We start from the raw sequence: 115,343 nt of genomic DNA, 5'->3' as shown, positions 1-115,343 counted from the left end.
TCCCGCGAGTCGATGATCCCCTCGCCGATCATGACGGCGATGGAGCGCGGCGTGATCGGCCGCTTCGAGGAGCTGACCCGCTCCACCAGCGACGTGCAGGACGCGCTCATCTCGATCCTGTCGGAGAAGTACGTCTCCATCCCCGAGCTCGACGACGACAACATCGTCTTCGCCCAGCCCGGCTTCTCCATCATCGCCACCGCCAACAGCCGCGACCGGGGCGTCAACGACCTGTCCTCGGCCCTCAAGCGGCGCTTCAACTTCGTCCGCATCCCGGTCGTGACGAACAAGAAGAGCGAGGCGGAGATCGTCCGCTTCCGTACCGAGGAGCTGCTGCGCAGGCACCAGATCGAGCTGGACCTGCCGCCCACGCTGCTCGACATCCTGCTGCAGAGCTTCGCCGACCTGCGCTCGGCGGCGGCCTCGGCCACCAGCGACGACGAGAAGCTGGAGTCGGCGCTGTCCACGGCCGAGCAGATCGGCGTGCTGGAGGACGCCATCCTGCACAGCCACTTCTTCGGCGATCGCGTGCTGCGCGCCCAGACGCTGGCCTCCTCGCTGGTCGGCTCGCTGGCCCGGCGCAGCCCCGAGGACCTGGCCATTCTCAACAAGTACTGGCACGGCGTCGTCGAGCCCCGCAGCAAGAAGGCCGGCGGGGAGTGGCCGGAGTTCCTCGAGGGCGGCCGCGAGGCCATCTCGACCCTGTCATGAACGGTCCCTTCAGCGCGCTGCGCGAGCAGCTTCTCGACGCCGCCGAGCAGTTCGCCGGCAGTCCCGTCGCCGTGTCCGGCATCCTGTCGGGCCTGGTGGACGACGTGGACCGGGCGCTGCGCGAGGAGCTGGAGATCTTCCCGGTCTGCCACCACTCGCCGGCCTCCGGGCTGGCGATGGTGCGCAGGCTGCGCGAGAAGCAGCCGAAGGTCATCTACCTGGAGCTGTGCGAGGACCTCCAGCCGCTGCTGACCGAGCTGCGCAACTGCCGCCTGCCGGTGGCGCTGCAGGCGTTCGCGACCGACCTCGACGGCTTCCCCAAGGACTCGGCGCCGCTCAGCGTGGTGGCGCCGATCACCGAGGCGTCGGCCGAGTACCAGGCCATCTCGTACGCGCTGGAGACCCCCGGCGTCGAGCTGGTGCTGGTGGACCGCTCGACCGACCACGTCTTCCAGTGGGAGCCCAAGGCGGAGCCGGCCGCCGCGCCGGCCGCGAAGGAGGAGGGAGCGGGGCTGCACGGCGACGCGGTCGGCGTCGAGATCGGCGACCTGCGCCCCCGCTTCGCCGAGCTGGAGGAGCACCTGCTGCACCACGGCAAGGTGCGCCACTGGTCGGAGTGGTGGGACCAGTACGTCGAGCAGCCCCTGTCCGGCGCGGACTACGACACCTACCGCCAGGTCATGGTGCTGATCGGCAGCCTGTTCCGCCGCCTGCGCCCCGACGACGACGCCCGGGTGGCCGTGGACGAGGACCGCGAGCGCTACATGTGGACCAGGATGCGCGAGCACCTGGCCACGTCCGGCGCCGACCCCGCCGACTGCCTGTACGTGTGCGGCGCCTTCCACGCCGCCAGCCGCGTCGAGCAGTTCGGCCTGAAGTCCGCGGCGCCGTTCGAGATCACCCCGCGTACGGGCACGAAATGGCTGTACGGCCTCATCCCGTCCAGCCACTCGGCCATCGAGGCGCAGTTCGGGCTGGCCTCGGGCTCGGTGTCGATCGCGGCGGCGACCTGGGCCAAGGCGCTCACGCGGAACAAGCTGACCCCGTTCCAGCTCGAAGGGCAGAAGGGCGCGCGCAAGCGGGCGGCCAAGCTGCCCGCGCCCGTGCCCCGGGCGGACGTGGCCGACAAGCTGACGGGGTTCCTGTCCAGGCCGCCCGCGCTCGACCCGCTCGACGACGCCGAGCTGGTCGGCTGGTCGGTGGACATCGTCCGGCTGGCCCGCCGGAACGGCTACCTGGCCAGCACGGCCGACGCGATCGCGGTCTACGAGACCTCGATCCTGCTGGCCGGCCTGCGCAACCGCGCCAGGCCCACGCCGTACGACTTCCAGGACGCCGCCGTCACGTGCATCGAGAAGGACGCCGTGCCGGGCCGGCGCGACATCCGGCGGCTGTGCGAGATCCTGCTCGGCGGCGACCGCGTCGGCGAGGTCGGCTACGACGCGCTGCCGCCGCTGGCCAGGAACGTCTACGACCGGCTCGCGCCGCTCGGCCTGGACCTGGAGAAGCGGACGATCCAGCGGGCGCTGCTCGACCTGAACGCCGAGCCGGACCTGGTGCCCTGCTCCGACCTGCTGTGGATGTTGCGGTACCTGCTGCCGTCCGACGCGGTTCGGCCCATCATGGGCGAGCGCAGGCTGGGCGAGCGCTCCATCCAGGAGAGCTGGGACCTGGCGTTCGGCAAGTACCAGCGCTCGATCATCGAGCTCGGCTACGAGGGCGTCACCATCGAGCAGGTGCTGGAGCAGCGGCTGCGGCGTTCGGTGCACGATCCCAAGGCCACGGCGGCGGTGGCGCTGGCGGCGGTCGAGGACTCGATCCTGTTCCTCGGCAGCCGGCGCTTCGCCGACGAGCTGGGGGCGCGGGCGGTGGAGCTGCTCGCCGCCGAGCGCACCGTGGACGACGCGCCGGAGGTGCTGCGCCGCATCCGGCGGCTGCTCGCCTACTACCGGGCGAACGAGCCCGAGCTGCCCGCCTGGTGCGAGTCGTTCGTGACGGCCGGGTACGCGCACTACTGCACGCTGCTGCCGACGGCCTTCGTGGACGAGGAGACGGGCGTGCGGCAGGTGGCGGCCATGCTGGGCTTCCTGTTCACGATGGAGAGCCTGGCATTGGCGCTCGGCTGTGACAGGGCCCAGCTGGAGCTGGCGGTGCAGCAGTCGCATCCGGAGGCGCCCGGCAAGGTGGCGCTGCTGTGGGCGGCCCACCACCAGCTCGGGCTGCTGCCGATCGCCGACCTGCGGGCCCGCTGCGACGAGCTGCTGGCCAACCCGCTGGTCGTGCCGTCGTTCCCGCTCTACATCATGGGGTTCGTGCAGGCCATGGAGCCCGCTCCGGGGCTGTCGGGGTTCGTGGTGGAGGTGATCTCGAAGGCGTTCGGCCGGCTGCCCGACAACGTGCTGCTGCCGTGGCTGCCCAAGCTGATCACCACGCTGCGGGACGGGGCGGCGGAGCTGATGCCGGTGCTGATCCGGGAGGCGGGGCGCACGTTCCCCGGCTCGCTGACGGCCGTGGACTCGTGGGTGCCGCCGTGGACCGCCCGCCCCAAGCCCGCCGCCGCCTCGGCGCCGGTGGCCTCCGGGCCGGTGGCGTCGCTGCTCGCCGCCCATCCGGACGCGTGCGACGCGGTGGCGGGGGTGCTCGGGTGCGAGGGCGAGTGGCGCGTGGCCGGTGCCGCGGGGGACGAGCATCGGGAGGTGAGCGCGCTGCTGGCCGAGCACCCCGAGCCGGTGCTGGCGGTGGCGGGCCTGCTGCTCTGACGGATCCGCCCTGGCGGGTCTGCGCTGACGGGCCCGCCCTGGCGGGTCTGCGCTGGCGGATCACCGTCGGGTCACGTGCCTCGTGTCACGTGGCCCGGCCGGGGCTCAGGAGGTCGTCGCGGGGCGGCAGGTGGTGCCGGGGGCGGGCAGGCGCAGGTCCGTCAGGTACGCGTTGGCGTGCCCGATCGTGCAGGCGTCGCCCGTCAGGTAGAGCCCGTGGCCGTGGCCGTCGAACGCGACCATCGCGGAACCCGGCACCCGCCGTACGAGGTCGGCCGTGTCGGCGTGGTCGGTCCACGTGCCCGCGCCGAGGAACGGCGGCAGGCCGGAGGGCAGCGGGCGGGGCGGGTTCGTGACCGGGGTGGGCCAGCCGGAGCAGCCGAGCCGGTGCCACAGGCCCATGCCGTGGAGGTTGGGCGAGATCCGTTCGCCGAGCGCCCGCACGGCCCGGTAGTCGCGGTAGTCGCGGTAGCGCAGGCCGTCGGCGCACTGGGTGGCGTTCATGCCGATGAACGACGGGGGCTTCGGCGTGCCGATGCCCGCCTGCACGTACTTGGCGAAGCCGGTCGCGTCCCCGGCCTCGGCCTGCTTGACGGCCTGGGCGAGCTCCTTCCAGCGCGCGTTCCCCGGCCCGGGCGAGACGAGGTGCGGCATCGCGGCCACCTGGAGGTCGAACCCGCTGTACGTGGCCGGGTCGCCCTTGATGGGCAGGGGCTCGCGGTCGGCGGCGGCGATCAGCTTGCGCCAGCGGGCGCCCAGGCCGTTCCCGCACACGTCGCCGGTCGAGTCGCACCATTTCAGGAAGCGGGCGAACTGCGCCTCGTACGTCCGGTACCGCGTCCTGGCCTCCGCCGTGGCGTCGCGCAGCTGGTTGACTGCGCCGTCCAGGTACATGGCGCGGACGCGGTCCGGGAACAGGCGGGCGTAGGCGACGCCGGGGACGCCGCCGTAGGAGGTGGCGATGAAGCTCAGCCGTTCCTCCCCGAGCGCGGTCCTGATCGCCTCGATGTCGCGGGCCACGGACGCCGAGTCGAGGTGGTCGAAGAACTCGGGGTCCAGCGTCCTGCACTCCTGCACGGCCCGGCGGATCGCGGCGCCCTGCTCGGCGTACTCGCCGCGCGTGTCGGGGCGGGTGAGCAGGGGGCCGGTGGCGAAGCACTTCTGGGGCAGGCGGCCGTACGTGGTGGCGTTGCGCGGTTCGAGGGTGACCACGTCGAAGTGCTCGCGGAGCTCGGTGAAGCTGCCGCGGTAGTACGTGAGGTCGTCGATGCCCGAGCCGCCCGGGCCGCCGGGGATGCTGAACACCGTGCCCTTGCGCCGGTCCCCGGTGGCGGGCAGCCTGGCCATCTTGATCGTGATCTTGCGGCCGTCCGGATCCGCCCAGTTCACGGGCACCTCGACGGACGAGCACTCCAGGTCCCCGGGCCGGTCGTCGCCCTGGCACGCGCCCCAGGTGGGAGCGTTCGAGGAGGGTACGGCCAGGGCGCCGAGCAGGGCGCCGATCGCGATGAGTTTCATGCCTCCTACGCTCGCCGTCCCGCGCCCGGATCTCGATCGTGGCACGTCCCGTCTTCGCGGTAGTGCCAGGGCTAGTACGGCGCGGGAAATGAAGCCGCGGGAAATGCAGAATGACTTCTCGGTGACTATTTTCCGGAAATTCTGCCGTGCCGGTCTTTATCGCCTTTTCGGGTAATCCGGTGGGGTGCCCGGAATCGTAGTATCCGTGCTGAGGCTGCTGCTGACGGGTGGAGAGGTGGACATTGTCACGTCCGCGATCGGGAGAAGACCTCGGGCAGATCGCCGGATACCGGCTCGCCGGGTTCCTCGGGGAGGGCGGGCAGGGGGCGGTCTACCTGGGGCTGAGCCCGTCCGGCGACGAGGTCGCGATCAAGGTGCTGCACGCCAGGATGGCGGACGCCCCCGAGGCTCGCCGCAGGTTCCTGCGTGAGGTGGAGCTGGCGCGCCGCGTCGCGCCCTTCTGCACGGCTCGGGTGCTCGACATGGGGATGTACGACGATCGGCCGTACATCGTGAGCGAGTACGTACGCGGTGATTCGCTGGAACGCGTCGTCCGCCGGGACGGGCCCCGTACCGGCGGCGGCCTGGAACGGCTCGCGGTGGCGACCGCGACTGCCTTGGCCGCGATCCACCGGGCCGGGGTCGTGCACCGCGACCTCAAGCCCGGCAACGTCATCCTGGGGCCCGAGGGGCCGGTCGTGATCGACTTCGGCATCTCGCGCGCCCTCGACCACGCCGCCACCCAGACCGGGGCCGTCGGCACGCCCGGGTACATGGCGCCGGAACAGGTCAGCATGGAGCCGGTCGGGCCGGCGGCGGACGTGTTCAGCTGGGCCGCCACCATGGTGTTCGCGGCCACGGGGCGGCGGGCGTTCGCGGGGGACTCGGTGGCGGCGGTGCTGCGGGCGCTGCTGTACGAGGAGCCGGACGTGGCGGGGGTGCCGGAGTCGCTGCGGGCGCTGGTGGTGACGTGCCTGGACAAGGACCCGTCCCGCCGCCTCACGGCCGAGGCCCTGGTCCGGGTGCTGACCGGCGGGGCCGACCCGATGGCCACCTGGGACGCGACCGGCGGGACGATGGACGCTCTGACGCCACCCAGACCGTCGCCGTCCACGCCGTCGCCGTCCACGCCGTCACCGCTCACGCCCTCGCGGCCGGTGCAGGCAGCGCCCACGTCGCCGCCGACCACGCGAGCGTTGCCCGCATCCCCACCGCCGCCCGCCCGCAGGGTGCCGCGCCGGGCGCTGGTGGCGGGTGGGGTGGCGGTCGGGGTCGTGGCCGCCGTGCTGGGGGTGGCGCTGTGGCCGAAGCCGCCCGGTACGGGCACGATCAGCCCTCTGGCCGCGACCGTCGGCACCACGGCACCGAGCGGAGGGGAGGCTCCGGATGGGCGACCGGCACGTCGCCGTCACCGCCTCCGCCGACGGCACCGCCCGCGTGTGGGACCTGCGTACGGGCGAGCAGTCCGGCAGGCCGCTCACCGGTCACGACGGCGCGGTGTGGGGCGTGGCGGCGGGGCAGGCCGGGGGCAGGGCCATCGCGGTCACCACCGGCGACGACGGGACCGTGCGCGTGTGGGACCTGGCCTCGGGCAGGCAGCTCGGCGCGCCGATGACCGGGCACACCGGCTGGGTGCGGTCGGTGGCTCTCGGCACCCTGGACGGCGTGCCGGTGGCTATTACAGGCGGCGAGGACACGACGGCCAGGGTCTGGGACCTGACCACCAGGAAACCCGTCGGCGCGCCCCTCACGGGGCACACGGGTCCGGTCTGGTCGGTGGCGATCGGCACCCTGGGCCGGGTTCCGGTGGCGGTGACCGGCGGCGAGGACAGGACGGCCCGCGTCTGGGACCTGAACTCGGGACAGGAGCTCGGCACGCCGCTCACCGGGCACGACGACGCGGTCTGGTCGGTGGCGATCGGCCTCCTCGACGGCAAACCGATCGCCGTCACCGCCAGCCGCGACCAGACCGCCCGCATCTGGCCGCTCAACCGCTGACACGGAACACCGGGCGGAGCAGACCGGCCAAGCCGCCATGCCAGCGAGCGGCCGGGCCCAACGAGAGCGGCCAGAGCGGCCGGAGCGGCCGGAGCGGTGCGGGCGGCGGGGCGGGCGGGCCGGTCAGCCGAACACGCGGGCCAGCCGGGGAATCCGCCGCACCACGAGCCGGTCCACCAGCAGCACCGCCACCATGCTCACCCCCGCCAGCGGGAACAGCACCCCCAGCACCGCCATGACGGCGATCACCCCGTACGTGGTGCGCCGGTCCGTGGTGCGGGCCGGGGCGCTGGCGCGGCCTCGGGGCCGGCGCTTCCACCACATCCAGGCACCGGTGACCACCAGCGTGATGACGGTCAGGCAGGCCCCCAGCATCACGATCAGGTTCGCGGTGCCGTATCGGCGGCCTTCGTGCAGGGCGACGCCCTGTTCGACGGCCTTGGCGAGCACGCCGTACTCGGCCCAGCCGTAGGAGACCAGCACCCGGCCGCTGTACTGGTCGACGTGGAGGGTCTGCGCGGCCGACGGGTCGCGGCGCGGGTCGGTCACGATCGTGTAGACGCCATGGGGGCCGTCCGGCAGCAGGACCTTGAGGTCGCATTCGGCCGGCGGGCACGAGCGGATCGCGGGCCTGGCGGCGGCCAGGGCGTTCTCGACGGGCAGGGCGCCGGGCTGGAGGACGCCGTGCGCGGTGCCGTGTCCCGCGTGCCCGTCCTGGGAGGGCGGGACGGGGAGGCGTTCGGCGGCCCAGGGGACCTTGGCGTCCGGGTTGGTGGACAGGTCGCCGGACAGGGGCGGGGTGGAGGTGTGCGGGTAGTCGCCGGCGCTGGGGTAGGTCGAGCCCGTACCGGCCTGGACGCGCTGCAGGCCGTCACCCCACACGCCCGACCACGGCAGGCCGGAGAGCACGAGGAAGACGACGACCGAGCCGCCGCCGAGCCCGGTCAGGATGTGCAGCCGCCGCAGCCGCCCGCGTCCCGGCCTGGTCGGCTTCCTGCGGGTACGCCGGCCGCGCCACCACAGGTACGTGCCGGTGGCGATGAGGATCAGGGCCCAGCAGGCGGCGGTCTCCACGACCCGGTCGCCGACCGTGCCGGACATGAGCTCGCCGTGGATCGTACGGACCACGCGCATGAACGTGGCCCCGTCGTCGATCTGCCCGACCACCGTGGCCGTCCCGGGATCCACGTACACGGAGACGCCCTGCGCGAAGGGCCCCGTGTCGGTGCCCTGGAGGATGACGCGGGTGGTGCGGTCGGCGGACGCGGGCGGGATGACGGACATGACCGGAGCGCCCGGCCGCGCCTGCTGGGCGGCGGCGATCTGCTCCGACAGGGGGCGGGCCGTGGCGGCGGGCTCGGCGAGCGTCCGGACGTCCTGGTAGCGCCACTCCTCGAAGGGCTCCTTGAACAGGTAGACGGCGCCGGTGACGGCCAGCACGAGCAGGATCGGGGCGACGAAGAGGCCGGCGTAGAAGTGCCAGCGCCACACGGCACGGTAGCGCTGGGACGAGGAGGGGGACGGGGTTCTCGCGGGCGCAGGAAGGGTGGTTTCCTGGCGCGTTTCGACCGAGGTCATGGGGGGCTCCGTTCCGGAGGTGCGCGCCCGCGCGAGGACACGGGGTGTCCCGTGCGGGGCGGGGAAAGCCGGGCGTGACCGGGGCGCACGCGGGTGCGGCGCCGTGCCGGTCACCGTGCTCGCGGCTGCGAACCGCGAGCGTCCGAGAGGTCGATTTCCCTGGCACCTAGCGGGGCGGCCCCCGCCGGCACAGAGCCCAGGCCAGCACCTGGGCGGTGAGGACGCCGCCGGCTGCCGCGCGCGCCGGCGCGGACAGCCGGAAGGGGAGCGCGGGGAGCGGTGTGTCGCGGGAGGTCAGCAGGGCCCACAGGTCGTGGAGCGAGCAGGCGAGCAACCGCAGCAGCGTGGCCAGCGCCGTCTCGCCGCGATCGAGCCACCACGCGGAGACGGCGGCGACCAGGACGTGCGCCAGCAACATTCCCGTCCCGCCGTAGAGGCCGCCGCCATGGTGGCCGGCCGCGTCCAGGAGGGAGTGGTGATGGGGGCCGGCGGTGGCCGTGCTGAGAGGGACGCCGATCGTGGTGAGGAGGCCGGCGATGGAGCCGGTGCCGGCGGTGAAGAGCTGGTGCATGCCGTACTGGGCGGCGAACGAGGCGGCGAGCAGCGTCCACGGGGACCGCCGCCGCCGGGCCAGCACGAACGCGCCCGCACCCGTCGCGGCCGTGGCCGCGACCACCGTGCCCAGACCGGCGATCGGCCCCCCGGCCAGCACGTGCATCGCGAGGGCCGCGAGCACGCACACGACCGCGAACACCGCCGCCCGCAGCCCGCGCAGGCCGGGCCGCCCGGCCTGCGCGGTGTCCCTGCTGCCGGTGCCGCAACCTTTCTGGTCGGGGTTCATGCGCGATCACCGCTCACATGGACGGATACGCCTGCCCGGCGAGCGGGGTTCAACGGACGCGAGAGAAGTTCGCGGAACCGCTAGCCCCGGCTGTAGACCACCCGAGGCGGCTTGCCCCCGAAGAGCTGGCTGACGGTGACGAACCGGTAGCCGCGCTTGGACAGGCTCTTCAGCACCTTGGGGATGGCCCGCACGGTCGAGGGGTGGATGTCGTGGAACAGGATGACGCTGCCCGGGCGTACCGACCTGATCGCCTTCCTGGCTACCTTGGCGCTGTCGCGGTAGCGCCAGTCCAGGGTGTCCACGCTCCACATGATTACGGGCCGCCGGGCCTGCAGCCGCACGGTCGCGTTGAACGCCCCGTACGGCGGCCGGACGAGCTTCGGCCTGATCCCGATGGCCGCCTTGATCGCCCGATCGGTACGGGCGAACTGCGCGCGCACCGACGCGGCCGGCATCTTCGTCAGGTCCGGGTGCGACCAGGTGTGGCTGCCGATCTCGTGCCCCGCCGCGTGCGTCCTGCGCACGATCCCCGGGTACGCGGCCACGTTCTGCCCGACGACGAAGAACGTGGCCCGCGCCCGGTAGGCCGCCAGGCTCCGCAGCAGCGCGTCCGTGTACCTGCCAGGCCCGTCGTCGAAGGTGAGCGCCACGCACTTGACGCGGCGGCAGTTCACGCCGGTCTCGGACGGGGTGCTCACGGATAAGGCGGTGCCCACGGATAAGGACGCGGTGCCCACGGATAAGACCGTCTCCCCGGTGGTGGCGGCCTGCGCCGGTTCCGTGGTGGTGACGAGCGTGCCCGCGCCCGCCAGCCCTGCCGTCAGTACGACCGCGGCGATCGCCCTCGCGGTCCCCCGTCTCGCGCCGGCCTGCCCAGGCCCGCGCGACATCGCGCCGATGTCCATGAATCCCCCTGTACGAGCACCGCCCCCGGTGCGTGTCCCCCTGAAGCACGACCCCGGCGAGGCCCGGATCGTTCCAAAGGGTTGGACTCGCGTCCTTCGCTCCTGGTTCGCACAGGAATGCGAACCGGATGACGGGGACTCAGGCGTGCCCGACCGAGCGCAGCCCGGCCAGCGCGGCCTCGGCGAACGCGCCGATGACCTCGCCGCCCTGCACGGGCGGCCACACGGCGGAGGTGGACCAGGTCAGCCGGGGTTCGTCGATCGGCCGCCACACCAGCCCGGCCGGCAAGTCGTCGTACGGGGCCTCGTTGAGGTGCGCCCCCAGCCCCGACATGACCAGGCCGTGCACGAAGTGCGGGTTGCGGGCGTGCCGGATCGCGCTGGGCAGGAAGCCGTTGTCGCGGCACGCCTCCAGCATGTGGTCGTAGAGCTGCGGTGCCATCTCCCTGGGGAAGATCACCAGGGCCGAGCCGTCGAGCGTGCGCAGGCGTACCACGTCCTGGCCGGCCGCGCGGTGGTCTGCGGGCAGCACCACGCCCAGCCGCCGGTGCACGACCTCGCTGGACTCCAGCCCCACCGTGTCGCAGGGGTGCCGTACCAGGCCCGCGTCCAGCTCTTCTGCGCGCAGCTTGGCGAGCTGGCTGGCCGTGGTGAGCTCGTGCAGCTCCAGCAGCACGTCGGGGACGTGCTCGGTGAAGCGGGCCACGAGCGTCCGCAGCGCCATCGGGGTCGTGTCCGGCGGCACGCCGGCGCGCAGCACCCCCGACGCGCCAGGCCGGATGCGGCGCATGGCCTCGCGGGCGGCGTCGGCACGGTCGAGCACGCCGCGGGCATGCTCCAGGAGCAGCGCCCCCGCCTCGGTCAGCGAGACGCGGTGCGGGTTGCGGTCGAACAGCCGCACGCCCAGCTCCCGCTCCAGATCGCGGATGCGCTGGGACAGCGGCGGCTGGGCCATGTGCAGCCGCTCCGCCGCCCGGCCGAAGTGCAGCTCCTCGGCCACCGCGACGAAGTACCGCAGGTGACGCAGCTCCATCCGCCTCACCATATCGCTCTGATATCGCCAAGGGACTCCATTGATGTTGGCCACGGCCCCGTCACACCTGGTTGTATCCCGGCAAGCCCGTTGACCTGGGAAGGGACGCTTGTGACTGTGCTGCTGGACCGTGACGGACCCGTCGCGGTGATCACCTTGAACCGTCCGGAGAAGCTGAACGCGTGGACCGCCGAGATGCGCGAGCGGCTGATCGGGCTGCTGCGCGAGGCGGGCGCCGACCCCCAGGTGGGCGCGGTTGTCCTCACGGGCGCGGGGCGGGCCTTCTGCGCTGGGCAGGACCTGGGCGAGACGGCCACGATCGACCCCGCCGACCACGCCGCCTCCGACGCCTGGATCGACGGCTTCGACCGCCTCTACCGGGCGGTGCTCGACCTGGACAAGCCGGTCATCGCGGCGGTGAACGGCGTGGCCGCCGGCTCGGGCTTCCAGTACGCGCTGCTGGCCGACCTGCGCATCGGCCACGCCGGCGTGCGGATGGGGCAGCCCGAGGTGCTGTCCGGCATCCCGAGCATCACCGGCATCTGGGCCATGTGGAACATCCTCGGCCGTGCCAGGACCACCGAGTTCGCGCTGACCGGGCGGCTGGTGTACGGGGCCGAGGCGGAGCGGCTGGGCCTGCTGACCAGGCTCGTCGGCGACGGCGAGGTGCTGGCGGAGGCCGTCAGGCAGGCCAAGGAGCTGTCCGCGCTGCCGCCCGGCGCCGTGGCCCTGACCAAGGGGCGGCTGCGGGAGCTGGAGAGCCAGGCGCTGGCCGAGGCCGTGGACGCCGCCAAGAAGGTGCATGCCGCCGCGTACGCCTCCGGCGAGCCGCAGCGGGAGATGAACCGTTTCCTCCAGAGGAGCGCCAGATGACCGTATGGAGCGTTCCCGAGCGCTACAACATGGCCGTGGACGTGGCCGACCGCCACCCCCGCGAGAACCTGGCCCTGATCTTCGAGGACCACACCGGCGCCCACGAGGAGATCCGCTGGGGCGAGATCCAGGACCGCTCCCGCCGGATCGCCGCCTGCCTGAAGGGCGCCGGGGTGCGCCCCGGCGACCGCGTCGCCGTCATGCTGCCGCAGCGCACCGACACGCCCGCCACCTACCTCGGCGTGCTGCGCACCGGAGCCGTGCTGGTGACCATGTCGCTGCTGTGGGCCGACGACCAGATCGCCTACCGGCTGGCGGACTCGGGCGCGTCCGTGCTGGTCACCGAGGCCGGCGCGGTCCGCAGGGCGGGCGGCTACCAGGACATCGTGGTGGACGTGGACGACCCGGTGATCGGGCGGTTCGAGCCGGAGTTCGAGGACGCCGACACGGCCGCCGACGACCCGGCGCTGATCTTCTACACCTCCGGCACGACCGGCCCCGCCAAGGGCATCGTGCACGCCCACCGCACGCTGCTCGGCCACAACGAGTTCGAGGTCTGCCACGACCTGCGCCCCGGCGACGTCTTCTACGGCGCGGGGGAGTGGGCCTGGTCGATGGCCAAGCTCATGGGGCCGCTGCGGGCCGGCGCGGTGCACTACGTGTACCGGCCGGCCGCCGGGTTCGACCCGGAGGGCCTGCTGGCGGGCATGGCGCGCAACGGGGTCACGACCGGGCTGGTCAACCCCACGTTCCTGCGGAAGATGCGCGAGCAGGTGCCGGACGCGGGCCTGCGCCACCCGCAGCGGCTGCGTACGGTCTGCTGCGCCAACGAGCCGCTCACCGCCGACCTGATCCGGTGGTTCCGCGACCAGTTCGGCGTCACGCTGCTCGACTACTACGGCTCGACCGAGTCGTACCCGCTGATCGGGAACTTCCCCGGCACGCCGGTCAAGGAGGGCTCGATGGGCCGCCCGCTGCCCGGCTGGGACGTGGCGCTGCTCGACGAGCACGAGCGGCCGGTGCCGCCCGGCGAGGTGGGCGAGATCTGCCTGCGGGCGCGGAGCAACCCGCAGTTCCCGCTCGGCTACTGGAACCGCCCCGAGGCCTCCGAGGAGACCTTCGGCGGCGAGTGGTTCCACACCAAGGACCACGCGCGCGTGGACGAGGACGGCTACTACTGGTTCCTCGGCCGCGTCGACGACGTGATCAAGACCTCCGGCTACCGCGTCGGCCCCGACGAGATCGAGGAGGCGCTGCGCGCCCACCCCGCCGTCGCCGACGTGGGCGTGGCCGGGGTGCCGGACCCCGTGCGCGGCCAGGCCGTCAAGGCGTGGGTCCTGCTCACTCCCGGCTACCGGCCGGGCGAGGAACTGGCACGCGAGATCCGCGAGTTCGCGAAGACCACGCATTCGCGTTTCGCCTACCCGCGGGAGATCGAGTTCGTCACCGAGCTGCCCCGCTCGGCGACGGGCAAGATCCAGCGCGCCCGGCTCCGCAGCAGGCACACCGAGTAAGGAGCACCATGACCCCCCAGGATTCCGCCGTGCGGCGCAAGGTCTCGCTGGCCTCCGCGATCGGCAACTTCGTCGAGTGGTTCGACTCCGCGGCGTACGCCGTGATGTCCGCGACCATCGCCGCGCTGTTCTTCCCCGACTACGACAAGACGGCCGCGCTGCTCGCCACCTGGGCGATCTTCGCCGGCGGGTTCGTCGCCAGGCCGCTCGGCGCGGCCTTCTTCGGCCGGTACGGCGACCGCCTCGGCCGCAACCGGATGCTGGCCCTGACCGTGCTCACCATGAGCGGCGCCACGTTCCTCATCGGGATCCTGCCGACCTACGCCTCCTGGGGCATGGCCGCGCCGATCCTGCTGTTCCTGCTGCGCTGCGCCCAGGGCTTCTCCACCGGGGGCGAGTACACGGGCGCGTCGGCGTTCATCGTCGAGTACGCGCCCGACGGCCGCAGGGCCCGCTTCGCCGCCGCCGTGCCCGTGACCGTTGGCCTGGCCAGCGTGGCGGGCTCCGGCGTCGGCTTCCTGATCACCTCGACGCTGACGGCCGAGGCGCTGCAGAGCTGGGGCTGGCGGGTGCCGTTCCTGCTGGCGGCGCCGCTCGGCGTCATCGGGCTCTACCTGCGCTCCAAGGTCGAGGACACGCCCGTGTTCCGGTCGCTGGAGCAGCAGGACGAGGTGGAGCCGGCGCCGCTGCGCGAGGCCGTACGGCGCTGCGGGCGGCAGATCGCCACCCTGTTCGGCTACAGCATCACCAACGCCGTTGGGTACTACCTGATGAGCAGCTACATGATCGCGTACATGTCGGAGGAGCTGGGCTACACCAAGAGCGAGTCGCAGCTCACGAACGTCGTGTCGATGCTCGCGTACAGCGTGGCCTGCGTCTTCGCCGCCATGGCCAGCGACCGGTTCGGGCGGCGGCCCATGCTGATCGCGGCGTGCGCCGGGTTCGTGCTGCTGCCGCTGCCCGCGTTCTGGCTGATGGGGTCGGGGCTGGCGGGGGCCATGCTGGGCACGTCGCTGCTGGCCATGCTGGTGTCGGTGATCGGCACCTCGAACGTGCCCGCGCTGGTCGAGATGTTCCCGGCCAAGGTGCGGGCCAGCGGCTCGGCCATCGGCTACACCGCCGCGTACGTGCTGTTCGGCGGGACCGCGCCGTTCGTCGCGACCGGGCTGGTGTCGGCGTCGGGCAGCGCCATCGCGCCCGCCTTCTACATGGTCGCGATCGCGGCGGTGTCGCTGGTCGTGGTGCTGACCTCGTTCAAGGAGACGCGGGGCCTGCGCCTGGACCGCGGCGTGGACGCGGCGGTCCCCGCCACGCGGGGCTGACAGCCGCGCCCGGCACCGTCCCGGCGGTCGCGCCTGGCACCCGTCCCGGCGGTGCGGTCGCCGGACCGCCGGGACGGGGATCGTGATCCCGGTCACCCGTGCCAGGTGCGCTCCAGCGCGTCCCGCACCCGGCGCCCGGCCGGGGGCGGCACGTCGCCGTAGTCCGACGGCGGCAGCTCGCGCCGCGCCGGAGGCACCAGCACCGCCGTCTCCTCCTCGTCGGCCGGCCGCTCCACCTCGGTGTAACCACCCTCGGCCCCGCGCACGATCACCCCGGTCTCCACGCCGTGGTCCACCGTGTGCCGGTCGCGGGCCAGCAGCCCCAGGCAGATCCGCCGCGTGACGACGAACGCCAGCACCGGCCCGGCCAGCACCAGGACCCGGAAGATCCACGTCGTCGCGTACAGCGAGATGTGGAACGTGGTGGCGATCACGTCGTTGCCCCCGGCCGCCCACAGCAGGCCGTAGTACACGACCCCGGCCACCCCGAGCCCCGCCCGCACCGGCACGTCGCGCGGCCGGTCCAGCAGGTGGTGCACGGCGTGGTCCCGGGTCACCCACCGCTCCGCGAACGGGTACACGGCCAGCGCGGTGAACAGCAGCCCCGGCGCCACCAGCGCGGGGATCACCACGCTCATCGTCACCGTCTGGCCGAACATCGTGAACTCCCACGGCGGCATGATCCGCAGCGCGCCCTCCAGGAACCCCATGTACCAGTCCGGCTGGGAGCCCGCGCTGATGTGACCCGGCATGTACGGCCCGTACAGCCAGATCGGGTTGATCTGGAACAGGGTCGCCAGCAGCGCGACCACCCCGGTCACCCACAGGAAGAACACCGTCGTCTTGGCCAGGAACGTCGGGAAGAACGGCGCCCCGCGCACCACCCGGTCGTTCAGCCCCCTGGCCCGGAACTGCGTGTGCGTCTGCCGCCAGGTCAGGATCACCGCGTGCAGCGGGATGAGCAGCAGCAGGATCCCCGGGATCAGCAGCACGTGGATGCTGTAGAGCCGGGCGATGATGTCCTCGCCGGGGAACTCCCCGCCGAACAGGAACGTCGCCAGGTACGTGCCCACCAGCGGGATCGAGATGGTCACGCCGTGCAGGATGCGCAGCCCCGCCCCGGACAGCAGGTCGTCCGGCAGCGAGTAGCCGAACAGCCCGTTGAACATCACCAGCACGAACAGCAGCACGCCGATCAGCCAGTTCAGGTCGCGCGGCTTGCGGAAGGCGCCGGTGAAGAAGTTGCGCAGGGCGTGCACCACGATGGCGGCCAGGAAGATCAGCGTCGCCCAGTGGTGCATCTGCCGCATCAGCAGGCCGCCGCGCACCTCGAAGCTGATCTCCAGCGACGAGGCGTACGCCTCGCTCATCATGACGCCGCGCAGCGGCACGTACGCCCCGTCGTAGACGACCTCCCGCATGCTCGGCTTGAAGAAGAGCGTGAGGAAGACGCCTGTCAGAAGGATCACCACGAAGGCGTACAGGGCGATCTCCCCGAGCAGGAACGTCCAGTGGTCGGGAAAGATCTTCCGCATCGCCTTCTTCAGGAAGCCGGCACCGCCGATCCGGTCGTCCAGCGCTCTGGCCAGTGAGCTGCCCTGCATAGCCACCCCGCATACGGCTCGGTTTTCTCGTCAGAACCAAGACGTCGCAGGGTGGAGGTTTGTGACATTCACCTGGTGACGGGTTTCGGCGCGGGGTCGGCGAGCACCGCCCGCTCCTCCTCGGTCAGCGGCCGCTCGACCTCGGTGTACTCGCCGCCCGGCCCCCGGACGATCAGGCCGGTCTCCACGCCGTGCTCGATCAGGCGCCGGTCGCGTTCCTGCAGCGCCAGGCAGAGCCGCCGGGTGATCTCGAACGCCACCACCGGCCCCAGCAGCAGCGCGATCCGGAAGATCCACGTCGTCGCGTACAACGAGATGTGGAAGTTGGCGGCGATCACGTCGTTGCCGCCGGCCGTCCAGAGCACCCCGTAGTAGACGATGCCCGCGACCCCGATCCCCGTCCGCCTCGGCACGTCGCGCGGCCGGTCGAGCAGGTTGTGCACGGCGCGGTCGCGGGTGAGCCGCCGTTCCACGAACGGGTACAGCGCCAGCCCGGTGAACAGCAGGCCGGGCGCCACCAGCGCGGGGATGAGCACGCTCATCGTCACGGTGTAGCCGAACGCGGTGAACTCCCACGGCGGCATGAGCCGCAGCGCGCCCTCCAGGAACCCCATGTACCAGTCGGGCTGCGAGCCCGCGCTGACCGTGCTGGGCACGTACGGCCCGTACAGCCAGATCGGGTTGACCTGGAACACGGTGGCCAGCAGCGCGACCACCCCCGCCACCCACAGCAGGTAGGCCGCCGTCTTCGCGATGAACGCCGGGAAGAACGGCGCGCCGCTCACCTGGTGGTTGCGCACCCCCTTCTCCCTGAACTGCGTGTGCGTCTGCCGCCAGGTCAGCACCACCGCGTGCAGCGGGATGAGCACGAGCAGCAGGCCGGGGATGAGCAGCACGTGCAGGCTGTAGAGCCGGGGGATGATGTCCTGGCCGGGGAACTCCCCGCCGAACAGGAACATCGCCAGGTACGTGCCCACCAGCGGCACCGAGACCAGCACCCCGTGCAGGATCCGCAGCCCGGCCCCCGACAGCAGGTCGTCCGGCAGCGAGTAGCCGAACAGCCCGTTCAGCATGACCAGGCCGAACAGGGCCACGCCGATCAGCCAGTTCAGCTCGCGCGGCTTGCGGAAGGAACCGGTGAAGAAGTTGCGCAACAGGTGCACGACGATCCCGCCGAGGAAGATCAGCGTGGACCAGTGGTGCATCTGCCGCATCAGCAGGCCGCCGCGCACGTCGAAGCTGATCTCCAGGGAGGAGGCGTACGCCTCGCTCATCATGACGCCGCGCAGCGGCACGTACGCGCCGTCGTAGACGACCTCCTTCATGCCCGGCTTGAAGAAGAACGTCAGGAAGACGCCGGTGACCAGAACGACCACGAACGCGTACAGGGCGATCTCGCCCAGCAGGAACGACCAGTGGTTGTTGAAGGCCTTGCGCATCGCCCGGTCCAGGAACCGGGCGCCGCCGACCCGCTCGTCCAGCGCCCTGATCAGTGAGCTCGCCTTCATCGTCACCCCGCACCTGGCTCGGTTGCCTCGTCGTAGGAGGGACCGGGCAGGGGTGGCGAGTCGTGACACTCACCGGCCGGGTGACGTCAGGCGAAGCGCTCCACGGTGACCGGGATGGGGCCCTGCTCGCGTACGGCCTGCCGGTGGTGGTGCAGCAGCGCGCCGAGCGCCGTGATGGGGCCGGAGCCCAGGCGCGCGGTCACGTCCACGCACCAGGCGATGCCCGCGCCGATCCGGCGCAGCTCCCAGGTGAAGCCGTGGCCGCCGGCGTTGGCGGAGGCCGTGCCGACCACGCGCGAGTCGCCGGTGGGCTCCAGGCGCAGGGCCGTGCTCGCGTTCGCCAGCCCCGTCTCGCCCAGCTCCCCGGCGAACAGGATGCGGTAGCGGCGCGCCTTGGCGGAGCCGTTGCCGAGGTTGAGCGGGGCCGTGGTGGGCAGCGGGCGGCGCTCCTGGAAGAGCGTGCGCAGCCCGGCCTCCTCCGGCAGCCCGCCGCCGCCGAGCAGCTTGAAGGCCCGTACGGCCTCCTGCCTGCTCACCGGCATGACCCGGGAGCGCAGTGCGGTGTCGGCGCGGATGGCCCTGCTCAGCTCGGCCGAGGCGGACCAGGCCCCGATCTCCGCCACCCACTCGGCGCCGTCGATGCCGGCCGCCGTGTAGTCGTCGCACAGGACGAACTCCTCCACCAGGAGCCCTGCGGGCGATCGATCGCCCGCCGTCGCGGAGATCAGGTAGTAGTCCACCGGCCCATGATTGTGGTCGGCGGAACGCCAGATCAAGATCATCGCAACGCGCCGCGCCGCCGTGTTCGCATGGGTTCGGTCAATACGGGAAGGAGTCCGCCGGATCCCCGATAACCGGACTACTGTGAATGATTGCCTATATGTCAGGCGCGGGAGGCATCAGTGATGCGGAACGGCCGGACCAACAAGACACTCCTCACCATCTGCGCGGCGGCGCTGGCCGTGACCGCCGGATGCACCTCCTCGGGTGGCGGCGGCGCGGCGCCGGGTGAGCCGTCGCAGACGCAGGGCCCCGTGGCCAAGCTGTCGATCACGCCCGCCGACGGCACGAAGAAGGTCGCCCCCGACACCGGCATCACCGTCCAGGTCACCGACGGTCAGATCACGAAGGTGGCCGTCGCCGACGCCAGGGGCCGCGCCGTGAAGGTGGCCGTGGGCGCCGACGGGCAGTGGCGGCCCCGGTGGCCGTTGCGGCCCTCGACCGCGTACACGGTCAGCGCCGAGGCCAAGGGCACGGACGGCAAGCAGGTGACCGGCACCGCCACGTTCACCACGCTCAAGCCGAAACGGGTGCTGGAGAGCGGCATGTCGCCCCTGGACGGCGAGAAGGTCGGCGTCGGCATGCCCGTCCAGCTCCTGCTCTCCCAGCCGATCACCTCCCGGCAGGCCAGGGCCGCGATCGAGCGGTCGCTGGTGGTGCGCATGTCGCAGCCGGTCGAGGGCGCGTGGAGCTGGGTGAGCGACCGCGAGGTCCAGTTCAGGCCGCGCGAGTACTGGCCGGTGGGGCAGCGGGTCACCGTCGTGGCACATCTGGCGGGGCTGCGCGCGGGATCGGGGCTGTGGGGCACCAAGGACCGCAGCCTGTCCTTCACCGTCGGCCCCGAGCACATCACCAAGGTCAGCGCCGAGACCCACAAGGCGGTCGTCCGCGAGAACGGCGAGGTCGTCAGGACCATCCCGGTCAGCCTGGGCAAGCCCGGCGACGACAGCTACTCGGGCATCATGATCGCCCAGGAGAAGGCCCCCGACATCGTCATGGACTCCGCCACGATCGGCGAGCCCGGCGAGTACCGCATCCGCACCAAGTGGAACGTGCGCATGACCTACAGCGGCACCTTCTTCCACGCCGCCCCCTGGTCGACCGGCGCGCAGGGCAGCTCCAACGTCAGCCACGGCTGCGTGAACGCCAGCCCGGAGAACGCGAAGTGGTTCTACGAGTTCACCCAGCGCGGGGACATCATCGAGGTCACGGGGACGTCGAGGAAGCTCCAGTTCGGCAACGGGCCGACGCCGTGGGCCAAGTCGTGGGAGGACTGGTTGGCCGGGAGCGCGCTCGGCAAGCCCGTGAACGGATGACGCTGCCCGCGCGGCGCCGCGACTTACCATGGGGGAAACAGGAGCACCGCCGCGTTCGATGAGCAGAAGGTGACGTGATGACGGGTGCCTGCTGAAGGAACCTGGCGGGGGCGGCACCGGCTCCCGGCCATCGCCCTGTGGCTGCTGGTGTGGGTGCTGAACGCCTACGAGTTCCTGCTGGCCATCTAGAGGCCGGTGCCGGGCACCACGAGGCCGGACTCGTACGCGAAGACCACGAGCTGGGCTCGGTCGCGCACGCCCAGCTTGGTCATCGACCTGCTCACGTGGGTCTTGGCCGTCGCGGGGCTGATCACCAGGTGCTCGGCGATCTCGTCGTTCGACAGGCCCCTGGCGACCAGGGTGACGATCTCGCACTCGCGGCCCGTCAGCCGGTCCAGCCCGGGGACTGCGGCCGGGCGGGGCGGGGTGCTGACGTACTCCTCGATCAGGCGGCGCGTCACCGAGGGCGACAGCAGCGCGTCGCCGCGCGCCGCCACCCTGACCGACTGCAGCAGGTCGCCCGGCTCGATGTCCTTGAGCAGGAAGCCGCTGGCGCCGGCCCTGAGCGCGGCGAAGACGTACTCGTCGAGGGCGTAGTTGGTGAGGATGACCACGCGCACGCCGTTCAGCTCGGGGGTGGCGCCGATCCGGCGGGTGGCCTGGATGCCGTCGAGCAGCGGCATGCGCACGTCGAGCAGCGCCACGTCCGGCAGCAGCCGCCCGGCCAGCTCCACGGCCTGCGCGCCGTCGCCGGCCTCGCCCACCACGGTGATGTCGTCGGTGAGCTCCAGCAGCGCCTTGAACCCGGCGCGGATCAGCGGCTGGTCGTCGGCCAGCAGCACCCTGACGGGCTGCCGTGGCGTCATGCCGCCGCTCCGGCAGGCAGCTCGGCGCGCACGGCGAAGCCGCCGTGCTCGCCGGGACCCGCCGTGAGGGAGCCGCCGACGGCGACCGCGCGCTCGCGCATCCCGATCAACCCCATCCCCGGCCCGGGCGTGCCCGGCTCGCCGTCGTTCTCCACCCGCAGCACGACCTTCGAGCGATCGTATTCGACGGCCACCGTGACCGCCGCCGTGCCCGCGTGCCGCAGCACGTTGGTGAGCGCCTCCTGGGCGATCCGGTACGCGGCCCTGTCCACGTCCGGCGGCAGCGCGTACGGGTCGCCCGAGACGGTGTGCGCCACCCGCAGCCCCGCCCCCTCCGCCCTCGACACCAGGCGCGGCAGCCCGGACAGCCCCGCCTCGGCCCCCTCGGGCTCGCCCTGCCGCAGCACGCCCAGCGTGGCGCGCAGCTCGTTCATCGCCTCGTGCCCCGACTCCTTGATCGCGGCCAGCGCCTCCCTGACCCGCTCGGGCTTCCTGTCCAGCAGCTCCATGGCCAGCGCCGCCTGCACGTTGACCACGGAGATGCTGTGGGTGAGCGAGTCGTGCAGCTCCTGGGCGATCCACAGCCGCTCCTCGCCGGCCCGCCGCAGCGCGGCCTCCTCCCGGGTGCGCTCGGCCTCCCGGGCCCGCTGCTCCACCGCCTGCACGTACGCGCGCCGGCTCCTGGTCACCTCGCCGACCACCACCATGGCCACCAGCCAGCCGCTCAGCAGCATCATCCAGTTGCCCGCCGCCGGGTCGTCGGACGACAGCGCCATCAGCCCGTACACCGGCACGGCCAGCCCGATCGCCAGCCAGATCGCGTCCGCGCGCCGGCCCAGCACGGCCAGGGTGTAGATCGCGGCCAGCGCCGGCGCGGCGGCGAACACGCCCGGGTAGTGGGCGGCGTAGTACACGACGGCGCAGGCCGCCGCGGCGATCCCGGCGGCCAGCGGGGCGGTGCGCCGGAAGGCCAGCGACAGGGCCGCGATCGTGATCAGGGTCAGCCCGGCGGGGTCGAGCGGCCGCTCGTAGGGGCCCGTCCACGACAGGTTCGCGTACGTGGCCGGCACGATCGCCACCAGGCTGCCCAGCGCGACGAGCGCGTCCGTTCTGCGGCTGTTCATGGCCATAAGTTAGCGATCGTCCTTCGGGAGGGCGTCATCCCCGGGGCGTACGTTTCCGGCTGCGAGCGGGCCGCGTACGACCCCGGGAGTACGGCGGGGTGCCGTCCGGCGCGGGATGTGGCCGGGTGGCCCGCGGAAGCAGCATGTCCGGCATGACCTCCTCGAACTCCACACCGGTGCCGCGCGGCTGGATCGTCTGGTCGTTGCGCGTGACGGCGACGGCGCACCTGGCGGGCGTGCTCGCGCAGGCCGCCCTGGCCGGGCTGTTCGTCACCGGCGACGTCGACCTGCTGACCTGGCACCGCAACAACGGCGGCGTCACCCACAGCGTGCTCTACCTGCAGCTCCTGGCGGCCGTCCTGCTGTGGCGGCCCGGCAGGGGAGCGTCGTGGCCCGCGCTGGCCAGCCTGGGGCTGGTGGCGCTGGAGACGGTGCAGGTGGTGCTGGGGCAGTACCGGGCCATCGCGGGGCACTTCCCGCTCGGGATGGCGATCTTCGGCCTGTCGGCCGTCTTCACGGCCTGGACGTGGCTGGCCTTCCGCCGCGAGGGGGCGGCATGAGCGCGAGGGTTTCCAGGCGGGCGTTCCTCGGGCTGCTGGGCGGCGCCGGGCTGGCCGTGGCCGGGTGCGGTGGCGGGCTCGAGAGCGCGGGCGAGTCGCTGGCGAGCGGGGCGCGGCTGCCCGAGCCGTTCACCGTGCCGCTGCCGATCCCCGAGGTGGCCCGGCCCGTGAGTCCAGGCCGGTACGAGGTGACGCAGCGGGTGGCGGCCGTCGAGATCCTGCCCGGGCTGCGTACCGAGGTGTGGGGGTACGGCGGCACCTTTCCCGGGCCCACGTTCGAGCTGCGGCGCGGCACCCCCGCCGTGATCCGCGTGCGCAACGAGCTGCCCGTGCCCACCTCCACCCACCTGCACGGCGGCGTCACCCCGCCCGAGTCGGACGGCTACCCGACCGACCTCGTCGTGCCCGCCGGCCACTCCTCCGCGCACGCCCATCCGGGCGAGGTGCGCCACCAGGTCGTCAAGGACTACCGGTACCCGGTGGAGCAGCGGGCCGCGACGCTCTGGTACCACGACCACCGGATGGACTTCACCGCGCCGCAGGTGTGGCGCGGGCTCGCCGGGATGGTGCTGGTCAGGGACGAGGAGGAGGACGCGCTGCCGCTGCCCAGGGGCGAGCGGGAGCTGCCGCTGATGATCTGCGACCGCGCGTTCGAGGAGGACGGCTCCTTCCGTTACCCGCACACCGCCCACCACGCGGGCGGGCACGGCGGTGGGCACGGCGGGGGGCACGGCGGGGGGCACGGTGGCGGGCACAGCGACGGCTCGTACGGGCTGGCCGACGGCACGCACCGGCTCGACGCCGACTTCATGGAGGGCGTCGAGGGTGACGTGATCCTGGTCAACGGCGCGCCCTGGCCGGTGGCCGAGGTGACGGCCACGCGGCACCGGCTGCGCCTGGTGAACGCCTCCAACGCCCGCAGGTACCGGCTCCGGCTCTCCCCGGGCGGCCGGTTCACGCAGATCGGCAGCGACTCGGGCCTGCTGGCCGCGCCCGTCACGCACGACACGATCACGATGGCCCCCGGCGAACGGTACGACGTCGTCGTGGACTTCTCCGCCTACCCGCCCGGCACCGAGATCACCCTGCTCAACACCCTGGCCGCCGGCCCGGCGGGGAACGTCATGCGCTTCGTCGTCACCCGCAGGGCGCCCGACGACACCGCCGTGCCCGCCACGCTGTCCCGCCCGCCCCGGCGGCCCCGCGCCGTCACCACCCGCACGTTCGACTTCCGCAGGACGGACGACTCCTGGACCATCAACGGCCACCGCTACCGGCCCGGCGAGCCGCTGGCCCGCCCGCGGCTCGGCACCGCCGAGATCTGGCGGCTGACCAGCGACTTCCACCACCCCGTGCACGTGCACCTGGCCCACTTCCAGGTGCTGGCCAGGAACGGCAGGCAACCGGCCGCCACGGACACCGGCTGGAAGGACACCGTGGACGTGCGCCCGTACGAGGTCGTGGACGTGCTGGCCCGCTTCGACGGCTACCGGGGCCGCTACATGCTCCACTGCCACAACCTCGAACACGAGGACATGGCGATGATGGCCGATTTCGAGGTCGTCTGAGGTCTTCCGGCCATCCGAGGTGGAATCATCCGGCAAGATGATCAACCGATAGTCCCCCGGACGGCGGGAGACGGTGGCGAAGGGCTCGGCGGAATGCGCAAGTCGATGACGATCCTCCTGGGAACGGCACTGTCGATCGGAGGGGTCATGGCGAATCCCGCGTACGCGGCCGCCTCCGCCGCCGCCGTCACCCCGGAGCGGGTGTGCGGTTCGGGCTTCGCCCGGGTCGCCAACAGCAAGCAGGCCGTGAGGACCCCCTCGAAACGTACCCTCGGCCACGTCTACCTCCTGTACAACCGCAAGACCGGCTACAACTGCGTCGTCACGATCAAGACCACGAACATCGGCACCCCCACCTTCACCATGGCCACGATCACGACGCAGACGCACGGGACCAACCCCCGCACGGGCGGCGAGAACGAGGGCCGGAGCGTCAAGCACTACCTGGGACCGGTGAAGACCTACGGCAAGGGCCGGTGCGTCAGCTACATGGGGAGAATCAAGGACGCCGGCCGCAACGCCGCCGAAGGCAAGTCGCGCTGGAAGGACTGGGGCAACTGCCGCTGAGCCGGCCGGCTCGATCGGCCGGAGCCGGAGCGAACACCATGACACCTCTCCCCTCCCGCTCGCCGCGGCGAACTACTAAGTTGATCCCATAAGGGGACATTCATCGGATGACCCGTGCCCCCTCGTCTGATGGAGCTAGGAGCAGGAATGCAGATCGTACGGTTCACCAGCCCTCTGACCGGCACCGACGCGGTCGGGGTCGACGACGGTGAGCAGGTGGTGGAGCTGGCCGGGATCACCAGCGTCGGCGAGCTGCTCCGCCTGTCCTCCGATGAGCTGCGGGAGCGCTGCACGTCCGCGGACGGGACGCGGCACCCGTCGGGCTCCGTGCCGCTGCTGCCCCCGGTGGACGGGCGCATGGAGGTGTGGGCGGCCGGCGTGACGTACCGGCGCTCGCGGGAGGCGCGCGTGCTGGAGAGCGAGCGGGCCGCCGACGTGTACGAGCTGGTGTACGAGGCCGAGCGGCCCGAGCTGTTCTTCAAGTCGGTGGCGTGGAAGGTCGCCGGGCACGGCGGGCGCATCGCCGTACGCACGGACTCCGAGATCGACGTGCCCGAGCCGGAGCTCGGCCTGGTGCTGAACGCGTCCGGCGAGATCGTCGGCTACACGGTCGTGGACGACGTCAGCTCGCGCACCATCGAGGGCGTCAACCCGCTCTACCTGCCGCAGGCCAAGATCTACCTGGGCGGTTGCGCGGTCGGGCCGGCGATCAGGCCCGCGTGGGAGGTCGCCGACCCGTACGCGCTGGACATCTCGCTCAGCATCGCCAGGGCGGGCGAGACGGTGTGGGACGGCAAGGCCAGCACCTCCCAGCTCAACCGGCGGCTGGACGACCTGGCCGGCTACCTCTACCGCGCCGACGTCTTCCCCGACGGGGCCGTGCTGGCCACCGGCACGTGCCTGGTGCCGGACCTGCCGTTCACGCTGCACGACGGCGACACGGTCACGATCGGCATCGGCGAGATCGGCACGTTGTCGACCACGGTGGTCAGGGGCGTGCCGGACCTCGGCTGACCGGCGCCCCGATGCCCGCCCCGATGCCCCGCCCCGCTCGGCTGACCGGCGCTCCGATGCCCCCGCCCCGCTCGACGCGGGGCGGGGCGGCGCGGGTCACCAGGGGGAGGGGGCCGGGGGCGGGACGACAGGCGGGCGGTCGTCGCAGGTGATGGTGTTGGGCAGGAGCCAGGGGGCCAGCCAGCCGCCGTCGTTGCCGCCGCGATCCGCGAGCGAGAACTCGGAGCCGGTGGCGGGGAAGCCGAACGACCCGCAGTTGTTGACGCCGACCGCGCCCACGTTGCGGGCGTCGACGTTCTCGAAGGTGGCCGAGCCCTTCACCCGGGCGCTGACCACCGAGGCGCCGGTGCCGTCCACCCGGATGTCCTTGAAGTGCACCCCGTCGATCGCGTACAGGTCCTTCACCGACCACTCGCTGACCAGCATGATCGCGTTGTAGGTGTTGTCGAGGAAGTCGTTGCCCGTCACCCGGATGTCGGCGGAGATGTCCCGCTCCAGCGCGTAGAACCAGAGGGCGCCCAGCCCGATGTTCCAGTTCAGCTCGTACGTGCCGGACCGTACGGTGGTGTTGCCGGTGATGTCCAGCCGCCCCGCGAAGGGTTCTGCGCCGAAGCGGGAGCCGACCTGGAGCGCGCTGCCCTCCCTGATCGGGTCGGCGACGAGGTTGCCGGAGATCGTGTTGTCGGTGCCGCCGTAGACGGCGATGCCGTTGGCCAGTACGGGCGTCTGCACGGTGTTGTGGTCGATCGTGTTGCCCGTGTTGGCGCTCTTCTCCGACCACATGGCCAGGGCGTCGTCACCGGTGTTGCGGATGAAGTTGTTCGACACGCGCGAGCCGGAGACGCCGGTGTGGAAGTTGATGGCGTCGGCGATCTGGTCGACGATGATGTTGTTCGTGATCCGCAGGTTCGCCATCGGGCCGTCGAACCACATGCCGACCTTGGTGTGCCGGATGTGCAGGCCGTCGATGGTGGAGTCGCTCATCGCGCCGCCGATGCCGTTGACCTGGTCGGTGTCGATGCGCTCGCGTACGTCGCCCTCGATCGCGAAGTCCGACAGGTGCACGTCGCGGCTGCCTCCCTCCGAGGCGGGCCGGCCGTAGAAGCCGACGCCCGTGTGCACGGAGCCGTCCGGCGCCGGGGCCGGCAGGGCGACCTCGCGGCCCTTGACGATCGTGTACCAGTTGCCCGCGCCGGTGATCGTCACGTCGTCCACGATGATGTGCCGGTTCACCTGGTACGTCCCCGGCGGGAGGTACACCTTCAGCCCTTTGCGCTTGGCGTACGCGATGGCCTGGTCGATCGCCCGCGCCGAGTCGCGCCGCCCGGTCGGGTCCGCGCCGAACGCCAGCACGTTGGCCGCCCGCGGCTCGATCTTGGGCGGGCCGACGAGCTCGGAGTCGAGCAGGTCGATGACCGTCCACTCCGCCTTGCTGCCCGCCGGGACGGTCAGCCGCACCCGGTCGCCCGCCCGGTACGTGCGGCCGAGGAGCAGGCGCTGCTCGTCGTAGAAGTGGTTCGGGCGGAACGGCTTGGCGATCACCGGCGGGGGCGTGGTCGCGCTGGGCACGCACGCGCACTCGGTGATCCACCAGTCGGGGTGCAGCAGGCCGGCGCCGGGGTCGTTGGAGAACGGGTACTGGTTGTACAGCCAGGCGTACTGCGACGTCAGCGTCATCGTGGTGCGGCGCCCGCCGTTGACGGTGACGTCGAGCGGCGCGGTGATGCCGCCCCCGCCGGGCGCGTCCGGGATGCTGTAGCGCACGGTGATCGCGTTCGCCCTGGCCGGCAGCGTGAACTCGACGTGCTGCCCCGGCGCCAGCCGCACCGCCTTGCGTCCCGACGCTTCGGCGGGCAGCGTGTACGCGGTGCGGTCGGGGCCGATGACCGTGCCGGAGGTGACGGCGTTCTCCGCCTCCTGCTCGGCGAACGCCACGGTGGCGCCCCGGCCCGCGACCAGCGCCGGATCCAGGGCCGCCCGGGTCACCACGGGCGCGGCGGACCCGGCCGATGTCGCGGAGGCCGGCGGGGCCAGGAGGCCGCAGGCCACGGCGGCGGCGAGGAGCGCCGCGGTGAGGGTGGAGCGGGGCATGCGTGCTCGATTCTCTCGGGGGGTGAGGTGAATTTAGGCCGCCCGCACACCGCTCCACAAGGCCCTGTGAACTACTTTCAGTGCTGCCTCAAATTCTTGCGTGGAACACGCAAGTCGCTTGCGGCGTTTGCGGCGACGAGCGACAGCGGCAGCCCGTCGCACGGGTGCACGTCGAAGCCCGCCTCGCCGCGGAACGCCGACCCGCCGATCCACTTCGCGGTGTTCGACGCCACGATCCGCCCCGCCTCGCTGATCACGAACGCGGGCACCGGCACCTCGCGCAGCACCGGCACGACCGCCTCTTCGAACCGCCGCACGAACACGTCGGCCGCCGCCACCCCGACGAACGCGCCCCCGGCCGTCACCGGCACCGACAGCGTGAGGCTGTACTCGTCGGTGCACAGGTAGTCCACGTACGGGCCGCAGATCGTCCGCGTGGCCCCCGCGCTCGGCCCCGCGTACCACTCCCAGTGCGTGTAGTCGTAGAACGCGCTGCTGGCCGGGTCGAGGTTGCGCAGGAGCTGCACCGGCCGGCCCGAGGAGTCGTCCTGCCACCACTCCAGGTACCACGGCGCGTCCGCCAGCAGCCCCGGCGCGGCGATGAACCCGATGCCCGCGACGAGCCCGCCGAGGTGGCGGAAGAGCGCCGGCCGCAGCGCCGCCAGGTCACCCTTGGCCAGGGGGTGCCGCGTCCTGGCGAGCTCGGCCGTGCGGTCGCGGACCTCGTCCAGGGCGGTGAACACGCCCTGCGCCGTCTCGCCGACGCGGGAGACGGCCCGCTCGACGCGGGCGGCCGTGGTGGTGGGGGTCGAGGGCTGGGGCATCGCGCGCTACCTCCGTGCCTGTGGTCGCGCCCGCCACGGCCGCCGCGCCTGCCGGGCCGTGGCGCGGTCAGGCGTCCGCCAGCCGCAACCGCAGCTCGATCAGCCGTTCGATCGCGTCGAGCACATGCTGTTCGGCCAGGTCGCGGGCCTGGCCGGGGTCTCCGCGGCGGATGGCCTCGGCGATGGCGCGATGCTGGGCCGTGGCCTCATCGTGCCCGCCGGGCTCGTCGTACGGAAGCCAGAGCAACGGCCCGATGTCGGCCTGTAACCGGATCTCCTCCTGAGTGAGTCGTGCCGACTGCGACGCCGCCGCGCTCATCGTGGCCTCCGTGGTGCCGATCTACCTCGCCCAGCGGCTGTCGTCCGACGTCGGCGCGCACTGACCCCTCTCAGGCGGGGCCGGCGACCTGCGCGGCCTGCTCGCGCAGCCGCCTGGCGCGGCGGCGCAGGCTCTCGGCGGTGGCCAGGCAGTCGTCCTCCAGGTCGTCCAGCTCCCTGCGCAGCCTGAGTACCTGGGTGATGAACCGCTGCGCGGCCGGGCCCCGCCAGAAGGGCTCGTAGTCGCCCGGGCGGGACGGGAGGTCCTCCAGCGCCTCCGGCAGCGCCCTGGCGTAGCGCAGGAACGTGACGGCGAGCGCCTCCTTGTCGGCGGCCTCGCGGAGCAGCTGGTCCTTGGTCGGCATCGTCAGCCGCCGCCGAGGCTCCGGACGTTCGCCCACGCCCGCTCCCGCAGCCCGTCGGCGCCGGCACCCGGCTTGAGCGCCTCGTCCAGCGCGGCCGGCAGGGCGGGGTCGCCGGTGGCCAGCAGCGTTCCGGTCTCGCGCGGGTGCTCGGCCAGGAACTGCTGGAACGCCAGCGGGTTGGCGGCGTAGGCGGTGATGAGGCCGTGCAGTTCCGTGCCGGGCTCGGGGCGGTCGAGCAGGGCGAGCGCGACCCGGTGGAGTACGGCGCCGGACTGCCCGGCGAGCGACACCAGCGCGCTGAGTGCCTGCGGTGAAGCGCTCTCCGCCACCGCCTGCCACTCGTCCCCGAGCCGCCCCGTCCGCTCCGCACTGGCAAAGGCCCTCGCCAGCAACGCGGCGCCTGGGCTTTGCGTCGCCTCGGGGGTGGCGCTGTGCGTGTCGGCGGCGCCTTGTGGCGTGCCGGTGGGTGCTTCGCTCGCGTCCTGGGGCGTGTCCGGCGGAAGGGTGGGGTGGTCGTTCGTGGTGGTCAGGGCGTGCAGGGCGTGGACGAAGGCGTCCGGTCCGAGCGCCGCCAGCAGGGCCGCCGCGTACGCGGGGTCGCCGGCCTTGCCGGCCGTGGCGGCGACGGCCTGAGCCACCTGGGTGGCGGCCGGGCCGGACGAGGAAGGGGCGTCGAGGGCCCCACGGATGGCGGCGGCCGCCTGCTCGGCCTCGTGCCGGGCCTCGGACTCGGCGGAGAACGGGAAGGTGGCCGTGAGCAGGCCGCGCTCGCGCACCGGCACGAGCTGTTCCACGGTGTCGATGCGCCACTTGAGGTCATGCTGGGCCTCGTGGAGGAACGCCCACGCGCGATGCAGGGCCGTGCTGCCCTGGCGGCCGGCCCAGTCCTGGCCCGCTTCGGCGATCGCCGCGTCGAGCCCGGGCCGCGTCCTGCCCAGGAACGCCTTCACCGCCTCCATCCGGCGGATCAGGTCATGCGCACCGCGGGGGTCGATCCCCACCAACTCCCCCATGAACCCTCCCAGAGGTCGCCAGGCGGGAGTCAAGCACACTCGGCGTACCGGAGGGGACACGTTTCGCAGAACGGGAATCGCCCCCGATGGCGGAGAAGCCACCGGGGGCGTGCATCAGTCGCGATAAGTCCGTACGTAGTCGAACTCGGCGACCGTCCCCGTCCGGTTCATCGAGACGAGGCCGATCTTGAGCTTGTTCTTCGCGGGCAGCGTCCAGACCCCGTTGTGCACCCAGCGCTCACCGTCCCGGCTGGTCGCCGCGCGCACCTCGTTCTCGTGGTTGGCCGCGTCGTAGTGGTACGACAGCCGCAACCACATCGTCTCCGCCGCGGGCCCGCCGAACATCGGCCCGTTGGCCACCGCGATCGGCGGCTTGGTCGTCGGCCGCTCGCCCTCCTTGCCGAACTCGCTCATCTGCAGCACGGCCCCGTTGCCCCGCTGCAGCGGCAGCGCGGAGTGGGCCATCTTGAAGTAGCGGTCGTCGTTCTCGTACAGCAGCAGCCCGGCCTGCTGGGCGGCGACCGCCGGCGCGAACCTGAGCTTCGTCTCGACCGTGTAGTCGCCCTCGGGCGCCTCCCGCCACAGCACCGACGCCGTGTTGTTGGCCAGGTGCAGCTCGGCGTTCTGGGTCGGCCACGACAGCTTCCCGCCCGAGACGGCCGCCCCGGCGGCGGGGCCGCGCACCCACTGCCACGCCGGGCCCACGGCCGTGCCGTCGAACTCGTCGCTGAACTCCGGCAGCAGCTCGCCCGGCCGCGGCTCGGGGACCCGCTGGGTGACCGGCGTGTGGAGCTCGGCGGCGCCCGCGTTGTCGGCGTCCGCCCGCCCCCGCGCCACGACCCCGGCGGAACCGGGCCTGGCGGCGGCGCGCGGCAGCGTGAGGCGCTGCTCCGCCACGGGGTCGCCGAGCTTGTCGGCGGAGACCTGTACGCTCAGCGCGGTGCCGCGCAGCTCGGCCACCACGGTGTGCCAGGTGCCGAAGTCGAACCCGGCGGGCAGCGGGGTCACCGACCCGCCGCGGCTCCTGCCGCCGATCACCACGTCGGTGACCAGCGCTCCGCGGTCCTTGTCCAGCCAGGCGGCCACGTGGTTGTTGCGGTTGACGTAGGCGAGCGTGAGCCCCGCCGCGCCGGCCGCGACCCGCAGGTCGGCCTGGGCCCGCACGCTCGCCGTGGCGGTCTTGCCGGCCGTGACGAGGTGGCCGTCGCCCGACGCGTAGCCGTGGGCGTCCGGCTCCGTCCTCGCCGCCCAGGAGCCGCTCGTGACGCGCCAGCCGGCCAGGGAGCCCTCGCCGAACGTGCCGCCCACCTCGTACGACGTCACCGGCGCCGGCTGCTCGCCCTCGGACGGCCCGGCCCCGGCGCGGACCACCGGCCAGCCGTCGATCCAGTCCAGCCGGTCGATCAGCATCGGCCGCTTGCTCAGCGCCGTCAGCCGCCCGCCGCCCACCGGCGGGAAGTCCGGGTCGGCGGTCGAGATCGCGTGGTAGACGAGCCAGTCCTGGCCCGCCAGGTCGGTCTGGAAGCCGCTGTGGCCGGGCCCGGCCCACGTGTTGCCGTTGGAACCGGCGACGATGGCGCCCTTGCTGGTCAGCGCCATCAGGTCCACGCCCTCGTCGTCCGTGAACGGGCCGAGCGGGCTGGTGGAGCGGCCGGCCTTGACCTGGTAGCCGCTGAAGGCGCCGTCGCAGCAGCCGGCGTCGGAGTAGAACAGGTAGTAGTGGCCGTCGCGGCGGACGACGTAGCCGCCCTCCATCCGGCGGCCCCTGGCGATCTGGGTGGCGGTGCCCTCGACGAGCGTGGCGTCGGCGTTCATCCGGGCCACGCAGATGACGTCGTAGCTGCCCCAGTACATGTAGTGGGTGCCGTCGACGTCGGTGAACTGCGCCTGGTCGATGTGCCCGGTCGGGCAGCTCGCCTGGGTGGCGGCCGGCAGCACGTCACCGCGGTCGGTCCACGGGCCCGTCGGCGTCGGGGCGGTGGCCAGGCCGAGGTCGCCGCTGGCCAGCGAGTAGTACAGGTAGTAACGGCCGCCGATGTACCTGATGTCCGGAGCCCACAGGCGGGAGTCCCTGTGCCAGGCGGGCTTGGTCTCCGGGGTGAACACCTCGCCGGCGTACTCCCAGGTCACCATGTCCGCCGAGCGCATGATCGGCAGGATGCGCTCGCCGTCCTCGCCCTTGCTGTTGAAGACGGGGTTCTGGGTGCCGTAGGCGTACCAGAGGCCGTCCTTGGCGTGGATCATCGTCGGGTCGGGGAAGGTGTCGACGACCCCGGCCGAGACGGGGTTGGAGTAGGTGGGGGCCGCCTGCGCGGCGGCGGGAAGGGGGGTGATCAGCCCCGCCGCCAGAGCGGCGAGGCCGAGGAGTTTGCGCATCAACCAGTGGTCTCTTTCTCGAAAGAGCTCAGGGTGGGGTCGTAGTCGAGGGCGCCGATGTCGTACATCGGGGTCATCCAGTGGTAGAAGTTGTCGCCGCGATCGCGCAGCAGGTCGTACAGCCTGCGCATCAGGCGGCGGCGGACGGGCGCCAGCTCCGGATGGGTGTACCGGTTGCTCAGCTCATGCGGGTCGGCGTGCAGGTCGTACAGCTCGTTGACCGACTCCGGGTTGACGACCAGCTTGTAGCGGTCGTCGCGGATCATGCGCTGCGGGTAGGGGAAGTGGTGGCCGTGGAACTCCGCGAGCAGCTCGCCCGGCCATTCGGGGTGCTCGCCGCGCACCAGCGGCACCAGGCTGCGGCTGTCCACCGCCGGCTTCGGGTCGCAGCCCGCCAGCTCCAGGATCGTCGCCGTGCAGTCGGTGAGCGTCACGAACTCGTTCCTGACCTGCGGCGGCGCGCCGGGGATCCGGACGAGCCCGCAGATGCGGTAGATGTCCTCGTACATCGCCGGGCCCTTGTCGTGCAGCCGGTGGGCGCCGGTGAACTCGCCGTGGTCGGAGGTGAAGAACACCGACGTCCGGTCCGACAGGCCCAGCTCGTCCATGCGGTCGAGGATGCGGCCGATCTGCTGGTCGATCAGCGTGACGTAACCCCAGTAGACCGCGATCAGCTTGCGCGTGACCTCGATCGGGATCGTGTCGAACGTCCAGTGCTCGCTGTAGTTGCGCTGCACCGGCGGCTTGCCCTCGAACGTCTCGGCGATCGACGGCGGCAGCTCGACCAGGCTCGGGTCGTACATGTCGAAGTACTCGTCAGGCAGCAGGTACGGCAGGTGCGGCCCGAAGAAGTGCGTCGCCAGGAAGAACGGCTTCCCCTCGGCGGCGTACCGCTCCAGGTGCTCGATCGCCCTGGTCGCCAGGTAGTGCTCGAACGTGGCCTCCACCGGCTGGTGCAGCCGCGCCGCGAGCAGGTTGCCCTGGTTGCCGTTCGGCGTGGTGCCCCTGATCAGATCGGAGATCTGGTACGGCGGCAGCCCCCGCTCCTCCAGGTACGCCAGGTAGTCCGGGTGGTCCACCGGGTTGTGCCAGCCGGGCAGGTCGGGCCCGTCGAAGCCGTACGAGGCGGCGTTGCGGCTGGTCCCGCCGTGCCACTTGCCGATCAGCCCGAGGTTGTAGCCGCGCTCCTTCAGCGCCTCGGGGAAGGTGAACGCGTCCTCTCGCAGGTCCTCCAGGTAGCCGACGTTGCGCTCGTAGTTCGCCAGCAGCCGGTGCCTGAACGGGGCCTGCCCGGTGAGCAGACTGGCCCGCGCGGGCGTGCAGATGGCCGTAGGCGTGTAGAACCGGTCGAACCGCGTGCCGGTGGCTGCCAGCCTGTCCAGGTTGGGCGTGGCCACGTGCGGGTTGCCGTAGCAGCCCAGGGTGTCGACGCGGTGCTGGTCGGTCATCAGGAACAGCAGGTTCACTTGGTGAAGGCCTTCGTGTAGAGGTCGCCGGTGTAGTACGTGGCCGGGTCGGTCTTGGACTTGAGCTGGCCCGTGCCGACGAAGAAGTCGCCCAGGCTGTTCAGCCACTTGGCCACGGTGCCGTCCTTGGTCTTGTTGACCAGGTCCTCGGTGGTCATCACCTTGACGTTGGCCGCGTCTGCCTTGACCTTGGCCGCATCCAGCTTGAGCAGCGCCGCCGCCTCCGTGATCGACTCCTCGTAGTGCGCGGCCCGCCAGTCGTTGGCCTCCTGCAGCACCTTGATCACCTTGTTGGTGAGCTCCTCGTTCACCTGCGTGCCGCCCACGAAGGCGGTCGGGAACGAGCTGTCCGGCCACTCCTTGGTGCTGGCCAGCTCGACCAGGTCCGGCACCTTCTGCTTGATGTTGTCGATCAGCGGGTACCAGATGCCGGCCCCGTCGATCTGGCCGGAGACGAAGGCCGAGACGACCGTGGCCGGGTCCATGGGCACCTTCTGGATGTCCTTGACCGTCATGCCGGCCTTCTGCAGGGCCAGGTTGAGCACCATGTCGCCGGAGGTGCCCTCGGGCACGCCGACCTTCTTGCCCTTGAGGTCCGCGATCGACCTCACGCCCGGCCGTCCGATGACGCGGTCGGCGTACGCGAGCGTGTTGATCGCGACGACCTTGGCCTTGCCGGTGGCGGGCAGCCACATGGCGCCGGGGCCGATGTAGCCGAAGTCGAGGTCGCCGGCGCCGAGCGCCTGGATCTGGAGCGGGCCGTTGGTGAAGACCTTGATCTCGGGGGTGAGACCCTGCTTCTCCCACAGGCCCTGCTTCTCGGCGATGGCGAGCAGGCTCGCGCCGTTGTAGTCGCTGATGTAGCCGAACCGGACCGTGGAGCCGTCGTCGGAGCAGGCGGTCACGGAGAGTGCGAGCAGGCTCACCGCCGTGGCGGCCGTCAGGGCGCGGCGAAGAGAACGCATGGCGGATCAGTCCTTTCCGGGGGGTTGGTTGCTAGGCCGCGGGTACGGCCGGAGCCTGGTGGTAGACGGCGTGCCAGACCTCGTTGCGGATGCGCCCGAACTCGGGCGACAGCCGCATCTCCTCGGTCCTCGGGTACGGCAGGTCCACGTCGATGATCTTGTGGAGGCGGCCGGGCCTGGCGGCCATCACGATCACGCGCCTGGCGAGGTAGACGGCCTCGTCCACGTCGTGCGTGATGAACATGACCGTGCGCTGGTCCTTGCTCCACGTGTCGAGGAGCTGGTCCTGGAGCTGGACCCGGGTCAGCGCGTCGAGCGCGCCGAACGGCTCGTCCATGAGCAGGACCTGCGGGTCGACCGCGTACGCGCGGGCGATGGCGCAGCGCTGCTTCATGCCGCCGGAGAGCATCTTGGGCAGCGCGTCGGCGAAGTCGGACAGGCCGACCAGCTCGATCGCCCGCTGGGCCCGCTGCCTGCGCTCCTCGGCGGGCAGCTCCATGAGCTTGAGCCCGAACTCGACGTTCTTGCGCACGGTCAGCCAGGGGAACAGCGCGTACTGCTGGAAGATCACGCCGCGGTCGGGGCCGGGGCCGCTGACCGGCGCGCCGTCCACCAGGACCTCGCCCGAGGTGGGCTCGACCAGGCCGGCGGCCATGCTCATCAGCGTGCTCTTGCCGCAGCCCGAGGGGCCCACGACGGTGACGAACTCGCGGTCGGCGATGTCCAGCGACACGTGGTCCAGGGCGGTGAAGGTGTCGTCCTTCATCGGGTAGGTCTTGACGATGTCCCTGAACGAGATCTTGGCGTTCATCGGCGCTCCTGCCAGTTGGTGAGGCGGCGCTCGGCGAGCAGCAGCAGGCGGTCCATCAGCAGGCCGAGCACGCCGATGGCGATCAGGCCCACGAAGATCGTGGACAGGTCGTAGTAGAGCTGGGCCTGCTGCATCCGGAAGCCCAGGCCCTCCTGGGCGGCGATCAGCTCGGCGGCGACCAGCGTGCCCCAGGCCGAGCCGAGCCCGACCCGCATGCCGACCAGGATGAACGGCGTCGAGGCCGGCACGACGACCTTGAGGAAGATGGTGCCGTCGGACGCGCCGAGCACGCGGGCGGCGTTGATCAGGGTCTTGTCCACGTCCACGACGCCCTGGAACGTCGAGACGACGCTGGACAGGAACGCCGCCAGGAAGATCACGAAGACCTTCGGCACCTCACCGATGCCCATGAGCACGATGGCCAGCGGGATGATGGCCAGCGGCGGGATCGTGCGGAAGAACTGCACGTACGGCTCCAGCAGGCCGCGCGCGGTGGCGTACCAGCCCATCAGGAAGCCGACCGGGATGGCCAGCAGCGTGCCGAGCAGGAAGCCGAGGAGCACCCTGCGCAGGCTGGCCAGCGCGTCGGTGAACAGGGTGCCGTCGGCGATCAGCTCGCCCGCCTTGGCGGCCACCTCGAGCGGGCCCGGCAGGCCCTGCACGCCGAGGGTGGCCAGCAACGTCCACACGACCAGGCCGATGACGACGGCGACCAGGTTGAGAGCGATGGCGCGCTGCGAGCGCCTGGGGGCGCGCCGGGCGGGCTGCGCCGCCGGCGACTTGCCCAGCGCGGTGAGCTCGGTCATCGAGACTCCTTGTCGGGGATCGGGTCCTCCGCGAGATCCGGGCCGCCCGGATAGCGGGAAAGCAGGGGGGATTCGTGCAGCACCAGGGCGATGCCGCCGAGGGCGCCCGCGACCTCGCCGAGCGTGGCGCGGCGCAGGCTCACCCGGTGCCGGGAGACCGGCATGACGTGGTCGTGCAGGGCCCGCTCGACCGGCTCGACCAGCGCGGCGCCGGTCTCGGCCAGCTCGCCGCCGATCACGATCACGCTCGGGCCGATGGCGTTGCACAGGGCCGCCAGCACCTCGCCGATCCTGGCGCCGACGCCGCTCAGCAGGGTGAGCGCGGCCTGGTCGCCCGCCCGGACGGCCTTGACCAGCTCCGGTACGTCCGCGGCCCGGCCGCCCGCGGCGCGGAAGGCGTCCAGCACGGCTCTTATCGAGGCGACGGTCTCCAGGCAGCCGGTGCCGCCGCAGTCGCAGGGGGCGCCGCCCGGCTCGACCGTGATGTGGCCGAACTCGCCGGACAGCCCGTACGCGCCGCGGTGCAGCGACCCGCCGACCACCAGCCCGCCGCCGACACCGTGGGACAGGCGCAGGTACAGCACGTCCTGCCCGCCGGCGGCGGCGCCCCAGATGGCCTCGCCCAGCGCGGCCAGGCGGGTGTTGTTGTCCAGCAGCACGGGGACGCCGAACCGCTCGCGCAGCAGCACCTGCGCGGGGTGCGGCACGGTCGGGTCCTCCTCCGCCGCCTGCGACCCCACGACACCGACCACGCCGACGCCGATCGCGTCGAGGGCGCCCAGCCGCAGCGCGCCGGCGCCGCTGCCGGTGAGCGAGCCGACGAGCCGCGCGGCCAGCTCGACCCGCTCCTCCCACGGCAGGTCGGCGTCGTGCGGCTCGCTGGCCGAGCCGACGACCTCGTGCGCCAGGTTGACGGCCGCGACGTGCAGCGCGCGGCGGGCGAAGTCGATGCCGATGGCCTGGCCGGCGTCGGGGTTGAGGGTCAGCGTCTCGGCCGGCCTGCCGCGGCCGCGCGGCGCCTCCTGGGAGGTGGCGGTGACCACGGCGCCGGAGGCGACGAGCTCGGCGAGGATGTCGTAGAGGGTCGTACGGGACAACCCGCAACGCTTGCCCAGCTCGCCCCGGCTGAGCGGGCCGTGCTTGCGCAGCAGGCCCAGCACGAGCTCTTCGTGCCCGCGCCGGAGTTGTGACAGGGGGCCACGGGGTTGTGACATGACGCAGAGTCTGCCGACGCCCGGTGTTTTTCGTCAATAACCCGGAAAAAAACGTACCCGTCCCGATATCAGCTCTGTGAGCTGCGAGAATAGGCGCTCGCGGGGATTCGTGCCACTCGTAACGTTCGCGTAACGGGGTGCTGGTAGTAGGCTGCGGTGACCGGCGCCGTCCCGCGCCCGACCTCCTGACCGCACACCCACGCCGTGCGGCGACGCGGAGGCAGAGGGGATCGATGTCCTCGGGGCGGCGAGTCGATCGTGCCGGTTCTTCCTCATGCGGCGAGCCGTGCGTGCGGGAGCGTGGGTCCGGCGCGCGAGGCCGCCTCAGGGAGCACCGCCATGACCGATCACAAGCACCTCAAGCGCCGCGTGCGCGAGCGCATGGCCAGGACCGGCGAGTCCTACACGACCGCGCTGCGCCACGTCGCGGGCCGCGCCCGCCGCCACCACGAGTCGGCGCTGCTGCGCGACGTGCTGGGCGGCGGACTGTCCGAGGCCATGCTGCTCGGGCTGGGTGGCGGCATCGGGTTCATGTACTTCGTCTTCGAGTACGCGGGCCACCCGCCCATGCTGACCATCGTCGCCCAGGCGCATCCCGAGCCGATGATCCCGCTCGCGCTCGCCCGGGCCGGCGTCCCGCACGAGATCCGGCGGACGGGCTCGCCCAGGGTCGCCGAGCGCAACCTGCGGGCCGCGCTCGACGCGGGGCGCACCCCGATCTGCAGGGTCGGCCGCCACTTGCTGCCCTGGCGGGAGGCGCTGCCGTTCCCCGACCCCGTGGACGTGGCCGTGACGGGCCTGTCCGGCGATACCGTACGCGTGCGCGACGACGGCCCCGGCGAGCTGCCGCTGGCCGGCTTCATGGCTGCCTGGTCGGCCATCCCCAAGGCCAGGCACCTGCTCATCGAGGTCACCGGCCCCGCCGGCGGCGAGCCCGACGTGCGCGGGGCGATCAAGGACACCGCCGCCAAGCTGACCGGGCCGGTGCTGGGCAACAACTTCGACGTCAACTTCGGGCTGTCGGGCATGCGCAAGCTGGCCGCCCAGCTCGCCGACACCACCGGCAAGCAGGGCTGGACCCGCAGGTTCGCCGACCTCGGGCCGGCGCTCGACCGGCTGGCCGAGTGCCTGGAGGTCGACTACACCGCGCCCGGCGCCACCAGGCCGCTCTACGCCGACTTCCTGGCCGAGGCCGGGCACGCCGAGGTGGCGGCGCTCTACCGCGAGTGCGGCCGGCAGTGGTCGCGGGTGGCCGTCGCGGCGTCCGCGCGGGAGCCGCTGGCGGAGGTGGCCGGGCTCGCCGGGGAGGCCGTACGGCTGGAGGAACGGGCGGCCGGGGCACTCGCCGGGATTGATTGACTTTTGTTTGGATGGTCGCCAAATTAAGGAGGCGCGTGCCGTTCCGAGCCCACCCCCTGGAAGGCGACCATGAGGCGCTTGCTCTCGGTGCTCCTGGCCCTGCTCCTGACCTGCGCGACCCTCACCGCGCCCGCGCGGGCGGGCACCGCGCGCGAGGTCACCTACGACCAGTACTCGCTGATGGTGGACGGGCGCCGGATCGTGCTCCAGTCGGCCGAGTTCCACTACTTCCGGCTGCCCAGCCAGGAGTTGTGGCGGGACGTGCTGGAGAAGTTCAGGGCGGCCGGGTTCAACGCCGTCTCGCTCTACTTCTCCTGGGCCTACCACTCGCCGGCGCCCGGCGTGTACGACTTCGGCGGCGTGCGCGACGTGGACCGGTTGCTGCGCACCGCCCGCGAGGCCGGCCTGTACGTGATCGCGCGGCCGGGGCCGTACATCAACGCCGAGAGCACCGGCGGCGGCTTCCCGGCCTGGCTGAAGACGGTGCCGGGCCGGGGCCGCAGCTTCGAGCCCGGCTACCGGGAGGCCTACCGCGAGTGGCTGCACCGGATCAACCCGATCATCGCCCGCCACCAGGTCACGAACGGCGGCCCGGTGATCCTCTACAACGCCGAGAACGAGTACCAGGTCAACACCGACGCCGCCTACATGCAGGACATCCAGGACCAGGCCAGGGCCGACGGCATCACCGTGCCGATCACCACCAACGACTGCTGTGACGCCGGGAGCTGGAGCTCGACCTGGGCGACCGGGCCCGGCGCCGTGCAGATCCCCGGCGTGGACGACTACCCGCAGTCCTTCGAGTGCGCCAACCCGGAGCTGTGGGGGCCCTGGGGCGAGGGCCTGACCGAGAAGCTGCGCGACGACATCCCCGTCTTCGCCGCCGAGTACCAGGCCGGGGCCATCGACGTGGGCAACGCCGGGTACGACCGGTGCCGCCAGCTCACCGGGCCGGCCTTCATGAAGTTCTTCTACAAGAACAACCTCATCCAGACCGGCGCCACGATGTTCTCGTACTACATGGGCTACGGCGGCACGAACTGGGGCTGGCTGGCCCAGCCCAACGACGTCTACACCTCCTACGACTACGGCGCCGCGATCACCGAGGCCCGGCGGCTGACGCCCAAGTACGACGAGTTCAAGCGCCAGGGGTACTTCCTGGAGGCGGTCACCCCGCTCGCCAAGACCGACGCCGTCACCTCGCCGGCCACCTCGGGCAACGCCGCCCTCACCACCGTCGCCCGCGCGAATCCCGACACCGGCACCCAGTTCGTCCTGGTCCGGCACGCCGACAGGGCCGCCACCGGCACCGACTCCGCCACCCTCGACTGGGCCGCCCCCGACGGGCGGTACCAGGTGCCGGTCCAGGTCAAGGGGCGGGACGCGCACGTGCTGGTCGCCGGGTACGACCTGGGCGGGCAGCGGCTGGCCGTCTCCACCTCCGAGATCATGACCCACGCCGCCATCGGCGGGCGCGACGTGGCGGTTCTCTACGGCACCGCCGGCTCGCCCGGGGCCACGGTGCTGCGGTACTCCTCGCAGCCGTCGGTCAAGGTGCTCGAAGGGGCGGTGCGGGCCGCGTACGGCGGGGGTGAGCTGCGGCTCGACTACGCGCACGACGGGCTGGCGCGGGTGCTGGTCACGGGCGGCGGGCGGCGGCCGATGCTGCTGCTGATCGGCACGGACGAGGAGGCGGCGCGCTTCTGGCGGGCCTCCACGGCGGCGGGCCCGGTGCTGGTACGCGGCACGGAGCTGGTCCGCTCGGCCACGCTGCGGGGCGACGTGGTCCGGCTGGCGGCGGACACGGTGGCGGGAGAGGTGGAGGTCTTCGCCCCACCGCCGGCCAGGCGTGTTGAGGTCGGCCCGCGCGCCGAGATAGGCCGAGGCGGCGCGGCGGCGAGCCAGGGCGCGGCTCACGACGAGGTGCGGGTCACCCGCACGGCGAGTGGTTCCCTTCTCGGCGTCACCCGGGCCCCGGCCGCCGCGAAGCTGCCCGAGCTGACCGGCTGGCGCGCCCGCGCCGAGGCCCCCGAGGCCGCGCCAGGCTTCGACGACTCCCGCTGGACGGCCGCCGACCACACCACCACGACCAGCCCCCACCCGCCCAGGACCCTGCCCGTCCTGTACGCCGACGACTACGGCTTCCACTACGGCAACGTCTGGTACCGCGGCCACTTCACGGCCACTGGCACCGAGACCAGGATCGACCTGAACGCGATCACCGGCCTGCGCGGCAACTACCTCGTCTGGCTGAACGGCCGCTACCTCGGCTCGGCGGCCGGCGGCGTGCAGGCGGACTCGGGCGACCAGTCGACCCCGCCGAACCCCGACCCGGGCCCCGGCCACTTCGACATCCCCACCGGCCTGCTCAAGCCGGGCGCGGACAACGTGCTCGCCGTCCTCGTCGCCAACATGGGCCACAACGACGACTGGATCGCCGACGACCTGCGCTTCAAGCAGCCACGCGGCCTGGTCGCCGCGTCCGTCGGCGGCACCCCGATCGCCTGGAGGATTCAGGGCGCCGCCGGGGTGGACCGGGTACGCGGCCCGCTCAGCACCGGCGGCCTGTACGGCGAGCGCACCGGCTGGCATCTACCGAGATATCAGGACAGATCGTGGAAGGAGACCGCCCCTGCCACCCCGCTGACGCCGGGCGTCACCTGGTACCGCACCTCGTTCGAGCTGGACCTGCCCAAGGGCCAGGACGTCCCGGTCGGCCTGCGCTTCGGCGGCGACCCGTCGCCCGAGTACCGGGTGCTGATCTTCCTGAACGGCTGGAACGTCGGCCAGTACGGCGCCGACATCGGCCCCCAGCGCGAGTTCTCGCTCCCGGCCGGCCTGCTGGACGAGCACGGGAACAACACCCTGGCCCTGGCCGTGACCGCCGAGCGGCCGGTGGCCGGGCCGGGCCCGCTCAGCCTGTTCGCCTACGGCAACGTGCGCGGCGGGCCCTGAGCCTGGCGGGTCAGCCCTTCGGCACGGCCATCTCGCCCAGCTCGGACCAGTCGTCCTGGTCGATGGTCGTGTTGACGATGCGGGGCGTCTCGGCGAGGTGGGGCGGCAGCTCCTGCTGGGCCTGCTTGAAGTGGGCCGACTGCACGTGGGCCGCGCCCGCCTCGCCGTCCCTGAACGCCTCGACCAGGACGTACTCGTTCGGGTCGTCGAGGCTGCGCGACCAGTCGAACCAGAGGCAGCCCGGCTCGGCGCGGGTGGCGGCGGTGAAGGCGGCGGTGATCTCCGGGAAGCGGTCGGCGTGCTCGGGCAGGACCCGGAACTTCGCGGTGATGAAGATCATCTGAAACGCTCCTTGGCTGGTCGGCGGCACTACGAGACGAGACTATCGGCCAATTCTCTAGTAATCATGTAGGAAATGTTGACTTTGAGTGGGGAGGGCTCGTACCTTCGTACGCATGAGCCAGGGCCCGCATCTCAGCATCAGGAACGTGAGCAAGACGTTCCACGGCGACGAGCCGTTCACCGCGCTGTCCGGCCTGGACCTCGACGTGCGCGCGGGCGAGCTGCTCGCGCTCGTCGGCCCCAGCGGCTGCGGCAAGTCCACGCTGTTCGCCCTCATCGCCGGCCTCACCGTGCCGACCGGCGGTGAGATCCGCATCGGCGGCGCCCCTGCCAGCGCTCCGGCGCGGGGCGTGGCCGTCCAGCAGTACACCCTGTTCCCGTGGCGCACCGCGCTCGGCAACGTGGAGTTCGGGCTGGAGGGCGGGCCGGGGGACAGGCGGGAGCGGGCGCGTGAGCTGCTGTCCATCGTGGGGATGTCGGGGTACGAGGAGTGTTACCCGCACGAGCTGTCCGGCGGCAGGCGGGAGCTCGTCGCGCTGGCCCGCAGCCTCGCCTTCGAGCCCGGGGTGCTGCTGCTGGACGAGCCGTTCGCGGGGCTCGGCCGGGGGACGCGCGAATGGGTGGGGGATGAGCTCGTACGAGTCTGGGAACGCACCGGCAAGACCGTCCTCCTCGTCACGCACGACGTCGAGGAGGCCGTCCGGGTGGGGCGGCGGGTTGCCGTGATGACCTCGGGGCCGGGGCGGATCAGGGAAGTCGTGGACGCGGGCTCTCCCGCGGGGAGTGCACGCAGGCACGTGGGACGGCTGCTGCGCGAGGAGATCGCGGTGGCGAGGGGACGGAAGGTGGCGGCCTGAGATGGCTGGGCTGCGCGAGTACGAAGGTGACATCCACTGGTACGACCTGCCCGATGACGAGGCGGAGGAGGACTGGGTGCCGGACGAGCGGACACGGGAGCGCTGGATGCGCGGCGAGCTGGGAATGGCCCGATGAGCGTCGTCGCGCTGGTGGGCAACCCGCGCGAGGGCTCCAGAACGCTGACCGTGGCCGTCGAGGCGGCACGCGCGATCGGGCGGCGGCTGGACGGGGGAGAGCCGTACGAGGTGGTGGATCTGGCGGCGCTCGGCCCGCACCTGCTCGCGCCCGGCGCGTCCGCCGGTGTGGAGGTGGCGCTGGAGCTGGTCGCGGAGGCGAGCGTGCTGGTGGTGGCCAGCCCCACCTGCAGCTGAGGGAGAACTTCACCCGGATGTAGTGGTGCGCCGCCCCTCGGAGGTGCCATGATCCGGCCCAGGTCCCATCCGAGGGGAGACGCGATGTTCTTCCGCTTTGCCGTGGCCGCCGTGGTGGCGGCGGCGATCCTCACCCCGCTGCCGGCCGGCGCCACGAGCCGGGTCAGGTTCGCCACCTTCAACGCCTCGCTCAACCGGGCCGCCGAGGGGCAGCTGGTGAGCGACCTGTCCACCCCGGGCAACACCCAGGCCAGGGTCATCGCCGAGATCGTCCAGCGCAACCGCCCGGACGTGCTGCTCATCAACGAGTTCGACTACGACGCCGAGGGCCGGGCCGCCCGCCTCTTCCAGGACAACTACCTGTCGGTCGGCCAGGGCGGCGCGCGGCCGATCGGCTACCGGTACCGCTACACCGCCCCCAGCAACACCGGCCTCCCCTCGGGCTTCGACCTCAACAACGACGGCGCCGTGGTGAGCACGCCCGGCGCGGCCGGCTACGGGGACGACGCGCTCGGGTTCGGCGCCTTCCCCGGCCAGTACGGCATGGTCGTCTACTCGAAGTACCCGATCGACCTGCGCGGGGTGCGCACGTTCCAGAACTTCCTGTGGAAGGACATGCCGGGGAACGCGATGCCCGGCGGCTGGTACTCGGCCGAGGAGCAGCGGGTGCTGCGCCTGTCCTCCAAGAGCCACTGGGACCTGCCCGTACGGGTCGGGCACCGTACCGTGCACTTCCTGGTCAGCCACCCGACGCCGCCCACGTTCGACGGCGCGGAGGACCGCAACGGCCGCCGCAACCACGACGAGATCAGGCTGTGGGCCGACTACACCCGGCCGGGCGGGGGCGGCTACCTCTACGACGACCGGGGCAGGCGCGGCGGGCTCGACCCCGGGGCCGCGTTCGTGATCGCCGGTGACCAGAACGCCGACCCAGAGGACGGCGACAGCTACCAGGACGCCATCCACCAGCTCCTCGACCACCCGAGGATCGACGGCGGGAGCGCCCCGTCGAGCGCGGGCGCGGCCGAGGCAGCGGCGCTGCAAGGTGGCGTGAACACCACGCACACCGGCGACCCCAAGTACGACACGGCCGACTTCGCCGACACCGCACCCGGCAACCTGCGCGCCGACTACGTGCTGCCGGCCAGGCGGCTCCGGACCGTGGGGGGCGGCGTGTTCTGGCCTCCGGCGGCCGACCCGCTGTCGCGGCTGACCGGCGTCTTCCCGTTCCCGAGCTCCGACCACCGCCTGGTCTGGCTGGACGTCAAGACGCCCTGACCAACGATCGCACAGGCCGGGGATCCGGCGGGCGCTTCACGCCTCACCGCAGGCCGGGGATGCGGCGGGCGCTCCACACCGCGACCCCGGCCAGCGCGAGCAGGCCGCCCGCCGCCCACAGGTCGCCCCGGAGCGTGACGGCGTTCACGATCACGCCCCCGACCAGCGAGCCGAGCCCGATCGCGAGGTTGAACACCGCCACCCACAACGCGGAGGCCGCCTCCACCGCCCGCGGCGCCGCCTTGATCATCCAGGTCTGCAGGCTCACCGAGACCCCGCCGAACGCCAGCCCCCACACGGCCAGCAGCACGATCCCCCCGACGGGCCCGTTGCCCGCCAGCGGGTAGAGCAGCACGGTCAGCGCCAGGGCGGTGACGATGACGAGCACCGTCCGATGCGGCCGGCGCGCCACCGCGGCGCCGGCCACGAAGTTGCCCGCGATCCCCGCCAGCCCGAAGCCGAACAGCAGCGGGCCGACGAGCTGCGCGCCGATGCCCGACAGGTCCTGCAGCACCGGGCTAACGTAGGTGTAGGCGGCGAAGTGGCCGAGCACGACGAGGAACGTCGCCACCACCCCGGCCCGCACCCCAGGATTGCGCAGCTGCTCGGCGAGGTGCCGCAGCCCGACCGGCTGCGCGGCCGTCAGGGGAGGCAGGACCGCGAGCAGGGCGAGGAGCGCGACGAGCCCCAGCCCGCCGAGCGCGCCGAACGCCACCCGCCAGCCCGCGAGCTCGCCGATCACGGCGCCGATCGGGACGCCGAACACGTTCGCGGCCCCGACGCCGCCGAAGATGACCGCCGTGGCCCGCGCCACGTGCGCCGGCGGGACCAGCCGGACGGCCAGCCCGCCGGCGACGGCCCAGAACCCGCCGATCGCCACGCCGACCACCGCGCGGGCGGCGAGCAGCAGCGGGTACGTCGGCGCCAGCGCGGAGGCCAGCCCAGCGAGCGCGGTCAGCGCGACCAGCCCGATCAGCAGCAGCCGGCGGTCCAGCCGCCCGGCCAGCACGGGCACCACCGGCGCCGCGACCGCCGCGACCAGGCTGGGCAGCGTCACCATCAGCCCGGCGGTGCCCTCCGACACCGACAGCGCGGAGCCGACGGACGTCAGCAGCCCGATCGGCAGTTGCTCGGCCGTCACCACCAGGAACGTCGCCACGGTCACCGTGGCCACCGCCGCCCAGTGGCTCCTCGCGGGCGCGTCCGGCTCCGCCGCGGAAGTCGTCGTCACGAGATCTCCTCAGGATCCATAATTGTGGAGCGATCGCTCCCGTATGGCGGCTCACCCTAGTATGGGAGCGGTCGCTCCACAACTGGGGTAGGCTGCCGGCATGGCACGACCGAGAGAGTTCGACGAGCAGGACGTGGTGGCGAGGGCGACCGAGCTGTTCTGGCGGCGCGGCTACACCGCGACCGGCGTCCGCGAGCTGGGTGCCGAGCTGGAGCTCAAGCAGAGCAGCCTCTACCGTGCCTTCCACGACAAGCGCGGGCTGTTCCTGCGGGCTCTCGACCACTACCGGGCCACCGAGTCGTCCCAGGCGGAGGAGCTGCTGGAGCGGCCAGGTCCGGTTCGCGAGGTGCTGCGCGACTGGCTGACCTGCATGGTCGGCGAGGAGACCGGCCGCGGCTGCCTGGTGGTCAACACCGCCACCGAGCTCGGCGCCGCCGACCCGGACGTGCGGCGGCGGACCGAGGCGGCGTTCGAGGTCACCAGGAAGGCCCTCGAATCGTTGCTGCGCCGCGGCTGCCGCACCGGCGAGCTGCCGGCCGGCCTCGACCTCGACGCCGCCGTGGACCTGCTCTTCACCACCGTGCTCGGCCTGCGCGTACGCGAACGCGCCGGTCACCACCCGGAACGCCTGGCCGCCACCATCGACTACGCCATTCGGATGCTCGCCGCCCCGTGAAATGCATTTGACAGGAGAAAGGGAAATGCGCCGAGCCGGTAATCCGGCGAAAAATCGGTGTCATTTCCGCGGGGTCATTCCTAAACTCGAATTTCGTGGACACCCCAACTCTTCTCACGCATTTCCGGACTCATGACGTCCCGCTGGAGCTCTCCAGGGGCGGCGAGCCGGTCTGGGACGACGCGGAGCTCCACCGGAACGCCCGGCTGAGCGACCCCGAGGGATACGCGCTGCTCGCGCTGGTGCCCGGTGCGCTCCCGTGGCAGCGCGCCCGGGTGCTCCTGGAGACGCTCGCCGCCTCCCGGGACGGGCTCGGCGAGGCCACCCGGGCCCCCCTGACCAAGGTGACCAGGGCGCTCATGTTCGGCCTGCCGCCCGCGTACGCCATCACGGCGCTGCTCGCGCTGCGCCGGCTGCGCGCCAACCACAAGCACACGACCAGGGCGATCGTCACCTTCGTGCTGGAGCACCCGGACGCCGACGCGCTCATCGAGGCCCGTCGCCCGGCCCTGATCGACTGCTTCGAGCACGCGCTCGGCAAGGCGACCGCGCGCGCCTGCGCCCGGCTGGTCACCGAGGAAGGCGGGGGCGACCCAGCCCGGCCGGTCGCAGGGGGCGACGGTGACCGGCAGGCAGGGAGAGACGCCGGCTCGGCGTACCTGCGCAGGAGCCTGCTGCGGTTCACCGCGGACCCGGCGGCGGCGATCGTGCGGCTGCGGGCGCTCTACGGCCCCGGCACGTACGGCGCGCCCGCCCCGCAGGAGCCGCCGGCGCCGCTCGACCCGGTCACCGAGCAGCCGCCGATCGTCACCTCCACCAACCGGGGCGACATCGCCGCGACGCTGGTGCACCTGTACCGGGGCGGACCGGCCGCCGAGCTGCGTCCCGCCCTGGCGGGGTACGTGGCGCAGGCGACGCGCGGGCTGCCGCGCCTGGCCGCGAACGTGGCACTGGTGCTGGACACCTCCGGCTCCATGCGCGGGTACGGCGACCGCGAGTGGGCGGTCATGTCGCAGGCCATGGCGCTGCGGCTGGTGCTGTCCGAGGTCTGCGAGCGGCTCACGGTCGTCGAGACCGGCGGCACGGCGCAGGCCCCCGCGGGCTCGGCCGACCTGGCGGGCGCCCTGCTCGACGCGCTCGGCACGGGCCCCGAGCTGGTGGTGATCGTCACCGACGGCTACGAGAACCACCTGCCGGGCGACCTGGCGAGGGTGGCGGCCACGCTGCCGCGCGCCGGGGTCACGACGCCGGTGGTGCTGTGCCAGGCGGCCTTCACCCGGGGCGACGACCTGACCCTGCGCGACCCGGCGCCGGAGCTGCCGCGCCGGCCGTTCTGGCACCAGGACGACTTCGCCGCGCTGCTGCCGTGGGTGTTCGCCCACGTCGGAGAGGGTGCCGAGTGGATCCGTACGACGATGCTGACCAGGCTGGAAGGAGGACGGTGATGAACAGCCTGACCACGATCCTGCCCGCGCCGCTCGACCTGGGCGGCTACCGGGCGGGCACCCCGCAGCGCGCGGGAGCGCTGACCATGGTGCCCGTCCACGGCCCCGTCCGCCCCGGCATCGTGCCGCCCCGCTCCGGGCTGAAGCTCAAGCGGGTCGTCGGCTACGGGCAGGTGGAGCTGGCCAACGGCGCCCGCGAGGGCGTGGCCATCGTGCCGCTGCACCTCGGCTACATCCAGGACGCCGCCCAGAACCACGCCCTGTGCTCCTCGGCGCTGCTGGGCGCCGGGCAGACCAGGCGCTTCGACGACGCCTGCTGCGTGCAGGCGGGCCAGGGCGGCTACCTGGAGGGGCGCGACCAGTGGTTCTTCGTGCTGCCGCTGGAGCTGCGGGCCAGGGCCATGCGGCTGCGCGGCCGCCACGACTACGCCAAGCTCTGGCCGGACATCAGCGAGCTCAACCGCGCGTACGGGCTGCCGTCCCGGGGGCACCTGGAGCAGATCCTGTCGCGCAAGCGGGCGGTGCTGACGCAGTTCCAGAGCCGGCTGGAGCTGATGCCGGGGCAGCTCGGGGCGCTGTTCTTCGTCGGTGAGCGGTTCGCGGGGCTGGAGCTGGCGCCCGACCCGGCGTACTTCGCCGAGATGTGGATGGCGCTGGTCTGCTTCGCGTACGGCGTGGCCGCCTGGCAGGCCGAGCCGGAGCGGGCGGTGGCGGAGCCGTACGAGGCGGGGAGCCTGGAGGAGCTGCGTGCCGAGCTGGCGCGCGACCGGGCGGCACGGCTGGCCGAGGTGGCCTCCTGGCTGCCCGCGCCAGGCGGCGAGGTGCGGCTGGTCGAGGAGGAGCGCTACCTCGACCTGCGGCTGTCCACGCTCACCGGCGACGGGCTGGCGGGGCAGGTGGTCACCGAGCACGGGCGGCCCGTCTACGCCTCCGTCTTCGCCGACCGATAAAAGCCGTTGCGGCCCGGCCGGGGCGGCGGTTGAATGATCAGTGCGGGAACTGCGCCGGGCGCGGCGGACGACACCCTCATTCCAGATAAGGGATGGTCGCTGATGACGACTCTTCTGGTTCGTCGAGGCGCCGGCCACCTGTCCCGCACTTATCAACCGCTTATACGCTGATATTTCCGCTTTTACAAGATCTTGTCAGCTCCAGAAAGCGGTGTTACCTCTTGCGAGATGCGCGAAACCTGCGCATCCCTGGCACGCAGGAGGGAAAACGTGTCGACCAAGTCCTGGTTACGCAGCACACTCATTGTCACGGCGCTCACCGCGTCCATCCTCCCCCTCGCCGGGGCAGCCCGGGGCGAACCCGGCGGGCAGGCCCCGGAGATCCACGACTTCCAGGCGGAGAACTCCGGCAAACCGGATGTGGACAACCGCCAGGGCCGGGTGCAGCCCCCGGCCAACCTGCGCCTCGCCGCCCCGGCCGGCAAGATCCGCTGGAACGCTCTCGGCACCCCGGCCGCCATCGTCAGCGCCGAGCCGCTGGCCGAGGGCCTCGGCAGCGACCCGGTCCAGGCCGCCCGCGCCTACCTCAAGGCCAACGAGGCCGTCTTCGGGCTGACGGCGGAGGCCGTGGACGCGCTGGAGACGGTCGCGGTCAACCCGATCGGCGCGGGCGCCGCCGTGCTGCTGCGACAGCGCTTCGGCGACCTGCCGTCCGGCGTGGACGGCCTCGTCGCGATCGGCGTGTCCGGCGGGCAGGTCAGGCACGTCACCTCCTCCCTGTCGCGCCGCACCGAGGCGCCGCCGGCCGCGCGGATCAGCGCTCAGCAGGCCATGGAGATCGCGGCCAGGGACGGCGGCATCGACCTGGCCGCGGCGGTCACCAAGCAGGCCACGCCGGTGGCGGTGCCGGCGCCCGACGGGGTGCTGAGCGCGTACCAGGTGGTCCTGATCGGCGGGGCTCAGGGCGCCGAGGCGGGGTACACCACGCACGTGGACGCGGTCAGCGGCGCGATCATCACCCGCGAGAACCTCGTCGACCACCACGAGGACCCGGACAACCCGCGCTGGGAGGCCTTCCCGGCGAACCCGCCCGGCGACTACTCCTCCAAGGACACCCGCGAGACGTGGTGCCACGCGCCGGGCCCCGGCTGCGACGAGGCGACCGGCGGCGACCCGGCGACCGGCAAGGCCTGGGACGTCGACCACGCGACGAACGAGCCCACGTTCACCAGCCTCGGCAACGCGGCCAGGACCTTCGAGAACCGCGCCAGCGGCGACCCGTTCACGGTCGGCACCCGGCCCAACGTGCTCACCCCGAGCAGGAACTACGCCTTCCCCTGGAAGAACACCTGGTACGAGAGCAAGTGCGACCCGGCCGTGTTCGACCAGCCGGGCGAGGGCGACCTCGAAGCCGCCATCGCCAACCTGAACGCCATGCACAACCGCATGCACGACTGGTCCTACCGGCTCGGCTTCACCGAGACCGCCTGGAACATGCAGGCCGACAACGGCGGGCGCGGCGGCCTCGGCAACGACCCCGAGCAGGGCAACGCCCAGGCGGGGGCGCGGGTGCTGTCCGTACGTGACAACGCCAACCAGATCACCGGCCCCGACGGGACCGCGCCGATCACCAACATGTACCTGTGGCAGCCGATCGCCGGGTCGTTCTACTCGCCCTGCGTGGACGGCGACTACGACATGTCGGTCATCGGCCACGAGTACACGCACGCCATCTCCGGCCGCATGATCGGCGGGCCCAACGCCGGCTGGAGCGGCGCCCAGGCCGGCGCCATGAACGAGAGCACGTCCGACCTGTTCTCCATGGAGCAACTCTTCGAGTACGGCCACCGCCCCGCGGGCGACACCCCGTACGTCACGGGTGGCTACGTCACCGGCGACAAGTCGCGCGGCATCAGGAACTACGACATGTCGAGGTCGCCGCTGAACTACAGCAACCTCGGCTACGACATCGTCGGCACGCAGGTGCACGCGGACGGCGAGATCTGGTCGGCCACGCAGTTCGACGTCCGGGCGGGCTTCGTCAAGCGGTACGGCCAGGGCTCGGCCAGGCTGCAGCGCTCGTGCGCGGAGGGCAGGACCCCCGTGGACAAGTGCCCGGGCAACCGGCGCTGGGCGCAGCTCTCGTTCGACGCCCTGCTGCTGATGGCCTCGGGCGCGGTCGACTACGTCGATCACCGTGACGCGCTGCTGGCGGCCGACGCGATCCGCTTCGGCGGGGCGAACCAGGACATCATGTGGCGCGCCTTCGCCGAGCACGGCCTGGGCGCGAACGCGGCCAGCAACGGCCCGAACGACGCCGACGCGACGCCCAGCTTCGTCAACCCGGCGGGCAGGAACGGCTCCCTGCAGCTCAAGCCGCTGGGCGAGGCGAAGGGCGCGGCGCTGCGGCTGTACGTGGGCGACTACGAGGGCCGCGTCGTCCCCGTCGCCGACACCGACCCGGCGACCGAGCTCGGCGACACGGTCGAGATGACGCCCGGCCTGTACGACTTCGTCGTCGCGGGCGCGGGCTTCGGGCACAGGCGGCTCAAGTACGCGGTCCTGCCCGGCGTCACCCTGCCGCTCCCGCTGGCCCTGTCCCGCAACCACGCCTCGGCGGCGAGCGGGGCGAGCGCGACGGGCGACGGCGTCAACCAGGCCATGCTGATCGACGAGACCGAGGCCACGAACTGGGCCTCCCGCACCGGCGCCCCCGCCGGCAAGTCGGTCGTCGTGGACCTGGCGGGCGACGAGCCGGTCAGGATCGGCAGGGTGCAGGTCAGCGCCATGCTGCGGCCCGGCACCGACCCGGCGGACCCGGGCACGCAGAACCGCTTCTCCAGCCTGCGCTCCTTCGAGGTGCTGGCCTGCAGCGCCAACTGCGCCGACCCGGCGAGCTTCAAGAAGATCTACACCAGCAAGGCGAACGCGTTCCACACCACGCTGCCCCGGCCGCGTGGTGCGGACATGGTCATCAAGTCGTTCGACGTGCGCAGCACGAGCGCCACGCACCTGATGTTGCGGGTGCTCACCACGCAGTGCACCGGCAACCCGCGGTACGCGGGCGAGCAGGACAACGATCCGAACTCGGCGACGGACTGCGCCACGGCCAGCCCGGCCAGGGAACACGTCAGGGCGGCGGAGTTCCAGGCGTTCTCCCGCTGACGCGCTGACGCGCTGACGTCCCGCTGAGGGCCGCCGTCCCCGCGACGGCGGCCCTCTTCTTGCGCGTCTGATAGTTAGATGTCGTACTATTCGGGATGGAATCAAGTGATCGGCGAGGAGAACCATGCGTACCCTGATCAGGAACGTCCGCGTCTTCGACGGCGAGCGGACCGTGCCCTGCACCGACGTGCTGATCGACGGCGACCGCATCGCGGAGCCGGGCGAGCGCGCGGCGGACCTCGAGGTGGACGGCACCGGCAGGACCCTGCTGCCCGGCCTCATCGACGCCCACACGCACGCCTACGACGGCGACCTGGCCGAGGCGCTGAGGTTCGGCGTCACCACCGAGCTGGAGATGAACAACCTGCCGCCCATCCTGGCCGCCCAGCGCAGGCTGGCCGCCGGGCGCGACGACGTGGCCGACCTCCGCAGCTCCAGCATGATCGCCACCGCGCCGGGCGGGCACCCGAGCCAGCTCATGACCCCGGACCTGCTGCGGGCACTCGGCGGCGACTCCGGCGCGGGGCTCGACCCGGTCGGCGACGTCGGCCAGGCCAAGGCGTTCGTGGAGGCCAGGCTGGCGGAGGGCGTGGACTACCTGAAGATCGCCGTCGACGACGGGGCCGTGTCCGGCATGAACCTCCCCGTCCTGACCCCCGAGCTGGCCGCCGCCCTGGTGGAGGCCGGGCACGCCGCCGGGCTCAAGGTCATCGCCCACGCGGTGACCGCCAGGGAGGCACTGATCGCGCTGGACGCCGGCGTGGACGGGCTGGCCCACCTCTACTCGGACGTGCCCGAGGAGGAGGCCGAGGCGACGGCGGCCAGGATCGCCTCGTACGACGCGTTCGTGATCAGCACGATCGTCTACATCGAGGCGGTCACCGGCGGCACCGGCGGCGTCGAGCTGCTGCGCGACCCGCGGACGGCCGCGCGGATGTCGGAGCGGTCGAAGGCCACGTTCCAGCGGGAGATCACCGGCGTCCCCATGCACTCGGCCGGTGTGGTCAACGCCTCCCGCTCGGCGGTGGCGCTGCTGCGGGCGGGCGTCCCGGTGCTGGCGGGCACGGACGCGACGCCGTTCGGGCCGGTGCACGGGTCGGGCTTCCACCGCGAGCTGCTGCTCCTGACGGAGGCGGGCCTCACGGCCGAGCAGGCGCTGGCCGCCGCGACCGGCGTCACCGCACGCTGCTTCGGCCTCGCCGACCGGGGCCGGATCGCCCCCGGCCTGCGGGCCGACCTGCTCCTCGTGGACGGGGACCCGACCACCGACATCACCGCCACCCGCGCCATCGCCGGCGTGTGGCGGCGCGGCGTGCGCCAGGGCGAGCACTGACCCTCGATCTCCCCTTCCCGCGGCGCCGCCGCCGGGGGACGCTGGGTGCGTGATGGTGGACGAGCTGGTGGCGTACGCCCGGGAGGCGTTCGGGTGGGGTGACGGCGTCGCGGTGGGCGAGCCGCGCCGGGGCGCGCTCGGGCAGATCCGGCGGGTGGAGACCGGGGGAGCCGTGTACGCGCTGAAGGAGATCTTCGGCGAGCCCCCGCCGGAGGACCTGGTCGCGGCGGAGCTCGCGTTCGCGCGCCGGGCGGCCGGGGCGGGAGTGCGCTCGCCCGCCGGCCACCCCGGCCTGAACGGCCGCTACCTGGTGCGGACGCCGGCAGGAACGTGGCTGCGCCTGTACGACTGGCTCGACCTGACCCCGGTGGACCTGACGGCGCCCGCCACCCCGGACCGGCTCGGCACGCTCCTCGCCCGCCTGCACCGCTGCGCGCCACCGGCAACGGCGGAGCCCGGCGGGAGGCCGCCCGCCCCCTGGTACCACCGCCCTCCCGCCCCCCACGAGTGGGAGCCGGCGCTGGCGTCAGGGACTGCCTGGGCGGGCCCGCTGCGCGAACGGCTGGCCGCGATGCCCGAGCTGTGCGCGGCGACCACCCCACCGGACCCCGGCGAGCTGATCGTCTGCCACCGCGACCTCCACCCGGGCAACGTCCTGGCGGACCGGGACGGCACGCTGGTGGTCGTCGACTGGGACGGGCTCGGCCCCGCCACCCCGGGGCGGGAGCTGGCCAGGGCCCTGTTCGACTGGTTCAGCGACCCGGCACCCGACCTGGCCGCCATGCGCCGCATGTACGGGGCCTACCGCCGCGAGGGCGGGCCGGGCCGCGTCGGCGCGGCGGCCGACTTCTCGATGCTCGTCGCGTCCCGCCTGAACTTCCTGCTGCTCCAGACCCGGATCGCGACCGACCCCGGAGCCGAGCCCCGGCACCGCGCGTGGGCGGAGCTGGAGATCGACGAGGCGCTGCGCATCATGCCGGCGCCCCGGCAGCTCGCCGGGGCGCTGGACGCGCTGAACGGGGCTGAGACCCCCACCGCCTCAGCCCCGCGGGACGACTAGTAGATGCGGTACTTCTTGCCGCAGTTGTCGAACTTGCCGGCCCAGCAGGTGAACGTGTAGACCTTCTTGATCCCCTTGCCGCTCCAGGCGCCGACGACCTTGCCGTCCCAGGACTTGTTGAACTTGTGCCAGGAGCCGTTCTGGTAGTACTCGAACCACACCCAGCCCTTCTTGCCGCCGGGACGGTCCACGCCGTACCACTTCGTGAACACCTTGCCGCCCGCGTTCCAGGTCTTGCCGTAGGTGTAGGCCTTGCGGTCGCCGGAGAAGAACTTGCCCCACTTGACGAGCGTGACGGTGCTCGCACCGGCGGTGGTGGCGGCCGGCGTGGCCGCCTGCGCGGCGGCCGGGCTCAGGGCCAGGCCGGTGACGGCCATCGAACCGGCCAGAGCGGCGATCGTGAGGGTCTTACGCATGATCGGGTTTCCTCCCCCTTGTCGGTGCTGCCGGGGTTTGTTCCGGCAGCAGGGACATTACGGAGCGCGCAAGCGATCCACTGTGGAGGAATCCACACACCGGCAGTGATCAGGGACACACCTCAGCGCTTGACCGACACCCGGTCCACCGCGAACGGCACGTACGACGGCCGCGCCGCCCTGGCCTGGGCTCCGGTGCTCTGGCCGCACGCCGCCAGCAGGAAGTACTCGGCGCTGGCGTAGTCGATCGGGTGGAGGACGACGTTGCCGTTCTCGTCCAGGCTCTGGTACTTCGTGCGGTTGACCCCGAGGGAGAGCTGTCGGGCGCCGTCCTCGCTGGTCATCGACTCCGTGGCCATGCCGAAGACGCCGCCGCTGTGCCCCCAGAACCGGCCGCAGGGCAGGTCGAAGTAGTAGAGGCCGAGGCCGTAGTTCAGCACGCCGCCCGCCAGCACGGGCACCGTCCTCTTCATCTCGGCCAGCTCGGCCGCGCCGATCAGCTCGCCGCGCAGCAGCGCCCGGTAGAACCGGTTGAGGTCGTCCATCGTGGAGACCATCGAGCCCGCCGTGGTGATCCAGGTCGGGCTGTAGACGCTGTAGTCGCGGGGCGGGTCGACCCAGCCGTACAACGACTCGTACGCCTTGGAGTGCGGGCCGGGGATGTGCGGCGTGCGCGGGAACGACGTGTGCCGCAGGCCGGCCTTGCGGATGACGTTGCGGGTGATGTACTCCTCGGCGCCCTGGCCCGTCACCTTCTCCAGGAGCAGGCCGGCGATCAGGTAGTTGGTGTTGGAGTAGCTGCCGGGCGTGGCGCCGGGCTCGCCGGTCGGGGCGGCGTCGAGGCCGAGCCGTACCAGCTCCTCGCGGGTGAAGACGCGGAACCGGTTGTCGTCCAGGCTCTGCGCCGAGCCCTGCAGCAGCGAGGGGAACGCCGGGCCGACGTGGTCGGCGATGTGGCTCGTGTGGTTCAGCAACATCCGTACGGTGATCCGCTCGCCGCGTTCGCCGGGCACCACGTCCGGCAGGTAGCGGGAGATCGGCGCGTCCAGCTCGACGGTGCCGCGGGCGACCTGCTGGAGCACGGCCACCGCGGTGAACGTCTTGGTGATGCTGCCGATCCGGTGCACCATGCCGGCTTTCACGGGGCGGTTCGAGGCCACGTCGGCCACGCCGGAGGCGCCCTGCCAGGTCTGCGAGCCGTCGCGTACCTGGGAGTAGATGCCGTACATGCCGGCCTCGTGCACGGCGGACAGCGCCTGCCGCAGGGCCTGCCGGTCGAGCCCGGTGTCGGCGGCGGCGGGTGCGGGGGCCGCGGCGATCAGCACGCCGAGCGTCGTCGCGGCGACCGCGAGGCGGCGGGAGGTGCTCTTTCCAGACACTCGCATCTTCATGCCGCAAGCTTCCTGGAAACGGGGCGCTCCGGGTCAGTCGTGCCTGTCATGGACTGCGTGTGACAGGTGTCATCCGCTCCTGGTTGACAGCGGGGCGGCCCGGGACCGGGAATGACAGTACGCTTCATTGCCGGTCCCATCGGCGGCCGGCTCACTCTCGGGAAGGACACTGCGGATGCCCCACGCGGCGAGGCCCACGGTCACGCTGCACGACGTGGCCGCGGCGGCCGGCGTCTCGGTCGCCACCGCCTCCCGGGTGCTGGGCGGCAGCAGCAGGAAGGTGGCGCCCGAGTACGAGGCCCGCGTGCTGGCCGCGGCGGCGGCGCTGCGGTACACCGTGGACGCCTCGGCCAGGGCGATGCGCCGGGCCAGCGACTCGATCGCGCTCGTGGCCGACGACCTCACCACGCCGTCGATGGGCATGGTGGTGGCCGCGATGGAGCACGAGGCCCGCGACGCGGGGGCGTTCGTCACGGTGTCGTCCACCATGGCGGCCTCCGAGCGGCAGGCGGAGACCGTCCGCGTGCTGCGGTCGCTGCGCCCGCGCGCGCTCGTGCTCACGTCGAGCCGCTACCTCGGCGACGAGCGGCTGGCGAAGGAGCTGGCCGCGTACGAGCGGGAGGGCGGGCGGATCGTGATCGTCGGTCATACGGACCTGACCTACGATTCGATCAATCTCGACAATCACGGCGCCGGGCGGTCGATCGGCGCTTTCGTCGCGGAAACCGGGCACCGCCGGGCGGTGATATTGACGGGCGGCCCGGAAATGCGCAACATGGCCGAGCGCACGGCCGGATTCGCCGAAGGACTGCGGGCCGGGGGCGTCGCCGAGCGCGATATCCGGATTATTCGCTGCCCGGTCGACCGGCAGGGGGGATTCGAGGCGGCGCGGCGGCTGGCCGCCGAGGGAACGGCCGGTGGGCAGGCGGTTCTGGCGGCCAACGACATGCTCGCGATCGGCGCGTTGTCGGGTTTCCGGGAAGCCGGACTCAGCGTTCCCGGCGACGTTTCCGTGACGGGGGTCGATGACATTCCGCTCGCCTCTGATGTGACGCCGCGACTGACGACCGTGGCGCTTCCTCTCGCGCAGTGCGGAGCAGAGGCGATTCGCTTCGCGATGGAAAAGTCGGACGTTCCTCGCCGCCTGATTCTGGAAGGCCGGTTGACCGTCCGCGACAGCACCCGCCGGCGGGCGTGACCGCCCCTACGCCCGCTACGGAGCGTGATAGCCGCCCTGGGCGGGCCGGTGGGGCGGGAAACCTCACACTCCGGGTGATCCCCGGGCAACACTCTTGACGCTCGCGTAACGGGCATGCAAACTGCGGAATACGTTTTCCCGCCAGGCGGCCCACCCCCCGCCTCTTGGTAACAGGAGGTCACCAATGATCCCGTCGAGGAGACCCGCGTGAGCGCGCTCGGCGAGTTGCAACGCATGCGCCGGGGCAGCGGCGGCACCCTCGGCGGCAAGAAGGACAACAAGGCCGCCTTCGCGTTCCTGGCCCCCTGGTTCGCGGGGCTGCTGCTCATCACCGCGGGCCCGATCGTGGCCTCGTTCTTCCTCGGCTTCACCGACTACAACCTGATCCAGCCCCCGGTCTTCAACGGCCTGGACAACTGGACCCGCATGCTGAGCGACACCCGCCTGCACCACGCGCTCGGCGTGACCCTGGTGTACGTGGCCGTCTCCGTGCCGCTGCAGCTCGCCCTGGCCCTGGCGCTCGCCCTGCTGCTCGACCGCGGGCTGCGCGGCCTGGCGTTCTACCGGTCGGCGTTCTACCTGCCGTCGCTGCTCGGCTCCAGCGTGGCCATCGCGGTGTTGTGGAAGCAGATCTTCGGCGCCGACGGCCTGGTCAACCAGGTGCTCGGCATCGAGGGACAGGGCTGGATCTCCGACCCCGACACCGCGCTGGGCACCCTGATCGTGCTCAACGTGTGGACGTTCGGCGCGCCAATGGTGATCTTCCTGGCGGGCCTGCGCCAGATCCCCCGCATGTACTACGAGGCCGCCTCCACCGACGGGGCCGGCAAGTGGACGCAGTTCCGGAGGATCACGATCCCGCTGCTGTCACCGATAGTCTTCTTCAACCTGGTCCTTCAGGTCATCCACGCCTTCCAGTCGTTCACCCAGGCGTTCGTGGTCTCGGGAGGCAGCGGCGGGCCGTCGGACTCGACCCTGTTCTACACGCTGTACCTGTACCAGCGCGGCTTCGGCAACTTCGACATGGGCTACGCCTCCGCCCTCGCCTGGCTCCTCCTCGTGATCATCGCCGGTTTCACGGCCGTCAACTTCTGGGCCGCCAAGTTCTGGGTCAACTACGATGACTAGTCTCCTGCGCAAGGCGATCAAGCACGCCGCCCTCGTCGCGCTCGCGCTGATCATGCTCTATCCGGTGCTCTGGATGGTGGTCAGCTCCCTGCGCCCCAACAACGAGATCTTCCGCCGCCCCGGCCTGATCCTCGACAGCCTCCAGACCCAGAACTACGGCGACGGCTGGAACGCGCTGGCCTCCCCGTTCGGCCACTACCTGGCCAACTCCGCGATCCTGGTGCTGGCCTGCATCATCGGCAACCTGGTGTCCTGCTCGATGGCGGCCTACGCGTTCGCCAGGCTGGAGTTCACCGGCAAGAAGCTCTGGTTCGCCATCATGCTCGGCACGATCATGCTGCCGATCCACGTGATCATCGTGCCGCAGTACATCCTGTTCTCCCAGCTCGACTGGATCAACACGTTCCTGCCGCTGGTGGTGCCGAAGTTCCTGGCCACGGACGCGTTCTTCGTCTTCCTCATGGTGCAGTTCATCCGCGGGCTGCCGCGCGAGCTGGACGAGGCCGCCAGGATCGACGGCTGCGGCCACGCCCGCATCTTCGTCCGGATCATCCTGCCGCTGATGCTGCCCGCCCTGGCCACGACGGTGATCTTCACCTTCATCTGGACCTGGAACGACTTCTTCGGCCAGCTCATCTACCTGACCGACCCGGAGATGTACACGGTGCCGGTGGCGCTGCGCTCGTTCGTGGACGCCACGGTGTCCACCTCGTGGGGATCCATGTTCGCGATGAGCGTGGTCTCCCTGCTCCCCGTATTCCTCGCCTTCCTCGTCGGCCAGCGCTACCTCATCCGGGGCATCGCCACGACCGGCGGCAAATGACCCCCAGGGAAGTCATCATGAGAAAGATCGCACTCGCCGTCGCGGCGGCACTCGCGCTCAGCGCCTGCGGCACCGGTGGCGGCAGCGCCGGCCAGGAGCTGTCGAAGGACCCGGTCACCCTGCGCTTCACCTGGTGGGGCGCCGACGAGCGGCACAAGCGCACCCAGCAGGTCATCGACCTGTTCCAGAAGAAGTACCCCAACATCACGGTCAAGGGCGAGTTCAAGGACTGGAACGGCTACTGGGAGAGCCTCGCCACGACCGTGGCCGCCAACGACGCCCCGGACATCATCCAGATGGACGAGCTCTACCTGTCGTCCTACGCCGAGCGCGGCGCCCTGCTCGACCTCGGCACCGCCACGAAGCACCTCAAGACCGCCGACTTCGACAAGACCGCCCTGGACACGGGCGTGGTGAAGGGCAAGCAGTACGCGCTGCCCGTGGGCCTGGCCACGTACTCGATCGTCGCCAACACCGACCTGCTCGACCAGCTCAAGATCAAGCTGCCGGACGACGGCACCTGGAGCTGGGACGACTTCAAGAAAGTCGGCGACGAGGTGTCCAAGGCCGGCGGCGGCAAGATCACCGGCGTGCAGTCGTTCGGCTTCGACGCGGGCAGCCTGAACATCTGGGCGCGCCAGCACGGCGCGGCGCTGTTCGACGACGCCGGCAAGGTGGCCGTCCCCGAGGACGTCCTGGCCGGTTACTGGACCTACATCCGTGACCTGGCCAAGACCGGCGTCGCTCCCGCCCCGTCGGTCACCATCGAGCGGGCCGGCGGCTCGCTGGACCAGTCGGGCACCGCCACCAACGCCTCCGCCCTGGGCACCTGGTGGAACACCCAGCTCCCGTCCCTGGCCACGGCCAGCGGCCAGAAGCTGAAGCTGCTCAAGCTGCCCGGCGAGTCGCAGGCGTCCTCCCCGGCCGCCTACTTCAAGCCGTCGATGTACTGGTCGATCTCCTCGCGCAGCAAGCACCCGGCCGAGGCCGCGCTGTTCGTGGACTTCCTGGCCAACAGCCAGGAGGTGGCCGACGTCATGCTGACCGACCGCGGCATCCCCGCCAACACGAAGCTCCGTGCCGCCATCGCCCCCAAGCTCGGCGAGTACGACAAGGCCGCGGCCGAGTACCTCGACTCGGTCAAGGTCGGCACCGCCCCCAGGGTGACGCCGAACGGCGCCAGCACCATCGAGGCGATCATCAAGCGGCACACCGAAGAGGTGCTGTTCGACCGGCAGACCCCCGAGCAGGCGGCCAAGTCGTTCATCACCGAGCTGCAGGCCGAGATCGACGGCGCCTGAATCCCCGCACCATCCACGTAGAGGAACACCTTGTCTGAACGCACCTACCGGGCCGCGATCATCGGCACCGGCGGCATCGCCCACGCGCACGCCCAGGCCGTGCAGGGCTCCGGCGGCCGGGCCGAGCTCGTCGCCGTGGCCGACGTGGACGCCGGACGGGCCCGCGAGTTCGCCGCAAAGTACGGCGTGCCGCACGCGTACGGGAGCGCCGAGGAACTGCTGGCCGCGCAGCGGCCTGACCTCGCGCACCTGTGCACCCCGCCCGCGCTGCACACCCCGCTCGCCCTCGCCTGCCTCGACGCCGGAGTGACGGCGCTGGTGGAGAAGCCGCCGACGCTGTCGCTCGCCGAGCTCGACACGCTGATCGAGGCGGAGGCCCGCTCCACCGCGCACGTCGCCACCGTGCTGCAGCACCGCTTCGGCGCCGGTGCCGTACGGCTGCGGCGGCTGGCCGGCGAGGGCAGGCTGGGCCGCGCCCTGCTGGCCACCTGCGACACCAAGTGGTACCGGGACGAGGCGTACTACGCGGTCCCGTGGCGCGGCACCTGGGAGTCCGAGGGCGGCGGGCCGACGATGGGGCACGGCATCCACCAGTTCGACCTGCTGCTGTCGGTGCTCGGGCCGTGGCGCGAGGTCACGGCCGTGGCCGCGCGGCAGGCCCGCGACGTGGACACCGAGGACGTGTCGATGGCGCTGGTGACGTTCGAGAGCGGCGCGGTCGCCACCGTCGTGAACTCGGTGCTGTCCCCGCGCCAGACCTCCGAGCTGCGCTTCGACTACGAACACGCCACGGTCGAGGTCGAGCACCTGTACGGCTACACCGACGACGACTGGACGATCACGCCGGCGCCCGGCCACGACACCCTGTCCGAGCTGTGGGGGCAGGATCGCAGCAGCGCCTCCAGCGGCCACAGCGGCTGGCTGGCGGCCGTGCTCGACGCGTTCGACCAGGGGCAGGAGCCGCCGGTCGGCACCGCCGACGCCCGGCGGACGATGGAGTTCATCGCCGCCCTGTACGCCTCCGCCTTCACCGGCGAGCGCGTCCAGGCCGGACAGATCACCGCAGACCACCCGTTCGCCCTGCGCATGGACGGCACGGGCGCCCCTTGGAGGAAGAGCCCATGACGATGCAGGTCGATCACGCACTCGGCCGGTCGGTCGCGGTCAGCGCGGCGGACGTCGAGCTGTTCACCTACGTCTACCGCCCTGACACGCCCGTGCTGGAGTCGCCGAAGCCGTACCTGCACCCGATCCGCACCCGCGGCGGCCGGCTGGTGTCGCTGTTCCGGCCGCACGACCACGTCTGGCACAAGGGCATCGCCTGGTCGCTGCCGTGCGTGGGCGAGCACAACTTCTGGGGCGGGCCCACGTACGTCGAGGGCGAGTACGTCCAGCTCGACAACAACGGCAGTGCCACCCACCGCGAGATGACCACGCTCACGGCCGGGCGCGGCAGGGCCGAGATCGGGCACACGCTCGGCTGGACCGCCCAGGACGGCTCGCCCGTCATCGAGGAGCGGCGCGCGCTGACCGCGACGCTGATCGACGACGAGACGTGGGCGCTGGTCTTCGAGACGGCCATGACGAACGTGTCCGGAGCCACCGTCGACTTCGGATCCCCGACCACGAAGGGCCGCGAGAACGCCGGCTACGGCGGCCTGTTCTGGCGCGGGCCCCGCTCGTTCACCGACGGCGTCATCCAGTCGCCCGACGGGGCGGGCGGGGACGAGCTGCGCGGCACGCGCGCCGAGTGGTTCGGCTTCCGCGGCAAGCACGACGAGACCGGCGACAGCTCGACGATCGTCATGGTCGACGACACCGCCAACCCGCAGCACCCGCCACGGTGGTTCGCCCGCACCGAGCAGTTCGCCTGCCTGAACCCGGCGCCGTTCTTCAGCGAGGAGGTGCCGCTGCCCGACGGCGAGACGATCAGCTTCCGGTACGCGGTCGTGATCGCCGACGGCGACCGGGGCGAGGCGGGCTCGGCGCAGCTCGCCGGGCAGGGCAGGGCGGCGCTGGCATGACGTTCCCCGGCGGCACGTCGATCAGCCGGCTGACCGTCTACACCGGGGCCTGCGCCGACGGCCTGGAAGGCGGCACGCCGCACCTGCACACCGCCTCCACCGAGGCGTACGTGGTGATCGGCGGGCGCGGCACGCTGCAGACGCTCGACGTGAACGGCCTGCGGGAGACGGAGCTCGGCCCCGGCTCGACCGTGTGGTTCACGCCCGGCACCATCCACCGCGCGGTCAACCGTACCGATCAGGGGGGCGGGCTGGAGGTGGTCGTCGTGATGTCGAACGCCGGGCTGCCCGAGGCGGGGGACGCCGTCATGACGTTCCCGCCCGAGGTCGTCGCCGACGCCGAACGGTACCGGGAGGCCGCCACCCTGCCGGCCGTGGACGTCGAGCGGGCGGTCGAGCGGCGGCGGGAGCTGGCCGTGGCGGGCTTCCACCGGCTGGCCGAGGGCGGGCCCGAGGCGCTGCGGCGCTTCTACGACAGCGCCGTCGCCCTGGTGCGGCCGAAGGTGGCGGGCTGGCGGGACATCTGGGAGGCGACGGTCGCCGAGCAGGCCCGCCGCACCGCCGGCGTCCTCGACGCCCTGGAGCGCGGCGACGGCGCGCACCTCCAGGAGGCCGCCCTGATGGAGAGCCCGCCGCAGGAACGCTGGGGCATGTGCGGCCACCTGCGCGCCCACGACGTCGCCCACCCCGTCGTCCACACCCCCCGCCCGAGCTGATCACCTGCCGGTGCACCGGCACCCACCCCCCACTCAGAGGAAGCGGCACGGCGATGTTCCCTGTCAGGCTCACCCTGCTGGCGGCCATGGCCGCCGCCTTGACGCTGCACCCCCAGCCCGCGATGGCCGCCCAGGCCGGGACGACGTACTACGTGGACGCCGCCGCGGGCGACGACTCCGCCTCCGGCCAGGACGAGGCACACGCCTGGAGGAGCCTGGCCAAGGTGAGCGCGACCACGTTCCAGCCGGGCGACCGCATCCTCCTGCGGGCGGGGCAGCGCTGGAGCGGCGAGCAGCTCTGGCCCAAGGGCTCGGGCGAGAGCGGCGCCCCCATCACCATCGACCGCTACGGCGAGGGCGCCAGGCCCCGCATCGACGCCGCCGGGCAGGCCGCGGACGCCGTCCGGCTGTTCAACCAGGAGTTCTGGACCCTCAAGAACCTGGAGGTCACCAACGAGGTGCCCGCCACGGGCACGCCCGGCGAGAACCTGCGCGACCTGCGCGGCATCCACGTCTCCGGCGACGACGGCCGGACGCTCGACGGCTTCGTCATCGACGGGGTGGCCGTGCACGACGTCACCGGCGAGGTCAACTGGATCGGCGGGAGCAGCGAGAACGACGAGCCCGGCGTGCACTTCGGCACCGGCTGGGACGGCTCGAAGCGGACCGGCGGCATCGTGTTCGACACGACGGTGCCCGACGTCCAGGCGCCGCCGGGTCAGGCGACCGTGCTGAACGACGTGGTGATCCAGAACTCCACGGTGGCGAACACCTCGTTCGCCGGGATCGTGTTCAAGCAGTACACCGGCGACGGCGAGAGCGCCGTGCCCACGGGCTGGGGCACCCGGGTGAACAGGGACGACGCGAAGTTCACCCCGCACACGAACATCGTCATCAGGAACAACCACGTCACCCAGGCGGGCACCGCGTACGGGTGCAACGGCATGTACGTCACCAACGTGCGCGGCGCCCTGATCGAGCGCAACGTCGTCCATCGCGCCGGCACGTCCGGCATCGAGACGTACTTCGCCGACGACGTGACGTTCCAGTTCAACGAGGTGTACGAGACGCAGCAGAAGGCGGGCGGCGCCGACTCCAACGGCATCGACCCGGACAAGGGCACCACCCGGCAGGTCGTCCAGTACAACTTCCTGCACGGCAACGGGGACGGCGTGCTGCTGTGCCAGTTCGGCTTCGGCGACGCCGTGGTGCGGAACAACGTCATCGCCGGCAACAGCCGCTACCAGATCTACCTGCACTCGGACCGCGCGGCCACCGCGAAGATCTACAACAACACGATTTACAACGACAAATCCGGATACCTCATCTACGGGTACGGCAGCTACCTCGACGCCCGCTACGACATCACGAACAACCTCCTCTACTCCACCAGGCCGGGCGCGGTCCTGACCACCAGCCCCACCATCGCCTACAGCCACAACCTCTACGGCGGCGCGGCGCTCACGGTGCCGCCGGGCGACGAGGCGGCCGTGGTCACAGCGGACCCGCTGTTCGCGGACGCGCCGCTCGACGGCCCGTACGGCACCCCGGAGACCGGCCCCGCCCTCCAGACGGCCCACGGGCTGCGCGTCACCTCCGGCTCGTACGCCATCGACGCGGGCACCCCGATCGACGGCAACGGCGGGCGCGACTACGCCGGCCTGGCCCTCTACAACGGCGCCCCCGACCTCGGCGCCTTCGAGTACGCCACCCCCGCCGGCGCCACCACGGAGTCCATCACCGGCACCGTCCGCACCCCGTCCGGCGCGCCCGTCTCGGGCGCGACCGTGACGGCGGGAGGCGGCCCGGCCACGACCGGCGCGGCCACGACCGGCGCGGCCACGACCGGCGCGGCCACGACCGGCGCGGCCACGACCGGCGCGGCCACGACCGGCGCGGCCACGACCGGCGCGGACGGCCGCTTCGCGATCAGGGGCGTGCCCTTCGCCGACGGCATCGAGGTGACCGCCACCAGGAACGGCTACCAGAGCGCCGCCGCCACCGTGAACGTCCGGCCGGGCAACGTGACCACCGTCGCCCTCACCATGGCCTCGACCAGCACCGCCGGCACGATCACCGGCAGGGTCCTGGACCAGGCGGCCCGGCCGCTGCCCGGCGCGACCGTCACCGTCAGGGACGGCGACCAGACCCTCGCCACCGCCACCAGCGCGGCCGACGGCTCCTACACCGCGGCCGACGTCCCCGTCGGCGAGGGCTACACGCTGCGCGCCACGGCCGGCGGCTTCGAGCCGAAGACCAGCGCGGGCCTGAAGGTCGAGGCGGCGACCACGACGGACGCCGGGTCCCTGCTCCTCGTCCGCCCCACCCCCGACTACGTGGCCGTGCACGACTTCGACCACCTGCCCACGGGCCCGTACGCGGGCGACGACGACCTGGCCGTGACCAGCGGCGGCGGCAGCGTCGAGATCGTCGAGGCGGGCGGCGACAGGAGCGTCAGGCTGACCCGCACCGCCAACAGCGGCGTCACCAGCCTCACGACGGCGGCCGCGCTCAAGGGCATCGTCACCGTCGAGACGAACGTCATGAGCGAGCAGCCCTACACCTCGGGCAACCACTGGTGGTCCATCCCGTACGCGAAGGACGCCGCGGGCCAGAACGCCGTCAGCCTCGCGTTCACCAAGAACACGATCGTCGCCTACGCCGGCTCCACCACGAAGACCGTCGGCGCGTACGAGCCGGGCCGCTGGTACCACGTCGCGGCGGTCATGGACACCGTGAACAAGCGCTTCGACCTGCTCATCGACGGCCGTAAGGTGCTCGAAGGCGCCGCCTTCAGAACCCCCGTCGACTCACTGGCGAAGATCGAGTACGCCGCCACCAGCACCAACTACGGCAGCGTCACCCTCGACGACCTCCGACTCTCCCAGGGCGTCGGCCTCTCCCGCGACGACACCGCCCTGCTCAGCCTGGAGACCAGCCACGGCGCTCCGGTGGACGGGGTGCTGGAGGTGCCGGCGCGGGTGACGGAGGTCGAGGTGACGGCCGTGGCCCGCAGCCCGTTCGCCAGGTCGGTCACCATCGACGGCGCGGAGACGGACGGCGCCCAGGCCACGCGCCAGGTGACCCTCGGCGCCACCGGGGCCGAGGTGAAGATCGTGGTCACCGCGGAGGACGGCACCGAGGCCACCCACACCCTGCGGATCGAGCGCCGCCCCCTCGCCCAGGACACCACGCTGACGAGCCTCGCCCCCTCCGCCGGCACCCTCGAACCCGCCTTCGACCCCGGCAGGCACGACTACACGCTGACCGTCCCCGGCGACTCCCTCACCGTCACCCCCACCGCGCTCAACCCGAGGTCCGCCATCACGGTCCAGGGCAGGCCGGTGGCCAGCGGCACGGCCTCGCCCGCCGTCCCGATCCCGGTGGGCGACACCGAGGTGGCCGTCAGGGTGGCGTCGGAGGACGGCACGGCGGACGCCACGTACACGATCGAGGTCACCCGCCCCGAGCCGGAGCTCCCGCAGGACGGCGCCACCGCGCCGCCCGCGAAGGCCGCGCTCTCCGTCAGCGGCGGCCACCGGTACGGCACCTACGACGTGACCATGAACCTCTGGTACGGCGTCAACGGCAGCGTCCTCGTCCTCTACGAGAACGGCAGGGAGCTGGCCAGGCGCACCCTGACCCCGGACACGCCGCGCGCCCAGAAGGCCACGGTCCAGATCACGGGCCGCGTCAACGGCACGTACCTCTACACCGCCGAGCTGCTCAACCAGGCCGGCCGCACCTCCACCACCCCGCTCAAGGTCGAGGTGACCCAGGCGAACCCCGGCAAACCCGTGCTGAGCAGCGACAACTGGGACGGCGACGGCTCGTACACCATCCGCATGAACATGTGGTGGGGTACCAACGCCACCACCTACCGCCTCTACGAGGACGGCGTGCTCGTCGACACCCAGCAGCTCACCGCCGCCACCCCGGCCGCGCAGAGCGCCGCCACCGTGCTGACCGGACGCCCGGCGGGCACGCACACGTACGTCGCGGAGCTGGCGAACGAAGCGGGCACGACCCGCGGCGAACCGCTCGCCGTGGTGACAAGATGACCGCCATGGACGAAGGGCCCGCGCCCACCCTGCACGACGTCGCGCGGGAGGCGGGAGTCTCCGTCGCCACCGCCTCCCGCGCGCTCAACGGCAGCGCGCGCAACGTCAGGGCGGAGAACGCCGACCGGGTACGCGCAGCGGCGGCCCGCCTCGGCTACCAGCCGCACCTGTCGGCCCAGGCCATCGCCAGGGGCTCGACCAGGACCGTCGCGCTGGTGGTGCGCGACGTGGCCGACCCGTACTTCTCCTCCATCGCCGCCGGGGTCGGCCAGGCGGCGGAGGAGGCCGGGCTCATCGTCACGATGGCGGTGGCGGGCGGCTCGCCCGAGCGCGAGCTGGAGATCGTCAGGACCCTCCGAGGGCAGCGGCCGCAGGTCATCATCGTCACCGGCAGCCGCATCGACGGGGCGGGCACCAGGGACGAGCTCGCCGACGAGCTGGAGGCGTACCGGACGGCCGGGGGCAGGGCCGTCCTGATCAGCCAGCTCGACCTGCCGTTCGGGACGGTCACCATCGACAACCACGGCGGCTCGGCCGGCCTGGCCCGCGCCCTGCTCGGCGCGGGGTACCGGCGCTTCGCCGTCTTCCACGCGCCGCCCTCGCTGCGCACCTCCCGCGAGCGCCACGAAGGGTTCCTGTCCGGCCTGGGCGGGGCCGGGAGCGTGGTCGCCGTCGAGACCGGGTTCACCCGCGCGGGCGGCCACGAGGCGGCGCGGCGGCTGGTGGAGCGGGGGCTGGACGACGTGGAGGCGGTGTTCGCCGTCAACGACGTGATGGCGATCGGCGCGATGACCGCCTTCCGCGAGGCCGGCGTGCTGCCGGGCAGGGACCTCGGGGTGGCGGGCTTCGACGACATCGCCTCGACGGTGGACGTCGTGCCCGCGCTGACCTCGGTGGCGGTGCCGCTGCGCGAGGCGGGGCTGAGCGCGATGCGGCTGGCGCTGTCGGACGACGCGCCGGCCGAGCTGCGCCTGCCGACCACCGTCGTCCTGCGCGAGAGCACCCCGCCCCGGGCGTGACGGCGCGGCCGTGATCTCGGCGGATTTATCGCGGTGCGAGCCGCCACGGCCGTACGGCATGATCGCCCGCATGGACTTCGAGGAGCTGATCCGCGAGGCGACGGCCACCCCGTTCGAGGGCTGGGACTTCTCCCTCCTCCGCGGCCGCGTCACCGACGAGGGCGAGCCGCCCTGGGACTACGAGCACCTGGCCCGCGAGCACCTGCGAACCGCCGCCTCCCTCCTCGACCTGGGAACGGGCGGCGGCGAGCTGCTGTCCGGCCTGGCCCCCCTGCCCCCGCGCACGGCGGCCACCGAGGGGTACGCGCCGAACCTGCCCATCGCCAGGGCCCGCCTGGAGCCGCTGGGCGTCGAGGTCGCCGAATCCACGCACGCGTTCCCCGACGCCTCCTTCGACCTCGTGCTCAACCGCCACGCGCCCTACGACCCGGCCGAGGTCCGCCGCCTGCTCGCCCCCGGCGGCCGCTACCTCACCCAGCAGGTGTCCGGACGCGACCTGGAGGAGCTCAACGCCGCGCTCGGCGGCCCCCCGCACCCGGACCGGGCCTGGGACCTCGCCGCGGCCACGGCGGCGCTCGGCCTGAAGATCGTGTGGAGCGAGGAGGCGTCCTTCACCACCAGGTTCCACGACATCGGCGCGCTCGTGCTGTTCCTGCGCGCCGTCTCCTGGCAGGTGCCGGGCTTCGAGGTGGCCGCGTACGAGGACCGGCTGCGCGCCCTCCACGAGGACCTGGCCCGGGGCCGCCCGCTGAGGGCCACCGCCCGCCGCTTCGCCCTGCTGGCCGTCGCCCCGTAGATCCTTCAAGCTTTTCCGAAGTGGCCGGATCACCCCGTACGCTCCCCGCAACACAGCCGGGAGGTACGGTGCACGACTTCGCCCCAGAAGACCTGGAACGGATCACGGCGCGGGCCGAGGAGATGCTGGTCCACGTCGAGCAGCTCAAGAACGAGATCGACGTCGTCGTCGGCCGTGGCGAGGCCGCGGACGGCCAGGTACGCGTGACGGCCGGCGCCTCGGGCCGGCTCGTGAACGTCGAGCTCGCGCCGCGCGCCCTGCGCCTGGACAGCCGGCAGCTGGCGGAGGCCCTCCTGCGCGCCGCCCAGGAGGCGCACGACGACGCCGCCCGCCAGGTGGACCGCATCATGGCCGGCACCCCGGCGGACGACCTCGACGCGGAGCGCTTCACCAGCATGCTGGAGTCGTTCGAGGCGTCGATGGCCGAGCAGCTGAAGGACATCGAGGACCGGCACCGGAACGCCCCCTGACCCGGACATTTCCAGGTTATTTGAAGAGCCGCCGCGACCGGCGGGGCCCACCCTAGTGTCGTCCGCGGACACGTATGCGCACGCAACTTCCGGGGTGAGTCGGTGGCCATTCGGTGGCGGAGCGCGGCGGGCCGCAAGGCGGCGGGGATCGTCGCCGGGGTGCTGGTCGCCGCGCTGGTGGGAGTCGGCCTGTTCCTGGGCACGGGCGTCTCCAGCGCCCGCCCCAGGCTCTCCGACGTGGGGGCCTGGCTGGCCAGCGCGCTGAACGGCGAGGTCGTGCACGCCAACGGGCTGTCCGGGCAGGTGGACGCCCGGGTGGACCTGGCCTCCGCCGGCGGGCATGAGCTCAAGGTGGTCCAGGACGGCGACAACGTGCTGGTCATGGACGAGTCCACCGGCAAGGTCAGCCGCATCGACCCCACCCAGCTGGAGGTCGCCCAGACCGGTTCCCTCGGCGCGGGCGGCATGCAGATCGTGATGGGGGCGGGCAAGGCGTACGGGATCGACCCGCGCGGTGGCACCGTGCGGCAGCTCGACCCGCTGACCGTGGACACGATCGGCGCGCCGATCGTGCTGAAGCCGCCGCTCGGCGCGGCCGGGATCGACAGGAACGGCACGCTCTGGGTGCCGGTGCCGGAGGAGGGGACTCTCGTCCAGGTCAACGGCGCCCAGCAGGGCAAGGCCGTGACCGTCGGCGAGGCGGGCGATCCGCTCACCCTCACGATCGCGAACGGCGTCCCCCTGGTCACCAACTCCGCCGCCGCCTCCGCCATGGTGATCGGCGCCACGGGCACACGGCTGCAGGTGAGCCTGCCCAGCACGGTGACGGACGCAGGGGGCGCCGGGCTGCTGGTCCCCGCCGTGGCCGAGAGCCAGGTCGTGCCGATCCTGGCGCCCAAGCAGCACGCGCTCGTCCTGGTGGACACCGGCACCGGCGCGCTGACGACGGTCTCGGTGAAGGGCGGCAAGCTGGGCGCGCCGCAGGCGCTCGGGCGGCGGATCTACCTCGCCGACGAGAGCACGGGCAAGCTCATCGTGTACGACACGGTGGCCAAGCAGTTCGAGGCCGACAAGGTGGTCACCGGGAAGGCGGGGCCGCTGGAGGTGTTCGTCAAGGACGGGCTGCTCTGGGTGAATGACCAGTTCAGCGAGACCGCCCTGGTCATCGAGCAGGACGGCAGGGGGCACCGGGTCGGCAAGTACGACGAGGCGGTCGGGCAGAAGGACACCCCGACGCCGCTGCCCGTCCCGACCTCCGTCCCCACGGTGGTGCAGCCGACGAGGCAGCCCACCGGGAAGCCGACGTCCGTGCCGACGCGGACCAGGACCGCGGTGCCGACGGTGACCGTCACGGCCACTCCCACGCCCACGGTGACGGAGACCCCCACCCCCACCCCGACGCCCACTCCCACCCCGACCCCCACCCCGAAGCCTGAGCCGCCCGCCTCGGTCACGGCCAAGTCGGGGCCCGGCTACATGGAGATCGTCTTCACGCCGTCCGGGCAGAGCGAGGGCGTCACGGGGTACACGCTCAAGGGCGCGCCCCCGGGGGCCGACGTCACCCCGTCCCGGGCCGACCCCGGCGGCCCGTACCAGTTCAAGGTCACCGGCGGGAGCTGCGGCCAGGAGTACACGTTCCGGGTCGCCGCCCAGTACGACGGCGGAGAGGTGGAGTCCGCCTCCACGATCCCGGTACGCCCCTGCGTCGCCCCCGGCCGCCCCGCGAACTTCGCCGCCAAGGGCAAGAACCACGGCGCCGACCTGACCTGGTCCGCCCCGGACAACGCGCGGAACGGCGTCACGTACGTGCTGGAAGGCCCCGGCGCCCACCCGGACCGGCCGGAGGGCACCAGCGCCGAGGTGACCGGGCTCAAGAACGGGCAGTCCTACACCTGGACCCTGCGCGCCAGGAACGAGGCCGGCGAGAGCGAGGAACGCGCGGAGGCCACCGCCGACCTGCGCCCGCCGTCCGCCCAGTTCCAGAACGCCAACAACAACGACACCAACACGATCATCCGCACCGGACCCAGCCCCGGCGGCGAGGCTGGCAAGATCCCGAAGGGCGTGTACGTCACGGTCACCGTGCTCTGCCAGCAGAAGGGCGCCGCCTACACCGACACGTACACGGGCCAGAGCAGCGACGTCTGGAACAAGATCGAATCCCAGTACGGCAACGGCTGGATCAACGACGTGATGATGGCCACCCCGAAGGGGGGCTTCCCGGCGGCCCCGCTCTGGGAGTGCGAATGATCACCAGGGCCGGGTGGGGGCTGGCCGCCGCGTCGGTGCTGGTCTACGCCGTGGGAGCGCCGTTCGGGTACGTCCAGCCGGCGGTCCTGGCGGTGGCCGGGCTGGCGGCCGTGGGGGCCGGGGCGCTGTGGACGCTGCGCGGGGCGGGGCTGGAGGTGCGGCGCGAGGTGACGCCGGTGAAGGTGACGCGCGGGGAGCCGGCCGTGGCCGTCCTGCACGTGCGCAACACCGGGCGGTGGCGGCATTCGGGGCTGGTGGCGCGCGACACCTGCCGGGACACGACGGTGACGGTCGAGGTGCCGTCACTGGCCCGGCACACGGCGCGGACCGTGTCGTACCGGCTGCCCACCCGCCGCCGCGGCGAGACGCCGGTGGGGCCGCTGCTGCTCGACCGCGCCGACCCGTTCGGGCTGGTGCGCCGCGTCCGCGACTACGGGCGGGTCGACCTCCTGCTGGTACGGCCGCGCACCGTGCCCCTCACCCCGCTGCACTCGGGGCGGCGCCGGCACCTGGACGGGCTGGCCTCCCGGTCGGCGCCGGCCGGGGCGAGCAGCTTCAACGGGCTGCGCGAGTACGTGGTCGGCGACGAGCTGCGGCACGTGCACTGGCGGTCCACGGCCCGGACCGGGGTGCTGATGGTGAAGGAACTCACCGACGTCAACCTGCCGGACACCGTCGCGGTCCTGGACACCCGGCTCTCGGCGTACGCGGGGGACGACGAGTTCGAGCTGGCCGTGGACGTGGTGGCGTCGGCGGCCTGCGCGGTGACGCGGGCCCGGTTCCCCGTGCGGGTGCTCACGGGGGTGGGCGAGCTGGCCTGGGCCCGGGGCGGGCCGGGGGAGGACGAGCAGGTGCTCGATCGGCTGGCCGTGGTGGAGCGGTCCGCCGCCGCCGAGCCGCCGCTGCACGTGTTGCGGCGGGGGCGGGGTGGTGGGGCTCTGGTGGTCGTGAGCGGGTCGTTCGAGGCTTTGGCGGATGTGGCGGCGGTGCGGCGGCGGTTCGATCAGGTGGTGTTCGTGCGGGTGGGGGATCCGGGGGTGGGGCCTGTGCCGCGGGCGGCGGGGGTGATGGTGATCGAGGTGGGCGATCTCGATGAGCTGGCGGCAACATGGCCACGCTGACCCCACCCCCAGCCGGCCCACCCCCAGCCGGCCCGCCGCCCGCCGGCCCACCGCCAGCCGGCTCGTCGCCCGCGGGCGTGCCGCCGTCCGGCGTGGTGCGGGGGGTGGGCGGGCCGGGCGGGGGCGCTGGGCCGGGGCCGCGTGCGGCGGGTGGCGAGCCGTACGGCGCCTCTGCGGGCGCTGGGGGGCGCCGGGCCGGGGACGCGCCGTCTGGGACGCCCGTGCCGCCGTCCGGTGCGGCGCAGCCCGGGGTGCCGGCGCCCGGCGTGGCGTCGCCGGGGAAGCCGGCGCATGGCTCGCCTGCGGCGCGGCCCGAGGCGCAGGTGAGGCGGTTGGCCGCGGTTGCCGTGGTGGTGCTGCTGGTCGCGTCGGCCGGGATGGCGTTCGACGGGGTGTTCCCGGTCGGGGCGCTGGTGCCGGTGGTGGCGGTGGCCGCCGGAGGGCCGGGGGTGCTGGCGTTGGTGCTCGCCGGAAGGTTGCCGGTCTGGGGGACGATCCCCGTGAGCGTGCTGGCGTGGCTGACGGCGGTGTCGGCGACCCTGTTCAGGGCGGACGCGTGGCTCGGGTTCGTGCCGAGCCCAGCCGCCGTGCGGGCCGCGCTGATCGGCGTGCGCGACGCGGGCGGCGTGCTGCTGACCACCATCCTGCCCGCCGCCCCCGGCAGCACGGCGATCGTGCTGGTCAGCTTCCTGGTCTGGGCCGCCACCACCGCCGGGACCGAGCTGGTGCTGAGGTCGAGGGCGATCCTGCCGCCCGCCGCCGCCGCGCTGCCCGTGCTGGCCGTCGCGATCGTGTTCGGCGTCGCGGGTGAGGGCAGCGGGGTGCCGTACGCGGCGGTGTTCGCGGGGTTGGTGCTGCTGCTGGCGCTGGTCAGGGCGGGCAGGTCCGTGGGGGCGCTGGTGGCCGGTGGGGTGCTGCTCGCCGTGCTGGTGCCGGTCGGGGTCGTCGTGGGGCCCGTGCTGCCCAGGGCCGAGCGGCCGTACGACGTGCGCGAGCTGGTCGAGCAGCCCCCGCCCCGCCCGATCCGCGGCGTGAGCGCCCTCGACCAGGTGTCGGCCTGGCTGCAGAACCCGCAGCGCGAGCTGTTCACGGTCAGCACGTCGTCCGAGGCGAACCTCCGGCTGGCCGTTCTCGACACGTTCGACGGGGTGAGCTGGACGTCGAGCGCCGGGTTCGTACCGACGGGCGGGCGGGTGCCGGGGGCGGCGGGGGAGCGCGACATCGTCGAGCAGCGGTTCACGCTGCAGAAGCTGCCCGGCCCGTGGCTGCCCGCCGCCGACCGGCCGCTGCGGGCCATCGGGCCCGGCATCGTGGTCGATCCCGCGACCGGCGCGCTGGCCGGCACGCAGGCGCGCGAGGGGCTGACGTACGAGGTGACCTCGGGCCTGCGCCGGTTCTCGGCCGCGGAACTGCGCGGCGCCGGCCCCGCCGCCGACCCGGCGGCGCTGCGGCTGCCCGACGGGCCCGACGGCCGTACGCCGCCGCAGCGGGCCCGCCTGCGCGACCTCGCCCGCCGCGCCACGGCCGGGGCGCGCGGCCCGGCGCAGCAGGCCGCCAAACTGGCCGCGTACCTGCGCAAGCTCGCCGTGAACGACGTGAACTCGCCGCCCGGGCACGGCTATCGCAGCATCGAGTTCTTCCTGACGGAGTCCAAGCGGGGGACGACCGAGCAGTTCGCGGCGTCGTTCGCGCTGCTGGCGCGGTCGATCGGGCTGCCGAGCCGGATCGTGGTGGGCTTCAGACCCGGCGAGCCAGCCGATGGGGCGCCCGGAGAGGCGGCCAGTGGGGCGGCCGACGGTGCGGCTGGTGGGGTGCGGCAGGTGCGGGGTGGGGATGTGCTGGCGTGGGCCGAGGTCGCGTTCGACGGGATCGGGTGGGTGCCGTTCTATCCGACGCCGTCCCGTACGCGTGCGGGTGAGGGCGGGGACGTGGCCGAGGGCGCGCCCAAGCAGGCCAGGGAGATCGAGCAGGCGATCAACAACGAGTCCTCGGAGCCCGAGCACGCCAAGACCCCCACCGCGAAGGCCACCCCGGTGCCCGAGCCCCGGCCCGGGGCGGCGGATGGGATGCTGCTCTGGCCGGCCGTGCCCGGCGGCCTGGTGGTGCTCTACCTCGTCGCGGTGGGGGTGGTGCCGCGCGTCCGGCGTTCGCGGCGGCGCCGGGCCGCGTCGGCCGCCGGCCGGGTGGTGGGAGCGTGGCGGCAGACCGTGTCCCGGTTGCGCGGGGCCGGAATCCCGGTGTCGTCGGGGGCGCTGACGGCGCGGGAGGTGGCGTACCGGGCGGAGGCCGGGCTGGGGGCGGAGGCGCGGGAGCCGCTGACCGTGCTCGCGGACCTGGCGAACCTCGCCACGTTCGGCGCCGCGCCCGTGGACCACGCCGACGCCGACCTCGCCTGGCGGCACTACACCGCCGTGGACGCGCTGGTCAGGCGGCGGGTTCCGGTGACGCGCAGGCTCGTACGGCGGTTGTCGCCGCTAACCCTGTTCCGGTGACGCGGGCGGCGGGGTGGCCAGGGGGAGCACGATCGGCGGCTGTACCTCTTCGTCTGGGTCGGCCTCGGCGGCGCCCCTGATGCACAGCGCGGACGACCAGGCGACGGAGGACGGCTGGCCGAGGGCTACGACGGTGCCGACCTTGAAGCAGTAGCCCGTGGCCGGGTCCAGGCCGCCGACCGGGTAGGTGGTGCTGCCGGCCGGGGCCGACAGCAGGCGGTCTCCCGGGGCCTGCTGGATGATCGTGGGGTAGTCGTTCTTGCGTACGGCCTTCCAGGAGAGCGTCACCGTGGCGCCGTTGTCGGACACCAGTTTGAGGTTTTTAGGGCGGTATGCGGCGATGGTGGCGGGGTTCGTGGTGTGGTGCGGGGGTGGGGAGGTGGCCGGGGCGGATGCCGTCGTCCCGGGTGTTCCGGGTGTCCCGGGGTCCGCTGACGGCTGCGAGCGCTGGTCGGCCTGGGGCGGCTCCCCGGTCGGCTGGTCGGTGGCCGGGTCGCCCGGTTGGTCGCTGGTGTCGGTGGGCTGGTTCTCGGCGGTGACGGTGGTGGTCTCGGCGCCGCTCATCGCCAGGGCCACGCTGCCCGCGCCCGCCAGCACGGCCAGCGCCGACACGCCCGCCACGACCAGCGGCACCTTGCTGCCCTTCCTGGCCGCCTGCTGCGGGCCCTGAGAAGGCGGGCCCTGAGAAGGCGGGCCCTGAGAAGGCGGGTCCTGAGGATGCGAGGCCTGAGACGGCGGGGTGGCCTCGGTGGCGGGCGGGAGGAACGGCCGAGGTCCCGCCGGCGGCCTGACTTGGGACCGGTCAGGGTCCACGGTCCACACCAGCTCACGCGGCCCCGACCCCTCATACCGCGCGACCTCCCCCTCCAGCCCCGGCAACCGCGCCGTCAGCGGCTGCTCCGGCTCGGGCAGGCACGCCGTCAGCGGTTGCTCTGATTCGGGCAGGCGTGCGGTGCGCGGTTGTCCCAGTTGGGCGGGCGGGAGTGTGGTGTGGGGCCGGGCGGACGTGCGGGCGGCGGTGGCCAGCGAGTCGGCGGTGGGCCGGGCGGCGGGGTCCTTGGACATCGCCTGGGCGATGACCCGGGCGAGGCTGGCGGGCACCGAGGGAGGCAGCGGCGGCGGGGTCTCGCCGAGCACCCCGAGCACGAACCGGGCCGTGCTCCCCGGCCCGTCCGGGGCGAACGCGGGCCGCCCCGCCAGCAGCTCGTACGCCATCGACCCCAGCGCGTACACGTCCGAGGCGGGCACCGGCGGACGCCCCTCCAGCTCCTCGGGAGAGGCGTGCACCGAGGGCAGCGTCCCGTCGGGCAGCTCGACGATCGACATCAGCGCCGACATGGCGTACCCGGTCAGCACCACTCCGCCCGCCGTCATGACGACGTTCTCCGGCTTGACGCGCCCGTGCGCCCCGCCGGCGGCGTGCGTGGCCGCGACCACCCGCGCGACCGCCCGCAGCAGCCCGGTCGCCTGCTCCAGCGGCATCGGCACGCCCCGCCCCGGCCGCTCGGCGAGCGTGAGCCCGTCGTGCGGCGGCGTCACGAGGTACGGCCGCCCGTCCCCCGTCGCCCCCACCTCCAGCACCGGGATCACGCCCGGGTGCGCCGACAGCTCCTCGGGGAAGGCGAAGCCGCGCACGATGCGCTTGAGCGCTCGCTTGTCCACCCGGTGGCAGGCGAGCGTCTTGACCAGCACGTTTCCTGTGGAGCCGCCGGACGCGGGCCGGGCGAGGTGCACGGTCCACGGACCGTCCTGACCGGCCCGCCCCAGCAGCTCGTAGCCGCGGACCCGATCGGCGATCACCGTCATGCGATCACCGTCATGCGATCACCGTCATGCGATCACGGACTCGCCGCCCAGGTCATCGCCGGCGAACGCGTCGTGCTCCACCAGGGGCAGCGGGACCCGCTCCCGCTCGCGATCCTGCCCGGCGGGCCCGGTGCCCGGCGGGTACATGCCCATCGGCGTGCCGGCCGGGCCCATGCCGGAGGTGCTCGCCACGCCGGGCGGGTTGCCGGTGAACGGCGTGACCTGGGCGCTTCCGGGGGAGATGCCGGGGCCGCCGCTCGTGGCGGGCGGCTGGGGCACGCTCGTGACCGGGATGTTGGACGGAGTCAGCTGGGGGGCGCTGGACAGGGTCGTGGTGGGTGGGGGCTGGGAGAGGTTCGGCGTGTTCGGAGCAGGCGTGCCGAGCGAGGGGTTCGGGAGCGAGGGGTTCTGCTGTGTGGGGTTCTGGGCCGTGCCAGGGAGGTCAGGGGAGGGGCCGGGCGTGGCGGGGTTCTGGAGTGACGGGTCCTGCGGTGACGGGTTCTGGAGGCCGGGGATGTCCGGTGCGGAGGGGGTGGGGCCGCCGCTGAGACCCGGGGTCTGCCCGTACGGCGACTCCAGGCCGGCGCCCGCGTACGGATTGCCCGTCGGCGCACCCGCCGGCCCACCGGACGACAGCCCGGGCAGGCCCGGCTGCGGGAGCGGCACGCCCGTCGTCCCCGCCTGCGGCGCCGTCGCGCGCTGCTCCAGGTAGTCGGGGACGGCGTGGTACACGTCCACGATGAAGCGGTTGAGCTGCTGCAGGTGGTGCCTGGCCAGGGCGTGGGCGTTCGTGTCCGTCTGCCCGATGTTGTCGCCGATCCAGTCGTCCAGGTCGTTGAGGAACGTGCGCTCGCCGAACCACTCGCCCGTCCTGGGCACGTTGTTCTGGAACCAGGGCAGGACCTGTTCCCCGTACCAGATGAGCGGCCGGCTCAGCCCGTCGGCGGCGAAGCTGATGCGGGCGAGGTCCCGCTGCAGCTCCCCGATCTTCTCGAAGGCCTGCTCCAGGTACTCGCCGCCGAGGGTCTGCGCGATGCGGTCGGCCTCCCGGCGCAGCGTCTCCACCGACTCCCGGCACAGCTCGGCGATCTCGCGGTACCTGTGGCCCGCGTCGGCGATCCTGGCGGGGTTCGTGCCCTGGATGAGGGCGGAGACCTCGTCCACCGTGCCCGAGCCGCCGGTCGTCGCCTGCGTGCCGTCGATCCTGGGCTCGGTCTCGCTCCTGAGCCCCTGGCCCCAGTAGCCCGTCATCTCAGACCTTCTTGACGCTGCCGGCGGCGCTCCGGTCGGCGGACTTCGCGGTCTCGACGGTGGCGGCCAGGGCGTCGACCACGGCCGCGTACACGCCGTAGACGCGGTCGACGGCCGCGTCCAGCGTGGTGCGGGCCTGGTCGGTGGTGGCCTTCAGCTGCGTGGCGGCCTCCCACTTGCCGAGGTCGTTCTCGTCGAGCGCGGTGTTGCGGAGGCGGAGCTTGAGGCTCTGCCCGCCCGCCTCGCCCTGGAGGAACGCGAGGTTCTGGCGCAGCCGCTCCACCGGGGACGACGGGAGGGGCCTGCCGCTCGCGTCCTCGTACTCGGCCAGCTTGACGAAGGACGTCTTCTTCGCGGTGCCCGGGTCCACGTGGTTCTCGGCGAGCAGCCGATCCTGCTGTGCCTGCGTCGGCGGGGCGGGAGGCGTGCCGGGGTAGCCCCCGTTGCGGTGGTCGTGGACGTGCTCGGCGTACGCGTCCTCGAGGGTGGGGTCCTTGGGCCCGGTGACGACGTCCTTGCCGACGATCTCGGTCTCCGTCTCCCGGTACTCCTCCGCGTATCCGAGGCCGGGCCTGGGGTTGCCGTGGACGTCGCCGCCCTCGGCCGTGGGAATCCCCGTCATGCTCACTCTCCGCGTCCACGTCGATGGACATGCCGACACCTGCCTACCCGCCGCCCTGCCGACCGTGGGCCTCATTTCAAGATATTTCTAAGAGAGCCGTACGAATCGGAAAGGTCGGCAGACTTCGTGCCGTGCCCTTCACCTGGTACGGCGCCGCGGCCGTTCTCCTCGCCCTGACGCCCACCCCCGCCCCCACCCGCACGGTCACCTGCGATCCCGAGCCCGGCGTCGCGGAGGTCACCGGCACGCCGTGGCCGCAGGAGCGGCTGCGCTTCCAGCAGGTGTGGCGGCTGACCAGGGGCGAGGGCGTGACGGTCGCCGTCGTGGACAGCGGCGTGGACGCCGGGCACCCCCAGCTCGCCGGCGCGGTCGCCCGGCAGGTGGACCTCACGGGCACGGGCCCGCGCGACTGCGTGGGCCACGGCACCGCGGTCGCCGGGATCATCGCCGGGCGGGACCTCACCTCGCGCGGCGTGCCCGTGCTGGGCGTCGCGCCGGAGGCCGCGATCGTGTCGGTCAAGCAGACCGCGGGGCAGTCGGGCGACGTGACGCGGCTGGCCGAGGGCATCAGGCGGGCGGCCGACCTGGGGGCCGAGGTGATCAACGTGTCCGTGCAGGCCCACGACGCCCCGGTGCTGAAGTCGGCGGTGACGTACGCGCAGCGCAAGGACGCGGTCATCGTGGCGGCGGCCGGCAACGTCAAGCAGGACGACGGCGCGGTCACGCCCGCCTACCCGGCGCAGTACCCGGGCGTGATCGCGGTCGGCGCGGCCTCGCCCGACGGCAGGAAGCCGGACTTCTCCAACACCGCGACCCGCATCTCGGTGACCGCGCCGGGCGCCGGGGTCACGAGCGCGTGGACGGGCGGCGGCTACCGTACGGGGCTGGACGGCACGAGCTTCGCCGCCCCGTTCGTCTCGGGCGTGGCCGCGCTGGTCAGGGCCAGGCACCCGGAGCTCGACCACTGGCAGGTCAAGCGGAGGCTGGAGCGGACGGCCGAGGGCGGAGGCGCGGCCGGCACGGGGGCCGGGCTGGTCAACCCCCTGCAGGCCGTCACCTCGGTGCTCCCGGCGGCGGCGGAGAGCCGGGCCGCCGCGCCGCCGGTCGTCCTGGCCCGTGCGCCGGTCCCGGACGAACGCCGGCGCGGCCTCGCCATAGCGATCACCGCGGGGGCCGCGGGCGTCACGGCGCTGGTCGTGTTCCTGGGGCTGACGTTGCCCAGAGGCCGCAGGCGGCGGGCGCGACATTTACAGGAAAGTTGAAATCGTGGATCCGGCCGCCGGAGGCCGCTTACCTTGATCCGGCGACGAACGGAAACCCGGCCGAATTCGGGTTCATGAGATCCGAGAGGTGAACCGTGGCAGTCCAGCCGACGACGTACGCCGAAGGCAGCCAGCACAGCGCCGCGGAACGGGCGCAGCTCGCCGTCGGGAACATCGAGCAGATCCGCAACCGGCTCAACCAGATCCCCGCGACGCTCGGCGCCGCCTGGCAGGGCGAGGCCGCGACCGTCTACACGCAGGTGCTCAACGAGTGGACGCCGCAGTTCACGAAGGTCATCCAGGCACTCGACCTGATCGCCGAGAGGCTGGAGGCGACCGGCATCCAGTACACCGAGTCGAACACCCAGGCCAACGACGTCGCCGCGCAACTGCGGGCCTCGCTCAACGGCGGCAAGCTCTGAGCGGGCATCCGACGGCGAAGGAGAGCTGACCATGACCGGCAACCCCGACATCATTCTCGCGAATTTCGACCAGATGGACGAGATCGCGGCCGAGCTCGGCCGCGCCTACGCCAACCTGGTCGGCGAGCTGACCGACCTCGAGGCCGACCTGAAGATCCTGGAGACCTGGGAGGGCTCGGCCAAGGACGTCTATCTCGACGCCAAGCGCCAGTGGAACGAGGCCGTGGTCACCATGGGCGACACCATGCAGCGCTTCGGGCCCGCGCTGCACGACGCGACCGAGATCATGCGGGACGCGGAGAACGCCAACGTCCGCCGCTGGGGCACCTGACCCGGCGTGAACGAGCCGCTGATCGACCCGGCCACGGCCGGGGACCAGACGAGGTGCAGGCCGGAGGCGCTCCACGACGTGGCGAGCAGGCTCTCCACGGACCTGCTGCCGCAGCTCGAAGGGCTGCACCACCGGATGGCCGACCTGCCCCACGGCGCCGCCGGCACGTGGGACCTCGCCCTGCAGTACGCCGACACCGTCGGCCGGGCCAGGCAGGCCACGGGCGAGTCGGTGCGGTTCGTGGCGGAGCAGGTCCAGCGCGTCATCGACGACCTGGTCGCCACCGCGAACTCGGTGCGGGACGCCGACCAGCGCGCCGCCGGCGGCGCCCCGCGGGGTGCGTAGTGCCGGAACCGCGACAGATCAAGGACGGTTGCCTGCAAGGCGGGAACCCGGCCCAGTACGGTGGCCGCGACGCCATCAAGGCGCAGATCATGGCGACGGGCCCGGAGAAGTTCGGCCCGGCCGTGGAGGGGTACCAGGCCACGGCTCGGCTCCTCACCACGGCGATCACCACGCTCGGCGACAGCGCGGCCCGCCTCGTGGCCGACGGCAACTGGGGCGGCGAGTCGGCCAGGGCCATGCTCACCAGGATGAACCGGCTCCAGGCGTACCTGCAGTCGCTGCGCGACGCGGTGAACCTCGTCCCGCCCTCGCTGGAGACCGTCAGCCAGGCGCTGGCCTCGGCCAAGGAACGGTTCGAGCAGGAGACCGAGCCCCGTAACCACTACGCGATGGGGTCGGGGTCGCCCGACAACGGGGACGGCAGGGCGAGGGAGTTCATGACCCGGCTCAACGGCGCCTTCCACCACGCGCACACCATGCTGCCCGACCGGCTGCCGTGGGACGCCCGGCTCGCCTCGCCCGCGCCGTACCTGCCGCCGCCCGAGCGGGCTGCGACGCCGGTGCAGGGTGGCGACCTGCCGTACGAGGACACGGTGCCGGCGCGGTCCGCCACCCGGCTGGCGCAGTCGTCCGGGTACGAGGCGGCGACACCACCCACGCAGCCCGGCCCGCAGGCGAGCACCCCCGCGCAGGCCGGCCCGCCCGCGCAGCAGCCTCCGACCAGTGGCACCCCGGCCCCGGCCGTTACAGCGGGGACCGGGCAGCTCAGCAGCATCACCCCGAGCCAGGCAGGGACGAGCGGCACCACGCCGGGCAACGTCCCCGGCACCTACCCGGGACCCGGCCGGCCGGCCGCCCGACCCAACGCCTTCACGCCCGTCCCGGCCGCGCAACCGAACACCCCTACACCCGCCTCGACGACCCGCCCGGCTCCCACCGGCAAGCCGATCGGCACCCCCACGGTGCCCGAGACCGCCCCGGTCGTCAGCCCCATCCGCGACCCGTACACGACCAGCGCCGCCCAGGGGCCCGGCCCGTCCGTGCGGCCGGGCAGCGTCCCCGTCGTGGACGGCTCCTGGACCAGGCCGCTGACGGCCGCGGCCGAGCCGGCCGCGCCCGGCACCGGAGGAATGCCGTTCATGCCCTGGGGCGGCGCCGCGCCCCAGGACGCGCAGAGCACCCGCCACCCGGCCGCCGCGAGGAGCGCCGACGACTTCTTCCGCCCGGAGATCGACCCCGGCACCCCCGTGGTGGAGTGACCGCGCTCACGTCCCGGAGAAGGCGGTCTGGATGAGCCGTTCGCCCGACCGCCGATCCACGTAGAGCCCCCGCCCGGCGGGCAGCGGCCGGGGCCGTACGTTGCCGAAGAGCTGCCCCTCGTCCCGCGGCCCCGACAACATGACGGCAGGCGAGTTCAGCTCCTTCAGCCGCCGCACCACCGGATCCAGCATGCTCCGCCCGGCGCCGCCCATGGCCCGCGCCAGCACCAGGTGCAGCCCGATGTCGCGGGCCTGGGGCAGCAGGTCGCCGAGCACGGCCAGCGGGTTGGCCGAGGTGGCCACGAGGTCGTAGTCGTCCACGATCACGTACAGGTCCTGCCCGGTCCACCAGCTCCGGGTCCTGAGCTGCTCGGAGGTGAGGTCGGGGGGCGGCAGCCGTTCCTGCATCACCTCGTGCACCCCCTTGAGCAGGGTCGCGGCGGCGGCGCTGGAGGCGGCGTAGCCGACGCGGTGCTCGGTGTCGGTGGCGTCGAGCAGCGAGCGCCGGTAGTCGATGACGACGAACCGCGCCTGCCCGGTGGCCAGGCCCCGGGCGATCACCTTCAGCAGGTTGCTCTTGCCGCTCTCGGTGTCGCCGAACACCACGAAGTGCGGGTCGGCGTCGAAGTCCAGCAGGACAGGCGCGAGCGCGGCCTCGTCGATGCCGATGGGCACACGCGTGCCGTCCGGCGGGGGAGGGGGCAGCGTGTGCGCGGGCAGCAGCGCGGGCAGCAGGCGGACGGGCGGCGCCGGGTGGTCGTGCCAGGCCGCCTTCGCCGCCTGGACCAGCGCGGAGACGCCGTCGGCCAGGTCGTCCACGGCCTGGCGCCCGTCGATGCGCGGCAGCGCGGCCAGGAAGTGCAGCGACTCGCGGGTGAGCCCGCGGCCGGGGGCGCGTTCCGGCACGTTCGCGGCGGCCCTGCGGTCAATCTCGGAGTCGAACGGGTCGCCGAGCCGCAGCTCCAGCCGGGTGCCGAGGAGGTCTCGCACGCCCGCGCGGAACTCCATCCACCGGTTGGCCGTGCCGATGACGTGCACGCCGAACCCGAGCCCGCGCGTGACCAGGTCACCGAGGTCGCCTTCGAGCTGCTCGTACTCCTGGCGCAACACCGACCAGCCGTCCACCACCAGGAACACGTCGCCCCAGCCGTCGCCCTCGTAGCCGCCCGAGGCGACCAGCCGCCGGTAGCCGGCCATGGAGTCGATGCCCTGCTCCACGAACAGCCGCTCCCGCCGCTCCAGCACGCCCCGCACCTCGGCGACGGTCCTGCGCACCGCGTCGGCGTCCAGCCGGACCGCGACCCCGCCGACGTGCGGCAGCCCGGACAGCGCCGACAGCGTGCCGCCGCCGAAGTCCAGGCAGTAGAACTGCACCTCCTTCGGGGTGTGCGTGAGCGCGAGCGAGGCGATCAGCGTGCGCAGCAGCGTGCTCTTGCCGGTCTGCGGCGCGCCCACGATCGCGACGTTGCCCGCCGCGCCCGACAGGTCCAGCCAGTACGGGTCCCGCCGCTGGTCGAACGGGCTGTCCACGACACCGGCCACGGCGTGCAGCCGTCCCGGCCGCTCCGGCGCCGTGCCCGCCGCGGTGAGCCCGTGCGCGGGCGTGGCCTCGATGCGGGGCAGCAGCCGGTCGAGCGAGGCGGGCTCCTTCAGCGGCGGCAGCCAGATGCGGTGCGCCTCGGGCCCCTGGCCGGCCAGCCGCTCCACCACGATGTCGAGCAGCGTGTCCTGCCTGCCCCTGTCCTCCACGACCGGTGGCGGCCCGGCGGCGGGCGGCGCGGGCACCCGTTCCGCGCCGTACCAGACGATCTTCCCGCGGTGGCCCCTGGGAGCGGCGGGGGCGTGCGGCTGCCGTGCCAGGTGCGGCCCCGAGACGTAGGCGGCCTTGAACCTGGTCATGCCGGTCGTCTCGAACATCAGGTACGCGTTGCCCGGCTCCGGCGGCAGCGAGTACGCGTCGGCCACGCCCAGCACCGCCCGGCTCTCGGCGGCGGAGAACGTCCGCAGCCCGATCCGGTACGACAGGTGCGTGTCCAGCCCCCGCAGCCGCCCCGCCTCCAGCCGCTGCGAGGCCAGCAGCAGGTGCACGCCGAGCGAGCGCCCCAGCCGCCCGATCATCACGAACAGCTCGATGAACTCCGGCTTGGCCGACAGCAGCTCGCTGAACTCGTCCAGCACGATGAACAGCGTCGGCAGCGGCTCCAGATCGGCGCCCTGCTCGCGGGCCTGCTCGTAGTCGCGCAGCGAGGCGTGGTTCCCGGCCGCGCGCAGCAGCTCCTGGCGGCGTACCAGCTCGCCGTGGAGCGCGTCGTGCATGCGGTCGACCAGCGGCAGCTCGTCCGCCAGGTTCGTGATCACCGCCGAGACGTGCGGCAGCGCGTCGAGCCCGAGGAACGTGGCCCCGCCCTTGAAGTCGACCAGCACGAAGTTCAGCACCTCGGACGAGTGCGTGATCGCCAGCGCCAGCACCAGCGTGCGCAGCAGCTCCGACTTGCCGGAGCCGGTCGCGCCCACCACGAGCCCGTGCGGCCCCATGCCGCCCTGCGCCGCCTCCTTGATGTCCAGCTCGACGGGCCGCCCGTCGGCGCCGAGCCCGATCGGCACCCGCAGCCGGTTCCTGACGGGCCGGGGCTGCCAGGTGAGCCGGGGCGAGAGCTGCCGGGCGTCGCCGATCCTGAGCAGGTCGGTGAGCGTGGTGTTCGTGGCGAAGACGTCCCGCTGGTCCTCGCCGCCCCCGGCGGTGGCCGGCCGCATCGGCGCGAGCTGCCTGGCCAGCGCGGCGAACGCGGGCTGCGCCATCCGGTCAGGACGCCCCAGTACGGTCCTGACCTCCTTGCCCAGCTCGTCCTCCGCGACCCTGGCCAGCTCGCCGGGTGTCACCTCCAGCCGCAGCGTGAGCTGCGACGGCGCCTGCGGGGTCGCGCCGCTCAGGTGGATCACGGTCACGCCCTCGATGACGTCGAGCCCGAGCTGGCTGCCCGCCGGCACCGTGCCGCCGTCCAGAACCACCACGTGGTACGGCACCGCCCCGTCCGACAGCCCCTTGCTGAACCGGGGCCGGTCCTTCAGCTCGAACCCGAGCAGCTCGTCCAGCTCGCCCAGATCCGCCACGAGCAGCCGCACAGGCCCGGCCCCGTCCTCCTCCGTCGGGTGCAGGGCGTGCGGCAGCCACTTCACCGGCTCCCACTCGGCGGCCCGCTCGCGCCCCGCGCACACCGAGATCCGCAGCTCCTCCGGCGAGTGCAGCACCGCCGCCTGGGCCAGCGCAGCCCGTACGAGGTCGCGGGCCGCCACCGGATCCCCGGCGAGCACGATCCGCGCGAACGAGTGCAGCGCCAGCGCCACCGGCAGCCCCGGGACGGTGGCGTGCGTGCGGACGAACCGGCGCAGCGCCCCTGCCGTCACCGGGTCCAGGTCCTCGATCGGCCTGGTCTCGGGCGGGATCATCGGCAGCGCCAGCCGCTGCGCCGAGGTCGCGATCCTGACCTGCGCGAAGTCGTCGTCGCGGGGCCGCCGCTCCCACAGCCGGGTGGTCATCGCCAGCGACCACAGGGCGGTGGGGTCGGGATGGTTCCAGGTCATGGCGCGGTGCTGCTGCGCGGCGGCCTGCCGGACCCGCTTCCTGACCTGCTCCAGGTAGCGGTAGTAGTCGCGGCGCTGCCCGTTGAGCTGGTTCTTGCGCTCGCCGGCGTTGCGCATCAGCTGCCCCACGCTCATGCCGACCATCGAGATCGCGAACAGGCCGCCGGAGACCAGCATGATCGGGTTGCCGGTGGAGCCGCCGGTGAACATCAGCGCCATCGCGCCCGCCCCCGCGATCATCGGCAGGTACGTCAGGAGCTGCGTCAGCCCGCCACCCGTCACGGTCTCCGGAATCTCCGGCGGGGACTCCAGGAGCACCTCGCCGCCGGGAGGCTCCGGCGGCCTGCGCCGCTCCGGCCTGCGCACCACGATCACCGGCCCCATGTAAGCCGCTGACGTAGGGATATAGGCGATATTTCAAAATTCCTAGAGGCTTTTGGCCTCTCGCGTGGCATGCCCGATCCATACACTCGTGCGTTGTGAGCGCCACCGGAACCGACCTGTGCCGGGTCACCGTCGTGACCCCGCGCGGCTTCCTGGACCTGGGCCTGCCGCAGGACATCCCGCTGGGCAACCTGCTGCCGACCCTGCTCCGCATCGCTGGAGAAGGGGTCGCCGGCGAAGGGCTGGCCGAGGCGGGCCTGGCCCACGGCGGCTGGGTGCTCCAGCGGCTGGGCGGGCCGCCGTTCGACCCGGGCGTGACGCTGTCGGAGCTGGACGTGCACGACGGCGAGCTGCTGCACCTGCGCCCGCGCGGCCACGAGCTGCCCGAGGTCGTCTTCGACGACGTGGCCGACGCGGTGGCCACCGGCGTGATCGAGCGCACCGGCCGCTGGCAGCCCGCCGCCACCAGGACCTACGGCCTGCGGGCCGCCGCAGCCCTGTCCTGCCTGGGCGCCGCCGCGCTGCCCCTGGCCGGGCCGCCCTGGACCCCCGTCGCGCTCGTCGCCGCGGCCGTGGCGCTGGTGCTGCTGCTGGTGGCCGTGACGCTGTCGCGGGCGCTCGGCGACTCCCGCGCCGGCACGGTGATCGGGTACGCCGCCCTGCCGTACGGCTTCCTGGCCGGGCTGGCCGGCCCCGCCTCGGGGCAGGCGCTCCTCGAACCGGACAACCTGCTGTCGGCCTGCGGCGTGCTGCTGATGCTCGCCACGGCGGCCGGGTTCGCGGTGGCGCGGGCGCTGCCCGCCTTCCTCGGCGTGGCCGTCGCCGCGCTCGCGGGGCTGCTCGCGTCCGGGCTGGTCATGGCGTTCGACCTGCCTGCGGCCGGGGTGGTGTCGGGGCTGGCCGCGCTCGCCGTGGGGCTGACCACGACCATCCCGTCGCTGTCGTTCCGGCTGGCGGGGATGCCGCTGCCCGCCCTGCCCACCACGGCGGAGGACCTGCGCCGCGAGAGCGGCGACCTGGACGGCGAGCTGGTCATGGACAAGACCGTGGTGGCCGACCGCTTCTGCTCGGGGCTGCTCGGCGCGGTGGCGATGGTCGTGCTCGCCGCCCAGGTGCTGCTCCTGCTGGAGGACACCTGGACGGCATTGGCCATGAGCGCGGCGCTGTCGTTGTCGCTGCTCATGCGGGCCCGCGTGTTCGAGGGGCGCGGCCAGCGGGCCTGGCTGCTGTCCGCGACCCTGCTCGGCGTCGCTCTGCCGGCCGCCGCCGCGGTGGTGACGGCGGCGGACGCGACGGTGCTCTACCTGGTCGTGCCGGGCCTGGTGGTGCTCGCCCTGGCCGTGGCGGGGACGGCGCTGTGGCTGGCCGCCGCGCGCCCGTCCCCGTTCTGGGGCCGCGCGGGCGACATCTTCGACATCCTGCTGATGATCGCGCTGATCCCGCTGTCCCTGGCCGTGCTGGACCTGTACGAGACGATCCGCGGCCTGGTCGGCTAGGGCTGGTTCCGCACCACGTCGTCCAGGTCCAGGTCCCCGTCCGGGGTCCTGACCCGCCAGTCGAACGTGCCCGCGGCGGCCGGGAGCCCCTGCCCCGGCGGCTGCGCGAACGTGCCCGCCTTCGAGGCGTCGATGGCCGCCCTGGTGAAGTCGATCTTCGCCGCGCCGTCCGGCCGCATGAACATGAGCTGCAGGGCCGCCGTGCCGCCACTGTAGGCGGCGACCGCGCTCAACGCCGAGTTCAGGAACGTCTGCAACCGGCCGGTCGCCGCGCCCAGCGACACGTTCGCCTGGGCCGCCGTCGCGCGCATGGCCACCCGCGCGGCCACCCTGGTCTGCGGGACGAGCGCGAGCACCTGCAACTGCAGCAGCCTCAGGTACGTCGCCCGCGCGATCCCGGCCGCCGCGCCCCAGTAGACGGCGAAGCCGTCCCCGATGCTGTCCACGTGCCCCGCCACCCACTGCACGTTCGTGCGGTAGGCGTCGAGCGCGGCCCGCAGCTCGGTGGCGGCGCCGGCGAACGCCTTCTGGTCCTCGGCGATCCAGCTCCGCCCCGAGGAGTTGATCACCGCGGTGAGCGCGTTGCTGGCGCCCTTGTCGAGCCGGCCGCCCGCGCCCGACTGCAGGTTGGAGGCCGCCGTCCAGATGCCCGGCACGTTCGCCACGGCCGGCACCGTGGCCAGCAGGCCGAGGGCGAGCGACGGCTCCAGCCTGGCGGCCCTGCGCAGTGTGTCCTGCACCGCGGCGGGGTCGGGCGTGCTCTTCGCGGACCGTAGGACGGAGCCGTCCCTGGCCCGTCCCGCGACCCTGGGCACCCGGCTCACGGCTTGACCCGCTGGACGGCCAGGTCCTCGGCCGTGCGCCAGTTCTGCTCCGCGTACCTCAGGTCGTCGCCCTCCCACCGGCCGAGGACGGCGAGCACGGCGTCGGCGTCGCGCAGGAAGGAGTCGAGCAGTGACCGGTAGAGCGCGCCGACCGTCCACTCGCCCACGGCCCCCCAGCCGGGGAAGTCGACCGCCTTGTTCTCCTCGAAGATCTGGCGCACCTCGGTGAAGATCGGCAGCAGCTCGTCCCTGATGCTGCGCCGGACCTCCCCGATAGCGTCGGGGGTGATATAACGCGTATCCGGATTCACGCCATCCACCCTGTAACACGCGACCGCGGTCAAGTGCCGATGTCATTCACTGATCATTAACCGTTCTCAACTCGGAAACCGAGCCGCTTCCCATGCTTTATCCCGATAAATTGGAGTAAGCAGGTACTCGTGTGATCAGAGGGGCGGAGTGCACAGCCAGCGCGACCTTTACCAGGCCTACCGCCTCACCCTGCAGCGCATCGGGCTGGCCCTGCTGCGGGCCCAGCCCAACCAGCCGGAGTGGCCGCTGCGCCGCCAGAACGTCGGGTTCCTGGCCGGGATCATGGTGGCGGTCCTGCTGTGCGTCGGCTTCGCCGTGTACGGCCTGCTGCGCCCCGGTGGCACCAAGTCCCTGGAGAACCCGGGCACGCTGATCATCGAGCGCGAGACCGGCGCCCGGTTCGTCTACAGCCAGGACCAGCGCCGGCTCATCCCCGTCACCAACTACGCCTCCGCCCGCCTCGTCCTGTCCTCGGGGCAGGTCAAGGAGCGGGTCGTCGCGCGCGAGGCGCTGGCCACGTACGAGCGCGGCGCGGCCATCGGCATCCCCGGCGCCCCCGACTCGCTGCCCGACCCGTCGAACCTGGCCCGCGGCCCCTGGTCGGCCTGCGTGCGGGAGCCGGCCGGGCGGGACCCGTACGTGATGCTCGTCGCGGGTGGCCAGGTCGGCGGCACGCCCGTCGCCGAGGGGGACGCGCTGCTGGTGGACGTCGGCGGGCAGCCGTGGGCGATCTGGCGCGGCACCCGCATGCGGGTGGCCCCCGGCATCGCCCGCGGGCTCACCTCCGCCGAGCCCGCCGCCGTACCGGTGTCCTGGCTGAACGCGCTGCCCGAAGGCCCCGATCTGGCCGCGCCCGCCATCACCGGGCGCGGCCGCCCGGTGCCGGGGCCCGGTGGCAGGTCGGCCGCCGTCGGGCAGGTCTTCCGCGCGGACGGCGTCGCGGGCGGCGAGGCCCGCTGGTACGTGCTGCTCGGCGACGGCCTCGCCCCCGTCACCAAGGGGCAGGCCACGCTCCTGCTGAGCGACCCCGCCAGCCGGGCCGCGTACGGCGGGGGAGCGGTCAGGGAGATCCGCATCGACGCCGCCACCGCCAACGCCGCCCCGCACTCCCGCACGTCCGTGGCCGCCGACGGCCTGCCCGCCGTGATGCCGCGCATGACGGCCTACGACCCGGCGAGCCCGCTCTGCGCCGTCTACACCGGCGCCGGCTCCACCCGCGTCCGCCTCACCACCGGCGCCACCCTGCCCGCCGCGCACGGCGACGCCACCGACCTGGTACGCCTGCCGCCCGGCCGGGCCGTCCTGGCGGGCGTGCTGCCGGGGGACGGCCAGGCGGCCGCCGTCCAGTCGTACTACCTCGTCACCCAGGAGGGCCGCCGCTACGCCGTGCCCGGCACGGACGTGCTGCAGAAGCTCGGCTACCAGGCCGCCCAGGCGACCCCGGTGCCCATGAACCTGCTCCAGCTCATCCCCGAGGGCCCGGTGCTGGACCCGGCGCGGGCCGCCAAGCCCGCGCTCGATCAGTAGCCCTGGTAGCCGCCGCCGGTCTTCATGCCGACGACGCCGGGCACGTTCGAGACCGAGCCGTAGCGGGCGATGCTGTAGCGGACGCCGGCGATGATGTTGTCCACCGGGTTGTAGATGTCGCCGTGGCCCGGCAGCTTGTAGCTGTTGAACGTGGGGTCGATGGTCTGCATCAGGCCCTTGGACGGGGTGCCCTTGGCGGCGTTGGAGTCCCAGTTGTTGATGGCGTGCGGGTTGCCGCCCGACTCGTGCTTGATGATCATCCAGATGTCGTTCGGGTTCATCTTGTCGGCGGGGACGCCGTTCGCCCTGAGGATGGCGATCGCCTGGTTGATCCAGTCGGCCACCTGGCCCTGCGGGGCCGGGCCGCCGCCGGGGGGCGGCGGGCCGCTGGGGCCGTAACCGCCGAAACCGGCGCTGCCCGGGCTCGGTCCCGTGGCGCCCGCCAGTGCGGTCACCTGGCCCTCCACCCGGGCGGGGGACCAGCCGATCGGCCTGCCGGGGGTGGGGGTGAACGGCTGCGTGTCGGGCTCCGGGACCTCGGCGGCGACGTTCGGGATGGTCGCGAGCGCGGTCTCGATCTTGCCCGCGGTGGTGGACAGGGTCGTGCCGGTGTCGGTGACCAGCCGTTGCAGGGCGCCGCGGGACTCGTCGAGCATGGGGCGCAGGGCCTGGGCCAGCTGCTCCTCGGTGAGCGGCTGCCCGGCAGCGGCCTGTGCCGGGGCTGTGGCCGTCTGGGTTCCGGTGGCGCGCAGTTCCTGGGCCGCCGCGGCGTACTGGCGGCAGATCTCCTGTGCCGCCGCCTCGGCGTCGCGCAGTGTCCGGGCGGCGGTGTCGAGGTGGCCGGCGCACTCCGCGAGCGCCTGGCGCAGCCGGTCGCCGCAGCTCGTCAGCCTGCCCAGGTAGCCGGCGAACGCGTCCGCGCCGGCGCCCTCCCAGGCGCCGTCCACCTCCGCGGCGGCGGCGCTCAGCGCGCCGGTGTGCCGCTCGCCGGTCCCCGCGGCGGCACGCCACGCCCCGGCCGCCGCACTGATCGCACCCGGGTCGCCGACCACCTTGGCGGCCAGCTCGGCCAGCTCCCCACCCCCAGGAGCCGCCCTCACCTCGTCGATCGCGCTCACCGCCGCACCTCCCCGCCCGCAGCGGTGGTCGCGCTCACCGCCGCACCGCGGCGCCGTCGGCGGTGGTGAGCGTGCGTTCGACGGCGTCCAGCGCGCGTTCCACGGCCTCCAGGCGGCTGCCGAGCGTCCTGGCCGCCTCGTCCGAGAGCCGCTTCAGCTCGCCCGCCGCCCTGCCCATGGCGGCGGAACCGGAGACGTTCCCGAAGGCCGCGGCGTCCGGCGCAGGACCGGTCAGGCCGGCGAACGCGCCGGAGGCCGACCTGGCCGCCGCCGCGCACCCGTCCAGCGCGTCGCGGTGGAACCTCAGCACGCTTCCCTCCCTCCACTCAGCGCCGGAACAGCTCCAGCAGCTCCTCCGCCCGGTGGGTGCGGGCGATCCACACCTCGCGCCCCCGGCGCTCCCTGGTGATCAGCCGACCGGCCCGCAGCCGGTCGCAGTGGTACGTGAGCCCGCTGGGCGCGATCTTCATGTCCGTGGCCAGCATGGACATGGTCATCGGCTGGTCCAGCGCGCACAGCAGATCCGCCCGCACCGGCCCGACGAGCGCGGACAGCTCGTCCAGGGCGGGCGCGACGGGCTTGCGCCACATGGACTCCGCCCCCGGCACCGGGTAGGCGATCCACACGGCGCCGGGGTCGTCCAGGCCGAGGACGAGCGCGTCCCTGCCCGCCAGCATCGGCACCAGGACGATCCGCCGGTCGCCCAGCTCGTGCGTGCCGGCCTCGGGTCCGGGGAGCAGCAGCCCGCGCTCGCCGTACACGATCCGGTCGCTGATCGCGCCGAGCAGCAGCTCGGGGCCGCCGCGTACGGTGGTGACGCCGACCCGCTCGACCTCCCTGTCGAGCAGCGGGCGGGCCCGCTTCCACAGGGGCTCGGTGGTGCTCCAGACGTCGGCCAGGGCGCCGGCGTAGCCGCGCAGCCAGCGGGTGGGCCGCTCGGCCGCCGCGCGCCAGTGCGCGGGCAGCGGGCCGGGGCCGAACGTGCGCTCCAGGTCCTCGACCAGGGCCTCGCCCGGGAGGTCGTGCAGCGCGCCGATCTGGGCCTGGATGGAGAAGTCACCGCTGACGGGGGAGTTCGGCACGAGGCTGTCCGGTGCGATGGACGTGCCGGGAGCCGACAGCGGCCGTACGGCCTCGTGGCCGAGCGGGCCGACCCGCGAGCTGATCGCCCTGCGCCAGAGCTCGGGCAGCCCGCGCCGGCGGCCGGCGAGGGCGTCGGTGATCATGGCAAGGGCGGTGAGGTTGGGCGAGATCGAGAGGTAGAGCTTCGGCGTGGAGCTCACGCGCAGCTCGCTCCACACGTTGGTCCTTGTTACTTGGGCCCCCACGGGTAGGACTGTAGACAGCGGGGAGATCTCCGGATGAATGCTTCAACGAAGCTAGAAACATCCATAAATCCGGTGCTGTCTCTTTCGTCCAGTGAAGCTACGCACCACCGCTAACTTCTGACTTAACAACGCCTTACAACCACCGCGGCCCCATGGCCACCGTGCTCGCCATGGCGGGCGGCGTTTCTACCACCGAGGTCTAAAGATCGTCATCTCCGGATGGGTTTTCCTCACCCGGTCCGGCCGGCATACCGCTGGCCGATCGCCCGCCGGGATGCGAGGCTGCCCGCAACCGCCCCGGTCCTCCTGCGAACGGGTGACCGGGGCGGAGCCCGCAAGTGCACCGAGAGGAGTGCTGCAGATGTCACACGACGCCAGCCGCGTCGCGGCGAAGCGGATCAACGACCACGTGGAGGTCATCCACGCGGACAACCCGGACACGGTGCTGGAAGTTCCCCGCCGTGACTGGGAGGCGTTCACCGCGGCCGTCAAGTCCGGCGCGTTCGACCTCGAAACGCTCAACCGCCAGGCCGAGGAGAGCAACGTGGCCTGACCTTCCGCAGCACGACGGCGCCCGCTCCCCGCACGGGGGCGGGCGCTTCTGTTTCCTGAAAGTTTCACCGGCACTGATCGAGCATGGCCGCTGGTCAGAGGGGATGCTGGAGAAGTTCTTCCGGCGTTCCAGAAAGGTGGCACCGAAATTTTCGGTATGGTCTCGAAATATTCTTGACGAGTTTGCGGCCGCCCCCTAAAGTCCCGGCTTAATTGATCGGGATGAATCTCTCGAAGGTCGCAACCATGACATCTGTCAACGCGCAGGGCCTCGCCCCCTGGCAGGACGCCGCCCGTACGACCGAGGAACGGGTGGAGAGCCTGCTGGCCGAGCTCACCCTCGAGGAGAAGGTGGCCCAGCTCGGAGCCGTCTGGATCCAGAGCGACGAGCCCGGCAACGTCGCCCCCCTGCAAGATCGCTTCGTCGTGGCCGGCGGCCTGGCGGAGCGGCTGCGCTACGGGCTCGGGCACCTCACCCGCGTCTACGGCACCGCGCCCCTGAGCCCCGCCGAGGGCGCGGCCCGCCTGCGCTCCATGCAGGAGCAGGTGATGGCCGCCAACCGGCACGGCATCCCGGCGATCGCGCACGAGGAGTGCCTGACCGGGTTCGCCACGTACGGGGCCACCGCGTACCCGACGCCGCTGGCCTGGGCGGCCACCTTCGACCCCGGCCTGATCGAGCGCATGGCCGCGGCGATCGGCGCCGACCTGCGCGCCGCCGGGGTGCACCAGGGCCTCTCGCCCGTCCTGGACGTGGTGCGCGACTACCGTTGGGGACGGGTCGAGGAGACGCTGGGCGAGGACCCGTACCTGGTGGGGCAGCTCGGCGCGGCGTACGTGCGCGGCCTGGAGGGCGCCGGGATCATCGCCACGCTCAAGCACTTCGCCGGGTACGCGGCCTCCCGCGCGGGCCGCAACCAGGCGCCGGCCAGCATCGGTCCGCGGGAGCTGGCCGACGTGATCCTGCCGCCGTTCGAGACTGCCCTGCGCGAGGGCGGGGCACGCTCGGTGATGGGCGCCTACAACGACCTCGACGGCGTGCCCGTCAGCGCGGACCCGCACCTGCTGCGCCGGGTGCTGCGCGACGAGTGGGGCTTCGAGGGGACGGTGGTGGCCGACTACTGGGCGATCCCGTTCCTGGCGTCCATGCACGGGGTGGCCGAGGACCTGCCGGCGGCGGGGGCGCTGGCCATGCTGGCGGGCATCGACGTCGAGCTGCCCGAGACCCATGCCTACGGCGAGCACCTGGTGGGCCACGTCCGCGCGGGGCGGGTGGACGAGGCGCTGGTGGACGGGTCGGTGCGGCGGGTCCTGCGGCAGAAGATCGAGCTCGGCCTCCTCGACGGCGACCCGGCCGCCCTCCCGCACGCCGGTACCGCGGGCGAGCCGGTGAACCTGGACCTGAACCTGGACCCGAACCTGGACCCGAACCTGGACGTGGACAGCCCGCGCAACCGCCGCCTCGCCGCCACCGTCGCGGAACGTTCCATCGTCCTGCTCGGCAACCCCGCCGGCGTCCTGCCCCTCGACCCGGCCACCACCTCCCGCGTCGCGGTCATCGGGCCGTGCGCCGACGACCCGCGCACGCTGCTGGGCTGCTACGCCTTCCCCAACCACGTCCTCGACCGCTACCCCGAGCACGGCATGGGCCTGCCGATCCCCTCCGTCAGGGAACGGCTGGCGCAGGAGTTCCCGCACGCCGACCTGCGCCACGCGGTCGGGGCCGACGTGATGGGCGACGACCGCTCGGGCATCGGACGGGCGGCCGAGCTGGCCGGAGGGTGCGACCTGGCGCTGCTGTTCGTCGGCGACCGGGCCGGGCTGTTCGGCGGCGGCACCTCGGGCGAGGGCTGCGACGCGGCGGACCTGCGGCTGCCCGGCCTCCAGCCGGACCTGGTCGAGGCGGTGCTGGCCACCGGCACGCCGACGGTGCTCGTGGTGGTGTCCGGGCGGCCGTACGCGCTGGGGCCGTACAAGGATCGGGTCGCGGCGGCGATCCAGGCGTTCCTCCCCGGCGTGGAGGGCGGCGCGGCGCTGGCCGGCGTGCTCAGCGGCCGGGTGAACCCGTCGGGGCGGCTGCCCGTCCAGATCCCCGCCTCGCCGGCCATCAACCCCTCCACCTACCTCCAGCCGCCCCTGGGCAGGAAGGCCGAGGGCATCACGGTGCTCGACCCGACGCCGGCGTACGCGTTCGGGCACGGGCTGTCGTACTCGCCCATCGAGTACGTCGCGATGGCCACCGACCTCGCGGAGTGCCCCGTGGACGGCGAGATCGAGGTGTCGGTGACCGTGCGCAACGCCGGCGCCAGGCCCGCCGAGGAGGTGGTGCAGCTCTACGCCTCCGACCCGGTCGCGCAGGTCGCCAGGCCCGCCGTCCAGCTCATCGGGTTCGCCAGGGTGCCGCTGGAGCCGGGGGAGAGCCGCGTGGTGACGTTCGGCGTGCCGGCCGACGCGTTCTCCTACACCGGCGTCGAGCTGCGCCGCATCGTCGAGCCGGGCCTCATCACGCTCGCCGCCGGCCCGTCGGCGGACGAGCCGCCGCTGCGCCAGGCCATCAGGCTCACCGGCGAGGCCCGCGAGCTGCGCGGCGCGCGCCGCCTCACCACCCGAACCCGCCTCCTGGAGGGCTGAACGTGCGGACCTACGACAACCCGGTGCTCGGCGGTTTCCACCCGGACCCGAGCGTGTGCCGGGTCGGCGAGGACTACTACCTCGCCTGCTCCAGCTTCGAGTACTTCCCCGGCATCCCGATCTTCCACAGCCGCGACCTGGTGCACTGGCGGCAGATCGGCAACGCGCTGGACCGGCCCGGGCAGCTCAGGCTGCCGCCCGCGACCGCGGCGTCGGGCGGCGTCTTCGCGCCCACGCTGCGCCACCACGACGGCCGGTTCTACCTGGTCGACACGAACGTGAGCGACCGCGGCAACTTCATCGTCAGCGCCGCCCGCCCCGAGGGCCCGTGGTCGGACCCGGTCTGGATCGACCTGCCGGGCGTCGATCCCGACCTGGCGTGGGACGAGGACGGCTCGTGCTGGTGCGCCACGTCAGGGGTGAACCTGGCACGCATCGACCCGGAGACGGGCAAGGTGCTGGAGGGGCCGTTCCCGACCTGGTCGGGCACCGGGCTGCAGTGGCCCGAGGCGCCGCACCTCTACCACGTCGGCGAGTGGTGGTACCTGATGATCGCCGAGGGCGGCACCGACCGGGGGCACGCCGTCTCGATCGCGCGCGCCCGCTCGCCGCGCGGCCCGTTCGAGCCAGCGCCGGCGAACCCGATCCTGTCCCACCGCAGCACCGACCTGCCGATCCAGTGCACCGGCCACGCCGACCTCGTGCAGGCCGCCGACGGGACGTGGTGGATGGTGCTGCTCGGCACCCGGCCGCGCGGGCACACCCCGGGCTTCCACGTGCTGGGGCGGGAGACGTTCCTGGTGCCGGTCGAGTGGCGGGACGGCTGGCCCGTCGCGGGCCCGGTACTCGAACGGCATCCGGCGCCCGCCGCCTGGCACCCGTTCCCGCCGGCGCCGTCGCGGGACGACTTCGACGCCGGCACGCTGGCCCCGTACTGGATCTCGCCCCGCACCCGCCCCGAGGGCTCCTGGTCGCTGACGGAACGAGCCGGCTCGCTCACCCTGCACGCCACCGGCCCGACGCTCGACCGGCCCGGGTGCACGTTCGTCGGCCGACGGCAGCAACATCCCGACTGCCGCGTCAGCGCCCGCCTCGACCCGGGGTCCGGCACGGGCGGGCTGTCGGTCCGCATGGACGAGGCCCACCACTACGACCTGGAGGTGGGCGAGGGAACGGCGCGGGTGATCGCCCGCATCGGGCCGGTACGGCAGTGCGTGGCCGAGCGGCCGGTGCCGGCCGGCCCCGTCACTCTCACCCTGGCCTTCCGCACGACGGACCTGCTCCCGCCCTCCGTGACCGCCCCGGCCACCGAGGCCCTGGGCGTCGGCGCGGGCGGCCCCGACACGATCGCCTTCTCCGTGGACGGGCAGGTGCTCGCCGAGCTGGACGGCCGGTACGTCGCCACGCAGGTCGCCGGCGGTTTCACCGGGCGGGTCGCCGGCATGTACGTCACGGCCGGCAGCGTCGCCTTCGACTGGTTCGACTACGAGCCCGCTCCCGGCGACCAAGAGTCCGCCCCAGGCGGCTGACGGGGGTCAGGGCAGGCGCAGCTCGGCGAAGACGGCGCGGTGGTCGGTGCTGGGCACGTTCAGGATGTCCACCCGGTTCACCGCCACCCGCCGGTCCGCCACCACGTGGTCGATGGCGATGATCGGCGGGATCGCCCGGGAGCTCGGCCACGTCGGCGTCAGCCCCTTGCCCACCTGCTCGGCCGCGTCCACGTACCCTCGGCCCAGCAGGTCGCGGAAGGCCCGGTGATCGAGGGTGGCGTTGAAGTCGCCGGCCAGCACCCGCACCACCGACGGCGAGGCGGGGGGAAGGGCCCGCAGCGAGGCGTTCCACTCCGCCTCCTTGGGCCCCAGCGGGGGCCTCGGGTGCACGGCGACGAACTCCACCTTGCCGCCCCCGGGCAGCGTCACGGCGGCCGCCGGCATGTTGTGCCCGATCACCTGGAACAGGCCCGGCAGCTCCGTCACCGGATGCCTGGAGTAGATGCCGCTGCCGAGCGCGTCGGACTCCGGCTGCAGCACCCGGTGGGGCATGAGCTGCTTCAACCCGGCCGCGTCCAGCACCTCGGCCCCGGCGTGGGTCAGCTCCAGGGCGCTGAGCACATCGACGTCGTGGCGGCGCACGAGGTCCACCACGGCCTGCGCGTCACCCTTGGTGAACAGGTTGATCGTCAGCACCCGCAGCACCGGGCCCCCGGCCGCGGGCTGCTCGGCGGCGAACGTCCGCGGCACCAGCGCCGCGACCATCGCCGCGCACGCGAGCGCGGCGATCAGCGCCGCCCAGCGGTTGCGCCGCAGCAGCGCCACCAGCGCGGTCAGCGCCGCCAGCGCCGCGCCGTACGGCGTCACGGTCACGAGCTGGACGAGGAGCGTGCCCTGTTCCCAGCCGCCGGCCCTGATGACGGCCCACACGGCCAGCAGCACGGCGACCGTCCAGGAGAACCATCGCCTGCGCCGCCTCTTCGGCCTCGGCCGGTCGCCGGACTCGGCCTGCTCGATGCCGACCGCGGTGCTCACGCCGCGGTCCTGTCGTCCCCGATCCGATACACAGCTTGCACCTTAAACGGCCCGCGCGAAGAGGGCGCGGCGCTACCTGTGAACGCGCTCAGGTTCGCGGCTAGCGCTTGCGCCCCACCCCGGCGTACATCCAGGCCGTCTCGTCGGGGAAGAGCGGCTCGTCGTGCCACTTGGAGACCGCCACCAGGCCGGGCTCCACCAGGTCGAAGCCCTCGAAGTAGCGGGCGATCTGCTCTCCGGTCCGCGGCGTGCGGTGCATCGCCTGCGACCGGGTGGCCTCCAGGTAGTCGTCGGCCACCTGCCGCGGCAGGAGGTCGAGCGTCAGGTGGCTGAGCACCAGGTAGCTGCCCGGCGGCAAGGCCTGCGCGTACGCCTTGACCAGCCGCTCGGGGTCGTCGGCGTCGGGGATGTGCATCAGGATCGCGACCATGACCAGCGCGATCGGCTGGGTGAAGTCGAGGGTGGCCAGCACGTCGGGGTGCTCCAGGATCGAGCGCGGCTCGCGGACGTCGGCCTCGATGTAGGCGGTCCTGCCCTCGGGCGTGCTGGTCAGGAGGGCTCTGGCGTGCGCCATGACGATCGGGTCGTTGTCGACGTAGACGACCCGCGACTCCGGCGCCTGCTCCTGCGCGACCTCGTGGGTGTTGCCCTGGCTGGGGATGCCGGTGCCCAGGTCGAGGAACTGCCGCACGCCGAGGCCGGCCAGGTGGCGCACCGCCCGGCCGAGGAAGGCGCGGTTGTTCCTGGCGCTCTCGCGGATGCCCGGCACCGCGGCCATGGTCTGCTCGGCCACCCGGCGATCGGCCTCGAAGTTGTCCTTTCCGCCGAGCCAGTAGTCGTAGACCCGGGCGGAGTGCGGAATGTTCGGGTTGATGCCGTGTGGTGCGCTCACATGGCGATCTTAAGTCAGGCGACTGTCACGCTGTCACGAATTCGGCGATGATCACTGTCGCGTCATCCTTCGGCTCCACGGCGGCCATCTCGTCGTACATCCGGTCCAGGCAGGCCGCCGGCGACGCGCCTCCGGTGAACAGCTCGCTCATCCGAGCCGTGCCCAGCGCCTTGATCGCCCCGCCGGTGACGATCGCCACCCGGTCGCCGGGGCGCAGCGCCACGATGCCGATCTCCGGCGCCGACGCCAGGCCGGACCCGCTCGGGGGCGGGCCGTCGCCGGGCACGTGCGGCGTCGTCAGCCGGTGCGGCTCCCCGCCCCTCGGGCAGAGCCAGATCTCGCCGTCGCCCACGTGCGCGAAGCGCAGCCGCGGGTTCTCCGCCCGCTCCAGCACGACCAGGTCCAGGGTGCTGGCCGGCGCGGGGACGGCCGGGTCGCGCGGGGCCGCGGCCTCGACGGCGCGGCGCGCCGCCCGCGCGCACTCGTCCAGCCCCTCCTCGCCGTGCTGCGGGCGTGCCGCGACGACCGCGCCGAGTGCCAGAGCGGCGGCCGCGTGGGCGGACTCCCCGCCGCCCACGCCCCGGGCCGCCGCGATCAGCCGCTCCTGGACGACGTACGCGTCGGACGGCCGCCCCTGCCCGCCCTCGTACGTGCCCCCCACCGCCACCAGCCGCGGCCGTGCCACCGGCATCCCGGCCGGCCAGTTCCCCCGCCTGCCCCTGACCGTCATGACGGACAGGCAGCCCAGCAGGAACGTGATCACGAACACCGTCATGAGGTCCCCTCCCACCGCGATCCCCGCGGCACATCGCGTCCTAGTACACGCTCTCGGAACAGGACGCGGCTGACGGCCGTTCGGCCGTCGTAGCACCCTGACGGCCGATCAGCCGTCATGCCGCGGGGCGGGGCGCGGGACAGGGTTCGGGTGGGGCGGGACCACCGCAGCAGAGCCGAGGTAGACGACACATGAGGCCCACGACGCCACGCGTCATCGCAAAAACCGCGACATGCGCGGAGGAAACCCTTTCGCGTGCTCTTTCAACCATTATCGTGAGATCCATTCTGTGCCCATATCGCGTGCGGACGGCTCATGGCTCTCACCGGCTCCACGAGATACGACACGACATCCGACAGCGCGCACGACACCAGGTACGACTCGGCCACCAGGCAGCTGACCAAGGCCGTCGCGCGGACGGGGGCCGGCGCGCGCAGCGCGGTGGGCTCGGTGGCGGTCGTGGCGGCCCTGTTCGGGGCGGTGCCACCGGTCTCGGCCTCGTGGCTGGCGCCCATGCTGCTGATCCACCTCGTGTGGACGCTGCTGCACGTGCGCGTGTTCTGGCGCAAGGAGCTGCTGCCCCACTGGCTGGTGGCCGGTGATGTGGCCATCACTGTCGCGCTCTGCCTGGCACAGGTCCACCTCGTGCCGATGGAGGCGCTCGTCACGGGGTCGAGCTGGGTCCACGGGCTGGTCACGATGACCGTCGTCATGGCCGGGGTGACCTGGCGTCCCAAGGTGGCGGTCCCCGTCGGGCTCGCCGTCGCCGCGGCGTTCGCGGCCGGCATCCGGCTGGCCTCGCCCACCCACGACATCTTCGGGTCCCTCGGGATCCACCTCGTCCAGCTGCTCGCGATCGTGCTGCTCATGACGCTGCTGCGCCGCTCGGCCGCCTCGGCCGACGCCTTCCTGCGGGAGAGCGTGCGCGCCGGCATCTCCCTCATGGTGGAACGGCTGCGCCGCGAGGACGAGCTGCGCCAGGTCGCCAGCATCCACGAGACCTCGCTGCACACGCTCACCATGGTCGGCCTCGGCACCTACGACGAGCCGTCGCCCACCCTGCGCGACCAGGTCGCCACCGACCGGGCGGCGCTGGAGAAGCTGCGCGACCAGCCGCACGCCGGCTCCGTCCCCATCGCCCTGGACACGCTGCTCGACGAGGTCGCGGAGCGGGCCGCCGGCCTCGACGTACGGCGCCGCCTGACCCCGGAGACCGTCCCGGGGGACGTCGCCGAGCGCTTCGCCCGCGCCGTCACCGAGGCCCTGGCGAACGTCGCCCTGCACGCCGGCGTCCGCGAGGCCGAGCTCGTCTCCGGCAGGCGCGACGGCGAGATCGTGGTCGAGGTCGCCGACGCCGGCCGCGGCTTCGACCAGCACCGCTTACCCCCCGACCGGTTCGGCGTGCGCGGCTCGATCCTCGACACGATGCGCTCCCTGCCGAACGGCGGCGCCGAGATCTTCTCCGGCGACCGGGGCACCCGGGTGAGCCTGTGGTGGCGGCCATGACCGAGGAGATCGAGCAGATAGCCCGCCGCTACGCCCGCTACACCGCGCTCGGCGCGGTCGTCATCGCCGCCGTCTGGCACCTCGGCTACGACCTCACCGTCACCCTCACCGGCTGGAGCTCCTTCCGCTGGCCGTGGGTCGCCCTCGCCGCCTGGGTGCTCTACTCTGCGATCTTCGTGGCCGGCACGCTCGCGCTGTCGAACACCTCGCGCGGCCCGGACCGCATCCTGGGGCTCGCCCTCGCCGCCCTCGCCGTGGACGTCGCGGTGATCGTCGCCTCCCGCCCCGAGGAGCTGCTCGGCATCAGCGACTGGGGCTGGGGCTCCATCGGCTGGATCGGCGTCATGCTGACGTGGGGGCGGCCGCGCTGGCGTGCCGAGATCGTCGCCTTCCTGGCCGCGAACGCCGGCATCATGCTGGCCGCCATGGCGCTGCTCGGCTCGTTCGACCGCGTCTCCATCGCCAAGTACCTGGTCGTCATCGCCGGCGGCGTCACCATGCAGCTCGGCTACATGGCGGGCTGCCACCTGCTGCGCACCCGCGCGGAGGAGACCGTGCTGCTGGCCCGCAGGCTCGCCGCCGACGACGCCTGGCGCGAGTCCGCCCAGCGCATCCACGCCGACCGGCTGCGCCGCTACGAGGCCATCCGCGACGTCGCCGACTCGCTGCTCACCCAGCTCGCCAACGGCGCCGATCCCGGCGACCCGCGCGTACGCGAGGACTGCACGGCCGGCGCCATGCGCCTGCGGCGGCTCATCACCGAGCGCGAGGACGTGCCGGACGAGCTGGTGTCCGTGCTGCGCGAGCGCATCGACGCGGCCGAGCGGCGCCAGGTCCTCGTGACGGCCCCGCCGTTCGGCGAGCGGCTGCCCACCCTGCCGGACGGCGTGCGCGAGGACCTGCTCAGAGCGCCCGTCAGGGCACTGGACGGCGCCAGGAGCCGCGCCAGGGTCACCGTGTCCGCCATGTCGACCATGGTGAGCGTGGCGGTCGTGGCCGACAACGACGACCTGCCCATCAGCCCGACCCCCGTGCAGGAGGCCAGCGGGGTCGTCGTCAGCTACCAGAGGCTGGGAGGTGAGGTATGGGTCAACAGCATCTGGCAGGGCCGGTGACGGTGGCCCTGGTGGAGGACCACCAGGTCGTGGTGGACGGCGTACGGTCGTGGTTCGGGCCGCCCAGCCCCGTCGAGCTCGTCGCGCAGGGCCCGACCATCGAGTCCGTCCGCGGCACGACGGCCGACGTGCTGCTGCTCGACCTCAACCTCAACGGCACCATGGTCGTGGACCGGGTCGCCGACCTGTGCGCCGGCGGCCAGCGGGTGATCGTCTTCTCGGAGCACGAGGAGCCCGAGATCGTACGGAAGGTGCTGGACGCCGGGGCCTCCGCCTTCATCGGCAAGGGCCGCGCGACCCGGGAGTCCTGCCTGGAGACGATCCTGGAGGTGGCGGCCGACCGGCCCACCGTCACGCCGCCGATGGCCCAGGCCATCGCGACGGACGAGGGCCCGCACCGGCCGCAGCTGTCCGACAAGGAGCGGGCGGCGCTGCTGTACTGGTTCCAGTCCATGTCCAAGGCGTCGGTGGCGGCGCGCATGGGGATCAAGGAACGGACGGTGCGGCAGTACATAGACCGGGCGCGGGTCAAATACGCGGCGGCCGGAAGGCCCGCGCCCACCAAGGAGAAACTGCTCATCTGCGCCATCCAGGACGGCCTGGTCCGTCCTGACGAGGTGACCGTCTACACTTCGCTGGCCGCTCAGACGCCTGCTGACCAGCAGGAATGATGCTCCTGGGCCTCGGTGCTCCCGGCAGGAGGGGGCCGGCAGAGCCGGGGTCCAGGTCTAATCGAGGAACTGGGCGGGGTCGAAGCTCACGGGGAACGGCGCGGTCAATTTCGCCGTGGTGCCCGCCTGGTACGCGGTCGGTGGGCCATAGACGTCGCCATGGAGCTGGTAGACGTAGAGAGTGGGGCCTTCATCCGGTTCGATCCGCCAGTAGGTGGGGATGCCCGCCTCCGCATGCGCCACGGGCTTGAGTCCCTTGTCCTGCTTGCTGGTTGTATGACCGACGATTTCCCCAATGAGCAGTATGTCGTGGGGCGAGATCATAAGCTCCGTGCTGAATGCTGCATTCCTCGGCATGACCACGAGGTCCGGAATGTAGCAGTCAGTGTCCGACGCGCGGAAATTGACTTGCATCAAGGCTGCCAGGTCGTGCGTCGCCGCATCATCGAGGATGAAGAGGGCATTCTTGAGGGCCACTTGATGCCGCACGGTGTGGGGTGGGCTCACGAGCAGACTGCCGTCGCAGAGTTCGTAGCGATTTCCGTCGTCCGGAAAGCCGAACAGGTCGTCAACGGTGAACGGTGGCTTCCCAGGAAGAATCGTAGGCCCGAAGTTGTACGCGCTCACATGCTCAGTATCGGGGATGCTCGGCGGGTTGAAACTTTCAACTCTGTGACCCATCCACGGAAAGCCCTTTCCGCTGTTCAGCAGGGCCCCGGCCTGGTCCACCCGCGAACTGACAAGCACCCTCACTTGGCCCCGCCCGGCCGGTCAGATACCGTCCCCCACCGGGAGCGCTCCCCACCACCGGAACCCCGACCGGAACACGGAGACCGCACATGCCCCGAGTAGCACCACCCCGCCGGGTGAAACGCGCCCTGATCCTGCTGATGTCCCTGGCGATGATCTTCACAGTCCCGCTGACCGGCACCGCCTCGGCGCACGGCTCGGTCGTCGACCCGGCCTCCCGCAACTACGGCTGCTGGCTGCGCTGGGGCAGCGACTTCCAGAACCCCGCCATGCAGCAGCAGGACCCGATGTGCTGGCAGGCGTGGCAGGACAACCCCAACGCCATGTGGAACTGGAACGGCCTCTACCGTGACGGCGTCGCCGGCAACCACCAGGGCGTCATCCCCAACGGCCAGCTCTGCAGCGCCGGCCAGACGGACGGCGGCCGCTACCGCTCCATGGACACTCCCGGCGCCTGGAAGACGACGAACCTGGGCAGCACGTTCGACATCCGCCTCACCGACCAGGCCTACCACGGGGCCGACTACATCCTCGTGTACATCACCCGCCAGGGCTACGACGCGACGACCACGCGGCTCGGCTGGAACCACCTGGAGCTGGTACGGACGACCCCCAGGTACGCGCCCGCCAACACGTACCCGATCACGGGCCTGAACAAGGGCTCGCGCACCGGCCGGCACGTGGTCTTCACGGTGTGGAAGGCCTCGCACATGGACCAGACGTACTACTTCTGCAGCGACGTCAACTTCAGCTAGCCGTCCCGCCGCTCACGGCCGACCCCGCCGGGCGAGGCGCCACGGCGGGGTCGCGCCGGCTCACCAGGTCACGCGGAGCGCGTCGAGGCCGTACACGATGCTGAACGCGCGGAAGCCGAGCCGCTCGTCCGGGTCGGCCAGGGCGAGGCCGGGGAAGCGGCGCAGCAGGGCGGGGAAGGCGAGGCGCAGCTCCATCCGCGCCAGCGGCGCCCCGAGGCAGTGGTGCACGCCGTGGCCGAAGGCGACGTGGCCGGCGGCTCCCCGGGCGAGGTCGAGGGTGTCGGGGGAGTCGATGAAGGCGCGGTCGCGGTTGGCGGCGGGAGTCGAGCAGATCACCAGGGAGTTCGCGGGGATGGTGTGCCCGGCGAGCTCCACGTCCGTCGTGGTGGTGCGCGGCGGCAGCGCCTGCACGATGGACAGCCAGCGCAGCAGCTCCTCGACGGCGGGCTCGATCCGCTCAGGCTCCTCCCGGATCAGCGCGAGCTGGGCGGGGTGCCGCAGCAGGGCCAGGGTGCCCAGGGCGAGCATGTTCGCGGTCGTCTCGTGGCCGGCCAGCAGGAGCAGGCTCGCGATGCCGATCAGCTCGTCGGTGGTGAGGTCGTCGCCGTGCTCGCGCACCAGCATGCCCAGCAGGTCCTCGCCGGGGTCGGCCTGCGCGCGGGCGACCAGGCCGGCCATGTAGTCGCGGTCCTCCCGCCGGGCCGCTGCCTGCTCCTCCGGCGGCAGCGACGCGTCCACCATGCGGGCCGAACGTTCCTGGAACCCCGCGCGGTCGGCGTACGGCACCCCCAGCAGCTCGCAGATCACCAGCGACGGCACCGGCAGCGCGAAGTGCGCCACCAGGTCGGCGGGCCTGCCGGCCCGTTCGAGGTCGTCCAGGCACGTCCGGACGATCTCCTCGATCCGCGGCTCCAGCCGCCGCATCCGGCGCACGGTGAACTCCGCGGTGAGCATCCGGCGCAGCCGCGTGTGCTCCGGCGGATCGAACCCGATCAGCTGGCCCGCGCGCAGCCTCTCCCGCTCGCCGGCGTCCAGCGCGGCGGCTCCCGGCATCGGCGTCAGCGCGCTGCTGAACCGGGCGGGATCCGCCAGCACCGCGCGCACGTCCTCGTGGCGGAGGACGAGATAGGCGGGCAGGCCGAACGGCGTCTCGACCCGCACCACCCCCTCGCCGTCGCGGGCCAGGGCCAGCTCCCCGACCGGGTCGAGGCCGTCGCGCCGCATGTGCAGCGGCGATTCCAAGGTCCGTGTCATCGTGCTCGTCCTCTCAACTGGAAGGTGCGGTCCAGAGCCGGAGCTTGTCGGGGTTGCGCACGGCCCAGATGTGCTTGATCCGGTCGCCCGCGACCTCGAACGCGCACACCGTCACGGTGACGCCGTCGCGCTGGACGACCAGGCCCGGCCACCCGTTGACCGTCCGCTCCAGGATCGTCACGCCGGCCAGCACGCCGGCGAGCCTGGTCACCGAGCGCACGATCTGCTCGGCGCCCTCGATCGGGTGCAGCACGGTGCTGACGGCGCCGCCGCCGTCGGAGATCGCCGTGGCGTCGGGGTCGAGCAGCGCGATGAGGGCGTCGATGTCCTTGGCCTCCCACGCCTGCTTGAACTCCCTGACGATCCGGGCCTGCCGGGTCACGCGGGCCGTGGGCGCCTGCGCGTCGCGGATGCGGCGGCGGGCCGAGGTGGCGAGCTGCCGGCAGGCCGCCGGCGTGCGGCCGACGATCTCGGCCACCTCGGCGAACGGGTACCGGAACACGTCGTGCAGGATGAACGCAACCCGTTCCGCCGGGGTCATCGACTCCAGCACGACGAGGAAGGCCATGTTGACCGACTCGTCGAGGGTCACCCGGTCGGCCGGGTCGCCCGGCCTGGCGTCCATCCACTCCGTACGGTCGGGCAGCGGCTCCGGGATCCACTCGCCCACGTACGTCTCCCGCCTGACCCGGGCCGAGGTCAGCACGTTGAGGCAGAGGCGCCCGGCCACCTTGGTCAGCCAGGCGCCGGGCGACTCGATGGCCTGCTGCTCCTCGCGGGACATCGCGTACCAGCGGGCGTAGGTCTCCTGCACCACGTCCTCGGCGTCGGCCAGCGAGCCGAGCAGCCGGTAGGAGAGGTTGATCAGGTGCCGGCGCTCGCTCATGATCACGCTCAGTCCTGGGTCGGGTTGACTGGCCATCGTGTCGCTGACTCCCTTGGTCGTCTCCGGCTTCACCCATTCGACAAGACAGCCCGGCGGACTGTGAGGCCGGGGCCGCCACCTCACATTTCCGGTGGCAGCGCTGTCGGACGTAGCGGAGCCAACAAGGCCCGAGGCACGAGCCGGAGAAGAGAAGACCTGATGTCCACACCCACGATGATCAAGCGGGGCAACCTCGCGTTCCTGCGGGTCGCGATCGCCCTGCAGACTTTGGCCGTCTTCGCCGCCCCGGTCACCGCCGGGCTGCTGCTGACCACGCCCGGCGGGCACGTGCTGCACAGCGCCGCGGCGTACAGCGTGTTCGGCGTCGCCGTGGTGCACGTGGCCGCCGCGATCCTGGCGTGGCGGCCGGGCGGCGGCTCGCCCCGGCCGATCCTGAACGCGGCCGGGTTCCTCGCGGCCACGCTGGCGCAGGTCGCGCTGGGCATCGCGCACGTGACGACCCTGCACATCCCGCTGGGGGTGCTGATGTTCGGCCTGAGCCTCCTCCAGCTCAGCCGCGTGCTCAAGGCCTCCTGATCGCTGATATCGAAGGGAACCTCATCATGTCCACACCTCACAAGATCGTAGTGGTCGGCGGCGGTTACGCGGGCACCCTCGCGGCCAACCACCTGCGGATGCGTTCCGACGTGCACATCACGCTGGTCAATCCCCGCCCGCAGTTCGTCGACCGGATCCGGCTGCACCAGTACGTGGCAGGCACCGGCGAGGCCACGGCCGACTACGGCACGCTGCTCGGTGAGGGCGTCGAGCTGGTCGTGGACAGCGCCGCGCGCATCGACACCGGCGCCCGCGAGGTGCGGCTGGAGTCGGGGCGCGCGCTGGACTACGACTACGTCATCTACGCGGTCGGCAGCACCGGGGCGATCCCGCCGTCGGTGCCCGGCGTGGCCGAGTTCGCGTACGACCTCGCCGAATGGGAGTCCGCGCAGCGGCTGCGCGCCGGGCTGGCGGAGGTGCCCCGCGACGCCTCCGTCACCGTGGTCGGCGGCGGGCTGACCGGCATCGAGACGGCCGCCGAGCTGGCCGAGCAGGGGCGCAGGGTCACGCTGGTGTGCGGCCAGGCCCTGGCGCCGACCTTCAGCGCGTCGAGCCGCCGGTACATCGCGGGCTGGTTGTCCCGGCACGGTGTCGAGGTGCTCGAAGGGGTCGCGGTGAGCGAGGTCCGGCAGGGCGGGGTCGTCCTCACCGATGGTGCGGTGCGTCAGAGCGGGCTGACCGTCTGGGCGACCGGGTTCGGCGTGCCGCAGCTCGCGGTCGCGAGCGGGCTGCGTACCGACGAGCTGGGGCGGCTGCTCACCGACGAGACGCTGACCAGCATCGACGACGACCGCATCGTCGCGGCGGGGGACGCCGCCGCGCCGTCGGGCCGGGCGCTGCGGATGAGCTGCTACGCCGCGGGGCCGCTCGGGGCGCAGGCCGCCGACACCGTGCTGAGCCGCATCGCGGGCACCGAGCCGGAGCTGATCAACGTGCGCTTCACGGGGGCGTGCGTCAGCATCGGCCGGCACGCCGGCATCCGGCAGTTCGCCCGCAAGGACGACACCCCGGTGAACTTCTTCATCGGGGGCCGGCCGGGGGCGGCGATCAAGGAGGCGACCTGCAAGCTCGCCATGGGGAGGATCCGCCGCGAGGCCCGCAAGCCGGGCTCCTACGTCTACGTGAAGGGCGCCCCGCGCTCCGTGGAACCGGCCCTCGTCTGAGCCTCCTCCGGGCGCGGCCTGGCCGGGCGGTGCCTCCTAACGGGCGTGGCCTGGCCGGGCGCCTGCCTCCTCCGGGCGCGGCGTGGTCGAGGCGCGGATCTCCAGTTCGATCGGATGGACACGTTCCGTGCCCGGCTGCGCCGCGCCCGACAGCAGTTCGAACAGCAACTCCGCGCAGCTCGCTCCCGCCTCGCGCGGGCGCAGGTCGATCGCCGTGATGGGCGGGTCGGCCATCCGGGTGGCGGCGCTGTCCACGCACGAGGCGAGCAGCACGCTCGCCCCGGCCTCCCGCAACAGCGGCGCCACCTCGGTCGCGGCCCCCGCGGGCGCGCACACCAGCGCGTCCATCGGCCCCCCGCCACCAGCCGTCCCGGACGCGTCACCGGCCGCGGCGAGCGCGCGACCCGCCGAGGACGCGTCACCGGCCGTGCCGGGCGCGCCGTCGCCGCCGTCCGCCCCGAGCAGGGCGCGGGCGGCGGCGCGTACCTCGTCGCCCGTCGCGTCGAACGACACCCTGCGCACCAGCGGCACGATCCCCTGCCCGGCGCACCACTCCTGGTACCCCCGGTGCACGCTGGCCGCCCAGTCGCTCTCGTCCCCCGCCACGATGAGCCCCGGCCGCGCCGCGCCCGCCGAGCGCAGGTGGCCGAGCAGCCGCGCGAGCATGACCGCGTGCTCCGACCACACCACCCCGTCCGCCTGCCGCGCCCCGGGGAACCGCTCGCACGAGACGGCCGGCAGCCCGGTCGCCATCAGGCTCTCCACCACGGGATCCCCGCCGAGGGGGTCGCCGAGCACCAGCCCGTCCACGCGCGGCGGCCGCGCGCGGCGCTGCCCTGAGGTGATCAGCGTGACGTCGTAGTCGTGCCGCGCCGCCTGCTCCACCACGCCGAACACGAACGACATGTAGTACGAGGACCGGGTCAGCACCTCGGGCACGTGCAGCCCGATCGTGCCGGTGCTGGCCTTGCGCAGGTGGCGGGCGGAGCCGTTGGGCACGTAGCCGAGCCGTTCGGCCACCGCGACCACGGTCTCGCGGGTGCGCTCGGACACCCGCCCCGAGCCGCGCAACGCGTCGGAGGCCGTCGTCTTGGACACCCCCGCCTCGCGGGCGACGGTGAGGATCGTGACCGGCTCGTCTGCTTGCACGCCCTGATGGTAGCGGCCCATTCACCCCCCTCTTCGAGCCCTGTCTCCCGTAAACGATGTGTTTCGCCTGGGCTCCAGGTCTTGTGCCCTCCGGCCATCGCAATTAAGTTATCGCGAAACTTGCCGGAACGTTCCGGCAGCAGAAAGGGGCCGAACGTTGCACCTGTCCACCGGGATGCGTCCCCACCCTCTCGACCCGCTCGCCGCGCAGGAGATCGACGAGGTCAGACGGGTTCTCATGACGGACGGCCTGCTGACCGAGACGGTCCGGGTGGCCTATCTCGGGCTGGAGGAGCCGCCGAAGGACCAGGTGCTGGCGTACGAGTCCGGCACCGCCCGCCCCGCCCGCAGGGCCCGCGCGCTCCTGCTGGACCTGGCCACCGAGGCCGCGCAGGACGTGATCGTGTCCATCGGCGACGGCAAGGTGGAGACCGCCGCCCCGATCGACCCCCTGACCGACGGCCAGGTGCCGATGCTGGACGAGGAGCACGCCCTGGTCCGCAGGGTGCTCCGCGAGGACGGGGACTGGGCGCAGGCCCTGGCCAGGAGGGGCATCGAGGACCCGGCGGGCGTCTACCTGGCCGCGCTCAGCGCCGGCCACTTCGGGCTGGCGAAGGAGGAGGGCAGGCGGGTCGCCAGGGTGCTGGCGCACCGGATGCCCACCCCCGAGAGCCTCCCCTGGGCCCACCCCGTGGACGGCCTGGTCGCGTACGTCGACCTGGTCAAGGGCGAGGTGCTGGAGATCGTGGACACCGGCCCCCAGCCCATCCCCCAGGAGAGCGGCGACTACACCCACGTCGAGCACCGCACCACGCAGAAGCCCATCCACATCACCCAGCCGGACGGCCCGAGCTTCACCGTCGACGGCCCGCTCGTCACCTGGGAGAAGTGGAGCCTGCGGCTCGGCTACGACATGCGCGAGGGCCTCACCCTGCACCGGATCGGCTTCGAGGACGGCGGCCGCACCAGGCCGATCGTCTACCGGGCGTCGGTGGCCGAGATGGTCGTCCCGTACGGCGACCCGAGCCCCATCCGCTTCTGGCAGAACTACTTCGACACCGGCGAGTACCAGCTCGGCAAGCTCGCCAACTCCCTCGAACTCGGCTGCGACTGCCTCGGCGAGATCACCTACTTCGACGCGGTCGTCACCGACGGCGCCGGCACGCCCAAGGTGATCAGGAACGCCATCTGCATGCACGAGGAGGACTACGGCGTGCTGTGGAAGCACACCGACCCGGCCAACGGCTCCAGGGAGACGCGCAGGCAGCGGCGCCTGGTGATCTCGTTCTTCGTGACCGTCGGCAACTACGACTACGGCTTCTACTGGTACCTCTACCTCGACGGCACCATCGAGCTGGAGGTCAAGGCCACCGGCATCGTCTTCACCGGCGCCTACGACGACCGGGCCGCCCCGTACGCGTCCGAGGTCGCGCCCGGCCTGGCGGCGCCGTACCACCAGCACCTGTTCAGCGCCCGGCTGGACATGACGGTGGACGGCGTGGCCAACGCCGTGGACGAGGTCGAGGCCACGCCGCTCGACAGCCGGTACGGCAACGCGTTCGGCCGCACCGTCACCCGGCTGCGTACCGAACGGGAGGCCAGGCGCGACGCCGACCTGAAGGCGGAGCGCACCTGGCACGTCGTCAACCCCGGCGTGCGCAACCGCCTGGGCCGCCCCGTCGGCTACGCGCTGCACGCCGAGGGCAAGCCGACCCTGATGGCCGCCGAGGGCTCCAGCATCCACCGCAGGGCCGAGTTCGCGACCAGCCACCTGTGGGTCACCCGCTACCACCCCGCGGAGCGCTATCCCGCCGGAGACCTGGTCAACCAGCATCCCGGCGGCGCGGGCCTGCCCGCCTACACCAGGGCCGACCGCGACCTCGACGGGCAGGACATCGTGCTGTGGCACACGTTCGGCCTGACGCACTTCCCCCGCACCGAGGACTGGCCGATCATGCCGGTCGACACCTGCGGGTTCGTACTCAAGCCGGTCGGCTTCTTCGACCGGAACCCCACGCTCGACGTCCCGCCGAGCGCCTCGGAACGCTCATCCTGCCACTAGAGGAGAAGAGGCCCATGCGTCCCATACGCCTGGCCTGCGGTGTCGCGGCAGCCCTGCTGGCAACGGCCTGCGCCGCCACCGGAACGACCACCACCCCGGCCCCCGCCGCCCAGGAGACCGCCGCCCCCGGCTTTCTCGCCGTCGCCGACCAGGCCCTGGCGAAGGGCGGCACGCTCAACCTTCAGGTGCACATCGACAGCGGCGCCGCCACCGGCTACGACCCGCAGCTCGCCGACGTGGCCACGACCTGGCAGCTCCTCTCGCTGTCGTACGAGACGCTGGTCACGGTGGGCCCGGACTTCGGTGTCCAGCCGCTGCTCGCCGAGAAGTGGGACACCCCCGACGACAAGACGTACGTCTTCCACCTGCGCAAGGGCGTCACGTTCTCCAACGGCAGGGAGATGACGGCCGACGACGTCGTGGGCAGCCTCAAGCGGCTGCTGGCCTCCAAGTCGGTGTGGGCGGGGCAGCTCGGCCCGGTCGAGGAGATCACGAAGGACGGCGACGGCAAGGTCAGGGTCACGCTGAAGGAGCCGTACACGCCGTTCCTGGCCGCCCTGGCCAACGTGCCCGCCGCGATCCTGCCGATGAAGGAGATCGACGACAAGTCGGTCGATCCGGCCACCACGCTGCTCGGCACCGGCCCGTACGTGGTGGAGAACCACCGCCAGGACGTCTCGTGGACGTTCAAGCGCAACGACGCGTACTGGAACCAGGGCAAGCCCGCCGCCGACACCCTCAACATCACGATCGCCCCCGAGGAGGCCGCCCGCATCGCGGCCCTGCAGAACGGCGGCGCCGCCCTGGCCACCCTGGGCAACGTGGACTCCGAGACCATGCTGGCCGGCGCGAAGGACGTCAAGGTCGTCACCCAGGCCACCACGGACTTCTACTACCTGATGCTCAACAGCCTGAAGCCGGGCTCGAAGCTCGCCGACCCCAAGGTGCGCCAGGCGATCGGCATCGCCCTCGACACCCAGCAGATCGCCGACGTGGCGCTCGGCGGCAAGGGGAAACCGACCGCGATCACCCCGGCCGGCCTGCCGGGCGCCTGCGACCCGGCCGCGCTCCCGTCGGCCGCCAGGAGCCTGGACGAGGCCAAGCAGCTGCTGGCCGAGGCGGGCGCGCAGAACCTGTCGTTCACGCTCACCATCTTCAACACCGAGCCCGCCCCCGCCGTCGCCCAGGTGATCCAGCAGAACCTCCAGCAGGCCGGCATCACCGTCAAGATCGAGCAGCTGGACGAGGCGAGCTGGTCCGGCAAGGTGTACGGCAAGGCGCCCGCCGAGTTCGACGCCGCCATGTCCTGGTTCGCCGGGTACGCCGACCCCGGCATGGTCACCAAGTGGTGGAACCCGGAGACGGCCGGCTTCAACGCCGGCTTCATGAAGCCGGACCCGGAGCTCAGCAAGCTGATCGACGCGGCCAACCAGCAGCCGCAGGACCGGGCGAAGGCGCTGGCCGACGTCTGCGCCAGGGCCGACGCGGACGCGCAGATGATCCCGCTGGTCACCCGCCCTTCCACCGTCGCCTACCGCGCCGACGCGCTCAGCCCGAGCCTGTACGCCACCGAGGGCTACGGCAACGTGCTGCGCCTGGTCGCCGACGCCCGCGTGAAGAAGCCGCAGTAACCATGCGGCTGCTGATGTGGTGGTCAGGCCGGGCGCTCAGCTCGGCCGCCACGCTCCTGGGCGTCTCCGTGCTGATCTTCGCCGCCGTGCGCCTGATGCCGGGCGGCTTCGCGGAGACCG

At 72.8% G+C, this 115,343-nt stretch carries 97 protein-coding genes and 1 pseudogene (2 of these 98 only partly in view); 57 read left to right on the top strand and 41 right to left on the bottom strand.

The genetic code is table 11. From position 1 onward, the window contains the following. Both HD593_RS43955 and HD593_RS43950 read left to right on the top strand, forming a co-directional pair. Window positions 1-711, top strand: partial view of an ATP-binding protein gene (locus HD593_RS43955; protein WP_185108683.1) — the 3' portion only. It extends 405 nt beyond the left edge of the window; 711 of the gene's 1,116 nt are visible here — the last part of the coding sequence; its start codon lies off the left edge, out of view; it ends in the stop codon at window positions 709-711. Then, window positions 708-3,470 (top strand): DUF5682 family protein, encoded by a 2,763-nt coding sequence (locus HD593_RS43950; RefSeq protein ID WP_185108681.1) that lies wholly within the window; start codon window positions 708-710, stop codon window positions 3,468-3,470. Before HD593_RS43955 ends, HD593_RS43950 begins: the two co-directional genes overlap by 4 nt. Window positions 3,471-3,575: 105 nt before the next feature. Here the strand turns inward: HD593_RS43950 and HD593_RS43945 are convergent, their stop codons facing one another. Next, complete coding sequence (locus HD593_RS43945) at window positions 3,576-4,988, bottom strand: alpha/beta hydrolase (protein WP_185108678.1); 1,413 nt, start codon at window positions 4,986-4,988, stop codon at window positions 3,576-3,578. A gap of 227 nt (window positions 4,989-5,215) precedes the next feature. Between HD593_RS43945 and HD593_RS65415 the strand changes: the two are divergent. Next, a pseudogene (locus HD593_RS65415) lies at window positions 5,216-5,956 on the top strand (serine/threonine-protein kinase); the annotation flags it as partial. A 418-nt stretch (window positions 5,957-6,374) separates the two neighbouring features. Continuing rightward, on the top strand, window positions 6,375-6,986 hold the full coding sequence (locus HD593_RS43935) for a WD40 repeat domain-containing protein (RefSeq protein WP_185108676.1): 612 nt from the start codon (window positions 6,375-6,377) through the stop codon (window positions 6,984-6,986). Between the two features lie 123 nt (window positions 6,987-7,109). Here HD593_RS43935 and HD593_RS43930 read toward each other — a convergent pair whose 3' ends face one another. From HD593_RS43930 to HD593_RS43915, 4 genes are all read right to left on the bottom strand, one after another. Further along, complete coding sequence (locus HD593_RS43930; RefSeq protein WP_185108674.1) at window positions 7,110-8,564, bottom strand: PepSY-associated TM helix domain-containing protein; 1,455 nt, start codon at window positions 8,562-8,564, stop codon at window positions 7,110-7,112. Window positions 8,565-8,730: 166 nt separating this feature from the next. After that, window positions 8,731-9,405: a hypothetical protein gene (locus HD593_RS43925; protein ID WP_185108672.1), complete on the bottom strand. Its 675-nt coding sequence runs from the start codon at window positions 9,403-9,405 to the stop codon at window positions 8,731-8,733. An 80-nt stretch (window positions 9,406-9,485) separates the two neighbouring features. Continuing rightward, window positions 9,486-10,313: a polysaccharide deacetylase family protein gene (locus HD593_RS43920; protein ID WP_246547037.1), complete on the bottom strand. Its 828-nt coding sequence runs from the start codon at window positions 10,311-10,313 to the stop codon at window positions 9,486-9,488. 139 nt (window positions 10,314-10,452) lie between these two features. Continuing rightward, window positions 10,453-11,346 (bottom strand): LysR substrate-binding domain-containing protein, encoded by an 894-nt coding sequence (locus tag HD593_RS43915; RefSeq protein ID WP_185108670.1) that lies wholly within the window; start codon window positions 11,344-11,346, stop codon window positions 10,453-10,455. Window positions 11,347-11,457: 111 nt separating this feature from the next. Here HD593_RS43915 and HD593_RS43910 point away from each other — a divergent pair, with 111 nt between their 5' ends. Genes HD593_RS43910 through HD593_RS43900 form a run of 3 tightly spaced genes read left to right on the top strand, consistent with a single transcriptional unit; the run spans window position 11,458 to window position 15,055 of the window. After that, complete coding sequence (locus HD593_RS43910; RefSeq protein WP_312904143.1) at window positions 11,458-12,219, top strand: enoyl-CoA hydratase/isomerase family protein; 762 nt, start codon at window positions 11,458-11,460, stop codon at window positions 12,217-12,219. Continuing rightward, complete coding sequence (locus tag HD593_RS43905) at window positions 12,216-13,733, top strand: acetate--CoA ligase (protein ID WP_185108666.1); 1,518 nt, start codon at window positions 12,216-12,218, stop codon at window positions 13,731-13,733. Before HD593_RS43910 ends, HD593_RS43905 begins: the two co-directional genes overlap by 4 nt. A gap of 8 nt (window positions 13,734-13,741) precedes the next feature. Next, window positions 13,742-15,055, top strand: a complete 1,314-nt coding sequence (locus HD593_RS43900; protein WP_185108664.1) for an MFS transporter — start codon at window positions 13,742-13,744, stop codon at window positions 15,053-15,055. Between the two features lie 92 nt (window positions 15,056-15,147). Here the strand turns inward: HD593_RS43900 and qcrB (HD593_RS43895) are convergent, their stop codons facing one another. The 3 genes from qcrB (HD593_RS43895) to HD593_RS43885 form a co-directional block, all read right to left on the bottom strand. Next, entirely contained in the window at window positions 15,148-16,659 is a 1,512-nt protein-coding gene (qcrB, locus tag HD593_RS43895) for a cytochrome bc1 complex cytochrome b subunit (RefSeq protein WP_185108663.1), read from the bottom strand. Between the two features lie 68 nt (window positions 16,660-16,727). Next, the gene (qcrB, locus tag HD593_RS43890) at window positions 16,728-18,167 is read right to left on the bottom strand and encodes a cytochrome bc1 complex cytochrome b subunit (RefSeq protein WP_185108661.1); all 1,440 of its coding nucleotides are present in this window, start codon (window positions 18,165-18,167) and stop codon (window positions 16,728-16,730) included. 86 nt (window positions 18,168-18,253) lie between these two features. After that, the gene (locus HD593_RS43885) at window positions 18,254-18,907 is read right to left on the bottom strand and encodes a hypothetical protein (protein ID WP_185108659.1); all 654 of its coding nucleotides are present in this window, start codon (window positions 18,905-18,907) and stop codon (window positions 18,254-18,256) included. 165 nt (window positions 18,908-19,072) lie between these two features. Here HD593_RS43885 and HD593_RS43880 point away from each other — a divergent pair, with 165 nt between their 5' ends. Next, a complete protein-coding gene (locus HD593_RS43880) occupies window positions 19,073-20,263 on the top strand; it encodes a L,D-transpeptidase (RefSeq protein WP_185108657.1) in 1,191 nt (396 codons plus the stop codon). A gap of 185 nt (window positions 20,264-20,448) precedes the next feature. On the opposite strand, the gene HD593_RS43875 is transcribed toward HD593_RS43880, so the two are convergent. Together HD593_RS43875 and HD593_RS63920 are read right to left on the bottom strand one after the other, a co-directional pair. After that, window positions 20,449-21,129 carry a response regulator gene (locus tag HD593_RS43875; RefSeq protein WP_185108655.1) on the bottom strand — a complete coding sequence of 227 codons (681 nt, stop codon included), beginning with the start codon at window positions 21,127-21,129 and terminating at the stop codon, window positions 20,449-20,451. After that, window positions 21,126-22,253, bottom strand: a complete 1,128-nt coding sequence (locus HD593_RS63920) for a sensor histidine kinase (RefSeq protein WP_185108653.1) — start codon at window positions 22,251-22,253, stop codon at window positions 21,126-21,128. The genes HD593_RS43875 and HD593_RS63920 overlap by 4 nt, the downstream gene beginning before the upstream one ends. Before the next feature lie 152 nt (window positions 22,254-22,405). On the opposite strand from HD593_RS63920, the gene HD593_RS43865 reads away from it, so the two are divergent. From HD593_RS43865 to HD593_RS43850, 4 genes are all read left to right on the top strand, one after another. Continuing rightward, window positions 22,406-22,813 (top strand): hypothetical protein, encoded by a 408-nt coding sequence (locus HD593_RS43865; protein WP_246547035.1) that lies wholly within the window; start codon window positions 22,406-22,408, stop codon window positions 22,811-22,813. Then, window positions 22,810-24,381, top strand: coding sequence for a multicopper oxidase family protein (locus HD593_RS43860; RefSeq protein WP_185108649.1), 1,572 nt, complete (start codon window positions 22,810-22,812; stop codon window positions 24,379-24,381). Before HD593_RS43865 ends, HD593_RS43860 begins: the two co-directional genes overlap by 4 nt. 147 nt (window positions 24,382-24,528) lie before the next feature. Then, window positions 24,529-24,948 carry a hypothetical protein gene (locus tag HD593_RS43855; protein ID WP_185108647.1) on the top strand — a complete coding sequence of 140 codons (420 nt, stop codon included), beginning with the start codon at window positions 24,529-24,531 and terminating at the stop codon, window positions 24,946-24,948. Between the two features lie 147 nt (window positions 24,949-25,095). Further along, on the top strand, window positions 25,096-25,962 hold the full coding sequence (locus HD593_RS43850) for a fumarylacetoacetate hydrolase family protein (protein ID WP_185108645.1): 867 nt from the start codon (window positions 25,096-25,098) through the stop codon (window positions 25,960-25,962). Between the two features lie 96 nt (window positions 25,963-26,058). On the opposite strand, the gene HD593_RS43845 is transcribed toward HD593_RS43850, so the two are convergent. The 11 genes from HD593_RS43845 to HD593_RS43795 form a co-directional block, all read right to left on the bottom strand. Next, window positions 26,059-28,053 carry a glycosyl hydrolase family 28-related protein gene (locus tag HD593_RS43845; RefSeq protein ID WP_185108643.1) on the bottom strand — a complete coding sequence of 665 codons (1,995 nt, stop codon included), beginning with the start codon at window positions 28,051-28,053 and terminating at the stop codon, window positions 26,059-26,061. 77 nt (window positions 28,054-28,130) lie between these two features. Next, complete coding sequence (locus HD593_RS43840; protein WP_185108641.1) at window positions 28,131-28,877, bottom strand: cache domain-containing protein; 747 nt, start codon at window positions 28,875-28,877, stop codon at window positions 28,131-28,133. Window positions 28,878-28,944: 67 nt separating this feature from the next. After that, a complete protein-coding gene (locus tag HD593_RS43835) occupies window positions 28,945-29,196 on the bottom strand; it encodes an FCD domain-containing protein (RefSeq protein WP_185108639.1) in 252 nt (83 codons plus the stop codon). Between the two features lie 70 nt (window positions 29,197-29,266). Then, on the bottom strand, window positions 29,267-29,596 hold the full coding sequence (locus HD593_RS43830) for a hypothetical protein (protein ID WP_185108637.1): 330 nt from the start codon (window positions 29,594-29,596) through the stop codon (window positions 29,267-29,269). After that, a complete protein-coding gene (locus HD593_RS43825; protein WP_185108635.1) occupies window positions 29,563-30,573 on the bottom strand; it encodes a hypothetical protein in 1,011 nt (336 codons plus the stop codon). The genes HD593_RS43830 and HD593_RS43825 overlap by 34 nt, the downstream gene beginning before the upstream one ends. 114 nt (window positions 30,574-30,687) lie before the next feature. Continuing rightward, on the bottom strand, window positions 30,688-32,949 hold the full coding sequence (locus HD593_RS43820) for a family 43 glycosylhydrolase (protein WP_185108633.1): 2,262 nt from the start codon (window positions 32,947-32,949) through the stop codon (window positions 30,688-30,690). Continuing rightward, window positions 32,949-34,415, bottom strand: coding sequence for a sulfatase family protein (locus HD593_RS43815; RefSeq protein ID WP_185108631.1), 1,467 nt, complete (start codon window positions 34,413-34,415; stop codon window positions 32,949-32,951). The genes HD593_RS43820 and HD593_RS43815 overlap by 1 nt, the downstream gene beginning before the upstream one ends. Continuing rightward, window positions 34,412-35,380: an aliphatic sulfonate ABC transporter substrate-binding protein gene (locus tag HD593_RS43810; RefSeq protein ID WP_185108629.1), complete on the bottom strand. Its 969-nt coding sequence runs from the start codon at window positions 35,378-35,380 to the stop codon at window positions 34,412-34,414. Before HD593_RS43810 ends, HD593_RS43815 begins: the two co-directional genes overlap by 4 nt. Window positions 35,381-35,411: 31 nt before the next feature. Further along, window positions 35,412-36,191, bottom strand: coding sequence for an ABC transporter ATP-binding protein (locus HD593_RS43805; RefSeq protein ID WP_185108627.1), 780 nt, complete (start codon window positions 36,189-36,191; stop codon window positions 35,412-35,414). Further along, window positions 36,188-36,997: an ABC transporter permease gene (locus HD593_RS43800; protein WP_185108625.1), complete on the bottom strand. Its 810-nt coding sequence runs from the start codon at window positions 36,995-36,997 to the stop codon at window positions 36,188-36,190. Before HD593_RS43800 ends, HD593_RS43805 begins: the two co-directional genes overlap by 4 nt. After that, window positions 36,994-38,211: an ROK family transcriptional regulator gene (locus tag HD593_RS43795; protein WP_185108623.1), complete on the bottom strand. Its 1,218-nt coding sequence runs from the start codon at window positions 38,209-38,211 to the stop codon at window positions 36,994-36,996. The genes HD593_RS43800 and HD593_RS43795 overlap by 4 nt, the downstream gene beginning before the upstream one ends. A gap of 339 nt (window positions 38,212-38,550) precedes the next feature. Here HD593_RS43795 and HD593_RS43790 point away from each other — a divergent pair, with 339 nt between their 5' ends. Together HD593_RS43790 and HD593_RS43785 are read left to right on the top strand one after the other, a co-directional pair. Beyond that, on the top strand, window positions 38,551-39,570 hold the full coding sequence (locus HD593_RS43790) for a BtrH N-terminal domain-containing protein (protein ID WP_185108621.1): 1,020 nt from the start codon (window positions 38,551-38,553) through the stop codon (window positions 39,568-39,570). A gap of 69 nt (window positions 39,571-39,639) precedes the next feature. Further along, window positions 39,640-42,525: a beta-galactosidase gene (locus HD593_RS43785; RefSeq protein WP_185108619.1), complete on the top strand. Its 2,886-nt coding sequence runs from the start codon at window positions 39,640-39,642 to the stop codon at window positions 42,523-42,525. A 10-nt stretch (window positions 42,526-42,535) separates the two neighbouring features. Here the strand turns inward: HD593_RS43785 and HD593_RS43780 are convergent, their stop codons facing one another. After that, the gene (locus HD593_RS43780; RefSeq protein ID WP_185108617.1) at window positions 42,536-42,865 is read right to left on the bottom strand and encodes a putative quinol monooxygenase; all 330 of its coding nucleotides are present in this window, start codon (window positions 42,863-42,865) and stop codon (window positions 42,536-42,538) included. A gap of 115 nt (window positions 42,866-42,980) precedes the next feature. Here HD593_RS43780 and HD593_RS43775 point away from each other — a divergent pair, with 115 nt between their 5' ends. The 4 genes from HD593_RS43775 (at window position 42,981) to HD593_RS43765 (ending at window position 45,374) form a co-directional block, all read left to right on the top strand. After that, window positions 42,981-43,724, top strand: a complete 744-nt coding sequence (locus HD593_RS43775) for an ABC transporter ATP-binding protein (RefSeq protein ID WP_185108615.1) — start codon at window positions 42,981-42,983, stop codon at window positions 43,722-43,724. A gap of 1 nt (window position 43,725) precedes the next feature. Next, window positions 43,726-43,860, top strand: coding sequence for a hypothetical protein (locus HD593_RS63915; protein ID WP_281402506.1), 135 nt, complete (start codon window positions 43,726-43,728; stop codon window positions 43,858-43,860). Next, a complete protein-coding gene (locus HD593_RS43770; RefSeq protein WP_185108613.1) occupies window positions 43,857-44,096 on the top strand; it encodes an NADPH-dependent FMN reductase in 240 nt (79 codons plus the stop codon). The genes HD593_RS63915 and HD593_RS43770 overlap by 4 nt, the downstream gene beginning before the upstream one ends. An 84-nt stretch (window positions 44,097-44,180) precedes the next feature. Then, complete coding sequence (locus HD593_RS43765) at window positions 44,181-45,374, top strand: endonuclease/exonuclease/phosphatase family protein (protein WP_185108611.1); 1,194 nt, start codon at window positions 44,181-44,183, stop codon at window positions 45,372-45,374. Between the two features lie 43 nt (window positions 45,375-45,417). Here the strand turns inward: HD593_RS43765 and HD593_RS43760 are convergent, their stop codons facing one another. Then, on the bottom strand, window positions 45,418-46,605 hold the full coding sequence (locus HD593_RS43760) for an MFS transporter (RefSeq protein WP_185108609.1): 1,188 nt from the start codon (window positions 46,603-46,605) through the stop codon (window positions 45,418-45,420). Window positions 46,606-46,705: 100 nt separating this feature from the next. Here HD593_RS43760 and HD593_RS43755 point away from each other — a divergent pair, with 100 nt between their 5' ends. The 6 genes from HD593_RS43755 to HD593_RS43730 all read left to right on the top strand — a co-directional run bounded on the left by HD593_RS43755 (window position 46,706) and on the right by HD593_RS43730 (window position 55,234). After that, window positions 46,706-47,281, top strand: a complete 576-nt coding sequence (locus tag HD593_RS43755; RefSeq protein ID WP_185108607.1) for a TetR/AcrR family transcriptional regulator — start codon at window positions 46,706-46,708, stop codon at window positions 47,279-47,281. A 95-nt stretch (window positions 47,282-47,376) separates the two neighbouring features. Beyond that, window positions 47,377-48,726, top strand: a complete 1,350-nt coding sequence (locus HD593_RS43750) for a vWA domain-containing protein (protein WP_185108605.1) — start codon at window positions 47,377-47,379, stop codon at window positions 48,724-48,726. Beyond that, window positions 48,726-49,676, top strand: a complete 951-nt coding sequence (locus HD593_RS43745) for an ARPP-1 family domain-containing protein (protein ID WP_185108603.1) — start codon at window positions 48,726-48,728, stop codon at window positions 49,674-49,676. The genes HD593_RS43750 and HD593_RS43745 overlap by 1 nt, the downstream gene beginning before the upstream one ends. A 270-nt stretch (window positions 49,677-49,946) precedes the next feature. Next, on the top strand, window positions 49,947-52,841 hold the full coding sequence (locus HD593_RS43740) for a M36 family metallopeptidase (RefSeq protein ID WP_312904141.1): 2,895 nt from the start codon (window positions 49,947-49,949) through the stop codon (window positions 52,839-52,841). 124 nt (window positions 52,842-52,965) lie between these two features. Beyond that, a complete protein-coding gene (locus tag HD593_RS43735; protein ID WP_185108599.1) occupies window positions 52,966-54,174 on the top strand; it encodes an amidohydrolase family protein in 1,209 nt (402 codons plus the stop codon). A 52-nt stretch (window positions 54,175-54,226) separates the two neighbouring features. Beyond that, entirely contained in the window at window positions 54,227-55,234 is a 1,008-nt protein-coding gene (locus HD593_RS43730; protein WP_246549416.1) for a phosphotransferase enzyme family protein, read from the top strand. Here HD593_RS43730 and HD593_RS43725 read toward each other — a convergent pair. Together HD593_RS43725 and HD593_RS43720 are read right to left on the bottom strand one after the other, a co-directional pair. Continuing rightward, window positions 55,231-55,650, bottom strand: coding sequence for a hypothetical protein (locus HD593_RS43725; protein ID WP_185108595.1), 420 nt, complete (start codon window positions 55,648-55,650; stop codon window positions 55,231-55,233). The genes HD593_RS43730 and HD593_RS43725 overlap by 4 nt on opposite strands. Window positions 55,651-55,772: 122 nt before the next feature. Next, complete coding sequence (locus HD593_RS43720; protein ID WP_185108593.1) at window positions 55,773-57,041, bottom strand: serine hydrolase domain-containing protein; 1,269 nt, start codon at window positions 57,039-57,041, stop codon at window positions 55,773-55,775. 175 nt (window positions 57,042-57,216) lie between these two features. Here HD593_RS43720 and HD593_RS43715 point away from each other — a divergent pair, with 175 nt between their 5' ends. From HD593_RS43715 to HD593_RS43650, 14 genes are all read left to right on the top strand, one after another. Then, the gene (locus HD593_RS43715) at window positions 57,217-58,239 is read left to right on the top strand and encodes a LacI family DNA-binding transcriptional regulator (protein WP_185108591.1); all 1,023 of its coding nucleotides are present in this window, start codon (window positions 57,217-57,219) and stop codon (window positions 58,237-58,239) included. A 234-nt stretch (window positions 58,240-58,473) separates the two neighbouring features. Continuing rightward, on the top strand, window positions 58,474-59,367 hold the full coding sequence (locus tag HD593_RS43710) for a carbohydrate ABC transporter permease (RefSeq protein WP_185112499.1): 894 nt from the start codon (window positions 58,474-58,476) through the stop codon (window positions 59,365-59,367). Beyond that, a complete protein-coding gene (locus HD593_RS43705; RefSeq protein ID WP_185108589.1) occupies window positions 59,360-60,190 on the top strand; it encodes a carbohydrate ABC transporter permease in 831 nt (276 codons plus the stop codon). Before HD593_RS43710 ends, HD593_RS43705 begins: the two co-directional genes overlap by 8 nt. 17 nt (window positions 60,191-60,207) lie before the next feature. Further along, window positions 60,208-61,491 (top strand): ABC transporter substrate-binding protein, encoded by a 1,284-nt coding sequence (locus HD593_RS43700; protein ID WP_185108587.1) that lies wholly within the window; start codon window positions 60,208-60,210, stop codon window positions 61,489-61,491. A 30-nt stretch (window positions 61,492-61,521) separates the two neighbouring features. Next, window positions 61,522-62,616 carry a Gfo/Idh/MocA family protein gene (locus HD593_RS43695; RefSeq protein ID WP_185108585.1) on the top strand — a complete coding sequence of 365 codons (1,095 nt, stop codon included), beginning with the start codon at window positions 61,522-61,524 and terminating at the stop codon, window positions 62,614-62,616. Beyond that, the gene (locus HD593_RS43690) at window positions 62,613-63,515 is read left to right on the top strand and encodes a DUF6807 domain-containing protein (protein ID WP_185108583.1); all 903 of its coding nucleotides are present in this window, start codon (window positions 62,613-62,615) and stop codon (window positions 63,513-63,515) included. The genes HD593_RS43695 and HD593_RS43690 overlap by 4 nt, the downstream gene beginning before the upstream one ends. After that, on the top strand, window positions 63,512-64,231 hold the full coding sequence (locus HD593_RS43685) for a cupin domain-containing protein (protein ID WP_185108581.1): 720 nt from the start codon (window positions 63,512-63,514) through the stop codon (window positions 64,229-64,231). The genes HD593_RS43690 and HD593_RS43685 overlap by 4 nt, the downstream gene beginning before the upstream one ends. A 53-nt stretch (window positions 64,232-64,284) precedes the next feature. Then, on the top strand, window positions 64,285-68,292 hold the full coding sequence (locus tag HD593_RS43680; protein WP_185108579.1) for a carboxypeptidase regulatory-like domain-containing protein: 4,008 nt from the start codon (window positions 64,285-64,287) through the stop codon (window positions 68,290-68,292). Next, window positions 68,289-69,311, top strand: coding sequence for a LacI family DNA-binding transcriptional regulator (locus HD593_RS43675; RefSeq protein WP_246547033.1), 1,023 nt, complete (start codon window positions 68,289-68,291; stop codon window positions 69,309-69,311). Before HD593_RS43680 ends, HD593_RS43675 begins: the two co-directional genes overlap by 4 nt. Window positions 69,312-69,381: 70 nt before the next feature. Continuing rightward, window positions 69,382-70,107 (top strand): class I SAM-dependent methyltransferase, encoded by a 726-nt coding sequence (locus HD593_RS43670; protein ID WP_185108577.1) that lies wholly within the window; start codon window positions 69,382-69,384, stop codon window positions 70,105-70,107. A 68-nt stretch (window positions 70,108-70,175) separates the two neighbouring features. Beyond that, window positions 70,176-70,577, top strand: coding sequence for a YbaB/EbfC family nucleoid-associated protein (locus tag HD593_RS43665; protein WP_312904140.1), 402 nt, complete (start codon window positions 70,176-70,178; stop codon window positions 70,575-70,577). A gap of 102 nt (window positions 70,578-70,679) precedes the next feature. Then, complete coding sequence (locus tag HD593_RS43660; protein ID WP_185108575.1) at window positions 70,680-72,827, top strand: hypothetical protein; 2,148 nt, start codon at window positions 70,680-70,682, stop codon at window positions 72,825-72,827. Further along, window positions 72,824-73,948, top strand: a complete 1,125-nt coding sequence (locus HD593_RS43655) for a DUF58 domain-containing protein (protein WP_185108573.1) — start codon at window positions 72,824-72,826, stop codon at window positions 73,946-73,948. Before HD593_RS43660 ends, HD593_RS43655 begins: the two co-directional genes overlap by 4 nt. 332 nt (window positions 73,949-74,280) lie before the next feature. After that, window positions 74,281-76,440, top strand: coding sequence for a transglutaminase TgpA family protein (locus HD593_RS43650; RefSeq protein ID WP_185108571.1), 2,160 nt, complete (start codon window positions 74,281-74,283; stop codon window positions 76,438-76,440). Here the strand turns inward: HD593_RS43650 and HD593_RS63910 are convergent. The 3 genes from HD593_RS63910 to HD593_RS43635 are packed head-to-tail and all read right to left on the bottom strand — an operon-like array spanning window position 76,423 to window position 80,119. Further along, on the bottom strand, window positions 76,423-78,246 hold the full coding sequence (locus HD593_RS63910; RefSeq protein WP_185108569.1) for a serine/threonine protein kinase: 1,824 nt from the start codon (window positions 78,244-78,246) through the stop codon (window positions 76,423-76,425). The genes HD593_RS43650 and HD593_RS63910 overlap by 18 nt on opposite strands. Window positions 78,247-78,270: 24 nt before the next feature. Further along, complete coding sequence (locus tag HD593_RS43640) at window positions 78,271-79,497, bottom strand: hypothetical protein (RefSeq protein ID WP_185108567.1); 1,227 nt, start codon at window positions 79,495-79,497, stop codon at window positions 78,271-78,273. Between the two features lies 1 nt (window position 79,498). Beyond that, window positions 79,499-80,119 (bottom strand): hypothetical protein, encoded by a 621-nt coding sequence (locus tag HD593_RS43635; RefSeq protein ID WP_185108565.1) that lies wholly within the window; start codon window positions 80,117-80,119, stop codon window positions 79,499-79,501. 131 nt (window positions 80,120-80,250) lie between these two features. Between HD593_RS43635 and mycP the strand changes: the two genes are divergently transcribed. The 5 genes from mycP (at window position 80,251) to HD593_RS43610 (ending at window position 83,738) form a co-directional block, all read left to right on the top strand. After that, entirely contained in the window at window positions 80,251-81,381 is a 1,131-nt protein-coding gene (mycP, locus tag HD593_RS43630) for a type VII secretion-associated serine protease mycosin (RefSeq protein WP_185108563.1), read from the top strand. 95 nt (window positions 81,382-81,476) lie between these two features. Beyond that, window positions 81,477-81,803 (top strand): WXG100 family type VII secretion target, encoded by a 327-nt coding sequence (locus HD593_RS43625; RefSeq protein ID WP_185108561.1) that lies wholly within the window; start codon window positions 81,477-81,479, stop codon window positions 81,801-81,803. 31 nt (window positions 81,804-81,834) lie between these two features. Then, window positions 81,835-82,134, top strand: a complete 300-nt coding sequence (locus HD593_RS43620; protein WP_185108559.1) for a WXG100 family type VII secretion target — start codon at window positions 81,835-81,837, stop codon at window positions 82,132-82,134. Window positions 82,135-82,140: 6 nt separating this feature from the next. Next, entirely contained in the window at window positions 82,141-82,479 is a 339-nt protein-coding gene (locus tag HD593_RS43615) for a hypothetical protein (protein ID WP_185108557.1), read from the top strand. Continuing rightward, window positions 82,479-83,738 carry a WXG100 family type VII secretion target gene (locus HD593_RS43610; protein ID WP_185108555.1) on the top strand — a complete coding sequence of 420 codons (1,260 nt, stop codon included), beginning with the start codon at window positions 82,479-82,481 and terminating at the stop codon, window positions 83,736-83,738. The genes HD593_RS43615 and HD593_RS43610 overlap by 1 nt, the downstream gene beginning before the upstream one ends. Window positions 83,739-83,744: 6 nt before the next feature. Here HD593_RS43610 and eccCa read toward each other — a convergent pair whose 3' ends face one another. Beyond that, window positions 83,745-87,704 (bottom strand): type VII secretion protein EccCa, encoded by a 3,960-nt coding sequence (eccCa, locus tag HD593_RS43605; protein WP_185108553.1) that lies wholly within the window; start codon window positions 87,702-87,704, stop codon window positions 83,745-83,747. A gap of 95 nt (window positions 87,705-87,799) precedes the next feature. Between eccCa and eccD the strand changes: the two genes are divergently transcribed. Then, on the top strand, window positions 87,800-89,200 hold the full coding sequence (gene eccD / locus HD593_RS43600) for a type VII secretion integral membrane protein EccD (protein ID WP_185108552.1): 1,401 nt from the start codon (window positions 87,800-87,802) through the stop codon (window positions 89,198-89,200). On the opposite strand, the gene HD593_RS43595 is transcribed toward eccD, so the two are convergent. Next, complete coding sequence (locus HD593_RS43595) at window positions 89,197-90,024, bottom strand: hypothetical protein (protein ID WP_185108550.1); 828 nt, start codon at window positions 90,022-90,024, stop codon at window positions 89,197-89,199. The genes eccD and HD593_RS43595 overlap by 4 nt on opposite strands. Beyond that, window positions 90,021-90,335 (bottom strand): hypothetical protein, encoded by a 315-nt coding sequence (locus HD593_RS43590; protein ID WP_185108548.1) that lies wholly within the window; start codon window positions 90,333-90,335, stop codon window positions 90,021-90,023. Before HD593_RS43590 ends, HD593_RS43595 begins: the two co-directional genes overlap by 4 nt. Window positions 90,336-90,483: 148 nt before the next feature. Here HD593_RS43590 and eccB point away from each other — a divergent pair, with 148 nt between their 5' ends. Continuing rightward, on the top strand, window positions 90,484-91,863 hold the full coding sequence (gene eccB / locus HD593_RS43585) for a type VII secretion protein EccB (protein ID WP_185108546.1): 1,380 nt from the start codon (window positions 90,484-90,486) through the stop codon (window positions 91,861-91,863). Here the strand turns inward: eccB and HD593_RS43580 are convergent. Genes HD593_RS43580 through HD593_RS43570 form a run of 3 tightly spaced genes read right to left on the bottom strand, consistent with a single transcriptional unit; the run spans window position 91,857 to window position 94,309 of the window. Then, window positions 91,857-92,981, bottom strand: a complete 1,125-nt coding sequence (locus tag HD593_RS43580; RefSeq protein WP_185108544.1) for a transglycosylase SLT domain-containing protein — start codon at window positions 92,979-92,981, stop codon at window positions 91,857-91,859. The two genes, eccB and HD593_RS43580, sit on opposite strands and share 7 nt — an antisense overlap. A gap of 34 nt (window positions 92,982-93,015) precedes the next feature. Continuing rightward, window positions 93,016-93,291, bottom strand: coding sequence for a hypothetical protein (locus HD593_RS43575; RefSeq protein WP_185108542.1), 276 nt, complete (start codon window positions 93,289-93,291; stop codon window positions 93,016-93,018). Window positions 93,292-93,307: 16 nt separating this feature from the next. Further along, window positions 93,308-94,309: an ArsR/SmtB family transcription factor gene (locus tag HD593_RS43570; protein ID WP_185108540.1), complete on the bottom strand. Its 1,002-nt coding sequence runs from the start codon at window positions 94,307-94,309 to the stop codon at window positions 93,308-93,310. Window positions 94,310-94,670: 361 nt separating this feature from the next. Between HD593_RS43570 and HD593_RS43565 the strand changes: the two genes are divergently transcribed. The 3 genes from HD593_RS43565 to HD593_RS43555 all read left to right on the top strand — a co-directional run bounded on the left by HD593_RS43565 (window position 94,671) and on the right by HD593_RS43555 (window position 99,021). Then, a complete protein-coding gene (locus HD593_RS43565) occupies window positions 94,671-94,862 on the top strand; it encodes a hypothetical protein (protein ID WP_185108538.1) in 192 nt (63 codons plus the stop codon). 245 nt (window positions 94,863-95,107) lie between these two features. Further along, window positions 95,108-97,492, top strand: coding sequence for a glycoside hydrolase family 3 N-terminal domain-containing protein (locus HD593_RS43560; protein ID WP_185108536.1), 2,385 nt, complete (start codon window positions 95,108-95,110; stop codon window positions 97,490-97,492). 2 nt (window positions 97,493-97,494) lie between these two features. Then, complete coding sequence (locus tag HD593_RS43555) at window positions 97,495-99,021, top strand: glycoside hydrolase family 43 protein (RefSeq protein WP_185108534.1); 1,527 nt, start codon at window positions 97,495-97,497, stop codon at window positions 99,019-99,021. Between the two features lie 6 nt (window positions 99,022-99,027). Here the strand turns inward: HD593_RS43555 and HD593_RS43550 are convergent, their stop codons facing one another. The 3 genes from HD593_RS43550 to HD593_RS43540 all read right to left on the bottom strand — a co-directional run bounded on the left by HD593_RS43550 (window position 99,028) and on the right by HD593_RS43540 (window position 101,684). Beyond that, entirely contained in the window at window positions 99,028-100,017 is a 990-nt protein-coding gene (locus tag HD593_RS43550; protein WP_185108532.1) for an endonuclease/exonuclease/phosphatase family protein, read from the bottom strand. Window positions 100,018-100,117: 100 nt separating this feature from the next. Beyond that, window positions 100,118-100,909, bottom strand: coding sequence for an SAM-dependent methyltransferase (locus HD593_RS43545; protein ID WP_185108530.1), 792 nt, complete (start codon window positions 100,907-100,909; stop codon window positions 100,118-100,120). Between the two features lie 25 nt (window positions 100,910-100,934). Then, complete coding sequence (locus HD593_RS43540; RefSeq protein WP_185108528.1) at window positions 100,935-101,684, bottom strand: protein phosphatase 2C domain-containing protein; 750 nt, start codon at window positions 101,682-101,684, stop codon at window positions 100,935-100,937. Window positions 101,685-101,999: 315 nt separating this feature from the next. On the opposite strand from HD593_RS43540, the gene HD593_RS43535 reads away from it, so the two are divergent. The 3 genes from HD593_RS43535 to HD593_RS43525 are packed head-to-tail and all read left to right on the top strand — an operon-like array spanning window position 102,000 to window position 104,976. Then, on the top strand, window positions 102,000-103,190 hold the full coding sequence (locus tag HD593_RS43535; protein ID WP_185108526.1) for a sensor histidine kinase: 1,191 nt from the start codon (window positions 102,000-102,002) through the stop codon (window positions 103,188-103,190). Beyond that, entirely contained in the window at window positions 103,187-104,305 is a 1,119-nt protein-coding gene (locus HD593_RS43530) for a hypothetical protein (RefSeq protein WP_185108524.1), read from the top strand. The genes HD593_RS43535 and HD593_RS43530 overlap by 4 nt, the downstream gene beginning before the upstream one ends. Continuing rightward, a complete protein-coding gene (locus tag HD593_RS43525) occupies window positions 104,275-104,976 on the top strand; it encodes a response regulator (protein WP_185108522.1) in 702 nt (233 codons plus the stop codon). The genes HD593_RS43530 and HD593_RS43525 overlap by 31 nt, the downstream gene beginning before the upstream one ends. 57 nt (window positions 104,977-105,033) lie before the next feature. Here the strand turns inward: HD593_RS43525 and HD593_RS43520 are convergent, their stop codons facing one another. Next, window positions 105,034-105,603: a Uma2 family endonuclease gene (locus HD593_RS43520; protein WP_185108519.1), complete on the bottom strand. Its 570-nt coding sequence runs from the start codon at window positions 105,601-105,603 to the stop codon at window positions 105,034-105,036. Between the two features lie 212 nt (window positions 105,604-105,815). Here HD593_RS43520 and HD593_RS43515 point away from each other — a divergent pair, with 212 nt between their 5' ends. Beyond that, the gene (locus tag HD593_RS43515) at window positions 105,816-106,481 is read left to right on the top strand and encodes a lytic polysaccharide monooxygenase auxiliary activity family 9 protein (protein WP_185108517.1); all 666 of its coding nucleotides are present in this window, start codon (window positions 105,816-105,818) and stop codon (window positions 106,479-106,481) included. Between the two features lie 60 nt (window positions 106,482-106,541). On the opposite strand, the gene HD593_RS43510 is transcribed toward HD593_RS43515, so the two are convergent. Both HD593_RS43510 and sigJ read right to left on the bottom strand, forming a co-directional pair. After that, a complete protein-coding gene (locus HD593_RS43510; RefSeq protein ID WP_185108515.1) occupies window positions 106,542-107,735 on the bottom strand; it encodes a cytochrome P450 in 1,194 nt (397 codons plus the stop codon). A 13-nt stretch (window positions 107,736-107,748) separates the two neighbouring features. Beyond that, the gene (gene sigJ, locus HD593_RS43505; protein WP_312904139.1) at window positions 107,749-108,693 is read right to left on the bottom strand and encodes an RNA polymerase sigma factor SigJ; all 945 of its coding nucleotides are present in this window, start codon (window positions 108,691-108,693) and stop codon (window positions 107,749-107,751) included. A gap of 126 nt (window positions 108,694-108,819) precedes the next feature. Between sigJ and HD593_RS43500 the strand changes: the two genes are divergently transcribed. Next, entirely contained in the window at window positions 108,820-109,197 is a 378-nt protein-coding gene (locus HD593_RS43500) for a hypothetical protein (protein ID WP_185108513.1), read from the top strand. A 26-nt stretch (window positions 109,198-109,223) separates the two neighbouring features. After that, entirely contained in the window at window positions 109,224-110,381 is a 1,158-nt protein-coding gene (locus tag HD593_RS43495) for an NAD(P)/FAD-dependent oxidoreductase (RefSeq protein ID WP_185108511.1), read from the top strand. A 36-nt stretch (window positions 110,382-110,417) separates the two neighbouring features. On the opposite strand, the gene HD593_RS43490 is transcribed toward HD593_RS43495, so the two are convergent. Then, entirely contained in the window at window positions 110,418-111,530 is a 1,113-nt protein-coding gene (locus HD593_RS43490; RefSeq protein ID WP_221525288.1) for a LacI family DNA-binding transcriptional regulator, read from the bottom strand. A gap of 157 nt (window positions 111,531-111,687) precedes the next feature. Here HD593_RS43490 and HD593_RS43485 point away from each other — a divergent pair, with 157 nt between their 5' ends. The 3 genes in view from HD593_RS43485 to HD593_RS43475 are tightly spaced (at most 14 nt apart) and all read left to right on the top strand, a layout consistent with a single transcriptional unit that may run on beyond the window. Continuing rightward, window positions 111,688-113,592, top strand: coding sequence for a primary-amine oxidase (locus HD593_RS43485; protein WP_246547029.1), 1,905 nt, complete (start codon window positions 111,688-111,690; stop codon window positions 113,590-113,592). A gap of 14 nt (window positions 113,593-113,606) precedes the next feature. Beyond that, on the top strand, window positions 113,607-115,223 hold the full coding sequence (locus tag HD593_RS43480; protein WP_185108507.1) for an ABC transporter substrate-binding protein: 1,617 nt from the start codon (window positions 113,607-113,609) through the stop codon (window positions 115,221-115,223). Between the two features lie 2 nt (window positions 115,224-115,225). Beyond that, a protein-coding gene (locus tag HD593_RS43475) for an ABC transporter permease (protein ID WP_185108505.1) crosses the window boundary here: on the top strand, window positions 115,226-115,343 show its 5' end (the start). Its footprint extends 851 nt past the window's final position; only the first 118 of its 969 coding nucleotides appear in the window; its start codon is at window positions 115,226-115,228; its stop codon lies beyond the right edge, outside the window.

This window comes from Nonomuraea rubra (assembly GCF_014207985.1).
Classification (GTDB): Bacteria; Actinomycetota; Actinomycetes; order Streptosporangiales; family Streptosporangiaceae; genus Nonomuraea; species Nonomuraea rubra.
Note: the sequence above shows the minus strand (reverse complement) of the source record. Positions and strands in the feature narration are given on the sequence as shown.

What these genes read in the sequence shown, in the direction of transcription:
- HD593_RS43500 (WP_185108513.1), top strand. Translation starts at nt 108,820, where the DNA reads ATGTCCACACCCACGATGATCAAGCGGGGCAACCTCGCGTTCCTGCGG.
- HD593_RS43900 (WP_185108664.1), top strand. Translation starts at nt 13,742, where the DNA reads ATGACCCCCCAGGATTCCGCCGTGCGGCGCAAGGTCTCGCTGGCCTCC.
- HD593_RS43565 (WP_185108538.1), top strand. Translation starts at nt 94,671, where the DNA reads ATGTCACACGACGCCAGCCGCGTCGCGGCGAAGCGGATCAACGACCAC.
- HD593_RS43730 (WP_246549416.1), top strand. Translation starts at nt 54,227, where the DNA reads ATGGTGGACGAGCTGGTGGCGTACGCCCGGGAGGCGTTCGGGTGGGGT.
- HD593_RS63920 (WP_185108653.1), bottom strand. Translation starts at nt 22,253, where the DNA reads ATGAACAGCCGCAGAACGGACGCGCTCGTCGCGCTGGGCAGCCTGGTG.
- HD593_RS43930 (WP_185108674.1), bottom strand. Translation starts at nt 8,564, where the DNA reads ATGACCTCGGTCGAAACGCGCCAGGAAACCACCCTTCCTGCGCCCGCG.
- HD593_RS43640 (WP_185108567.1), bottom strand. Translation starts at nt 79,497, where the DNA reads ATGACGGGCTACTGGGGCCAGGGGCTCAGGAGCGAGACCGAGCCCAGG.
- HD593_RS43875 (WP_185108655.1), bottom strand. Translation starts at nt 21,129, where the DNA reads ATGACGCCACGGCAGCCCGTCAGGGTGCTGCTGGCCGACGACCAGCCG.
- HD593_RS43920 (WP_246547037.1), bottom strand. Translation starts at nt 10,313, where the DNA reads ATGGACATCGGCGCGATGTCGCGCGGGCCTGGGCAGGCCGGCGCGAGA.
- HD593_RS43810 (WP_185108629.1), bottom strand. Translation starts at nt 35,380, where the DNA reads ATGCGTTCTCTTCGCCGCGCCCTGACGGCCGCCACGGCGGTGAGCCTG.
- qcrB (WP_185108663.1), bottom strand. Translation starts at nt 16,659, where the DNA reads ATGCAGGGCAGCTCACTGGCCAGAGCGCTGGACGACCGGATCGGCGGT.
- HD593_RS43945 (WP_185108678.1), bottom strand. Translation starts at nt 4,988, where the DNA reads ATGAAACTCATCGCGATCGGCGCCCTGCTCGGCGCCCTGGCCGTACCC.
- HD593_RS43795 (WP_185108623.1), bottom strand. Translation starts at nt 38,211, where the DNA reads ATGTCACAACCCCGTGGCCCCCTGTCACAACTCCGGCGCGGGCACGAA.
- HD593_RS43950 (WP_185108681.1), top strand. Translation starts at nt 708, where the DNA reads ATGAACGGTCCCTTCAGCGCGCTGCGCGAGCAGCTTCTCGACGCCGCC.
- HD593_RS43865 (WP_246547035.1), top strand. Translation starts at nt 22,406, where the DNA reads ATGACCTCCTCGAACTCCACACCGGTGCCGCGCGGCTGGATCGTCTGG.
- HD593_RS43655 (WP_185108573.1), top strand. Translation starts at nt 72,824, where the DNA reads ATGATCACCAGGGCCGGGTGGGGGCTGGCCGCCGCGTCGGTGCTGGTC.
- HD593_RS43800 (WP_185108625.1), bottom strand. Translation starts at nt 36,997, where the DNA reads ATGACCGAGCTCACCGCGCTGGGCAAGTCGCCGGCGGCGCAGCCCGCC.
- HD593_RS43540 (WP_185108528.1), bottom strand. Translation starts at nt 101,684, where the DNA reads ATGACGGTGTTCGTGATCACGTTCCTGCTGGGCTGCCTGTCCGTCATG.
- HD593_RS43835 (WP_185108639.1), bottom strand. Translation starts at nt 29,196, where the DNA reads ATGAGCGCGGCGGCGTCGCAGTCGGCACGACTCACTCAGGAGGAGATC.
- HD593_RS43905 (WP_185108666.1), top strand. Translation starts at nt 12,216, where the DNA reads ATGACCGTATGGAGCGTTCCCGAGCGCTACAACATGGCCGTGGACGTG.
- HD593_RS43735 (WP_185108599.1), top strand. Translation starts at nt 52,966, where the DNA reads ATGCGTACCCTGATCAGGAACGTCCGCGTCTTCGACGGCGAGCGGACC.
- HD593_RS63910 (WP_185108569.1), bottom strand. Translation starts at nt 78,246, where the DNA reads ATGACGGTGATCGCCGATCGGGTCCGCGGCTACGAGCTGCTGGGGCGG.
- HD593_RS43705 (WP_185108589.1), top strand. Translation starts at nt 59,360, where the DNA reads ATGACTAGTCTCCTGCGCAAGGCGATCAAGCACGCCGCCCTCGTCGCG.
- HD593_RS43510 (WP_185108515.1), bottom strand. Translation starts at nt 107,735, where the DNA reads ATGACACGGACCTTGGAATCGCCGCTGCACATGCGGCGCGACGGCCTC.
- HD593_RS43840 (WP_185108641.1), bottom strand. Translation starts at nt 28,877, where the DNA reads ATGCCCCAGCCCTCGACCCCCACCACCACGGCCGCCCGCGTCGAGCGG.
- HD593_RS43560 (WP_185108536.1), top strand. Translation starts at nt 95,108, where the DNA reads ATGACATCTGTCAACGCGCAGGGCCTCGCCCCCTGGCAGGACGCCGCC.
- HD593_RS43855 (WP_185108647.1), top strand. Translation starts at nt 24,529, where the DNA reads ATGGCGAATCCCGCGTACGCGGCCGCCTCCGCCGCCGCCGTCACCCCG.
- HD593_RS43715 (WP_185108591.1), top strand. Translation starts at nt 57,217, where the DNA reads ATGCCCCACGCGGCGAGGCCCACGGTCACGCTGCACGACGTGGCCGCG.
- HD593_RS43785 (WP_185108619.1), top strand. Translation starts at nt 39,640, where the DNA reads ATGAGGCGCTTGCTCTCGGTGCTCCTGGCCCTGCTCCTGACCTGCGCG.
- HD593_RS43825 (WP_185108635.1), bottom strand. Translation starts at nt 30,573, where the DNA reads ATGGGGGAGTTGGTGGGGATCGACCCCCGCGGTGCGCATGACCTGATC.
- HD593_RS43765 (WP_185108611.1), top strand. Translation starts at nt 44,181, where the DNA reads ATGTTCTTCCGCTTTGCCGTGGCCGCCGTGGTGGCGGCGGCGATCCTC.
- HD593_RS43680 (WP_185108579.1), top strand. Translation starts at nt 64,285, where the DNA reads ATGTTCCCTGTCAGGCTCACCCTGCTGGCGGCCATGGCCGCCGCCTTG.
- HD593_RS43850 (WP_185108645.1), top strand. Translation starts at nt 25,096, where the DNA reads ATGCAGATCGTACGGTTCACCAGCCCTCTGACCGGCACCGACGCGGTC.
- HD593_RS43635 (WP_185108565.1), bottom strand. Translation starts at nt 80,119, where the DNA reads ATGACGGGGATTCCCACGGCCGAGGGCGGCGACGTCCACGGCAACCCC.
- HD593_RS43915 (WP_185108670.1), bottom strand. Translation starts at nt 11,346, where the DNA reads ATGGAGCTGCGTCACCTGCGGTACTTCGTCGCGGTGGCCGAGGAGCTG.
- HD593_RS43525 (WP_185108522.1), top strand. Translation starts at nt 104,275, where the DNA reads ATGGGTCAACAGCATCTGGCAGGGCCGGTGACGGTGGCCCTGGTGGAG.
- HD593_RS43720 (WP_185108593.1), bottom strand. Translation starts at nt 57,041, where the DNA reads ATGAAGATGCGAGTGTCTGGAAAGAGCACCTCCCGCCGCCTCGCGGTC.
- HD593_RS43860 (WP_185108649.1), top strand. Translation starts at nt 22,810, where the DNA reads ATGAGCGCGAGGGTTTCCAGGCGGGCGTTCCTCGGGCTGCTGGGCGGC.
- HD593_RS43820 (WP_185108633.1), bottom strand. Translation starts at nt 32,949, where the DNA reads ATGCGCAAACTCCTCGGCCTCGCCGCTCTGGCGGCGGGGCTGATCACC.
- HD593_RS43700 (WP_185108587.1), top strand. Translation starts at nt 60,208, where the DNA reads ATGAGAAAGATCGCACTCGCCGTCGCGGCGGCACTCGCGCTCAGCGCC.
- HD593_RS43780 (WP_185108617.1), bottom strand. Translation starts at nt 42,865, where the DNA reads ATGATCTTCATCACCGCGAAGTTCCGGGTCCTGCCCGAGCACGCCGAC.
- HD593_RS43790 (WP_185108621.1), top strand. Translation starts at nt 38,551, where the DNA reads ATGACCGATCACAAGCACCTCAAGCGCCGCGTGCGCGAGCGCATGGCC.
- HD593_RS43685 (WP_185108581.1), top strand. Translation starts at nt 63,512, where the DNA reads ATGACGTTCCCCGGCGGCACGTCGATCAGCCGGCTGACCGTCTACACC.
- HD593_RS43530 (WP_185108524.1), top strand. Translation starts at nt 103,187, where the DNA reads ATGACCGAGGAGATCGAGCAGATAGCCCGCCGCTACGCCCGCTACACC.
- HD593_RS43690 (WP_185108583.1), top strand. Translation starts at nt 62,613, where the DNA reads ATGACGATGCAGGTCGATCACGCACTCGGCCGGTCGGTCGCGGTCAGC.
- HD593_RS43775 (WP_185108615.1), top strand. Translation starts at nt 42,981, where the DNA reads ATGAGCCAGGGCCCGCATCTCAGCATCAGGAACGTGAGCAAGACGTTC.
- HD593_RS43710 (WP_185112499.1), top strand. Translation starts at nt 58,474, where the DNA reads ATGCGCCGGGGCAGCGGCGGCACCCTCGGCGGCAAGAAGGACAACAAG.
- HD593_RS43725 (WP_185108595.1), bottom strand. Translation starts at nt 55,650, where the DNA reads ATGCGTAAGACCCTCACGATCGCCGCTCTGGCCGGTTCGATGGCCGTC.
- HD593_RS43845 (WP_185108643.1), bottom strand. Translation starts at nt 28,053, where the DNA reads ATGCCCCGCTCCACCCTCACCGCGGCGCTCCTCGCCGCCGCCGTGGCC.
- HD593_RS43480 (WP_185108507.1), top strand. Translation starts at nt 113,607, where the DNA reads ATGCGTCCCATACGCCTGGCCTGCGGTGTCGCGGCAGCCCTGCTGGCA.
- HD593_RS43675 (WP_246547033.1), top strand. Translation starts at nt 68,289, where the DNA reads ATGACCGCCATGGACGAAGGGCCCGCGCCCACCCTGCACGACGTCGCG.
- HD593_RS43515 (WP_185108517.1), top strand. Translation starts at nt 105,816, where the DNA reads ATGCCCCGAGTAGCACCACCCCGCCGGGTGAAACGCGCCCTGATCCTG.
- HD593_RS43880 (WP_185108657.1), top strand. Translation starts at nt 19,073, where the DNA reads ATGCGGAACGGCCGGACCAACAAGACACTCCTCACCATCTGCGCGGCG.
- HD593_RS43620 (WP_185108559.1), top strand. Translation starts at nt 81,835, where the DNA reads ATGACCGGCAACCCCGACATCATTCTCGCGAATTTCGACCAGATGGAC.
- HD593_RS43755 (WP_185108607.1), top strand. Translation starts at nt 46,706, where the DNA reads ATGGCACGACCGAGAGAGTTCGACGAGCAGGACGTGGTGGCGAGGGCG.
- HD593_RS43770 (WP_185108613.1), top strand. Translation starts at nt 43,857, where the DNA reads ATGAGCGTCGTCGCGCTGGTGGGCAACCCGCGCGAGGGCTCCAGAACG.
- HD593_RS43670 (WP_185108577.1), top strand. Translation starts at nt 69,382, where the DNA reads ATGGACTTCGAGGAGCTGATCCGCGAGGCGACGGCCACCCCGTTCGAG.
- HD593_RS43535 (WP_185108526.1), top strand. Translation starts at nt 102,000, where the DNA reads ATGGCTCTCACCGGCTCCACGAGATACGACACGACATCCGACAGCGCG.
- HD593_RS43935 (WP_185108676.1), top strand. Translation starts at nt 6,375, where the DNA reads ATGGGCGACCGGCACGTCGCCGTCACCGCCTCCGCCGACGGCACCGCC.
- HD593_RS43745 (WP_185108603.1), top strand. Translation starts at nt 48,726, where the DNA reads ATGAACAGCCTGACCACGATCCTGCCCGCGCCGCTCGACCTGGGCGGC.
- qcrB (WP_185108661.1), bottom strand. Translation starts at nt 18,167, where the DNA reads ATGAAGGCGAGCTCACTGATCAGGGCGCTGGACGAGCGGGTCGGCGGC.
- HD593_RS43925 (WP_185108672.1), bottom strand. Translation starts at nt 9,405, where the DNA reads ATGAACCCCGACCAGAAAGGTTGCGGCACCGGCAGCAGGGACACCGCG.
- HD593_RS43495 (WP_185108511.1), top strand. Translation starts at nt 109,224, where the DNA reads ATGTCCACACCTCACAAGATCGTAGTGGTCGGCGGCGGTTACGCGGGC.
- HD593_RS43805 (WP_185108627.1), bottom strand. Translation starts at nt 36,191, where the DNA reads ATGAACGCCAAGATCTCGTTCAGGGACATCGTCAAGACCTACCCGATG.
- eccCa (WP_185108553.1), bottom strand. Translation starts at nt 87,704, where the DNA reads ATGGGGCCGGTGATCGTGGTGCGCAGGCCGGAGCGGCGCAGGCCGCCG.
- HD593_RS63915 (WP_281402506.1), top strand. Translation starts at nt 43,726, where the DNA reads ATGGCTGGGCTGCGCGAGTACGAAGGTGACATCCACTGGTACGACCTG.